This window comes from Sandaracinus amylolyticus, from assembly GCF_000737325.1.
GTDB classification, from domain to species: Bacteria; Myxococcota_A; Polyangia; order Polyangiales; family Sandaracinaceae; genus Sandaracinus; species Sandaracinus amylolyticus.
Genome location: NZ_CP011125.1, coordinates 9,518,089 through 9,633,431, shown reverse-complemented (window position 1 = coordinate 9,633,431; position 115,343 = coordinate 9,518,089). Strand labels below are relative to the sequence as shown.

97 protein-coding genes (2 of these 97 only partly in view) are annotated in these 115,343 nt (G+C 72.1%); 54 read left to right on the top strand and 43 right to left on the bottom strand.

Annotated features, from left to right (window positions below):
• Positions 1-531, bottom strand: partial view of a crotonase/enoyl-CoA hydratase family protein gene (locus DB32_RS40765; protein ID WP_053238064.1) — the 5' portion only. 273 nt of this gene lie to the left of the window's left edge; only the first 531 of its 804 coding nucleotides appear in the window; it begins with the start codon at positions 529-531; the stop codon falls past the left edge of the window.
• 21 nt (positions 532-552) lie between these two features.
• A complete protein-coding gene (locus tag DB32_RS40760) occupies positions 553-3,789 on the bottom strand; it encodes a collagen-like triple helix repeat-containing protein (protein ID WP_053238063.1) in 3,237 nt (1,078 codons plus the stop codon).
• A gap of 178 nt (positions 3,790-3,967) precedes the next feature.
• On the opposite strand from DB32_RS40760, the gene DB32_RS47715 reads away from it, so the two are divergent.
• A complete protein-coding gene (locus DB32_RS47715) occupies positions 3,968-4,138 on the top strand; it encodes a hypothetical protein (protein WP_157070260.1) in 171 nt (56 codons plus the stop codon).
• Between the two features lie 4 nt (positions 4,139-4,142).
• Here the strand turns inward: DB32_RS47715 and DB32_RS40755 are convergent, their stop codons facing one another.
• From DB32_RS40755 to DB32_RS40745, 3 genes are read right to left on the bottom strand one after another with little or no spacing between them, the layout of a single operon-like run.
• Complete coding sequence (locus DB32_RS40755) at positions 4,143-5,039, bottom strand: ADP-ribosylglycohydrolase family protein (protein WP_053238062.1); 897 nt, start codon at positions 5,037-5,039, stop codon at positions 4,143-4,145.
• A complete protein-coding gene (locus tag DB32_RS40750) occupies positions 5,036-5,656 on the bottom strand; it encodes a hypothetical protein (protein WP_053238061.1) in 621 nt (206 codons plus the stop codon). The genes DB32_RS40755 and DB32_RS40750 overlap by 4 nt, the downstream gene beginning before the upstream one ends.
• Positions 5,657-5,671: 15 nt before the next feature.
• Positions 5,672-6,718: a Glu/Leu/Phe/Val family dehydrogenase gene (locus DB32_RS40745; RefSeq protein WP_053238060.1), complete on the bottom strand. Its 1,047-nt coding sequence runs from the start codon at positions 6,716-6,718 to the stop codon at positions 5,672-5,674.
• 188 nt (positions 6,719-6,906) lie between these two features.
• On the opposite strand from DB32_RS40745, the gene DB32_RS40740 reads away from it, so the two are divergent.
• The 7 genes from DB32_RS40740 (at position 6,907) to DB32_RS40710 (ending at position 13,443) form a co-directional block, all read left to right on the top strand.
• Complete coding sequence (locus DB32_RS40740) at positions 6,907-7,602, top strand: hypothetical protein (RefSeq protein ID WP_157070257.1); 696 nt, start codon at positions 6,907-6,909, stop codon at positions 7,600-7,602.
• A gap of 16 nt (positions 7,603-7,618) precedes the next feature.
• Positions 7,619-8,278 (top strand): hypothetical protein, encoded by a 660-nt coding sequence (locus tag DB32_RS40735; RefSeq protein WP_053238058.1) that lies wholly within the window; start codon positions 7,619-7,621, stop codon positions 8,276-8,278.
• Positions 8,279-8,552: 274 nt separating this feature from the next.
• Positions 8,553-9,131: a TetR/AcrR family transcriptional regulator gene (locus DB32_RS40730; protein WP_053238057.1), complete on the top strand. Its 579-nt coding sequence runs from the start codon at positions 8,553-8,555 to the stop codon at positions 9,129-9,131.
• Between the two features lie 84 nt (positions 9,132-9,215).
• On the top strand, positions 9,216-9,962 hold the full coding sequence (locus DB32_RS40725) for an SDR family oxidoreductase (protein ID WP_053238056.1): 747 nt from the start codon (positions 9,216-9,218) through the stop codon (positions 9,960-9,962).
• Between the two features lie 87 nt (positions 9,963-10,049).
• Positions 10,050-10,871, top strand: a complete 822-nt coding sequence (locus tag DB32_RS40720) for a 3'(2'),5'-bisphosphate nucleotidase CysQ family protein (RefSeq protein WP_053238055.1) — start codon at positions 10,050-10,052, stop codon at positions 10,869-10,871.
• A gap of 1 nt (position 10,872) precedes the next feature.
• On the top strand, positions 10,873-11,271 hold the full coding sequence (locus DB32_RS40715; protein ID WP_053238054.1) for a hypothetical protein: 399 nt from the start codon (positions 10,873-10,875) through the stop codon (positions 11,269-11,271).
• Between the two features lie 99 nt (positions 11,272-11,370).
• Entirely contained in the window at positions 11,371-13,443 is a 2,073-nt protein-coding gene (locus DB32_RS40710) for an RCC1 domain-containing protein (RefSeq protein ID WP_157070255.1), read from the top strand.
• A gap of 3 nt (positions 13,444-13,446) precedes the next feature.
• Here DB32_RS40710 and DB32_RS40705 read toward each other — a convergent pair whose 3' ends face one another.
• The 3 genes from DB32_RS40705 to DB32_RS40695 form a co-directional block, all read right to left on the bottom strand.
• The gene (locus DB32_RS40705) at positions 13,447-14,133 is read right to left on the bottom strand and encodes a hypothetical protein (RefSeq protein ID WP_157070252.1); all 687 of its coding nucleotides are present in this window, start codon (positions 14,131-14,133) and stop codon (positions 13,447-13,449) included.
• Between the two features lie 23 nt (positions 14,134-14,156).
• Complete coding sequence (locus DB32_RS40700; protein ID WP_053238051.1) at positions 14,157-15,011, bottom strand: TIGR02147 family protein; 855 nt, start codon at positions 15,009-15,011, stop codon at positions 14,157-14,159.
• Between the two features lie 167 nt (positions 15,012-15,178).
• Positions 15,179-16,147 (bottom strand): aldo/keto reductase, encoded by a 969-nt coding sequence (locus DB32_RS40695; RefSeq protein WP_053238050.1) that lies wholly within the window; start codon positions 16,145-16,147, stop codon positions 15,179-15,181.
• A 69-nt stretch (positions 16,148-16,216) separates the two neighbouring features.
• Between DB32_RS40695 and mgtE the strand changes: the two genes are divergently transcribed.
• Positions 16,217-17,587 (top strand): magnesium transporter, encoded by a 1,371-nt coding sequence (gene mgtE / locus DB32_RS40690; protein ID WP_053238049.1) that lies wholly within the window; start codon positions 16,217-16,219, stop codon positions 17,585-17,587.
• Here the strand turns inward: mgtE and DB32_RS44800 are convergent.
• The 4 genes from DB32_RS44800 to DB32_RS40670 form a co-directional block, all read right to left on the bottom strand.
• Positions 17,511-18,068, bottom strand: coding sequence for a hypothetical protein (locus DB32_RS44800; protein WP_075097746.1), 558 nt, complete (start codon positions 18,066-18,068; stop codon positions 17,511-17,513). The genes mgtE and DB32_RS44800 overlap by 77 nt on opposite strands.
• Positions 18,065-18,709 carry a hypothetical protein gene (locus DB32_RS40680; protein WP_053238047.1) on the bottom strand — a complete coding sequence of 215 codons (645 nt, stop codon included), beginning with the start codon at positions 18,707-18,709 and terminating at the stop codon, positions 18,065-18,067. The genes DB32_RS44800 and DB32_RS40680 overlap by 4 nt, the downstream gene beginning before the upstream one ends.
• Positions 18,696-19,391: a hypothetical protein gene (locus tag DB32_RS40675; RefSeq protein ID WP_053238046.1), complete on the bottom strand. Its 696-nt coding sequence runs from the start codon at positions 19,389-19,391 to the stop codon at positions 18,696-18,698. The genes DB32_RS40680 and DB32_RS40675 overlap by 14 nt, the downstream gene beginning before the upstream one ends.
• Before the next feature lie 89 nt (positions 19,392-19,480).
• Positions 19,481-23,209, bottom strand: a complete 3,729-nt coding sequence (locus DB32_RS40670; RefSeq protein WP_053238045.1) for a hypothetical protein — start codon at positions 23,207-23,209, stop codon at positions 19,481-19,483.
• A 315-nt stretch (positions 23,210-23,524) separates the two neighbouring features.
• Here DB32_RS40670 and DB32_RS40665 point away from each other — a divergent pair, with 315 nt between their 5' ends.
• Positions 23,525-26,245: an EB domain-containing protein gene (locus DB32_RS40665; RefSeq protein WP_157070248.1), complete on the top strand. Its 2,721-nt coding sequence runs from the start codon at positions 23,525-23,527 to the stop codon at positions 26,243-26,245.
• Positions 26,246-26,323: 78 nt separating this feature from the next.
• Entirely contained in the window at positions 26,324-26,614 is a 291-nt protein-coding gene (locus tag DB32_RS40660; RefSeq protein ID WP_157070246.1) for a hypothetical protein, read from the top strand.
• Positions 26,615-26,617: 3 nt separating this feature from the next.
• Here the strand turns inward: DB32_RS40660 and DB32_RS40655 are convergent, their stop codons facing one another.
• Together DB32_RS40655 and DB32_RS48865 are read right to left on the bottom strand one after the other, a co-directional pair.
• Positions 26,618-27,847: an RtcB family protein gene (locus DB32_RS40655; RefSeq protein ID WP_053238042.1), complete on the bottom strand. Its 1,230-nt coding sequence runs from the start codon at positions 27,845-27,847 to the stop codon at positions 26,618-26,620.
• A 100-nt stretch (positions 27,848-27,947) separates the two neighbouring features.
• Positions 27,948-28,517, bottom strand: a complete 570-nt coding sequence (locus DB32_RS48865) for a TetR/AcrR family transcriptional regulator (RefSeq protein ID WP_053238041.1) — start codon at positions 28,515-28,517, stop codon at positions 27,948-27,950.
• A gap of 29 nt (positions 28,518-28,546) precedes the next feature.
• On the opposite strand from DB32_RS48865, the gene DB32_RS40645 reads away from it, so the two are divergent.
• Positions 28,547-28,939 (top strand): DUF6463 family protein, encoded by a 393-nt coding sequence (locus tag DB32_RS40645; RefSeq protein WP_053238040.1) that lies wholly within the window; start codon positions 28,547-28,549, stop codon positions 28,937-28,939.
• Here the strand turns inward: DB32_RS40645 and DB32_RS40640 are convergent, their stop codons facing one another.
• Positions 28,940-29,803 carry a dimethylarginine dimethylaminohydrolase family protein gene (locus DB32_RS40640; RefSeq protein WP_053238039.1) on the bottom strand — a complete coding sequence of 288 codons (864 nt, stop codon included), beginning with the start codon at positions 29,801-29,803 and terminating at the stop codon, positions 28,940-28,942.
• Between the two features lie 122 nt (positions 29,804-29,925).
• Here DB32_RS40640 and DB32_RS40635 point away from each other — a divergent pair, with 122 nt between their 5' ends.
• From DB32_RS40635 to DB32_RS40595, 9 genes are all read left to right on the top strand, one after another.
• Complete coding sequence (locus tag DB32_RS40635) at positions 29,926-30,837, top strand: iron-containing redox enzyme family protein (RefSeq protein ID WP_053239123.1); 912 nt, start codon at positions 29,926-29,928, stop codon at positions 30,835-30,837.
• Between the two features lie 45 nt (positions 30,838-30,882).
• The gene (locus DB32_RS40630) at positions 30,883-32,796 is read left to right on the top strand and encodes a hypothetical protein (protein WP_053238038.1); all 1,914 of its coding nucleotides are present in this window, start codon (positions 30,883-30,885) and stop codon (positions 32,794-32,796) included.
• A gap of 76 nt (positions 32,797-32,872) precedes the next feature.
• Positions 32,873-33,430, top strand: coding sequence for an RNA polymerase sigma factor (locus DB32_RS40625; protein WP_053238037.1), 558 nt, complete (start codon positions 32,873-32,875; stop codon positions 33,428-33,430).
• A complete protein-coding gene (locus DB32_RS40620) occupies positions 33,423-34,145 on the top strand; it encodes a hypothetical protein (protein ID WP_053238036.1) in 723 nt (240 codons plus the stop codon). Before DB32_RS40625 ends, DB32_RS40620 begins: the two co-directional genes overlap by 8 nt.
• A gap of 50 nt (positions 34,146-34,195) precedes the next feature.
• Complete coding sequence (locus DB32_RS49280) at positions 34,196-35,125, top strand: hypothetical protein (RefSeq protein WP_053238035.1); 930 nt, start codon at positions 34,196-34,198, stop codon at positions 35,123-35,125.
• Between the two features lie 147 nt (positions 35,126-35,272).
• Positions 35,273-36,907 carry a DUF1592 domain-containing protein gene (locus tag DB32_RS40610; RefSeq protein ID WP_157070243.1) on the top strand — a complete coding sequence of 545 codons (1,635 nt, stop codon included), beginning with the start codon at positions 35,273-35,275 and terminating at the stop codon, positions 36,905-36,907.
• A gap of 14 nt (positions 36,908-36,921) precedes the next feature.
• Complete coding sequence (locus DB32_RS40605; RefSeq protein WP_053238033.1) at positions 36,922-38,364, top strand: DUF1552 domain-containing protein; 1,443 nt, start codon at positions 36,922-36,924, stop codon at positions 38,362-38,364.
• Complete coding sequence (locus DB32_RS40600) at positions 38,365-39,498, top strand: glycoside hydrolase family 2 protein (protein ID WP_053238032.1); 1,134 nt, start codon at positions 38,365-38,367, stop codon at positions 39,496-39,498. It abuts the gene before it with no gap.
• A 154-nt stretch (positions 39,499-39,652) separates the two neighbouring features.
• A complete protein-coding gene (locus tag DB32_RS40595; protein WP_157070241.1) occupies positions 39,653-40,927 on the top strand; it encodes a hypothetical protein in 1,275 nt (424 codons plus the stop codon).
• Here the strand turns inward: DB32_RS40595 and DB32_RS40590 are convergent.
• A complete protein-coding gene (locus tag DB32_RS40590) occupies positions 40,908-42,284 on the bottom strand; it encodes a zinc dependent phospholipase C family protein (protein ID WP_157070239.1) in 1,377 nt (458 codons plus the stop codon). The two genes, DB32_RS40595 and DB32_RS40590, sit on opposite strands and share 20 nt — an antisense overlap.
• A 134-nt stretch (positions 42,285-42,418) precedes the next feature.
• Here DB32_RS40590 and DB32_RS40585 point away from each other — a divergent pair, with 134 nt between their 5' ends.
• Complete coding sequence (locus DB32_RS40585) at positions 42,419-43,435, top strand: hypothetical protein (protein ID WP_053238029.1); 1,017 nt, start codon at positions 42,419-42,421, stop codon at positions 43,433-43,435.
• 3 nt (positions 43,436-43,438) lie between these two features.
• Here DB32_RS40585 and DB32_RS40580 read toward each other — a convergent pair whose 3' ends face one another.
• The gene (locus tag DB32_RS40580) at positions 43,439-45,490 is read right to left on the bottom strand and encodes an ATP-dependent helicase (protein ID WP_053238028.1); all 2,052 of its coding nucleotides are present in this window, start codon (positions 45,488-45,490) and stop codon (positions 43,439-43,441) included.
• A gap of 62 nt (positions 45,491-45,552) precedes the next feature.
• Here DB32_RS40580 and DB32_RS40575 point away from each other — a divergent pair, with 62 nt between their 5' ends.
• The 7 genes from DB32_RS40575 to DB32_RS40545 all read left to right on the top strand — a co-directional run bounded on the left by DB32_RS40575 (position 45,553) and on the right by DB32_RS40545 (position 59,132).
• Positions 45,553-46,188: a DUF4328 domain-containing protein gene (locus DB32_RS40575; RefSeq protein WP_157070236.1), complete on the top strand. Its 636-nt coding sequence runs from the start codon at positions 45,553-45,555 to the stop codon at positions 46,186-46,188.
• 70 nt (positions 46,189-46,258) lie between these two features.
• Positions 46,259-47,581, top strand: a complete 1,323-nt coding sequence (locus tag DB32_RS49275; RefSeq protein ID WP_205627121.1) for a collagen-like protein — start codon at positions 46,259-46,261, stop codon at positions 47,579-47,581.
• A gap of 22 nt (positions 47,582-47,603) precedes the next feature.
• Positions 47,604-48,518 carry a c-type cytochrome gene (locus DB32_RS40565; protein WP_053238025.1) on the top strand — a complete coding sequence of 305 codons (915 nt, stop codon included), beginning with the start codon at positions 47,604-47,606 and terminating at the stop codon, positions 48,516-48,518.
• Positions 48,519-49,019: 501 nt separating this feature from the next.
• Positions 49,020-52,436 (top strand): exodeoxyribonuclease V subunit gamma, encoded by a 3,417-nt coding sequence (locus tag DB32_RS40560; RefSeq protein ID WP_053238024.1) that lies wholly within the window; start codon positions 49,020-49,022, stop codon positions 52,434-52,436.
• Positions 52,433-56,017 (top strand): UvrD-helicase domain-containing protein, encoded by a 3,585-nt coding sequence (locus tag DB32_RS40555; RefSeq protein WP_053238023.1) that lies wholly within the window; start codon positions 52,433-52,435, stop codon positions 56,015-56,017. The genes DB32_RS40560 and DB32_RS40555 overlap by 4 nt, the downstream gene beginning before the upstream one ends.
• Positions 56,014-58,053, top strand: coding sequence for an exodeoxyribonuclease V subunit alpha (recD, locus tag DB32_RS40550; protein WP_169791714.1), 2,040 nt, complete (start codon positions 56,014-56,016; stop codon positions 58,051-58,053). Before DB32_RS40555 ends, recD begins: the two co-directional genes overlap by 4 nt.
• A 104-nt stretch (positions 58,054-58,157) precedes the next feature.
• Positions 58,158-59,132 (top strand): fatty acid desaturase family protein, encoded by a 975-nt coding sequence (locus DB32_RS40545; protein ID WP_053238021.1) that lies wholly within the window; start codon positions 58,158-58,160, stop codon positions 59,130-59,132.
• Here the strand turns inward: DB32_RS40545 and DB32_RS48860 are convergent.
• The 3 genes from DB32_RS48860 to DB32_RS40530 are packed head-to-tail and all read right to left on the bottom strand — an operon-like array spanning position 59,129 to position 61,820.
• Complete coding sequence (locus DB32_RS48860) at positions 59,129-59,647, bottom strand: NADPH-dependent FMN reductase (RefSeq protein ID WP_053238020.1); 519 nt, start codon at positions 59,645-59,647, stop codon at positions 59,129-59,131. The genes DB32_RS40545 and DB32_RS48860 overlap by 4 nt on opposite strands.
• Positions 59,644-60,891: a hypothetical protein gene (locus tag DB32_RS40535; RefSeq protein WP_053238019.1), complete on the bottom strand. Its 1,248-nt coding sequence runs from the start codon at positions 60,889-60,891 to the stop codon at positions 59,644-59,646. The genes DB32_RS48860 and DB32_RS40535 overlap by 4 nt, the downstream gene beginning before the upstream one ends.
• Before the next feature lie 53 nt (positions 60,892-60,944).
• Positions 60,945-61,820, bottom strand: coding sequence for an SPFH domain-containing protein (locus DB32_RS40530; protein ID WP_053238018.1), 876 nt, complete (start codon positions 61,818-61,820; stop codon positions 60,945-60,947).
• A 186-nt stretch (positions 61,821-62,006) separates the two neighbouring features.
• On the opposite strand from DB32_RS40530, the gene DB32_RS40525 reads away from it, so the two are divergent.
• Positions 62,007-64,664 carry a YncE family protein gene (locus DB32_RS40525; protein ID WP_157070234.1) on the top strand — a complete coding sequence of 886 codons (2,658 nt, stop codon included), beginning with the start codon at positions 62,007-62,009 and terminating at the stop codon, positions 64,662-64,664.
• A 142-nt stretch (positions 64,665-64,806) separates the two neighbouring features.
• On the opposite strand, the gene DB32_RS40520 is transcribed toward DB32_RS40525, so the two are convergent.
• From DB32_RS40520 to DB32_RS40505, 4 genes are all read right to left on the bottom strand, one after another.
• Complete coding sequence (locus tag DB32_RS40520; RefSeq protein ID WP_053239122.1) at positions 64,807-65,370, bottom strand: NADAR family protein; 564 nt, start codon at positions 65,368-65,370, stop codon at positions 64,807-64,809.
• 75 nt (positions 65,371-65,445) lie between these two features.
• Positions 65,446-68,265 carry an ATP-binding protein gene (locus tag DB32_RS40515; protein ID WP_157070231.1) on the bottom strand — a complete coding sequence of 940 codons (2,820 nt, stop codon included), beginning with the start codon at positions 68,263-68,265 and terminating at the stop codon, positions 65,446-65,448.
• The gene (locus DB32_RS40510) at positions 68,229-68,528 is read right to left on the bottom strand and encodes a Smr/MutS family protein (protein WP_053238015.1); all 300 of its coding nucleotides are present in this window, start codon (positions 68,526-68,528) and stop codon (positions 68,229-68,231) included. Before DB32_RS40510 ends, DB32_RS40515 begins: the two co-directional genes overlap by 37 nt.
• Positions 68,525-69,433 (bottom strand): L-lactate dehydrogenase, encoded by a 909-nt coding sequence (locus DB32_RS40505; protein WP_053238014.1) that lies wholly within the window; start codon positions 69,431-69,433, stop codon positions 68,525-68,527. Before DB32_RS40505 ends, DB32_RS40510 begins: the two co-directional genes overlap by 4 nt.
• A gap of 122 nt (positions 69,434-69,555) precedes the next feature.
• Here DB32_RS40505 and DB32_RS40500 point away from each other — a divergent pair, with 122 nt between their 5' ends.
• From DB32_RS40500 to DB32_RS40490, 3 genes are all read left to right on the top strand, one after another.
• Positions 69,556-70,728: an aminotransferase class V-fold PLP-dependent enzyme gene (locus DB32_RS40500; RefSeq protein WP_053238013.1), complete on the top strand. Its 1,173-nt coding sequence runs from the start codon at positions 69,556-69,558 to the stop codon at positions 70,726-70,728.
• 19 nt (positions 70,729-70,747) lie between these two features.
• Positions 70,748-71,836, top strand: coding sequence for an NHL repeat-containing protein (locus tag DB32_RS40495; RefSeq protein ID WP_157070229.1), 1,089 nt, complete (start codon positions 70,748-70,750; stop codon positions 71,834-71,836).
• A gap of 296 nt (positions 71,837-72,132) precedes the next feature.
• On the top strand, positions 72,133-72,819 hold the full coding sequence (locus tag DB32_RS40490) for a hypothetical protein (protein ID WP_053238011.1): 687 nt from the start codon (positions 72,133-72,135) through the stop codon (positions 72,817-72,819).
• Between the two features lie 5 nt (positions 72,820-72,824).
• On the opposite strand, the gene DB32_RS40485 is transcribed toward DB32_RS40490, so the two are convergent.
• A complete protein-coding gene (locus tag DB32_RS40485) occupies positions 72,825-73,184 on the bottom strand; it encodes a hypothetical protein (RefSeq protein ID WP_157070207.1) in 360 nt (119 codons plus the stop codon).
• A gap of 72 nt (positions 73,185-73,256) precedes the next feature.
• Here DB32_RS40485 and DB32_RS40480 point away from each other — a divergent pair, with 72 nt between their 5' ends.
• From DB32_RS40480 to DB32_RS40465, 4 genes are all read left to right on the top strand, one after another.
• Positions 73,257-74,357, top strand: a complete 1,101-nt coding sequence (locus DB32_RS40480; protein WP_053238009.1) for an alpha/beta hydrolase — start codon at positions 73,257-73,259, stop codon at positions 74,355-74,357.
• Between the two features lie 66 nt (positions 74,358-74,423).
• Positions 74,424-76,187 (top strand): monooxygenase, encoded by a 1,764-nt coding sequence (locus tag DB32_RS40475; protein WP_083458371.1) that lies wholly within the window; start codon positions 74,424-74,426, stop codon positions 76,185-76,187.
• Between the two features lie 135 nt (positions 76,188-76,322).
• Positions 76,323-76,925, top strand: coding sequence for a hypothetical protein (locus DB32_RS40470; RefSeq protein ID WP_157070205.1), 603 nt, complete (start codon positions 76,323-76,325; stop codon positions 76,923-76,925).
• 91 nt (positions 76,926-77,016) lie between these two features.
• Positions 77,017-77,490: a hypothetical protein gene (locus DB32_RS40465; RefSeq protein WP_053238006.1), complete on the top strand. Its 474-nt coding sequence runs from the start codon at positions 77,017-77,019 to the stop codon at positions 77,488-77,490.
• On the opposite strand, the gene DB32_RS40460 is transcribed toward DB32_RS40465, so the two are convergent.
• Genes DB32_RS40460 through DB32_RS40450 form a run of 3 tightly spaced genes read right to left on the bottom strand, consistent with a single transcriptional unit; the run spans position 77,491 to position 81,448 of the window.
• Positions 77,491-80,118: an ATP-binding protein gene (locus DB32_RS40460; protein WP_157070202.1), complete on the bottom strand. Its 2,628-nt coding sequence runs from the start codon at positions 80,116-80,118 to the stop codon at positions 77,491-77,493.
• Between the two features lie 43 nt (positions 80,119-80,161).
• A complete protein-coding gene (locus DB32_RS40455) occupies positions 80,162-80,797 on the bottom strand; it encodes a DsbA family oxidoreductase (protein WP_053238004.1) in 636 nt (211 codons plus the stop codon).
• 39 nt (positions 80,798-80,836) lie between these two features.
• Positions 80,837-81,448, bottom strand: a complete 612-nt coding sequence (locus DB32_RS40450) for a glutathione S-transferase family protein (RefSeq protein WP_053238003.1) — start codon at positions 81,446-81,448, stop codon at positions 80,837-80,839.
• Positions 81,449-81,536: 88 nt separating this feature from the next.
• Here DB32_RS40450 and DB32_RS40445 point away from each other — a divergent pair, with 88 nt between their 5' ends.
• Entirely contained in the window at positions 81,537-82,961 is a 1,425-nt protein-coding gene (locus DB32_RS40445) for a hypothetical protein (protein WP_053238002.1), read from the top strand.
• Positions 82,958-83,941, top strand: coding sequence for a GNAT family N-acetyltransferase (locus tag DB32_RS40440; protein ID WP_157070200.1), 984 nt, complete (start codon positions 82,958-82,960; stop codon positions 83,939-83,941). Before DB32_RS40445 ends, DB32_RS40440 begins: the two co-directional genes overlap by 4 nt.
• Here DB32_RS40440 and DB32_RS40435 read toward each other — a convergent pair.
• The 4 genes from DB32_RS40435 to DB32_RS40420 all read right to left on the bottom strand — a co-directional run bounded on the left by DB32_RS40435 (position 83,938) and on the right by DB32_RS40420 (position 89,106).
• Positions 83,938-85,674, bottom strand: coding sequence for a MutS-related protein (locus DB32_RS40435; RefSeq protein WP_053238000.1), 1,737 nt, complete (start codon positions 85,672-85,674; stop codon positions 83,938-83,940). The two genes, DB32_RS40440 and DB32_RS40435, sit on opposite strands and share 4 nt — an antisense overlap.
• A 71-nt stretch (positions 85,675-85,745) precedes the next feature.
• A complete protein-coding gene (locus DB32_RS40430) occupies positions 85,746-86,831 on the bottom strand; it encodes a class I SAM-dependent methyltransferase (RefSeq protein ID WP_157070196.1) in 1,086 nt (361 codons plus the stop codon).
• A 104-nt stretch (positions 86,832-86,935) separates the two neighbouring features.
• A complete protein-coding gene (locus tag DB32_RS40425; RefSeq protein WP_169791713.1) occupies positions 86,936-87,472 on the bottom strand; it encodes a cupredoxin domain-containing protein in 537 nt (178 codons plus the stop codon).
• An 11-nt stretch (positions 87,473-87,483) separates the two neighbouring features.
• Positions 87,484-89,106 (bottom strand): ABC-F family ATP-binding cassette domain-containing protein, encoded by a 1,623-nt coding sequence (locus tag DB32_RS40420; protein WP_053237997.1) that lies wholly within the window; start codon positions 89,104-89,106, stop codon positions 87,484-87,486.
• 74 nt (positions 89,107-89,180) lie between these two features.
• On the opposite strand from DB32_RS40420, the gene DB32_RS40415 reads away from it, so the two are divergent.
• Complete coding sequence (locus DB32_RS40415; RefSeq protein ID WP_053237996.1) at positions 89,181-89,753, top strand: Uma2 family endonuclease; 573 nt, start codon at positions 89,181-89,183, stop codon at positions 89,751-89,753.
• Positions 89,754-89,756: 3 nt separating this feature from the next.
• On the opposite strand, the gene DB32_RS40410 is transcribed toward DB32_RS40415, so the two are convergent.
• The 5 genes from DB32_RS40410 to DB32_RS40390 form a co-directional block, all read right to left on the bottom strand.
• A complete protein-coding gene (locus tag DB32_RS40410) occupies positions 89,757-90,488 on the bottom strand; it encodes a thaumatin family protein (RefSeq protein WP_053237995.1) in 732 nt (243 codons plus the stop codon).
• A gap of 11 nt (positions 90,489-90,499) precedes the next feature.
• Entirely contained in the window at positions 90,500-91,378 is an 879-nt protein-coding gene (locus DB32_RS40405) for a glycoside hydrolase family protein (protein WP_053237994.1), read from the bottom strand.
• Positions 91,375-92,637, bottom strand: coding sequence for a DUF2403 domain-containing lipoprotein (locus DB32_RS40400; RefSeq protein ID WP_053237993.1), 1,263 nt, complete (start codon positions 92,635-92,637; stop codon positions 91,375-91,377). Before DB32_RS40400 ends, DB32_RS40405 begins: the two co-directional genes overlap by 4 nt.
• 82 nt (positions 92,638-92,719) lie before the next feature.
• Positions 92,720-93,583, bottom strand: coding sequence for an MSMEG_6728 family protein (locus DB32_RS48855; protein WP_075098147.1), 864 nt, complete (start codon positions 93,581-93,583; stop codon positions 92,720-92,722).
• Positions 93,584-93,719: 136 nt separating this feature from the next.
• A complete protein-coding gene (locus DB32_RS40390; protein WP_157070194.1) occupies positions 93,720-94,427 on the bottom strand; it encodes a hypothetical protein in 708 nt (235 codons plus the stop codon).
• Between the two features lie 168 nt (positions 94,428-94,595).
• On the opposite strand from DB32_RS40390, the gene DB32_RS40385 reads away from it, so the two are divergent.
• Both DB32_RS40385 and DB32_RS40380 read left to right on the top strand, forming a co-directional pair.
• Positions 94,596-95,204, top strand: coding sequence for a DUF2760 domain-containing protein (locus DB32_RS40385; RefSeq protein ID WP_083458369.1), 609 nt, complete (start codon positions 94,596-94,598; stop codon positions 95,202-95,204).
• A complete protein-coding gene (locus tag DB32_RS40380) occupies positions 95,201-97,054 on the top strand; it encodes an Hsp70 family protein (protein WP_053237991.1) in 1,854 nt (617 codons plus the stop codon). Before DB32_RS40385 ends, DB32_RS40380 begins: the two co-directional genes overlap by 4 nt.
• 123 nt (positions 97,055-97,177) lie before the next feature.
• On the opposite strand, the gene DB32_RS40370 is transcribed toward DB32_RS40380, so the two are convergent.
• On the bottom strand, positions 97,178-98,074 hold the full coding sequence (locus DB32_RS40370; RefSeq protein WP_053237989.1) for a LysR family transcriptional regulator: 897 nt from the start codon (positions 98,072-98,074) through the stop codon (positions 97,178-97,180).
• Positions 98,075-98,239: 165 nt separating this feature from the next.
• On the opposite strand from DB32_RS40370, the gene DB32_RS40365 reads away from it, so the two are divergent.
• Entirely contained in the window at positions 98,240-98,926 is a 687-nt protein-coding gene (locus tag DB32_RS40365; RefSeq protein WP_053239120.1) for a type 1 glutamine amidotransferase domain-containing protein, read from the top strand.
• 129 nt (positions 98,927-99,055) lie between these two features.
• Positions 99,056-99,763 carry a hypothetical protein gene (locus tag DB32_RS40360; RefSeq protein ID WP_053237988.1) on the top strand — a complete coding sequence of 236 codons (708 nt, stop codon included), beginning with the start codon at positions 99,056-99,058 and terminating at the stop codon, positions 99,761-99,763.
• A gap of 1 nt (position 99,764) precedes the next feature.
• Here DB32_RS40360 and DB32_RS40355 read toward each other — a convergent pair whose 3' ends face one another.
• Positions 99,765-101,534 (bottom strand): serine/threonine-protein kinase, encoded by a 1,770-nt coding sequence (locus DB32_RS40355; protein WP_053237987.1) that lies wholly within the window; start codon positions 101,532-101,534, stop codon positions 99,765-99,767.
• Between the two features lie 100 nt (positions 101,535-101,634).
• Positions 101,635-102,570 carry an AraC family transcriptional regulator gene (locus DB32_RS40350; RefSeq protein ID WP_053237986.1) on the bottom strand — a complete coding sequence of 312 codons (936 nt, stop codon included), beginning with the start codon at positions 102,568-102,570 and terminating at the stop codon, positions 101,635-101,637.
• Positions 102,571-102,670: 100 nt separating this feature from the next.
• Here DB32_RS40350 and DB32_RS40345 point away from each other — a divergent pair, with 100 nt between their 5' ends.
• Together DB32_RS40345 and DB32_RS40340 are read left to right on the top strand one after the other, a co-directional pair.
• The gene (locus DB32_RS40345; RefSeq protein WP_053237985.1) at positions 102,671-103,450 is read left to right on the top strand and encodes an SDR family NAD(P)-dependent oxidoreductase; all 780 of its coding nucleotides are present in this window, start codon (positions 102,671-102,673) and stop codon (positions 103,448-103,450) included.
• Between the two features lie 118 nt (positions 103,451-103,568).
• Positions 103,569-103,808: a hypothetical protein gene (locus DB32_RS40340; protein WP_053237984.1), complete on the top strand. Its 240-nt coding sequence runs from the start codon at positions 103,569-103,571 to the stop codon at positions 103,806-103,808.
• A gap of 1 nt (position 103,809) precedes the next feature.
• On the opposite strand, the gene DB32_RS40335 is transcribed toward DB32_RS40340, so the two are convergent.
• Entirely contained in the window at positions 103,810-104,799 is a 990-nt protein-coding gene (locus tag DB32_RS40335; protein WP_053237983.1) for a sigma-54 interaction domain-containing protein, read from the bottom strand.
• Positions 104,800-104,924: 125 nt separating this feature from the next.
• On the opposite strand from DB32_RS40335, the gene DB32_RS40330 reads away from it, so the two are divergent.
• Together DB32_RS40330 and DB32_RS40325 are read left to right on the top strand one after the other, a co-directional pair.
• Positions 104,925-106,532 carry a mechanosensitive ion channel family protein gene (locus DB32_RS40330; RefSeq protein ID WP_053237982.1) on the top strand — a complete coding sequence of 536 codons (1,608 nt, stop codon included), beginning with the start codon at positions 104,925-104,927 and terminating at the stop codon, positions 106,530-106,532.
• A 44-nt stretch (positions 106,533-106,576) separates the two neighbouring features.
• Positions 106,577-107,401: a hypothetical protein gene (locus tag DB32_RS40325; protein ID WP_053237981.1), complete on the top strand. Its 825-nt coding sequence runs from the start codon at positions 106,577-106,579 to the stop codon at positions 107,399-107,401.
• A 7-nt stretch (positions 107,402-107,408) separates the two neighbouring features.
• On the opposite strand, the gene DB32_RS40320 is transcribed toward DB32_RS40325, so the two are convergent.
• Entirely contained in the window at positions 107,409-108,776 is a 1,368-nt protein-coding gene (locus DB32_RS40320) for a DUF2254 domain-containing protein (RefSeq protein ID WP_053237980.1), read from the bottom strand.
• Positions 108,777-108,837: 61 nt separating this feature from the next.
• Between DB32_RS40320 and DB32_RS40315 the strand changes: the two genes are divergently transcribed.
• The 4 genes from DB32_RS40315 (at position 108,838) to DB32_RS40300 (ending at position 112,730) form a co-directional block, all read left to right on the top strand.
• Entirely contained in the window at positions 108,838-109,479 is a 642-nt protein-coding gene (locus tag DB32_RS40315) for a hypothetical protein (RefSeq protein WP_053237979.1), read from the top strand.
• A 3-nt stretch (positions 109,480-109,482) separates the two neighbouring features.
• Positions 109,483-109,980 (top strand): RDD family protein, encoded by a 498-nt coding sequence (locus tag DB32_RS40310; RefSeq protein ID WP_053237978.1) that lies wholly within the window; start codon positions 109,483-109,485, stop codon positions 109,978-109,980.
• A gap of 227 nt (positions 109,981-110,207) precedes the next feature.
• Complete coding sequence (locus DB32_RS40305; protein WP_157070186.1) at positions 110,208-110,858, top strand: hypothetical protein; 651 nt, start codon at positions 110,208-110,210, stop codon at positions 110,856-110,858.
• Between the two features lie 15 nt (positions 110,859-110,873).
• On the top strand, positions 110,874-112,730 hold the full coding sequence (locus DB32_RS40300; RefSeq protein WP_157070184.1) for an SLC13 family permease: 1,857 nt from the start codon (positions 110,874-110,876) through the stop codon (positions 112,728-112,730).
• 10 nt (positions 112,731-112,740) lie between these two features.
• On the opposite strand, the gene DB32_RS40295 is transcribed toward DB32_RS40300, so the two are convergent.
• Entirely contained in the window at positions 112,741-113,220 is a 480-nt protein-coding gene (locus DB32_RS40295) for a hypothetical protein (protein ID WP_157070181.1), read from the bottom strand.
• A gap of 136 nt (positions 113,221-113,356) precedes the next feature.
• Here DB32_RS40295 and DB32_RS40290 point away from each other — a divergent pair, with 136 nt between their 5' ends.
• Positions 113,357-113,536: a hypothetical protein gene (locus DB32_RS40290; RefSeq protein ID WP_053237974.1), complete on the top strand. Its 180-nt coding sequence runs from the start codon at positions 113,357-113,359 to the stop codon at positions 113,534-113,536.
• A gap of 311 nt (positions 113,537-113,847) precedes the next feature.
• Positions 113,848-115,343 carry the 5' portion of an AbgT family transporter gene (locus DB32_RS40285; RefSeq protein WP_053237973.1) on the top strand. The gene runs 67 nt beyond the window's last position, so the window shows 1,496 of its 1,563 coding nt (coding positions 1-1,496); it begins with the start codon at positions 113,848-113,850; its stop codon lies beyond the right edge, outside the window.

Below are 115,343 nucleotides of genomic sequence, written 5' to 3'. Positions count from 1 at the left end.
GCCGACGACGCGCCCGGTGTACGTGAGCTCCTTCGCGATGTCGTGACGCACCACGCGCAGCAGCGTCTTCGACGCGCCCATGTCGGGGATCAGCCCGTACTTGATCTCCATCACCGAGAGCTGCGCGTCGGGCGAGACGATGCGCAGATCCGCGCCGAGCGCGATCTGGAGACCACCGCCGAACGCGACGCCGTGCACCGCGGCGATCACCGGCACCGGCACCTCGGTCCAGATCCAGCCCACGCGCTGCGCGAGGTTCGCCGGGCTCTGCTGCTCGTCGCGCGAGAGCAGCGTCTGCGCGGCGTCGGCGCCCATCTGGAGGAACGCCATCCAGTCGAGCCCCGCGCAGAACGCCTTGCCCTCGCCCGAGAGCACGACGGCGCGCACGCTGCGATCCGCGATCACCTGCTGGCCCGCGGCGACGATCGCCTCGAACATCGCGAGGTCGAGACCGTTCCGCTTGTCGGGACGGTTGAGCCGGACGTGGGCGACGTGATCGGTGATCGTGGTGACGACGCGCGCTTCGCTCATGCGCGCCGTTCTACCACGCGCTCATCCGTTCGCGCGCAGAAGTGAGCCGGACTCATTTTCGACCGGCTCGTCGACGTCCGCGACCTCGACGCGGGCGCGCGGACCGATCAGCTCGGCGGTGCGGACCATCAGGAGCAGCTCGCTGCGCTCGCGCTCCGCGCTCGCGACGAGGGCGGTCCGCGCTTGCTCGCTCGCGTGCGCGACGCGGAGACGCGCGCTCCACGCGGCGTGCTCCACGAGGTCGCCGTCGTCCGCGACGAGCAGCTCGTCGTCGGTGGTCACTCCTTCGCGCTCCACCGGCGCGAGCACCATCGCGCGCGACCAGGCGCCGCGATCTCGCGCGGTGAGGTCGGTCGCGCGTGCGTCCTTCCAGCGCTGGCGCAGCGTCTTCTCGAGCTCGCGCGTGCGATCCCGCAGCGCGCGCCGCACGAGCTCGTCGCTCGACTGTGCATCGAGCATCTCGTCGATCAGCGTCTCGGTGAGCGCGTCGAGCATCGCGGCGCGTCGCGCCCACGCGATCCCCGGGATGCGCTCCCAGAGCCGCACCTGCGCGTCCGCGAAGAAGCGCAGCTTCGCCGCGAGCTCGGCGACGATCGCGATCGCGTCCTCCCGCCCGTCGGGCACGAGCGGCGTGTGCGCGAGCCGGACCAGACGCGGCAGCGCTTCGCGCATCCGAGCGCGCGAGAGCCCGGCGCGCGAACGAGTGCGGCGCAGCACCGCGAGCTGCTCGCTCGCGAGGCCCACCAGGATCGCGTCGCTCCACACGCGCGCGCGCGCTCCGTCGCTCGCCTCGATCGCGCGCACCAGCGCATCGACCTGATCGTCGGGCCCCGATGCGACGGCGATCGCGGTCGCGCACTCGTTCGACGCGATCGTGCGCGGATCGGCGAGCGCGTGATCGCTGAGGGCGACGTGCGCGACGCCGCATCGCGCGGCGGGTCGCGCGAGCACGCGGATGCGCCCGAGGCGATAACGATGGACGAGCAGCCACGAGCCGCGCGGCGCGGGCGCGAGCTCCCACACGATCGTGAAGCGGCGCTGCGGAAAGCGCGTCGCGAGCCGCTCGGCGAGCGCGCGGGCGCGCGCCTCGAGCCGTGCCTCGCGCGGCGACTCGAAGAACATCCCGATCTCGTGCAGCTCCGCCGTCTCGACGAGCGCGCCTTCGTTCTCGACGCGCGATGCGAGCCGCTCGACGAGCGCGTCCTCTCCGCCGGCGGGCGCGACGTCGCGATCGACGATCGCGGGCGCGAGCAGCGCGCGCAGATCGGCGGTGCCGCCCGCCAGCAGCACGTCGGCGCCCGCCTCGGCGAGCTGCGACATCGTCGCGTGCGAGAGCATCTCGGCCGCGCGCACCTCGCGCCCCGCGCTCGACATCGGGTGCCCGAGCACGATCACGAGCCCGCCGCCGAGCCGCTCGATCACCGAGCTGCCGAGCTCGAGGTGTCCTTCGCGCGAGAGGTCCCACACCGCGAGACGCCGCTCGTGACGCGTCGCGAGCGCCTCCCACGCGTCGATCTCCTCGCGCGACGTGCGGTGGTGCGCGACGAGGAGCCAGTCCATCCGCGCGTCGGGCGCGAGCGTGCGCACGCAGCGCACCCGGAGCTCGCGGTGCTGCACGACGCGCAGCACGTCGGGCATGTCGAGCCGACCGATCTCGAGCGTCAGACGAAGCCGCAGCTCGCGATACGAGGGTGCGCTCTCGCGAATGCCGAGCGCGCCCTCGAAGACCCAGTCGGCGCCCGGCTCGAGCAGATCGAGCTCGCGCACCAGGCCCTCACCGCGCATCGGGACCGGCTGGCCGTGCTCGTCGATGAGGAGCGCGGCGTCGTCGGCGAGCTCGCTCTCGAAGAGCGCGAGGCGCGCGCGCACGCGGCGACGGCTCGAAGATTTGGCACCGAGTGCCAGTTTCGACTGGTTGCGGATCGCGAAGCGCAATCGCGTCACCTCGCCGGGCGCGAGCGCGACGAGCCCCTCGACGATCGAGGCCGCGATCGGAAAGCGCACCAGCATGGTCGCGGGCGGGGCCATCGCGTCGGGCTCGAAGCGCTCGAACGAGCGGCTCACGTCGACGACGTGCGCGCGCAGCAGGACGCGCTCGTGCTCCGCGAGCGGATCGGCGGGATCGCTCGGCGCGTGATCGCGCAGCTCGAACGTGAGCGTGCCCGGCACGTCGATCTCCGCGCCGGCGGGCACCGAGCGCGGGATCTCGAGCACTTCGTTCGCGAGCGCGCCGCACCACTTCGAGTCGCGCACCTCGAGCGTGATCGCGCGCGACGAGGGCGAGGGCATCGCGCCCACGTTGCGCACGCGGAGGCCGTCGACGCGCACGAGCTCGCCCGGCTCGAAGACTCCGTCGCGATCGTCGGTGCGCAGGGTGATGCCCGAGAGCATCAGCTCGTAGCGGCCGGGGTACTGCTTCGGGCCCGTCGCGGTGAGCACCTCGATCGCGAACGCGCCGTCCGCGCCGTCGTGCCCGGCGTAGAGCGGGCCCGATCCGCTCGCGCCGGACGCGCCGCTCGGGCCGCGTGATCCACCGGGGCTCGAGTGGAAGCTCGTGCGCGTCTGGGGCTTGCCCTGCGAGTCGGTGTAGTGCTCGGTCTCGGTCCACGTGTGGCTCGATCCGCCGCGGCCCCCCGCGCCGCCCGATCCCCCCGCGCCGTGTCGACCGGGCTGTCCGCCGATCCCTCCGTCGACGCCCGTGCGGATCAACATCACGAGGTGCGTGTCGGCGTCGTCGACCTGCACCACGACGCGCCCGCCCGCGCCACCGTTCGCACCGCTCGACGCGCGCCCGCCGCGCCCACCATCGCCGCCGCGCCCACCGTCGCCGCCCGACGAGTAGCGCGTCGCGTCGCTCCCGCGACGTCCGGTCGCGCCGTCGCCGCCGCGTCCTCCGTCGCCGCCGTGCCCGCCGGCACCGCCGCGCGCGACGACGTCGACGAAGCCGTAGTCGCCGATCGTCACGAGCTCGCGCACGGCGTGGGCGCGACCGTCCGCGAAACGTCGCGTGCCCTCGACGCGCGCCATCGTCGCGCCCTCGGGCCGCATCGTGACCGCGACGAAGCCGCCGTTCTCACCGGGCGAAGGTGCGCTCGCGTGACCACCCGGCGATCCGTCCTCGCCCGCGCCGCTGCCGTCGCTGCCGTCGTGCCCGCGCGCGCCCGGCGCGCCCGCGCGGCCCGATGCGTCGACGCGCAACAGCACGTCGCCTTCGGGCTCGCGTCGCTCGATCGTGGAGGGGCTCTCGCGATAGACCACGAGAGCATCGTAGACCGGGTTGTGCGATCGAGGCGCGCCGCGGAGACTCGTCGATCATGCGCACTCCGATGATGGTGCTGGTCGTCGCGCTCGCGGGCTGCGGCAGTGATCGCGCGCCCGACGCGACGCTCTCGATGCACGACGGCGCGACGACCACCGGCAGCGAGCAACGCGCGTGGTGGGCACGCTGCGCACGCGCGATCGCGACGTACCGCTCACGGTCGAAGCGCTCGCGCTGCCCGAGAACGCCGAGCTGCGTCAGGGCACCGCGAAGATCTGGGCGGGCACCGACGACTTCGACGACGTCGGGTTCCGCGCGGATCCGATCGACGGCGCGCTGCCGCGCTGAGCGATCACGCGCCGTCGAGCGGCTCGCGCGCGGCACGCCATTCGGCGGGCACCGTCATCGGCGCCGCGAGCGCGACCACGCCGCCGACGATCGCGCACGTCGTGTCGCGATCACCGAGCGCGCTCACGGTCGTCCACATCGCCGCGACGAAGTCGTCGAGGTGCCGCGCGGCGCACCAGACGCTGAGCGGCACCGTGTCCTCCGCGAGCACGTACGTGCCGTTGCCGACGATGCTCGCGATCGTGCGCACGTCGTCGAGGTGCGGCATCGCGACGAGCTGCTCGAGACGCGCGCGGGTCTCGCCGGGCGGCACCGAGGTCGCGACCTCCGCGATGATCGCGCTCGGCGACCGCCGTTCCTCTCGGCGGGTCGCGATCGCCGCGAGCACCGCGATCGCGATCGCGCCCGCGATGCCCTCGGGATGCGCGTGGGTCGGGAGCGCCGATCGCCGCGCTTCGTCGATCACACGCTCGAGATCGCCCGCGAAGTACGCGCCGATCGGCGCGGCTCGCATCGCCGCGCCGTTCCCCTTGCTGCCCGTGCCATCGAAGATCGCGCGGCTCGCGAGGTCCCACGGTGTGCCCTCGCCGATCTCGGTGAGGACGCGCCGCGCCATCGCGCCGTAGCCGCGCCATGAATCGCGCGCGAATCGCACCGCGAAGCGCGCGGCGATCGCGCTCGGATCGATCGTCCCGCGCGCCGCGAGCTCGTCGACGATCGAGAGCGCCATGTGCGTGTCGTCGGTCCAGCGCCAGGTGCCGCTCGGGACCGCGCGGTATGCGAGGCGCGTGTCGACCGTCTCCGGCGCGCCGAAGAAGCGCTCACCGAACGCGTCGCCGATCGAGAGGCCATCGAGCGCGACCCGTGCGCGCGCGATGCGCGCGTCGTGATCGGCGATCACTGGATCACGTGCCGCAATTCGCCGGCGGTGCCGACGTTCTGGAACTGCACGCCGGCGAGGCGCTGCACGACGCAGGTTTCGCCCGGGGAGCCGTGCATCTCGCCGCCGAGCGCGATCGTCGGTGCGCCCTCCGCGGTCCACTGCACCTCGACGAGCGCGGCCTGGGTCTGGGTGCACCCGAGGATCGTCGCGCGCTGGGTGTCGAGCCACGTGCGGATCACCTGCTCGACCTGCTCGCGCGAGGGCTGCGCGGGCGCGGGCTCGGCGGTCTGCGTCGGCGTCGTCTGGAGAACCTGCACCGGCTGCGGCTGGGGCTGCGCGTACGCCGCGGGCACCTCACCGCCGCCGCTCACCGCGACCACGCCGGTGCCCTCCATCTGGCAGTCGCGCCGACGATCGGCCGCGCACGCGTACACGACGTCGAGCCCGCACGCGACCACCTGGTAGCGACTGCCGCCGAGATCGACCCCGCGCACCTCACGACCACGACAGTCGGGGAAATCGCGCTCCACCGACGCGCGCACGTTGCGCGGGAGCACGCGATACGGTGAGCGCGCTCCGCACGCGCTCACCGCCGCGATCACGAACATCGCGAGCCCCCATCGCATCCGCGCCATGCCCCCGTCTTGTCGTCAACGGGCCGCGCGCGCCAGCTTCTCTTCGACGATCGTGTCCGCGATGCGATAGGTCGGCTGCATCGCGCGCTCCGCGCGCTCCGCGATCTCGAGGATCGTGTCGTAGATCTTCAGCACGCGCTCGCGCGACTTCTGCTCGTCGTAGCCCGCGTGCTCCTGCGCGACGTTCACGAGGCCACCCGCGTTGATCGCGTAGTCGGGCGCGTAGAGGATCCCGCGGTGCATCAGCGCGTCGCCGTGGCGCGTCTCCGCCAGCTGGTTGTTCGCCGCGCCCGCGACGATCTTGCACTTGAGCTTCGGGATCGAGTCGTCGTTCAGCGCCGAGCCGAGCGCGCACGGCGCGAACACCTCGCAGTCGACCGAGAAGATCTGATCGAGCGGCACGACCTCCGCGCCGAGCTCGCGGTGCGCGCGCTCGGCCTTGAGCGGATCGATGTCGGCGACCGTGAGCTTCGCCCCGAGATCGTGGAGCTGCTTGCACAGCCAGTAGCCGACGTGACCGACACCCTGCACCGCGACGTGGAGGCCCTCGATCGAGTCGCGCTTGTAGACGAACTTCACGCACGCCTCGATCCCGCGGCGCACGCCGAGCGCGGTGTACGGCGACGGATCGCCCGAGCCGCCGTGCTCCGGCTTCACGCCGGTCACGTGCTTCGTGACCGAGCGGATCGTCTCCATGTCCTCCATCGACGTGCCGCTGTCCTCGGCCGTGATGTAGCGACCGCCGAGCCCGTCGACGAAGCGCCCGAACGCGCGGAAGAGCGCGCCGCGATCGAACGCGCGCGGCGGACGGATGATCACGCTCTTGCCGCCACCGTGCGGGATGCCGGTGATCGCGGCCTTGTAGGTCATGCCGCGCGCGAGGCGGAGCGCGTCGATCAGCGCGAGCTCTTCGTGCGGGTAGTGGATGAAGCGACACCCGCCGAGCGCCGGGCCGAGGCGGGTGTCGTGGATCGCGACGATCGCCTGCAGGCCCGTCGCGGCGTCGCGTGCGAAGTGGACCTCTCCGTAGTCGTGCTGCTGGAGGTGCTCGAAGACGTTCACGATTGACTCCTCGCGAGCGCGCGCCTCTACCCGACGCGCGCATCGCTCGCAACGACGCAGCGCGTCGAAATCCGCGCGAATTGTGGCGAGATCGGGTACGTTCCCCGCCCGTGAGCTTGCGTACGATCGCTTCCGGGCTCGCCGTCTCGCTCGTCGCGTCGGCGCTGTGTTTCACGAATCCATGCGCCGTGCGTGCCGATCCACCGGCGTGCCCCGCGGATCCACCGAGCGACGCCGAGGTGCAGCGCAGGCTCGCGTGGATCGAGCGCCAGATCGCGCCGACCGAGCGCGACACGCGCTGGTGGTTCACCGGGTTCCTCGTGCTGCACGGCTTGCTCACGGGCGTGCAGCTCACGCTCGCGATCTCGACGCCCGACGACGACGCGCGCCCCGACTTCATCGTGAACTCCATCAGCTCGGGGCTCGGCCTGATCACGATGGCGATCACGACGCCGCCGATCCTCGGCGCGGGGGACTTCGTGCGCGGTCTGCCGCGCGACACGCCGGAGGCGCGGCTCGACGCGATGCGCGCGGCGGAGCGCAGGCTGCAGCAGAGCGCGGAGGCCTCGGGGTTCGTGCGCAGCGAGCTCTCGGCGCTCGCATCGGCGCTCTACGTGGAGGCGGCGAGCCTCACACTGCTCTTCCTCGGACGTACGAGCGGCGCGTTCTTGCTGGCGGGCGGCGGCGTGGTGCTCGGGCAAGGTCGACTGCTCTTGCATCCGACGGGCGCGATCGACGCGTGGCGCACGTACGCAGCGCGTCACGCCGATGCGGGCTGCGAGAGCGACGCGCCGGTCGCGTCGGCGCCGGGGCCGCGCCTCGCGGTGAGCCCGTCGGTGCCGGGCCCGGGTGGCGTCGGCGTGTCGCTCCAGCTCGCGTTCTGAACGACACTGCGATCGCATGCGCTGCTCGTCGCTGCTCGTGGTGCTCGCGGTGGTGCTCTCGATCGCGTGCGGTGGTCCGCGGATGCGCGAGGGCGAGCTCTTCGCGGGGCGGCCTTCGGGCCCGCCGAGCATGGCGTCGATGCCCGATCCCGACGTCGTCGACGAGGAGCTGAGCCCGCGCATGCGCCGCGCGATGGAGCTCGCGCGCGACGCGCTCGACATCGCGGCGCCCGAGCCGGCGCGGAGCCGCGCGGCGCTCGATCTGACCGAGTGGAGCGAGGGCGCGCTGCGCGAGTGGCTCGAGCGCAAGACGGCCGCGATCGAGGCTGCACGCACCGAGCTCGACGCGGCGGCGGAGGAGCAGCATCGACAGCGCATCCTCGCGGGCGCGCTGGTCGGGCTGCTCTACGAGGACGTGCTGCGTGTGCTGCGCAGGCGTCCGATGCCCGACGATCTCGAGGACGAGCCGGAGATCCTCGACGTCTATCGCGACTCGCTGGAGAGCCAAGCGCGACCGTGGCTCGAGACCGCGCGCCGCGCGTATCGAGCATGCGCGGCGAACGCTCGAGAGCCGGAGTCGATGAGGCACTTCGTGGCGTTCTGCGAAGCGCGCGAGATGGGGCTGCCCTCGGGGATGGAGAGCGGGGAGTCGACGGTGGAAGTGATCCGAGACTGATATGCCGAAGGCGCGCGGACGAGCCCGTTCTCGACGCCGCCCATCATGCTGACCGAGACCAATCGATCCGCAGTCGCGCGAAGCGCGCTGCCACGCGCGAACGTCCGAGGCGCGCGAACAGCGCGACTCGGTCGTGACCCCCGCCCACCCAAAGAGATGTTCCGAATCCGCATGCCGAGGCCTTACCAGCAGGGCGCCAGCCGGCCCGCGTTCTAGACTGACCATTCCAAAACTTCTTGACCACACAGTCCAGAACGCCCATATCAGGAACATCGTGGCTCGCCCCAAGGCATTCGATCGCGATCAGGCGCTGGAGACGGTCATGAACGTCTTCTGGCAGCGCGGGTACGACGCGACGTCGATGGACGACATCGTTCGCGCCAGCGGGGTCGGCAAGCAGAGCCTCTACGACACGTTCGGCGACAAGCGCGCGCTCTATCTCGCCGCGCTGGACCTCTACGCGACGCAGCGCGCGCAGCTGCTGCGCGACGCGCTCGATGCGCCCGGCAGCCCGCGCGCCGCGCTCGTCGCGCTCCTCCGCAACCTCGCGAAGACGATCGGCGATCCCGCGCAGCCGGGATGCATGCTCACCGATGCCGCCGCCGATGCGTGCGTCGACGACGAGGCCGTGCAGCAGTGCATCGCGCGCGGCGCGAAGGTGCTCGAGAAGACCATCCGCACGCTGCTCGAGCGAGCCGAAGAAGCGGGCGAGATCCGGCCCGACCAGAACCTCCGCGCCAAGGCGCGCGGCCTCGTCGCGACGGTGAGCGGGCTCCGGCTCGTCACGCGCCCGACCGGCGACGCGCGCATGCTCGCCGACATCCTCGACGACGCGCTCGCGCGCATCGCCTGACTCCCTCGACGACGCTCGGCCCGCGCCGCGCGTCGTTCGTGCGCCTCATTCTGGAACGACCAGTCAAGAACAGGAGATCGCAACATGACCAAGCTCGCGAACAAGGTCGCCGTCATCACCGGAGGCACCACTGGGATCGGCCTGGCGACCGCGAAGCTCTTCGACGCAGAGGGCGCGTCGCTCGTGCTCACCGGCCGCGACGCGGCCGCGATCGAGAGCGCACGCCGCGAGCTGCCGCGCGCCGACGTGCTCGCTGCGGACCAGTCGTCGCTCGCCGACGTCGATCGTCTCGTCGAGCACGTCCGGGCGCGTCACGGCCGCGTCGACGTGCTCTTCGTGAACGCGGGCATCGCGAAGTTCCGCCCCTTCGAAGCCGTCGACGAGCGCTTCTTCGACGAGCTCGTCGGCGTGAACCTCAAGGGCGCGTTCTTCACGGTGCAGCGCTTCGCGCCGATCCTCCGCGACGGCGCGTCGGTCGTGCTCAACACGTCGGTCGCCGGCGTGCGTGGCCCCGCGAACGCGACGATCTACGCGCTCTCGAAGGCGGGACTGCGCTCGCTCGCGCGCACCCTCTCGACCGAGCTCGCGCCGCGCGGCATCCGCGTCAACGCGATCAGCCCCGGCCCGATCGAGACGCCGATCTTCGGCAAGACCGGCGCCGACGCCGACGTGATCGCGGTGATGAAGCAGAGCATGAGCGACGCGGTACCGATGAAGCGCCTCGGCACCGCCGACGAGGTCGCGCGCGCGACGCTCTTCCTCGCGTCGACCGACTCGTCGTTCGTGCTCGGCTCGGAGCTCGCGGTCGACGGCGGCCTGACGCAGCTCTGAGCGCGAGACCGATCGCGACGTCCAGCACCAGCCACCCACGCGTCTACTGGACGTCGCAGCCCCGTCCCAGCTACGTTCCGCAGCGGAATGTTGGATCGCGAGCTCGTCGAAGCGGTGAAGCTGGCGCGGGAGGCGGGACGCATCCTCCTCGAGATCTACGCCACCGATTTCGGCGTCGAGATGAAGGGCGAGTCGGACCCGGTCACCGAGGCCGATCGCCGCGTCAACGCGTTCCTCACCGCGCGCCTCCACGAGTCGTTCCCGACCGACCTCGTCGTCGCCGAGGAGAGCGCGACCGAGGGCAAGCAGAGCAGCGGTCGCTGCTGGTTCGTCGATCCGCTCGACGGCACCAAGGAGTTCATCGCGAAGAACGGCGAGTTCAGCGTGATGATCGGCCTCGCGATCGACGGCGACGCGCAGCTCGGCGTCGTGTACCAGCCGACGACCGGCAAGCTCTGGCGCGGCGTCGTCGGCGACGGCGCGTTCCTCGAGCAGGGCGACAAGACGTACGTGCTGCGCCCGAGCGACATCGCCGATCCGTCGCAGATGCGCCTCGTCGTCTCGCGCTCGCACCGCTCGAAGTCGACCGACGCGCTCGTGCAGCGGCTCGGCATCACGCAGGAAGCGGTGAGTGGCTCGGTCGGCCTCAAGGTCGGCCTGATCGCCGAGCGCAAGGCCGACCTCTACGTGCACCTCTCGGGCAAGACGAGCGCGTGGGACGCGTGCGCCCCCGAGGCGATCCTTCGCGCCGCGGGCGGCACGTTCACCGACCTCGAGGGGCGTCAGATCCAGTACGGCACCGGCGAGCTCAAGAACCACCGCGGCATCCTCGCGTGCAACCGCAAGGGCTTCGAGAAGGTGCTCCCGGTGGTGAGCGCGATCGCGCGCGAGGCCGGGCTCATCACCTGACGTGTTCTTCCTCTTCGGCCAGAAGAAGCGCGCCAAGAGGATCGCGGGTGCGCGTGCGATCACGGTGCGCTGCCCGCACTGCGAGAAGCCGCGCGTCTTCGTCGAGGTCGAGCTCGAGCGCACGTACACCGCGTACGTGATGATCGATCTCTGGACCTCGAAGGATCGTGCGTTCGGGTGCACCGAGTGCGGAGAGATCCTCGACGCCGATTCCGACGAGGCGGTCGCAGCGCTCGCCGCGCTCGACGCGCCGGATCCGAAGGCGCTCGCGAAGCAGCGCGCCGCGCTCGAGGCGGAACGCGCGGCTCGCGCGAAGGCGCGCGAGGCCGAGCAGGAGCAGCGCGATCGCGACGTCGAGGACGAACTCGCCGCGCTGAAGAAGAAGCTCGGCCGCGAGTGATCGACGTCCGCGTCGTGATGGCGCGCATCGGCGCTCCGCGGCGGGACGACCCCGCGCCGCGGCGTTGGGCCGCGCGCACCGGCGCTCATGCTCGGCGCGGTGCGGGGGAGCTTCCGAGCAGGGGTCTGGTCGATCGTGCTCGCGGGATGTGTGCTCGCGCCGATCGACCTCGCGGACCGTCGTTGTCCGTGCACCGTGGGTTGGGTCTGCGACGAGGCGCGCGATCGATGCGTTCCCGTCGCCGACGCCGGCGCGTCGAGCGATCCGTGCAACGCGCTCGACGACGACGACGACGAGCGCGTCGACGAAGGGCCCGACGTGTGCGGCACGCCCGCGCGCGCGACCGTCGAGTGCGTCTCGGGCGCGTGCGTGCTCACGTGCGTCTCGGGCGCGGCCGACTGCGACCTCGCGGTCGCGAACGGATGCGAGACCGATCTCGGCGACGTGACGAGCTGCGGCGCATGCGACGTCGCCTGTGCCGAGCCGACCCCGCTCTGCCTCGACGGAGGTGACGGCACGTTCGTGTGCACCGAGTCGTGCGCGTCCGATCGCGCGCAGTGCGGCTCGAGCTGCGTCGACCTCGCGACCAGCGTGTCGCACTGCGGTGGCTGCGATCAGCCCTGCGAGCTCCGCACCGGTGTGCTCAGCCAGTGCATCGCCGGCGCGTGCGTGTACGCGTGCGCGACGGGGCGCGCCGACTGCGACTCCGACCGTCACGACTGCGAGACCGACGTCTCGACCGTCGCGGCGTGCGGCGCGTGCAACGCGCCGTGCGTCACCGAGCACACCACGCCGGCGTGCGTGGAGGGCGCGTGCGAGATCGTGTCGTGCCAGGACGCCTGGGCCGACTGCGACCTCGACGCCGCCGACGGCTGCGAGACGAGCCTGCGCACGCTCGACGACTGCGGCGCGTGCCACACTCCGTGCGGGTTCGAGCACGCGACCGCGTCCTGCGCGACCGGCACGTGCACGATGGGCGCATGCGAGCCGGGGTTCGGCGACTGCACCGCGACGCCGGGATGCGAGACCGATCTCTCGCGCGAGGAGTCGTGCGGCGCGTGCGGCGTGACGTGCGAGGCCGGCACGTCGTGCGACGCGGGGAGCTGCGTGTCGCCGAGCGACGTCGCCGAGGTCGTCGCCGGCGATGCGTTCGCGTGCGCGCGCATCGGCGATGGACGCGTCGCGTGCTGGGGCGCCGACGAGAGCGGTCAGCTCGGCAACGGCAGCGCGGGCGCGAGCGCGACCGCGATGCTCGTCACCGGGATCACCGACGCGATCGATCTCGCTGCCGGTGCGCGCCACGCGTGCGCGGTGCGGCAGACCGGCGAGGTGCTGTGCTGGGGCGACAACGAATTCCGCCAGCTCGGCAACTCCGGCGCAGGGAGCGATCAGGTCGTGCCCGTCCTCGTCCGAAACATCGTGGGCGCCGTACAGGTCGCGCTCGGCGATGCCCACTCGTGCGCCCGCCGCAGTGACGGCACGGTCGCGTGCTGGGGCCGCAACGATCGCGGTCAGCTCGGGATCGGCAGCGCCGGTGATCGCTCCGCGCCCACCAACGTCGCGGGCCTCGCCGACGTGTTCGATCTCGACGCGGGCGACGCGCACACCTGCGCGGTGCGCAGCTCGGGCGAGATCGCGTGCTGGGGCGCGAACGCGCGCGGTCAGCTCGGCGACGGCACCACGACGCAGCGGCTCGCGCCCACCGCGGTGCTCGGGATCTCCGTCGCGCGCGGGATCGCGCTCGGCGCCGAGTTCACCTGCGCGGTCGCGACCGATGGCCGCGCGGGCTGCTGGGGCGCGGGGGAGGTGGGCCAGCTCGGAGACGGCGGCACGTTCGATCGCGCCTACCCGGATCTCGTGCCCGACATCACGACCGCGGGCTGGATCGCCGCCGGCGACGATCACGCGTGCGTGCGCCTCGCCGACGGCACCGCGCGGTGCTGGGGCGCGAACGAGAGCGGCCAGCTCGGAGACGGTACGCGCGACGGCGGCGCGCCGCGCGTCGTCCTCCTCCTCGACGATGCGGTCGCGGTCGCGGCCGGCGCGTCGCACACGTGCGCGGTGCGCGAGGACGGCGCCGCCAAGTGCTGGGGCAGCGGCGCGAGCGGCCGTCTCGGCGACGGCACCTCCACCGATCAGCTCACGCCCGTGACCGTGATGGGCCTGCCCTGACGATCACTCGGGCGGCTGCGCGAGCGGCGCGGCCATGATCTCTTCGGGGTCGAGCGTCGCGTCGCCGTCGAGGTCGCGGCGCAGCGTCATCGCGCTCTGCAGTCCGGCGCGCAGCGCGGGCAGTCGATCCGCGTTCGTCGTCTCGTCGACGAGCACGACGCCGTCCACCGCGGGGATCGACGAGAGCGAGAGGCCCGACGTGAGCAGCGTGCGATCGACCGCGAGGAGCAGACCGCCTGCGTCGGGCGTCACGTCGAACGAGCCCTCGAGACGCACCACGAAGCGCGTCGCGTCGCGGACCTCGATCGACGCACCGTCGGCGCGCCGCGTCCCGTCGATCGACACCGCGTACGGCGCGAAGATGGTGCGGCAGCGATCGGGATCTTCGCAGGCCGCGATCGACAGCTCGATCGCGCAGTACAGGCCCGCCGGGACCTCGAGCGGCTCGAGCACCCGCAGCTGCCCGCCCACCGCGTCGAGCACCGCGCGCCGCAGCAGCGGCACCTGCGCGCCCTCGCAGTCCTCGAGCTTCGCTTCCTCGACGGAGATCAGCGCGGACTCGACCGCGGGATCCGGCGAGAGACCCATCGGATCGTAGCCTCCGCCGCCCATGTCGGGCGCGAACGGCGGATTGCCGGTCTCGGTGCCACCGCACGACGGTGCTGCGCCGAGCGCGAGCGCCGCCGTCACGAGTGCCAGCTTCGCACGCCGCATCATCGCGGAGCCTTCGCCTTTCTCGCCGGCGTCTTCTCCGCCTTCGTCAGCGGGAAGAGCTGGAAATTGATCTGCACCACCTCGCGCGGATCGCTCTCCCGCGTCGAGAGCTCGAGCAGCTCGCGGCGGAACTTCTGGATCCGATCCTTGATCTCCGCGAGGCCCTTGCCGCCGACGCAGAGCGTGAGCGAGCTGACGTCGCGCTCGGCCGCGGGCACGTCGTCGATCGAGGCCGCGGCGCGCGACATCATCATGCGATGGTAGTTGCCGATGTGGTGCCCGCGCGTCTCGGGGCCCGTCGACACCAGCGCCTCGCCCTGGCTCACGCGGCCGTCTTCGCCGGTGACGAGCAGGCCGAGCTCGAAGAGCGTCGCGAGCGCGCTCTTCGCCTCGTCCTTCGAGATCGGCGGGCGCAGGCGCGGCGCGATCCACTCGGGCTCCGCCTCGAAGTCACAGCGCGCGGCGAGCTCGCGGATCGCGGGCAGGTACCAGGTCGAGTGATAGGCCGCGTGCGCGAGCTCGAGCCGGTGCGCGCTGCGATACCGACGGAACCCGGTGAGCCGCGTATACGCGGCGTTGCGCGCGGCCGCGTCCTTCGCCTGGTTGAACGCGACGAGATCGACGAAGTAGCGCGCGGCGTCGTCGCGCAGACCGAGCGCGGTCGCGAAGCGCGGCGCCATCTGGTCCGAGAGGTTGCGCTCTCCGTCGATCACGAGCTTCAGGTAATTCGGCGAGCGCAGCCCCGCGAGCCGCGAGAACGCGCGGAACGAGAAGCCTCGCCCGAGCGCCTTCTTCTCGGCGTACACGTCGCGCAGGAACGCGCGGTAGTCGAGGTACGCGAAGACGTCGGCCAAAGCGCGCACAGCGTGCCCGAGCGAGGACCTCCGAGCAAGCGCGCGTGTATACGGGAGCACGTCATGCGCGCCACCTGCCACCACGAACCGCGGTTCGAACGCGTATCCTCGCGAATCGTGCGTATACTGGCGAGCGCCCACGAACCCGAAGGATCCTTCGGGTCCTCTCACTTCTTCGCGATGCCGCCGCCGAACACGCCCGCGCCGCCGTTCCACACCGACGCGACGCGCTTCAGATCCTCGGGCGGCAGGAGCGGCTTCTCGCGCGACGCGCCGGCCGCGCTCGTGATCTGCTCGACGCTGCGCGCGCCCACGCACGCGGTCGCGACGAACGGGCTCGAGAGCACGAACCGCATCGCCGCGGTGGCGAGGTCCGGCACGTCGTCTCTCACGAGGAAGCGCAGCTCTTCCACCTGACGCAGTCGCTCGGCGAAGCTCGTCGCGTCCCACCGGCGGCTGCGGTGATCGTGCTCGCCGAACTTCGTCTCGCTCGTCCACCGACCCGCGAGCAGGCCGTAGCAGAGCGGCGAGCGCGCGATGCCCGCGGCCCCGTAGTGCTTCATCGTCGACGTGAGATCGTGCAGCACGTGCGGGTCGAGCGCGTGGTGCGCGATGCCGATCGCCTGCGCGCCGACCTCGAGCGCGGCGCGACCTTCCTCCGCGGTCACCACGCTCGCGCCCCACGCGCGCACCTTGCCGCTCGCGAGCAGGTGATCGACGCCCTTCCGATAGAGGTCCGACTGCAGCACCTTCATCGGCGGGTTGTGCAGCAGCACGACGTCGATCGTCTCGCGCCCGAGGCGCTTCAGCGAGGCCTCGACGTCGTCGATGATCTGCTGCGACTCGAAGCGACCGCTCAGGCGATCGCCCATCTTCGCCTGCCCGGTGCGCGTGACGAGGACCGCGTCCTTCAGGTGATCGCCGAGCGCGGCGGCGGTGCGCCACTCGCTCTCGCCGTCGCCCCAGAGCGGCGCGACGTCGAACGTCGTCACGCCCGCGTCCCACGCTGCTTTCACGACCGACTCGAAGCGCGACGGCTCGGCCTTCTCGCCGTACGCGCCGCTCGCGAGCCCCCACGTCCCGAGGGCGATCTCGGACACGCGCACCGAGGTCCGACCGAGAGTCCGGATCTGCATCGGGCTCCCTCGTATCCGGGCTCGACGCGGAGGGCAAGAGCGCCGCGTCGAGAGTAAAGTCCGGCGCGTATGCGCCTCTCCACGCTCCTCGGCCCCGACCTGCGGCAGACGCTCGAGCAGGAGCCCGAGGCGCTACGTGACGCGCTCGACGAATTCCACGAGGAGGACATCGCGGAGATCGCGGAGGACCTCCCGCTCGACGACGTCGTCGCGCTGATGCGCGCGCTGCCCGACGAGCTCGCCGCGACCGTGCTCGAGCGCATCCCCGACGAGCGGCGCGCCGACATCCTCGAGAAGCTCAAGCCCGAAGAGGCCGCGACGATCCTCGTCGAGATGGAGCCCGACGATCGCGCCGACGTGGTGCAGACGCTCGAGCTCGATCTGCAGAAGACGCTGCTCGAGGTCCTCGACCAGGTCGACCCCGAGGTCGCCGAGGAGACGCGCGAGCTCGCCGCGTATCCGGAGCACACGGCCGGCGGCATCATGACCACCGGCTTCGTGGGGCTCGCGCCCGACACGAAGGTCTGGCAGGCGATCGAGGAGGTTCGTCGGCTCTCGCGCGAGGAAGAGGTCGAGAACGTCTACTACGTGTACGTGCTCGCCTTCGGCGACAAGCTCCAGGGCGTCGTCTCGCTGCGCGATCTGATCCTCGCGGATCCCGGCCAGACGCTCGCGGACGTGATGACCGAGAACGTCGTGCGCGTGCACGACATGGACGAGCAGGAAGAGGTCGCGCGTACGATCGCGAAGTACGACTTCCAGGCGCTGCCGGTCGTCGATCAGCAGGGCGTGATGCTCGGTGTCATCACCGTCGACGACGTGGTCGACGTCGTCATCGAGGAAGCGACCGAGGACGCGCAGCGAATGGGCGCGGTCACGCCGATCGAGGACACGTACTTCGGCACCGGGTTCCTCGCGTACTGGCGCAGCCGCGTGACGTGGCTCGTCGTGCTCTTCCTCGGCGGGTTCCTCACCGCGAACGTGATGGAAGGGTTCGCCGACGAGCTGCAGCGCGCGATCGTGCTCGCGATGTTCATCCCGCTGATCATCTCGACCGGCGGCAACGCGGGATCGCAGAGCGCGACGCTGGTGATTCGCGCGCTCGCGGTCGAAGAGGTGCGCCCGGCGGACTGGCTGAAGGTCGCGTCGCGTGAGCTCGCGGTCGGGCTCTGCCTGGGGCTCGTGGTGGGCGTGCTGGGGTTCGGGCGCGCGTTCTTCACCGCCGAGGGACCGGGCGTGCCGCTCGCGCTCGTGGTCGCGATCAGCATCGTGTCGGTGGTCACGGTGGGCAGCCTGCTCGGGTCGCTCTTGCCGCTGGTGATCCAGCGGGTCGGGCTCGACCCCGCGGTGAGCTCGACCCCGTTCATCGCGTCGCTGAGCGACGTCGTAGGTCTTCTGATCTATCTGTCGATCGCGCGAGCGCTTCTTCATCTTCCGTGACGTCGACCCGCACCGCGGGCGCGCGATCGACGAGGACGTCGACGAGCGCGTCCGCGAGCGCGCGCGTCTGCGCGCCGCGCCGGTGTGAGATCCATCGAGCGACGAAGAACGTGACGACGCTCGGCACCGCGGCCGCGGCGAGCGAGATCTCGAAGATGGTCGGCACGCGCTCGAGCTCGAGCTCGATGCTCAGCAGCGAGCCGCACACGAAGGCGCCGAAGCCCGCCACGACCGCGGCGACGGAGGACAACCGCTGCTCGCGCTTCGATCCTGCGACGCGGATCTCCGTCTCGTCGTTGCCCGGCACGACCAGCACCGAGAAGCGTGTATCTCCGACGCCGAACGCCTCTCCGATGCGCGTCGCGGAGGGCACCGACTTCCTACGCTCGGCGAACACACGCTCGAGCCGTGCGAGCGCATCGGGCCCCGGCCGACCCGCGACGCGACGCACTTCCGCGTGATGATCGAGCTCGCGCGTCATCGCGACGCCCTCGCGATCACCGGCTCCACCTCGAGCGAGTGCTCTTCGTGGTCGTCGATCCGCACCGCCGTCGTGCTCGTGGTCTCCACCTCGAGCGCGCGGACGAGCTCGCGCGCATCGAGCACTTTGCGACGCGCCACGCGCATCGTGTGACGCCGCATGAGCCCGCCGAGCCCGACCGCCGACACGACCCAGAAGAGCGCGATGTCCAGAAACCGAGAGTCGAATGACGCCACGGCCACGATCACGTGCGCGAGCAGCGAGAAGTACTGCGCGCGCGGAGCGCCGCCGTCACGCGTCGTCACGCGGGTGCGTCCTTCGACGCGCTCGGCGCGAACCTCCACGCGCCGTGGCCGCGGATCCGGCTCGCCTCTCCAGATCCACACGTCGCCGTCGCGCTCCACGCGACCGTTCACGCGATACACGCGCTCGCAGACCGCCGCGAGCTCGTCGTCGCTGCGCTCCCCTTCGAGCTCGATGACGCGCTCCACCGCGCGCGGTCCACCGAGCAGTCGCTCCCACCACGCGCCCTCGCGCGTGGCGCGCGCGAGCGCAGCGAGATCCTCGTCCAGCCGCGCGAGCTCTGCTTCGAGCCGTCGTACGTGCTCGCGCCGCAGCTCGATGCCGTCACGGTAGACCACGAGCGACCTCCTTCTCGATCACATGGTCGTTCTCGAGATCCGCGTCCTCGCTCACCCGCACGCGCAGCGCGGTCTTCCGCGGCAATTGCGCCGCGACCCGCTCCGCGAATCGCTGCAGCGCGGCGCGCGTACGCCGCTTGCTCCACGAGAGAAGCGGCACGAGCGACGCCGCGATCGTCAACATCGTGAGGGCGAGCACCGCGCTCGTCGGGAGCGCGCGCGCGTCGCGGACCAACATGACCGCGACGGCCGTCACGGGGATCGTCGCGAACATCGTCGCCGCGACGTACGCCGTCGGCGAGACACCCGCGAAGGGCGTATCGCGCATCCGCAGCGTCGCGCCCTGCGCTCCCGTCTCGAGATCCACCTCGAGCCCGATGCGCGCCCCGAGCACTCGATGCAGCGGCCTCCACTGCATCGTGCCGCCCTCGATCGTCACCGCGCCGAGCAGCCCGAGCTCCTCGTGCAGCGCGCGCATCACCTCGACCCGCGCGCGCTCCACGTCGAGCGGTGGAAGTGCCACCACGACCTCCGGACGAATGCGCTCCGCCAGCGAGCGCTGCCGCGCGTCGAGCGTCCCCACCAGCGACGCAATGCGCTGCCTGCGCGCTGCGATCGCGCGCTCGAGCTGCAAGACGCGCGCGTCGAGCGTCGCGGGCTCGTCGTGATTGTCTGCCGTCATGAGGTGTCCCGACGTGGCGCGAATCAGGTCTGGAGAGATGGACACGAGGGCGATGCGTACAGCGCGGGATCGCCCTCGCTCAGTTCATGTCAGGGAAAAGGAGGGGTCGGCGGAGTTCCTCCGCCGCCACCCGCGCACGGGAAGCCGGGAATGCACTCCACACCGGGAATCGACGGACCGACGTGCTCATCGGGCGGCGTGCATGCGCACGAGTACCCATTGGGCCGCGGCACCGTCCCTTCGGGACAGAGCACGTGCTCGCAGGCGTCGAACCCGCCACCCAGACCGCCGCCGCTCATCGACTCACAGCGACAATCCGGAGTCACCCACGAGTCCGTCCCACAGCTGATGATCCCGCACTGCTGCAGCTGCGACGAGAGGGATTCCTGATTGTCCTCTCCCAGCAGGCGAGCGCATTCAGGATCCATCGGAGTCGCGACGTCGTCGTCCTCCTCCCGGAGGCACCGCAATCGCGCACCGAGCTCACAACTGTTTCCGCCGAACGGTCCCGGGAGCCCCGCGAGAATGGCGTCCAGCGGATTGTTTTCGCAGGCACAGGCCCGCATCGCATCCAGCACCGACATCCGTCTGCCGGACGATCCTGAGCCGTCGCCAGGGCGAGATGCCGCGAACGACAGGAAACCCGCGGGAGAGCGCATCGTAGGGCACAGGAACGGAGGCGTCGTGCCGTTTCGCTCGGCCCAGTCTCGCCGCGCGCCCTCGCGGCGATCGATTCCGCCGCGGGCGATACCGAGACCCATGCTAGCGAGCGAGAGGCCAGCGGCTCCGAGCCCCAGTGCGACGGGCGTGCCCCCGCCGAGGGTCCCGCCGGCCACTGCCGCGCCCACGAAAATGACGGCCGCACCTCCCACCATGAGCACGACTCCGACGACCATCTCGCCGACGGCCGTCTCGGCCTCGCGTCGGTTCTGCTCGTCGAGCGCCGGATTCGGCGTCATGGGCGGCGGATTCGGTGCCGGATGCGGCTCCTCGGCGTCGTCGCCTTCGCCGTCGCCCCCATCGCCTTCACCGTCGTCTTCCGGGGGATCGTCCGAGCCTCCACCGGCGACCGGGCTATTGCACGACTCGACGCTGCGCGTGGCGCTCGCCCGCATGGCGTCGCGGACGCAGTCTCCGTACGTCCGCGGCGCGACGATCTCGAAGTGGCCGCCTGCCGGGCCACGGCTGGCGCATCTCCCCAACGCCAGAGTGTCGAGCTCCCTGTCGAACTGCGCATCGGACATCCCCGCGTACGCTTCGAGCGTTCGCGGCATTGCGTCCGCCATGCAGAGCTCGCCGAACTCATCGCGGAGAGCAGCGAGACTTCCGAGGAAGACGTCGTCGCGACCGTCGAGCGCGCTGCCACTCGTCATCCGCCGATTGGCCGCCATGCTCAAGACGCCGAGTGCCCGCATCGCGCTCTCGGGCTCGCGACCGGCGCAGATTTGTTCCGCGGAGTCATGAATCGTCGTGCGCGCATGGTCGATTTCCTCAGCGCTCGCACCACTCTGCTGCAGCGCGAGCAGGACGAGCGGTGCACGGCGCTCGAAGATCCGTGCATTCCGGCACCACACGCGACTGCGCTGCTCGCGCGTCAGCGAGTTCATCTGCTGGTTGAACGCGACGAGCGCATCCACTGCTTGGTCCTCGGCGCCCATCATTTCGCCGAATCGCGCGACCGTCTCGTCGTCCACCGGTGCCAGCTCGCCCGGGCACGCCGCACGGTCGCCACCGCACGCCAGGCTTTCGCCGGAATCTGCCGCTCCGCAGATAGCGCCCGCTGCGACATAACGATCCGACGGACACACCGTCGAGCCGGCCACGCACATCTCGGGCGCATCGCACGACGCGACCGCCTCTCGACACTCGACCTGCGGCGCGGCAGTCGCGCTCAGCGCGGTGCAAGAGCCATTGCGCGTTCCACCGCCCGCCACGCTGCACGCCTGACAGTCATTCGCGCCGCCACCACAGGCGCTCTCGCAACAGACACCATCGACACAGAACCCGGATGCACACGTCGATGCGCTGCCGCAGCTGTCACCGCGGTCGCTCAGCACGCGCATCAGAAGCACCCGTCCGACGGTCGTGCTCGAACCGGTGATACGCGCGCTTCCGGTCGTCCGGTACGACACCACGGCGAGCTCGCCATCCGTCGCGACAGCGGATCCGAGCTGCACGGCCGCGCTCGGAACGTTCACCGTACGATTTCCGAGGAGCTCGCCGCTGCTCGCGCTCGGCGCGCCCGCGATCATCATCCCTGCGCTCGCGCTCGCCGACGCCACGGCACCCTGCGCGACGCCACTCAGCTCCGCGACTCGGCCGAGCCCCACCGGCTTCATGCGATACAGGCCCATCACGGGCACGCCGCTCCGGACGCTCGATACCCAGACATCGCGAGACGCCACCGCGACCGCGCGTCCAGTGCTCGAATCCCCTGCAACAGAAGCAATCCGGACAGGAGCGCTCCAGTTGGTCCCGTCGTGCGTGAACACGTACGCACTCCCACCGCCCGCAGTCGTCGGCGCACCGACCGCCAGGACACCGTCGTGCAGGGACAGCGACGCGCCGAAGTCGCCGGCGCCCGCGGGCGCCGCGAGCGTCGCCTCCGGCTGCCAACGGCCATCGCTCGCCGCGAACGTCCACACGGCGCTGCCGGTGTCGCTGCTCACCGCGACGCGCCGGCCCGAGATCGCGACGCGACGACCGAACCCGCGCACTCCGACCGGAGTCTTGAGGAGCACGAACCGGTTCGGCACATAGGAGCACGCGGCCGCGACGGCCTCACCGGCCGCTCGTTCCGCCGGCGCGAACCCTCCCGACAGATCGATGACCCACACACCGCCGCGTCCGCCTCCCGCCCGCGGCGTGCTCACGACGAGCAGGTCGCTCTCGAGCGCCACGGCGTGCCCGAGCTGATCGCCCGCAACGATCCCGCTGCTGCTCGGGAGTGCGATGCCGGAGCATTCACCCAGAATCCGCCGCGCATCTCGCTGATAGAGATGGACGAAGCCTCCGGGCTGCGTGGTCCGAAGCTCGAACCCAGGATCGCCGACGGCGATGCGACCCGCGCTGACGGCCACGGAGGCGCCGAACGTCGAGCCATTGCCGCCTGCCACTGCGGGCGCGAGCACCTCGCCGACGATTGCGATCAGCGGATCGATTGTCACCGGGTACACGGCATCACTCGCGTCGACATCGATGCTCAGATGATCGGCGCTCGCGCTCATCACGGCGGGCAGCGTGCGCCCCGCCGCGTCGAACGCGTGAAGTGCGCCGTAGCGCACCACGTGCTGATCGTTGGCGAGCCAGATCTCCGAATCAGACGTTCCGAGCACTCGCGTCCCGCTCTCGAGCGGCACTTCGACGTGGACCGACGAGCCCGATGCGCTCTCGTCTCGCAGCACCCACGTCTGCTCGAGCCCATCCGGCACGATGTCGAAGCGCTCGACCCAGCCGCCGTGCTCCCATTCGACGCGCTGCGGATCCTGCGTCGTCAAGCGCGCGATGTCGCCGTGCAGCCCCTCGATGCGCGTCGCTCCCAGCAGCAGCGCCGCCTCGTCCTCGCCGACAGGACGCAACGAGACCGTGCCGTCACGCACCTCCAGCATCGTCGTTCCGTCGACCACCGCGAAGCCGCCGCGGACGGGCTCGAACGAACGACCTCCGTTCGTGCCGAGATCCGTCGCGCTCGCGTCGCCGCTCGCGATTGCGCCCGCGTCGGGCTCACTCGACGACGCTCCTGTCGCACACCCGCCGACGAGCGCCGCGACGCACGCGACGATGCACGCTGCTCGTCTTCTCCACTCGACCCGCTGCATTGTTCCCGCTCCTTCGAGAGTTGACGCGCGCGGACACCGACGGCCCCGGCACGATGCGTCGTGACGGGCCTGCGGAGCCGCGCGGCGGCAACGCTCATCGGCGCGTGCAGCAGGGCGTTTCGTCGATTCGAACGCAGCGGATCGGAAAGCGTCGACACGCGCAAACGTCGCGACGCCCACCGCGTGCGTGTTCGGTGTGCACCGCAAGCAGTCGCCGTTTCTTCCGGCGATTCCGAGCACTTGCTCGGGTGAGTACTGAGAGTACGTTGTGCGACATCCTCCGCCGCGCTACGAAGGCCGCTTTCTTGCGCGGGGGTGGGCGCGCGCTTCGTCGCGCCATCGGGAGCCTCTCCTGCGCGAACCCGTTCGGGAGGTTGTATGAGAGGCAGAGTTGTTTGGGCGATCGCCGCCCTCCTCGGCGCGTCGAGCGCGCTGATCGGCTGCGGTGGCAAGGAGTGCGGCGAGGGCACCGTCGCGATGGGCGACACATGCGTGCCCGCGTCCACGATCACCTGTGGCGAAGGCACGACGCTCGACGAGGAGACCGGCGAGTGCGTGGCCGACGTGCAGTGCGCGACGGGCACCGTCCCGCGCGATGGCGAGTGCGTGCCCGATGGCAGCGTGATCTGCACGGGCAACACGACTTTCGATGCGACGAGCGGTACGTGCGTGCTCGATCCCAGCGCGTGCGCCGAGGGCACCGTGCTCGTCGAGGGCGAGTGCGTCGCGTACGACGACTCGCTCACGCCCGACGTCAGCGAGGGCGCGGAGCCCAACGACGCGCTGTTCTTCGAGGGCGATCCGACGCTCTTCGAGACGCCCGCGACCGGCGAGACGCGCACGCTCGGCGGCTGCATCACGCCCGCCGACTTCGACGAGGACGACGTCGCCGACGTCGACGTCGACACCTTCGCCTTCCAGGTGACCGCGCCTGGCCTCTACGACGTGCGCGCCGAAGGGCTGAACGGCCTCAGCGCCGCGTTCCTCGTGTTCGGCACGGCCGAGTCGCTCGGCGGTTGGTACCGCCTCGGCATCGACCTCACGAACGACAGCGCGCAGCGCCAGATCTGGCTGCCGACGGCGGGCACGTACATCATCTCGGTGCTCGACAGCCGCTCGCTCGCGCTCGACGCGCTCGCCGACGAGGGCCCCGCTTTCGCCCGCCCGGTCGGCGGCGAGGACACCTGCTACTTCGTGTCGGTCGAGGCGCTCGAGACGCCCGCGCCGACGACGATCGAGCCCGGCACGCGCATGGGCACGCTCGGTGATCCGCAGTTCTTCCGCATCGCCGCGACGGAGAAGACGTTCTTCGACGCGCTGCTCGAGGCGCCGAGCGCGTCGGCCCAGCCCGCGATCGTCATCCAGGAGGATGGCGACGTCCACGCGGCGACTGCGCTCAGCCCCGGCGTGCAGGGCTTCTCGGAGGTCGTCGAGTCGGGCGAGGCGGTGACCATCGTCGTCGACCACTCCTACAACTACGCCATCGAGCCCGTCGAGCACACGCTGATCGTCACCGCGAACGGCGAGGCAAACGGCGACGTCACGATCACGCACCGCAACGAGCAGTACTCGTACCTGTTCTTCGAGGGCGCGGCCGGCGAGATCGTGCACCTAACGCACGCGGGCGAGACGCCGATCGCGATCGAGGCGATCAACTCCGACGTGACGCTGTTCCTCGCGCAGACGTGCAGCATCGGCGCGCCGTGCGCGGATTCGGAGACCTGGATCCAGCTCACCCAGACCGGCCGCAACATCGTCCGCGTCTACAATCCCGAGGGCACTGCGGGCGACACGTACGACGTGACGTTCGCGGCCGAGCGCATCGTCCCGACCGCGGCCGCCGCGGGCACGCCGGCGACGCTGACGCTCGCCGACGGCTGGGCGTTCGCGACGATCGAGACCGCGGGTGTCGAGTGGGGCGAGCTCGAGCTCGGTGATCTCACGGGTGCCGGGTTCACCGAGGCCGACGTGCAGATCTTCGCGCGCGACGAGGAGGGCTCGCTCGCGCTCGTCGATTTCGACGGCTTCGTGTCGCCGATCGAAGAGGCGACGGAGACGACGTCGCTCGCGCGCATCTGGCTTCCGAGCCAGCCCGGTCAGGTGCTGGTCGCCGTGCGCGACGCCGCCGGCTTCGACGGCGACGAGACCGCGGCGCTCACGTTCCGCGAGCGCGTGCGCGAGGACATCACCTTCACGACGGGCACGACCGAGACCCGCGCGGACGTGACCGTTCCCGCGAGCGAGCTGCTCTACTACCTCGTGCGCGCGCCCGCCGCGGGCACCGTGACCGTCGAGGTCACGGGCGCCGGCACCGCCGACGTCGCGATCGCGCAGCTCTCGCGCGAGGACGACGCCGTCGAGGTCGCGGACGCGACGGGCGAAGGCGGCGTCGAGACGCTCGAGAGCGTCGTCCCGTCGTCGGGCTGGCTCGCGTACGCGATCATCGCGTCCGAGGGTGACGTGCTCGACATCGAGATCACGAACGTGCTGCCGCCCTACAGCGTCGGCGAGTCGACCCGCACGTTCGCGGACATCTGCACCGACGAGACGACCGTTCTCGACGAGGACGACGCGCTGACCGACGCGATCGCGCTCAGCACGTTCACGGGCTTCCAGTACTTCGGCGAAGAGGTGACCGAGATGGTCGTTTCGACGAACGGCTGGATCACGTTCGACGGAACGTACGCCGGCAACTCGAGGATCACGTTGGGCGCGACGAGCGCACCGAGCGCGGTGGTCGCGCCGTTCGCGGGCGACCTCGTCACGCGCGTCTGTGTGCGGCAGGCGGCGGCCGAGACGATCATCCAGTGGTCGGGCGAGACCTTCGGCTTCCCGCCGATCATCCCGATCGAGACGATCGAGATGCAGGCCATCCTGCTCCAGAGCGGCGCGATCGAGTTCGTGTACGGCCCCGGTCACGGCGCGGAAGCGCGGCCGACCGCGATCGGCCTCGAGGCGCCGACGCCGGGCGTCGTCATCGGCGGCGATGCGACGCGCGCCATCGCGGGCTCCGCGATGCGCTTCACGCCGAACTGATCGCTCTCGCGATCTCCACACACGACGAGGCCGGTGACCTTCGGGTCACCGGCCTCGCGTCGTTTTATGCTCGCGACGATGAGAAGCACACTCCTCGCGCTCGCGATCACGCTGCTCGTCGCGTGCGGCGACGACGACGCGCCCGCGCCGATGCCCGACGCCGGAAGCACGACGCGCGTCGACTCGGGCCCGCCGCCCTCGGGGTGCGGTGGTCGCGCGACCCCGTGCTCCGCGCTGAACGAAGCGACGTGCGCGATGCAGGGCGGCTGCGCGCTCGAGGGCACGACGTGCGGTGGTGAGGCGACCTCGTGCGGATCGCTCGCCACGCGCACGACGTGCGAGTCGCAGCAGGGCTGTCGCTGGCTCTGACGATCAGCCCTTCACGCAGACGACCTGCTTCAGCGTGTGCACGATCTCGACGAGATCGCTCTGCGCCGCCATCACCGCGTCGATGTCCTTGTAGGCCATCGGCGTCTCGTCGATGACGCCATCGTCCTTGCGGCACTCGACGCCCTCGGTCGCGCGGCGGTGATCGTCGACCGTGAACGCGCGCTTCGCCGCGCTGCGGCTCATCTTGCGACCCGCACCGTGGCTGCACGAGCAGAACGACTCGGGGTTGCCCTTGCCGCGCACGATGAAGCTCTTGGCGCCCATCGAGCCCGGGATGATGCCGAGCTCACCGAGCCCCGCGCGCACCGCGCCCTTGCGCGTGACCCACACCTCCGCGCCGAAGTGCTCCTCGCGCGCGACGTAGTTGTGGTGGCAGTTCACCGCGTCCTCGTCGCACGTGAAGTTCTTCGCGATCTCGCCGCTCTGCTTCAGCGCACGAAGGGTCGCCTCCATCATCAAGCGGCGGTTCCACGCGGCGTAGTCCTGCGCCCAGCCGACCGCCTCGCGATAGTCCTCGAAGTGCCCGGTGCCCTCCTCGAGGTACGCGAGGTCGTAGTCGGGAAGGCGCACCTCGAGGCGCTCCATCTCCCTGCGCGCGATCTCGATGAAGTACTTCCCGGTGCGGTTGCCCACGCCGCGCGAGCCGGAGTGCAGGACGATCCACACGCGCTGCGACTCGTCGAGGCAGATCTCGACGAAGTGGTTTCCGCCGCCGAGCGTGCCGAGCTGCTCCGCGGTGGAGCCCTTCGCGATCTTCGGGTGCTTCTTCGCGATCGTCTTCCAGCGCGGCTCGAGCACGTCGCGCCACACCTTCGCGTTGTTCGACGGAAGGCCCTTGGTGCCGCTCGTGAAGTCCGCGCGGCCGTGAGGCACCGCCTTCTCGATCGCGCTGCGCACGTTCGAGAGCGAGTCCGGCAGATCGCTCGCGACGAGCGAGGTGCGGGTCGCGATCATCCCGCAGCCGATGTCGACGCCGACCGCGGCGGGCACGATCGCGCCCTTGGTCGGGATCACGGTGCCGACCGTCGCGCCGACACCGACGTGCACGTCGGGCATCACCGCGAGGTGCGAGTGCACGAACGGCAGCATCGCGGTCTTGCGGAGCTGGAGCTCCGCGTCCTTCTCGATCGGGACCCCGTCGATCCACGCCTTCACCGGCACGCCGGGGGTCTCGAGGGTCAAGAAGCGAGGCTCGTCGCTCGTCGTCGTCATGATGCCTGGACGCTACGCACGGAGAGTGCCACGCGATTTGCCTTGTTTTCACGAGGGCCAGGCTGAGAACCCAGGCGCGCCGACGATACGAGCGGATAACTCAGGGCAGGAGCAGCGCCGAGACCCCGCGCACGTAGGCGCGCAGCGCGCGCTCGCTCTCGATCGGTCCGACGCCCGCTCCCACCAGGCTCGCCGTGCCGACGTAGAGCGCGAAGAGCGCGAACGCGCGCTGCTTCGCATCGGCGCCGCGCAGCCCGAGCTCGCGCATCGACCGCTCGACGTAGGCGAGACGTCGCTCGCTCACCCGCGCGTAGCCGGGCTGCACGCGCGCATCGCCGGAGCCTGCCGCGGCAGCGATCGCGGCCTCGGCCTGGAGGTGCTCGGTGCGATCGAGCGCGACGCGGAGCAGCGTGCGGAGGCGCTCGGCGGGATCGTCGATCCGCTCGAGCTCCTCGATCACCCGCGTCGTCGCGAGCTCTTCCCAGTGCGCGATCGTCTCGCGCACCAGCGCGTCGACGTTCTCGAAGTGCCAGTAGAAGCTGCCCTTCGTCACGCCGAGCTCGCGCGCGAGCGGCTCGACCGCGACCGCGGCGATGCCACCCCGCGCGACCGCCCGGAGCGCCGCCTCCGCCCACTGCTGCTTCCCGAGGATCGTCCTGCTGCTCGACATCGCGCTCGGGTGGATCCATACGCCACCGTATGGACCATACGCTACCGTACGGAACGAACGTCGCTGCTCCACCCCGCGTCACCGTCGGCGGTCTGCTCCTCGCGATCTCCGCGGTCCACCAGATCGTCGGCGTCGTGCTGGGCGCCGCGCCGCTGCTGGACATCGCGCGCGGAGGCGTGCTCGACGCGGTCGAGGGCGACTTCGCGCGGGTCTCGATCGCGTGGTTCCTGCTCTTCGGCTTCGCGCTCGCGCTCGCCGGCGCGCTCGCGCGCTCGATCGAACGGCGCGGCATCGCGCTGCCGCGCTCGTTCGCGGTCGGCCTCGCCGCGCTGTGCGCGCTCGGGATCGTGCTGATGCCGGTGTCGGGCTTCTGGCTCGGGCTCGTGCCGGCGTGGCTCGCGTGGCGCCGCGCCGCGCCGTGATCACGCGGCGTCGGAGGAGCGCGCGGCCTCGAAGCGATGCTCCTCGGCGACGAGGCACGCGGCGCTGCCGCCCGCGCGATGGAATTCGTCGAGCTCCAGCGAGAGCGGCTCGTACCCGAGCGACGCGAGCGCCCGCTCCACGCCCGGCGCGCCCTTCGAGAGGATCACGCGCCGGCCGATCGTCACGAGGTTGAGCCCGAAGCGCAGCGCCTCGTCGCGCGCGACCTCGATCACGCGCCGCGCGCGCCGCCATCGATGCAGCGCGCGGAGGCTCGCCGGCGCGAGCGCGTCGGGGCACACCAGCACCGTCCCGTCGGGCAGCGCCGCGAGCGCGGTGTCGAGGTGATAGAGGTGCGCGTCGACGAGCTCGAGCGCGAGCACCTCGAGCCCGCTCCACGCCGCGAGCTCGCGCGCCGCGCCCGGCTCGCTGCGGAACCCGTGGCCGAGCACCAGCGCCCCGCCCGCGCGCACGACGTCGCCGCCCTCGAGGTGATGGCGCGCGCGATCGACGTGGTAGCCGTGGCGCGCCAGCGACTGGGCGCGCGCAGCCTGCTCGCGCGCGCGCACGGCGTGGCGCGGACGGCACAAGAGCGCGCGGCGGCCACGCGCAGTACGTGCGAGGACGGCGTTGTCCTTCGCGAACACACAATCGAAACAGCCGCGCACGAACGGGTGTCGTCGCACGTCTGCCCCGCTCGCGACGAGGGCGCGCACCAGCGAGTCGTGCTGGACGCGCGCGCGATCGAGCGAGGTGCTGCCCACCTGCATGTGCGGGTTGATCTTCCAGGCGACGCAGTACGCGGCGCGCGGGTCGTCCGGAGGCGCGCTCGCGTCGTGGACGTCGCTGACGAAGAAGCGCTGCATGCGACGCGCTCCATCAGCTTCCATGCCCGCGCACGGCGCGCATGGCGGGGCGATGTGCCTCGGTTCGCGCGAGTTTCTCCGCGATTTCGCGGCGGCATCGAGCTTGCTGACTCGTGGCGCTCATGCACGTCACCGAGCACCGACGCGAGACCTCCGCCGACGCTCGTACGAGCCGCGACGAGCTCTCGCCCGATGCGCTCCACAAGCTGCTCTCGGAGCTGAACGCGCGGCGCCTGCGCCCCGCGACGCCCGACACGCCGCCCTTCTTCGAGCGCGATCATCGCCTCGCCGAAATCGAAGAGCGCTTCCTGCAGCGCGAGCGCGCGGTGATCGCCGAGCGCGCGCGACAGGCGCCGACGAACGCCGACGAGTTCGTCGCGTGGTTCGAGTCGCTCGAGGAGTCGGGCCCGGGCCAGCACGATCCGCTCTTCGACTGGCTCGCGAACGACGCCGACCTTCCGTCGATGCGCTGGTTCCTCGAGCAGGAGCTCGCGGGCGAAGCGGGCTTCGACGATCTCGTCGCGCTCACGCAGCGCAAGATGGACGTCACGCCGAAGCTCGAGCTCGCGCGCAACTACTGGGACGAGATGGGCGTCGGGCACGAGGACGGGATGCACGGCCCGATGCTCGGCCGTCTCGCGCAGGAGCTCGAGCTCGACCCGGTGAAGCACCCGATCGTGTGGGAGTCGATCGCGCTCGGGAACCTGCTGATGGGCCTCGCGTACAACCGGCGCTACGCGTACCACTCGGTCGGTGCGCTCGGCGCGGTGGAGCTGACGGCGCCGGGTCGCTGCGTGCTCGTCGAGCGCGGGCTCGCGCGGCTCGGTCTCAGCGGCGCGGCGCGTCGCTACTACGCGCTGCACGCGGTGATCGATCGCAAGCACTCGGAGCGCTGGGATCGCGACGTGATCAAGCCGCTGGTCGCGAAGGACGCGCGCCTCGGGCGGTGGATCGCAGAGGGCGCGCTGATGCGGCTCGAGGCGGGACGCCGGACGTTCGAGCGATACAAGCGCGAGCTCGGTCTCTCGTTCTGATCTGTCGCTTGGCGCGGCGAGGCCGCTCGCGCACACTCGTCGCGATTGCTGCGAAGAGCCTCGCTCGCGCTGGCGCTCGTGACGTCGATCGCGTGCTCGGAAGGGCCCTACGTGATCGGCGAGCAAGGCCTTCCGCCCGCTCGGTACTGCCCGGCGGGCACCGATTGTCGCGGGCGCTTCGAGCTGCCGCTCGGGCGCTCGGGGACCGGCGTGTGGGGCGATGGGTGGACCGCGGGCACCACCAGCCGCGCGCCCGCGCTGCTCTTGCGCGGCGAGGACGCGACGAGCACGCGATGGCCCGCGCGCACCGGCGGGTCGTTGGTGAGCGAAGGCGCGATCGTGGCGCGTCGTGGGCCGTTCACCGACGCGACGCGCGCTGTGGCGATCGATCCCGCGTTCACCAGCGAAGGCACGCTGGCGCGGGTCGGCGCGAGCGATCTCGTGATCGAGCTGGTGTTGCGCGCGGCCGCATCGAGCGAGGTGCTGCGCGCGGAGAGCGCGTCGCGATCGATCGTCGTGCGCAGCGACGCGGAGCGCGTGCTCACGCTGCAGCACGGCGAGCTCGTGATCGCGACGCGACCGCTCGTCGAGGGCGCCTGGTACCACGTCGTGTTCGAGCTCCACGACGATCGCGCGTCGGTGGTGCACGTGAACGGCGTCGCGACCGACGCGATCGCGATGCCCGGCGGGCGCGAGGAGCCCCACGCGATCGTGGTGGGAGGCGCGGGGAGCGCGCGCGTCGCGTGGCTCGCGATCGTGCCGCTCGGCGACGCGGTGCTCGAGGCGGGCGCGCTGCGCGAGCGCTTCGCTGCGCTCACCGGCGTGCTCCCTTCGCTGGCCGGTGGAGGCCCGCTCCCGATCGTGATGGCGCGCGAGGGCGAGGCCTTCGTCGATCTCGTCGAGGACGCGGGCGCGCGACGCTTGCACCTCGTCGGCGAGGACTGGCCGCGCATCGCGTGCCGCCCCGATGCCGCAGGCGAGATCTTCTGCGGCTATCTCGCCGAGGCGCGCGCGCGGCGCGGTACGTACGTTCCGTTCGATCCGATCGCGTTCGAGACGATCGGCGCGAGCGTGGTGCACGTCGACGAGGCGCGATCGATCGGCGAGGTCGTCCCGATGGGCGCGGTGCGCGGCGCGCCGGTGAGCGGCCGCCACGGTGTCGCGGTGGTGCTCGAGCACGGCGGCACCACGACGTTCTCGTTCTTCGCGCGTGCGGCCGGCGCGGGCATGGTCGAGGCGAGCATCGAGGGCGCGGGTGTGGCGCGTGTGGATCTCGACGCGCAGCTCGTCGTCTCGAACGACCCCGCGATCGAGGTGCAGCTCGACGACTGGGGCGCGGGCGTGACGCGCGTCGCGCTCGTCGCACGTGATCTCGCGGATGGGCAGCATCGCGCGGAGATCGTCGCGGTGGTCGGCGGGAGCACCGAATTCGTCGGCGACGACTCGACGCTCTTCGAGGTCGCGGGCCTGCAGCGCGAGGGCAATCGGATCTCACCGAGCAGCCTCGTCTTCGACGTGCACGGCGACGACGAGCTCGTGTTCGCGGCGACCGACAACGTGCCGAGCGCGACGTCGGGCCGCATCCGCGCGCGCGCCCTGACCGCGCCGGTCGCGCGCCTGCACGACCAGGCGATGCTCAACATCAGCGAGGGCGCGAGCCCGGGCGATCAGATCAACCTCTACGTGACGATCCCCGGCAGCGTGATCTTCGCGGCCTCGCAGGACGACGTGATCCGCTGGCTCATCCCGAGCATGGTGGACGTCGACGGTCGCGCGTTCGACGTCGAGGCGTCGTGGGACGCGGAGAGCGCGCGGCTCGTGATGGGCGGCGTCGACGACACGCGCGGTGTCGACACGAGCATCGCGTCGGGCCGCTACGATCGGCTCGCGATCGGGTTCACCGGGAGCACCAGCGGGCCCTTCGACGGGCTCGTCGGCGCGATCGGGATCGGGCCGTGATCGCGTGAGCGACGCTTTTCGCAACCAGGGCGCGCCGCCCGCCCCACTCACCGGGCAGGATGCGCCGAGGCACGAGATGAGCGCGACGGCGACGGTGATGCCCGAGGCCTTCGTGCGCCCGACGTTCCAGGAGGTCTACGCCGCGCACTTCGACATGGTGTGGCGGCTCGCGGCGAGCCGTGTGCCCGCCGCTGCGCTCGACGACGTGGTGCAGGAGGTCTTCCTCGTCGTGCACCGCAAGCTGCCCGACTTCGAGGGGCGCTCGAGCGTGCGCACGTGGCTCTACGGCATCGTGCGATGGGTGGTGCGCGACTACGTCAGGCACCACGGTCACCGTCCGATCGGCGCGCCGCTCGAGGAGGAGCCGGCGGGCGAGGGCGAGTCGCCGTCGGACGCGCTGGCGCGCAAGCAGGCGCTCGCGGTGCTCGACGAGGCGCTCGAGAAGATGACCGAGGATCAGCGCGAGGCGTTCCTCCTGATGGAGGTCGAGCAGATGACGAGCCGCGAAGCCGCGGAGATGCTCGAGACGAACGACAACACGGTGCGCACGCGCGTGCGTGCGGCGCGCGCGATCTTCGCAGCGGCCGTGACGCGCTTCCGCGCGAAGCAGCGGTGGGGGGAAGGCCATGGATGAGCTCGGGCCGAACGCGCGGGACGTGCTGCGGGTCGCGCGCGACGCGAGGACGCCGAGCGCGGAGGACCGCGCGCGCATCGAGCGCAAGCTCGCGGCGGCCGTCGCGATCGGCGCGGGCGCGGCGGTCGGCGGGGCTGCGGGGAGCGCGGCGGCGAGCGGTGCCGGCGCGGCCGCGGCGGGCGCGGGCGCGTGGGTCGTGAAGGGGCTCGGCGCGATGTTGGTGGTCGGCGTCCTCGGCGCGGGCGCGGTCGTCGTGACGCGCAGCAGCACACCGCCGCCGCAAGAGCCCGCGCCGGTCGTGGTCACACCGCCGGAGCACGCCGTGATCGAAGAGGTGCCCGTCGAGGCACCGCCGCAGGAGATCGCGGCCGCAGAAGCGCCGGTGGTCGACGAGCCCGAGGCGCCGCGGCGCGCGCGCCGTCGTGCCAGCGCGTCGTCGTCCTCGGAGGATCTCGCGGAGGAGCTCGAGCTGCTGCACTCCGCGCAGCGTGCGTGGCGCTCCGGCGACGGCGCGCGCACGCTCGCGCTGGTGAGCGAGCACGAGGACCGCTTCGCGCGCAGCCAGATGGCGCCCGAGCGCACCGCGCTGCGCATCCTCGCGCTGTGCGACGTCGGGCGCGAGGCCGAGGCGCGACGTCTCGCGACGCGCTTCTTGCGCACCGCACGCCAGTCGCCGCTGCGGCGCTCGGTCGAGGAGAGCTGCGCGGCGCGGTGAGCGGGCTGCGCACGGTTGCGTGTGCAACTCTCACGGTTGCGTGCGCAACCGTGCTCGTCGCGTTTCCTGCGAGCGCGCAGGAGCTTCCGCTCGAGCTCGAGTGGAGCGCGCCCGAGGCGTGCCCCGACGCCGGCGCGGTGCGCGCGGAGCTCGCGCGCATCGTCGTGATCGAGCCCGGCCGCGCGCCGACGACGCTGCGGGCGCGGGGCACGATCACCGAGGGTCGCGACGGGTTCCGCCTCGCGATGACCACCGAGCGCGACGGCGAAGAGGGCCGCCGCACGTTGGTCGCCGAGACGTGCAGTGATCTCCTGCGCGCGGCGACGCTCGTGCTCGCGCTGGCATACGGAGAAGGTGTCGCCCTGCGCACCGACGAGCCCGAGCCCGAGCCTCCTCCACCGCCACCACCTCCGCCGCCGCCACCTCCGCCGCCACCTCCGCCGCCGCCTCCGCCGCCCGTCGCACCGGCGCCCGAGGGCGGCGTGCGCTTCACCGCGGGCCTCGAGCTCGGCGCGTCGTGGGGCGTGCTCCCGCAGGCATCGTTCGAGGGCGCGCTCACCGTGGAGATCGGCGAGCCGTGGTGGCGCGTCCGAGTGCGCGCCGCCGCGAGCCCGGGCGCGCCCGAGGCGGTGAACGACACGACCGACGCGACCTTCCACGCGCTCGGGATCGGCCTCGAGGGCTGCGCCGGCGCGCCGGTCGACGTGCTGCGCGGCGAGGTGTGCCTCGGCGCGGTCACGCGCGCGGTGAACGGAAGCGCGAACGGCACGATCGACGATCGCGAGGTGTGGGCGCCGGTGGTCGCGCTGCGCGGCGCGCTCGGCGTCGCGGTGATGATCGGCAGCGTGGAGCTGCGGCTGATCGGCGGCCTCGAGTGGAGCACCACGCGACCGCGCTTCGACATCACGGGGCTCGGCCCCGTGCATCGCGTCGGCGAGATCGTCGCGAACGGCGCGCTCGGCGTCGCGTTCAGTCCCTGATCGATCTTTTTCGCAACCAGCCGGCGCGCGCCGCTCCACTCACCCGTCGAAGCGCAGATCGAGCTGGGATCGGCGAGCACACGCGCCTCCACGCGCTCGCCGGTCCCAGCTCGATCTCGCGTGCGCTCGCTCTCCAAGGAGGCGCGGATGCGTCGCTGTCTCGTCTCGATCTCTCTCCTGCTCGCGTCGTGCGTCGGCTCGCTCGACTCGAGCGCGGCCGGGCCGCGCGGTCCCGCACCGGTCGACCCGGGGCACCGCCCACCGCAGCGCCTCAGCAACCGCGAGTACGACCAGACGGTCCACGATCTGCTGGGCACGACGCTCCGCCCCGGCGCGACGTTCGTCGCGGAAGAAGAGCACGGCTTCGACCACATCGCGGAGGCGCTCGGCGCGACGCCGACGCAGGTCGAGAGCTACCTCGACGCGGGCGAGACGCTCGCGGCCGACGTGTTCGCGCGCCCCGAGCTGCGCGCGCGCATCGTCACGTGCGACGTCGCCGCGGAGGGCGCGGCGTGCCTCCAGCGCGTGCTGCGCGACTTCGGTCTGCGCGCGTGGCGCCGTCCGCTCGAGGACGACGACGTGCAGGCGCTCGTGAACCTCCACACCGACGCGGTCGCGCTCGGCCTCGGCCAGGACGAGGCGCTGCAGCACGTCGTCGCGACGATGCTCGCCGCGCCGCAGTTCCTGTATCGCCTCGAGCTCGATCACGCGCCGGGAGAGACTTCGCCGCAGCCGCTCGATGGATGGGAGCTCGCGTCGCGCCTCTCGTACTTCCTGTGGTCGACGATGCCCGACGCGCGGCTCTTCGAGCTCGCGGAGAGCGGCGCGCTGCTCGAGCCCGAGATCCTCGCGGCCGAGGTCGATCGCATGCTCGACGACGAGCGCGCGGTCGCGTTCGTGCAGGGCTTCGCCGGCCAGTGGCTGCGCACCGGGCGGCTGCGCAGCCATCGTGTGCTCGCGGAGATCTACCCGCAGTTCGACGAGCCGCTGCGCGCCGCGATGAGCGCCGAAGCGGACGCGTTCTTCCTCGAGCTGCTCCGCGACGACGCCGCGCCGATCACGCAGATGCTCACGAGCGACGCGCACTTCGTCGACGCGCGGCTCGCCGATCACTACGGGATCGACGGCGACTTCGGTGACGCGCTCGAGCGCATCACGATCGCGGATCCCGAGCGCCGCGGCGTGCTCGGCCTCGCGGCGGTGCTCACGGTCACCTCGTACGCGCACCGCACCTCGCCGACGCTGCGCGCGAAGTACGTGCTGGGCACGCTCCTCTGCGACGAGCCGCCGCCGCCTCCGCCGCTGCTCGAGATCCCCGACCTCGACGGCGACGAGGCCGCGAACGAAGCGGCCGCGCTCGACAACGTGCGCGAGCGCCTCGAGCTCCACCGCAGCAACCCGCAGTGCGCGGGGTGCCACGCGATCATGGACCCGATCGGGCTCGGCCTGGAGCGCTTCGACGCGATCGGCGCGCTGCGCGCGAGCTACCCCAACGGCGATGCGATCGACGCGCGCGGCACGCTGCCGAACGGCGTGTCGTTCGACGGCCTCGGCCAGCTCGCGCAGGTGATCGCCGACGATCCGCGGTTCGAGCCCTGCGTCGCGCGCACGATGTACGTGTACGCGCTCGGTCGTCGCGAGCAGTCGACCGATCCCGCGCAGCTCCGCGCGATCGAGACGCGCTGGCGCGCCCACGGCACCTCGATGCGCGCGCTCGTGCACGCGATCGTCTCGTCCAACGCGTTCCGCACCCGCCGCGCCGAGCCGCGCGCCGATCGCTGAAGGAGGTCGCTCCGATGTCGCGCTTCTCTCGTCGCGTGTTCCTCGCCGGCGCCGGTGTGAGCCTCGCGCTGCCGTGGATGGAGAGCCTCGCCGGTCGCGCGCGCGCGCAGACCACCACCGCGCCCAAGCGCTTCGTCGCGGTGTACTTCCCGAACGGCGCGGCCGCGCAGTACTGGCCGTCGCGCGGCGCGGGCAGCGGCGACTCGTGGCAGCTCTCGCCGATCCTCGAGCCGCTCGCGCCGCTCAAGGCGAAGACGACGGTCCTCACGAACCTCGAGAATTACACGGCGATGCAGGGTGATCCCTTCGTCGAGCCGAGCCACGCGCGCTGCACCGGCGCGTTCCTCACGTGCGCGGACTCCGACGCGCTGCGCGACGCGCTCGACGTCGAGGTCGCGAACGGCATCTCGGTCGATCAGGTGATTGCGCAGAGCGAGCTCGGTCGGCTCACGCCGATCCCGTCGCTGCAGGTCGGGCTCTCGACGCTCAACTCGTTCACCGACGGGCGCCACGGATCGCTCTCGCGCAGCGTGTCGTGGGCCTCGGAGACCGAGCCGCTCTACAAGGACGTGAACCCGCAGTCGGTGTTCGATCGGCTGGTGGCCGCGGGCGCGGGCGACGGCGGGCTCGATCCCGAGGCGCAGGCCGCGGCGACGCGCCGTCGCATGCTGCGCCGCAGCGCGCTCGACTTCCTCGGCGACGCGACCGAGCGCGTGCAGCGCCGTCTTTCGGTCGCGGATCGCGCGGCGCTCGATCAGTACCTCACGTCGGTGCGCGAGCTCGAGCGGCGCGTCGCGTCGATCGGCGACGGCGTGACGCGCGCGATGTGCGAGCCCGTCGAGCGCCACGGCGAGGCGTACGGCGTCGACGCCGTGCCCGCCGACTACGATCGCGGCGAGCACGCCGACGTGATGAACGCGCTCGTCACGATGGCGCTGCAGTGCGACTCGACGCGCGTGATCTCGTACATGCTCGACGACGCGCGCAGCGACTTCGTCTACAGCCATCTCACGAACCGCACGTTCAGCGACACCGGCTCGGTCGCGGGCAGCGGCTCGGTGGGCGGCTACCACGGGCTGCAGCACGCGGGCGACAGCAACGACGGTTACGCGACGATCAACTGGTGGCTCACCCAGAAGGTCGCCGATCTCTGCCAGCGGCTCGACGCGATCCCCGAGGGCGAGGGCACGGTGCTCGACAACACCGTCGTCGTCTTCGGGAGCGGGATGCACGGCAGCAACCACGACGCGAACGAGCTGCCGATCGTCCTGATCGGCGGCGGCGGCGGGACGCTGCGTGGCGATCAGCACATCGTGTTCCCCGCGACGCCCGGGGATCGTCCGCTGCGCGACCTCTACTACACGCTGCTCACGCAGACCTTCGAGCTGCCGGTGACGGGCTTCGGCTCGCACGTCGGCGGCATCCCGAACCAGATCGTCTCGGAGATTCTGCGGTAAATGCGGCGCATCCTCTCGATGCTCGTGCTCGTGCTCGCTGGCTGCGACGGAACGCTCGCCGACGATCGCGACGCTGCGATCCCCCGCACCGACGCCTCCTCGCGCGCCGACGCCGCGCTCGAGGACGACGAGGACGCCGCGCGCCCGATCGACGACGACGACGCGAGCACGCCTGCGCCGGACTCCGGCACGCCGGGCCCGCGCACGGTGCGTGTCGACGGTCGGCGTCTGCTGGTCGACGGCGCGCCCTACGAGATCCGGGGCGTGTGCTGGAACCCGGTCGCGCGCGGCCGCACCCAGCCCGCCGACTTCGCGGGCTTCGTCGACACCGACGCGCCGCTCATGCGCGCCGCGGGCATCAACGCGATCCGGACCTACGACGCGATCACCGACACGCGCGTGCTCGACGTGCTCGACGCGCACGGGATCGGCGTGTTCCAGACGGTCTACGCGTGGGGCGGCGACGCCGAGAGCGCAGCGCTCGATCGCGTGCGCGCGACGATCGGCCATCGCGCCGTGCTCGGATGGATCGTCGGCAACGAGTGGAACTACAACGGCCTCTACACCGGGCTGCCCTTCGACCAGACGCGCGATCGCCTCGAGCGCATCGCCGCGATGATCCACGCGCTCGATCCGTCGCGCCCGGTGATCACGATCTACGGCGAGGTGCCGAGCGCCGACACGATCGCGGCGATGCCCTCGATCGACATGTGGGGCCTCAACGTCTACCGCGGCGCGACGTTCGGCGATCTCTTCGCGCGCTGGGCCGCGCTGAGCGATGCGCCGATGTTCGTCTCGGAGTACGGCGCCGACGCGTGGGACGCGCGCGACGGAGGCCGCGAGAACCTCGCCGCGCAGGCCGAGGCGACGCGCCTGCTCACCGAGGAGATCCTCGCGTCGTCGACCGCGCGGCGCGCAGACGGCATCGTGCTCGGCGGGACGATCTTCGAGTGGTCCGACGAGTGGTGGAAGGACCAGTCGGGCAGCCCCGACGTGCACGACGTCGGCGGCATCGCGCCGGGCGGCGGGCCGCACCCCGATCGCACGTTCAACGAGGAGTGGTGGGGCGTCGTCGACATCGATCGACACACGCGCCCCGCGTACGACGCGCTCCGCGCGCTGTATGCGCCCTGACTCGAATCCGACATCGTGAGCGCATGTAGATTCGCGTGAGTCAGCATTTTTCGCGCTAGACGAGTCGATCGCCTGGCCTATCCTCCGCGCGCCGAGCACTCGAGCTCGGTCATCTCGTGGAGGACTGCTCGTGCCATCGCGTTCCATCAATCGGTTGTTCGCCCTGACTCTCTTGCTGCTCGGCGCGTGCGACGGCGGCGGTGGCGGTGGCGACTCGCCGCGCGGACCCGGCGAGTACTGCACCGGCCCCGGCGAGTGCACGACCGGCGTGTGCGACCAATGGCAGTGCACCGACACGTGCACCAGCGACGCCGACTGCGCGGCGCTCGGCGCGCTCGATCGCTGCAGCCCGCTCGGCCTGTGCGTCGAGACCTGCTCGCCCGAGCGCTCGGAGGTGGGCTCCGGGCTGATCTGCGTCGACGGCAATCAGGTCTCGTGCGCCGCGCTCGACGACAGCTACTGCGACCTCTGCGACACCAAGTGCCCCGGACAGCGGTGCGTGCCCGAGGTGGGCTGTGCGCCGCTCGCCGACGTCGGTGAGCAGTGCGAAGGCGACTCCGACTGCCGCACCGGCAATTGCAGCCGATACCGCGGCGTCTGCCGCGTGCCGCTCGGGGCGGCGTGCGACGAGACCAACTGCGATCTCTGCCTCACCGACGAGAGCGGGTGGAGCTTCTGCAGTCGCGATTGCACGTTCGGAGACGACTGCAACGGCAGCGAGCGCTGCGTCGGCCGCACCGCACTGAACATGTTCTGGTGTCGCGCCGATTGCGGCGCTTCCTGTCCCGGGGAGTGCCAGTTCACCTCGGACTCGAGCATCCGATTCTGCGAGCCGCGCATCGGCGACTTCGCGATGGAGAGCGAGCCGCGTCGGGAGCTCGAGCCCTGTCGCATCGACTCGGAGTGCGCCGGGGGCACGTGTGTCTCGACTCCCTCCTGCGACTCTCGATCGGCGGAGTGCAGTGGCAGCCGCGGGTTCTGCTCCGACGTGTGCGCCTCGGACGCCGACTGCGGCGCCGCGGGCCGCTGCGTCGATCTGCCGTGCTCGGGCACCGACACCAGCGAGTGCGGGCCGCGCTGCCTGCCGGCGTGCGGCGGCAGCTCGCTCGCCTGCAACGTGCTCGGCGACGCGGATTGTCGTTCGCTGCCGGGCGTCTCGGGCACCGCCGTGTCGGTGTGCGATCCGAGGAACTCGGAGGGCGAGCGTTGTCGCTCGGGCGACGACTGCACGACCGGCGCCTGCTCGAGCCAGGGGCGCTGCACCGCGAGCGGCGGAGCGTCGAACGGCTCGCCGTGCGCCGCGCCGAGCGACTGCGCGTCGGGCAACTGTCAGTCGAGCACGTGCCGCGGCACCTCGCTGCGCGGCGATCCGTGCTCGACGCCGTTCGACTGCAGCGTCGGGACCTGCGTCAGCGGGATCTGCGACTGACGCGCACCGCGACGAGGGCGATCACCACGAGCGCGAGCCACTCGGCGCGCGCTCGTGTCGCCGCCGCGGACACCGCGCACGAGCTGCTCGGCGAGGGCTCGGGCATCGGCGCGACGCCCGCGTCGATCCGCGGAGGCGGGCCGGCGTCGGGCATCTCGGGCGCCGGCGGGATCACGGGATCTTCGATCTCGCCGAGCGGCGGACAGCGCGGATCGTCCTCGGTCGCGCACGCGACCTGGAACGTGTGCTCGTGCGCGCTCGTCGTGCTCGATCCGTCGACGAGCATCGCGCCGCTCGCGAGCGTCGCGGTGTACGTCTCGCCCGGCGTGTAGTCCGCGCTGGCCACGACGCGCACGAGGCGCGAGACGCCGCCCCAGCGCGTGTAGCGCAGCTCGAGCCCGTGCGGCGCGCCCAGCGAGTCGACGAGCGTCGCGCTCGCGCCGTCCTGCTGTACGCCCTTGCCGAGCACCAGCGTGACCCAGCTCGCGACGCTCGTGTGGTCGGCCTCGCGCAGCCGGCGCGGCGCGTCGGGCCACGCGTGGATCACGAGCTCGCTCTCCTCGAAGCGATCGTGCAGCCGCTCCCAGAGCGCGAGCATGTAGCGCGCGGTGGGCGTGATCTCCGCGTAGAGGCTCCCCGCGACCGCGGGGTCCATGTAGTGCTCCGCGGTCCACGGGATCTGCGGGCGGTATCGCTCGCCGTTCCCCTCGGCAATCGTGGGGCCGATCGTGTCGTTCACGTACGCGCCGCGCACCCGGCGCACCTGCGAGCGGATGAGGTCCTCGTCGATCTCCGCGCTCTGCGGCAGCGACGCGTAGAGCGGGAGCAGATCGGCGATCGGCAGGTACTCGCTGGGCGTCATCCAGAAGTAGCCGTCCTGCACCAGGAAGCCGTCGGTGCCGGGATCGGTGGCGTCCTGTCCGTGCCCGTCGCGCTGCTCCGCTTCGTAGAGGAACGTCGAGTCGAAGAGCTCGTCCTGCAGGCCGTGCGCGGCGCAGCCCATCAGGAACGCGACGAGCATCCGCTCTTCCTTCGTGTCGTAGGTCGGGCCGTACGTCGTGCGCACGCGCTGCACGAAGTCCTCGATGAACGGCTCCCAGTGCGCGTGCTCGCCGTACGCGCGCGCCGCGTCGCTGCCGAGCGCGTAGCCGGTGTCGGGGAACATCGCGCCGGCGAGCGCGGCCTCGCGCACGTCGGGATCCTCGAACACGTCGCGCAGCTCGCCCGGTGGAAGGTTCGAGATGGCCCAGCCGGTCACGTGCACGTGACCGTGGAGGCCGTGCGCGGACGCGATGGCCGGCGCCGTCGCGATCACGACCGCGGCCGCGGCCGAAGAGACGAATCGAAGCGAATGCATGCCCCACTCCCCGCGCGACGCAGACCCGAGCGCCGCGCTCGAAGCGTCGCCGCGGTGTCGTTGCGCGCGCAAGTAGCCGTCGCGCGGCGAACGCGGGGCAGCCGTGCGACGTCGGCGCGTACGATGCCTCGCCGATGAGCTCCGAACGCCTCGCCTGGACCCGCGCCCAGCGCAAGAAGCTGCGCGGTCCGCTCCACCCGCACCCGCTCGACCCGAAGGATCGCACGCCGACGCTCGACGCGAGCTGGCGCACGCTGGTCGAGTGGTTCCGCGCGGGCGCGCGCCTGCGACGACGACCCGCCGCGGGCGCGATGCCCGCGCTGCGCGAGTCGATCGCGCGCGTCTACGCGAGCTTCGAGTCGGACGCGCTGCCCGCGTCGTTCGATCACGCCGACGAGATGGCGCGCGCCGCGATCGCGCTCGTCGATCGCGAGCACCCCGACCTCCACGACGCCAGGATCCAGAGCGCGCTCGTCGGGCTCTGGGCGCAGACGGCGGGCGCCGCGTTCACCGTCGAGCTGCTCGCGCGCGAGAGCGGCTTCCTGACCGGCGGCGTGTACTCGCCGATGACGTACTTCGAGCTCGAGCTCGTGCTGCCGAGCGCGGGCCTGCGGACGTTCTCGCTGCGCGATGCGTCGTGGTGGTCGACGCTGCGGCCCTACGTCGTCGCGCTCGATCCGCGCAGCGAGGCATACGTCGCCGCGCGCGCTGCGGCCGAGACCGTGCGCGCGACCGCCGACGCGGCGACGCGCGCCGGGTGCGCGCTCGCGTTCCCGCGCGAGCCCGAGTGGGCCGCGGCCGATGCCCACGAGTGGCTCTCTCGCGTGCAGCACGGCGCGCTCCCGTGGGCGCCCGACTCGTGGGCGATCCTCGCGTCGCTCGACGACGCCGACCTCGCGCAGCAGCTCGCCGAGGCGGCCGGCCCGCAGTGGGGCCACCTCGCGGCGGGCTACGCGTTCGACATGGTCGACGTGCTCGGCGCACGCGCAGCCGGCCCGCTCGCCGCGTTGCTCGAGCTCCCGCGGGGCGCGCCGGCGCGCAAGACCTTCGTCGCCGCGCTGGTGCTCGCCGATCCCGGAGCCGCGCGCGCGCTGCACGACCACACGTCGAACCCCGCGGTGCGCAACTCGCTCGCGGCCGCGCTCGCGTGACGCTCAGCCGCCGCGCAGCCGCGCGAGGAGCGCATCGGCGAGATCGACCGCCTCGTCGTGCGCGACCGGCGCGCGATCGTCGTGCTCGACCTTCTCGATCAGCGCCTCGGGCAGACCCTCGAGGAAGCGGCTCGGCGTGAGCGGGATCTGCTTGCCGCGCATCTCGCGACGGATCGGGCGGCACAGATAGAGGCGCTCCTGCGCGCGCGTCACGCCGACGTAGAAGAGGCGCCGCTCTTCCTCCACGTCGGTCGGCGCGGCCTCGGTCACCTTCGGATCCGTGGTGCGCGAGTGCGGCAGCGTGCCCTCGTTGAGCCCGATCAGGAACACCACTGGCCACTCGAGGCCCTTCGAGCCGTGCAGCGACGAGAGCGTCACCTTCTCGCCCGCCGCTTCTTCCTCGTCGCCGAAGCGCATCGTGATGCGGTGGAGGAACGTCGCGAGCGAGGGCCGCTCCTTCGCCTCGGTCTTCTCGTAGCGCTCGAGCGAGCGCAGCACGTACTCGACGTCGCCCCAGCGCTGCTGCTGGTCCTTGTCGCCGCTCTCCTTGAGCTCGCGCACCAGCCCCACGCGATCGAACATCGAGAGCGCGCTCGCCGCGAGCCCGGTGCCCGTCGCGAAACGCTCGCGCGCCTCCGCGAACGCCGCCGCGAGCTGCGCCGCGCCGCGCTTCGCGGCGTCGGGCACGTCGGGGATGTGATCCATGCGGAACACGGCGTCGTAGAAGGGCACGCCCTTCGCCATCGCCCAGCGCTCGACGCGCGTCACCGTCGTGTCCCCGATCCCGCGCGTCGGGTAGTTGAGGATGCGCCGCAGCGAGAGCTCGTCCTGGCGGTGCACCACGCAGCGCAGGTACGCGACCGCGTCCTTCACCTGCTTGCGATCGAAGAACTGCGTGCCGCCGTAGACCTGGTACGGCACGCCCTCGACGCGCAGCTCCTCCTCGATCGCGCGCGCCTGCAGGTTCGAGCGGTAGAGCACCGCGACGTCGCTCGACTTGATGCCGTGATCCGCGCGCAGCCGGCGGATCTCCTTCGCGACGAAGCGCGCCTCCTGCTCGACGTCGCCGACCTGGCAGAGGCGCACCATCTCGCCGCCGCCCTTGGTCGCGCGCAGCACCTTGCCGAGGCGGCGCATCGACGAGCGACCGATCGCCGCGTTCGCGATCTCGCAGATCGGCGCGCGCGAGCGGTAGTTCTGCTCGAGCTTCACGATCGTCGCGCCGGGGAAGAAGCGATCGAAGTCGAGGATGTTGGTCACCTCGGCGCCGCGCCATCCGTAGATCGACTGATCGTCGTCGCCGACGACGCACACGTTCGAGCGCTCGTTCGCGAGCAGGCGCACCAGGTCGAGCTGGACCTTGTTGGTGTCCTGGAACTCGTCGATCAGCATGTAGCGGAAGCGCTCGCGCCACTTCTGCCGCACGTCGTCGCGCTGCTTCAGGAAGCGCACCGGCGCGAGCACGAGGTCGTCGAAGTCGAACGCGCGCATCGAGCGCAGCGCGGCCTCGTAGTGCGGGTAGACGTCGCGCGCGACCTCGTCGTACTCGCCGCCGCCGCTCTTCGGCACCTCGTCGGGCCCGAGCGACTTGTTCTTCCACAGCGAGATGCGCGCGTGGACCGACCACAGATCGAGCTTCCGATCCGCGAGCCCCTCGCGCTTCACGATCTCGCGCACGAGCCCGAGCGCGTCGGCCTGATCGAAGATGACGAAGCGCGCGCGCCCGTCGCCGGTGTCGCCGAGCATCGTGCGCGCTTCTTCCTGGAGGAAGCGCACGCCGAACGAGTGGAACGTCGAGAGCCAGAGCTTCGCCGCGCGCTCCTTGCCGACGAGCGGCGCCATGCGCTCCGCCATCTCCTCGGCGGCCTTGTTGGTGAACGAGACCGCGAGGATGCGATCCGGTGGCACCATCCGCTCTTTCACGAGGCGCGCGATGCGGTGCGTGATGACGCGCGTCTTGCCCGAGCCCGCGCCCGCGAGCACCAGGAGGGGCCCGTCGTCGTGGGAGACCGCTGCCGACTGCGCCTCGTTCAATCCCGGGATGAGCCGCGTCATGAGCGGGCCAGGGTTAACCGAGCGCTGATCGCCCGTCCAGCGCTACAGTGGCCGACCAGGTGATGGATGACGGCGCCCGACGACCCGAGTACGTCGACGCGTGCAGGCGCGCGCTGATCGCGCAGGTGGCGCTCGCGCTCAACCCGCTGTCTCTGGTCGCCACGTGTTGCCTGGCGCTGGGTCTGCCGGTGCTCGAGGAGGTCACCGGCACGCCACCGATCTCCACGCTCCTGCTGAGCCAGGTCTCGTTCGTCGTCGCGATGCTGCTGATGCTCGCGACCGCGGTCGCGTTCTTCGCGTGGTTGCAGCGCGCGAGGAGCAACGCCCACGCGCTCACCGGCGAGCCACCGGCGCATGGCTCTGCCTTCGCGATTGCCGTGTGGCTCATCCCGTGCGCCAACTGCTGGCTGCCGCTGACGGTCGTGCGCGAGGTCGATCGCAAGAGCGACCCCACGCGCGGCGGCTCGCCGTGGCTGCTCGGCGGGTGGTGGGTCGCGTACCTTGCGATGCACTTCGCGATCGGACGACTCGCGACCGCGGTGGACCGTCGAGCGATGGGCCTCTGGTTCTTTGCCTGGGTCGCGTCTGCGCTCGTCGCGGCGACGCTCGCGATCCTGGTGATCCGCCGCATCCAGAAGAACCAGATCGCGCTCGTGACGCGCGCCGATGCCCACGCGATCGCGGCCGAGTTCGCCTGAATACAGTTTCTTCTCTGCGCGGAATCCAACCGTTGGATCGGACGCGCGATGCCACCGAGAATGGGCGCGCATGCGTTCCTCCTCTCTCTGGGTCGCGACATGGCTCACCTTGCTCGTCGCGTGCGGCGGCGGCGGCGACGGAGCCGACGGACCGCCCGGTCCCGAAGGCCCGGAAGGGCCCGAAGGTCCACAGGGCCCGATCGGTCCGATCGGCGCGCAGGGTCCCGAGGGCCCGCAAGGTCCGCAGGGCCCCCAAGGCCCGCAGGGCGCGCAGGGCCCGATCGGCCCGCAGGGCCCCGAAGGCGCGATGGGCGTGATGGGCCCGATCGGCCCGATCGGCCCGCAGGGTCCCGAAGGCCCGCAGGGTCCCGAAGGTCCCCAGGGCCCCGAAGGCCCCCGAGGCGAGCCGGGCGCCGAAGGCCCGCAGGGCGCGACCGGCGCCACCGGCGCGACCGGTCCTCAGGGCGACCCCGGCGCGCTCGCGATCTACGGCGACGGCTCGGCGGGCGATCTGATCGTGCGCTCCACCGATCCCGCGCGCTTCTTCACGATCGGCTTCGGCTCGCTGCCCAACGGCGCGAACCTGATGTTCCGCAACGTGCAGATCGACGGGCTCGTCGTCGTGCCGAGCGGCATGGTGCTCCGCGCGACCGGCACGATCGTGATCGGCACCGGCGCGATCCTCGCGGTGCAGCAGCAGCTCACCGACGCCGGCGACAACGTGCCCGATCGCGGAATCGCGCAGTCGGCGGCCGGCGGCGCCGAAGGCGGCCGCGGCACCGGGCTCGGGCGCGCGTCGATCCTCTCGCGCGTCGACGTGGTCGGCGGTGGCGGCGGCAGTCGTCCCGGGAACAACCCGCTGGTCGTCGGCGGCGAGGGCGGCGGGCGCATCATCCTCGCCGCGCGCGGCGGCGTGACGATCAATGGAACGATCGAGCTCGAGGGCCGCAACGCGAACACGCAGTCGGCCACCGCGACCGCCGGCGGGGGCGGCGGAGGCGGCGGCGTCATCACGATCGTCTCGCGCGGCGACATCACGTTCGGCGCGAACGGCACGATCCGCGCGCGCGGCGGCCACGGAGGGAACGGCGCCGCGGGCGCGGCGGGCGTCGTCTACGGCGCGGGCGGCGGCGGAGGCGGCGGGATCATCCAGCTGATCTCGCCGAGCGCGCCGGTCATCCCGAACCTCGCGAACCTCGTGGTCACCGGAGGCAACGCCGGCACGGCCGCGGGCACGGGCGCCTCGCTCGTGCAGGGCGGAGGAGGCGGCGCGTCGGGCGGCGACGGAGGCGACGGCACCCGCTTCACCACGGCCGCGGGCGCGGCGGAGAGCGGGAGCCAAGGTCACGTCGTGACGATCCGCGCCGCGCAGCCCGAGCTCCTCTTGTTCTGACGCGTGCTACGACGCGCGCCCCATGAAGAGAGCTGCATCGACGTTCTTCGTGATGATCGCGCTCGCCGGCTGCGGCGGCGCGGCGTCGGTCCCCGAGACGCCAGCCCCGGTCACCGCGCTCGACGACGCGCGCGGCGGTCGCCTGTTCGATCACTGGGCGCGCGAGCTCGGCCGCACCGACTTCGTGCCCGACGCGCGCGCCACCGCCGGCGCCGCCGACGGACAGGGCGGCCCGACGAGCGACGGAACGCTGCGCCTTCCCGACGGCCGCGTGCTGCTCAACGACGGCGGCCACGACTACCGGCTCAAGAACCTGCTCGGCTGGGATCTCCGCGGCCGCGCCGGCCTCTACGGCCCGTCGCTCATGAACAAGCCGTACGCGCTCGAGACCGACGCGCTCGCGTGGCCGGGCTCGGTGCGCGAGATCGCGGATCGCCTCGAGCGCGGCGAGGGGGACCTCCCGGCGTACGGCGATGTGCTCGCGCGCCACGAGCTCGAGGAGATCGCCGCGTTCGTGGTGCGCATGCGCGACGGCGAGCTCCCGCGCGCGACCGACGTGCTCGCGCTCACGAGCCCCGACGCCGGTCACTACGCGCTGCGCGAGGGCGGCGACGCGACGCGCGGCGCGCGGCTCTACGCCGAGCGCTGCGCGAGCTGTCACGGCGACGACGGCACCGCGATCCTGTTCGACGAGGGCGCGTACTCGCTCGGCTCGCACGCGCGACAGAAGGCGTACGAGGACTGGCTCAAGATCCTGAACGGCCAGCCCGGCTCCCCGATGGGCCGCCAGGTGCGCGGCGAGACCGCGGCCGAGATGCGCCAGGAGATCCTCGACCTCCTCGCGGCGCTGTGCGATCGCCAGCGCTTCCCGCGCGGCGAGGCCAGCTCCGACGACGTCCCCGACGGCGACCCGCGCTGCGGCGCGTACCTCCGCTGATCCGATCGCACGCTGACCGATCGTCGCGAACCACGTGGTCGTGGTCGTGGTCCTGGTCGTGGTCGGCCGTTCCTGCCGCCGAAGCCCTCCCGACGCGCCGTCGGACGCGTTCTCCACCGGACGAACGCGTCCGACGCGCCGTCGATCGCGATCCACCGCGGCGGAAGCCGATCGGCGAGCCGTCGATCGCGATCCACGCCGGCGGAAGACGATCGGCGAGCCGTCGATCGCGATCCACGCCGGTGGAGGCGCTTCGCAGCACGGTCGGAGCCGATCGCCGACCGCGAGTGCGCCTTGTTGGCGCGGTCGGACGCGATCCACGCCCGAAAATCTCGATTCAGGGACCGTCGATTGGGACCCAGCGCGAAAAAATCCCGATCGAGGGACGCCCGATCGCGTCTCCGGCGGCGGCGCACCTGATCCTGCGTCCAGTCGTCCGCCCGGCGCGCTATCGTCGCGCTCCTCGCGGCGATCGATCCGCGAGGCAGCGAGCACCGCGCGATGATCCGGCTGGTCTACTCGAACCGCACCGAGCACCTGGTGCGCGCGCTCGCGGCGCGGATCGCCGAGCGCGCCGACCCACTCGACGCGGTCACGATCGTCGTGCCCAACCGCCCGATGGAGCGCTGGGTCGAGATGCAGCTCGCGTCGCGGCTCGGCATCGCGGCGAACCTGCGCTTCGTGCGGCTCGAGCGCTTCGTCTCCGAGCGCCTCGCGCGCGAGGGCGCGCCGAAGGTGCTCGAGGGCGCGGCGATCGAAGGGCGCCTGCTCGCGACGCTGCTCGAGCTGGGCGCGGGCGATCCCGAGCTCGAGCCGGTGCGCTCCTATCTGCGCGCCGCGGGGGACGACGGCGACGCGATCTCGCGCCGCGCGGTGCAGCTCGCGCGGCGCCTCGCGCGCTCGTTCGAGGAGTACGGCTTCTCGCGCGCGAAGATGATCGAGGCGTGGAGCAAGGGGGCGCTCGAGCTCGAGGGGACGTCGTTCGCCGCGACCGAGCGCTGGCAGCGCGCGCTCTTCCTCGCGGTGCGCGGGCGCGGTGACGCGCAGCTCGAGGCAATGACGCTCGCGGATGCGCTGTCCGCCGCGGCGCCCGAGAGCGCGGCGAGCGAGGCGCACGTGTTCGGCGTGTCGTACGTCGCGCGCATCTTCCAGCAGGCGATCGCGGCGCTCGGCGCGAAGACCGCGCTGCACGTCTACGCGCTCAACCCGTGCGAGGAGTTCTGGGAGGACGCGATCAGCGACGCCGAGGCGCGTCGCGCGAAGCGTCGCGCGAGGGCGCGCGGCGAGCACGATCCCTACGCGCTCGAGAGCGACGTCGACAACGCGCTCCTGCGCGCGTGGGGGCGCCCGGGGCGCGAGCACGTCGCGATGCTCGACGAGCTCACCGGGTTCGACGCCCACGCGTCGTTCGACGATCCGGGCGACGCGACGCTGCTCTCGCGCATCCAGTCGGCGATCCTGCGGCGCGCGCCGATCGAGGCGGGCGAGACGATCGCGGACGGCAGCGTGCAGCTGCTCGCGTGCCCGTCGATCCGCCGCGAGCTCGAGACGGTCGCGACCGAGATCTGGTCGCTGATCGACGGCTCGCAGGCGAGCGAGCGGCCCTATCGCTTCCACGAGATCGCGGTGCTCGTGAACGGGCCCGATCGGGATCGCTACCTGCCGCACCTCGAGGCGGTGTTCGCGGAGGCCCACGATCTGCCGTGGAACGCGGCGGATCTCGCGCTCGCGGCGCGCTCGCGGGTGGCGGACTGCGCGCTGCGATTGATCGATCTGCCCGCGTCGAGCTTCACGCGCGCGGCGCTGCTCGAGATCCTCGCGCACCCGCTCGTGCTCGCGCGCTGGTCCGACGCCGACCCCGCGCGGGTCGCCGCGTTGTGTGATCGCCTCGGGGTGTTCCACGGGATCGACGCCCGTGATCACCGCGGGACGTACCTCGAGGGCAGCGGGCTCGTGCACTGGGATCAGGCGGTGCGGCGGCTGGCGCTCGGCGTGGTGATGGAGGGCGGCGGCAGCTTCGACATCGACGCGGTGCCGCTCGCGCCCGAGCCGATCGCGGGCTCCGACGAGCTCGGCGGCGGGCTGGGATTGTTGGTGCGATCGCTGGCGTCGGACGCGCGGTTCGCGCGCGGCGCGGCGATGCTGCCGAGCGAGTGGGCGCGCTTCTTCGAGGCGCTGCTGCGCAGCTATCTCGTGGTCGGCGAAGGCCCCGAGGAGAGCGAGCTGCGTCGCTGTCTGACCGCGCTCGCCGAGCTCGCGAAGCGCGATGCGGGCGTGCGCGTCGGGTACTCGGTCGCGGCGGAGCTCGCACGCGCGGAGCTCGAGTCGCTGCCCGCGGCGCGTGGTGTGCCGCTGGGCGATGGTGTGGTGGTCGCGTCGCTCCTGCCGATGCGGGCGATCCCGTTCCGCGCGATCTTCGTGCTCGGGCTCGGCGAAGGGCGGTTCCCGGCGCGCGAGCTGGAGACCGGGCTCGATCTGCGCGCGGCGGGGCGCAAGCCGGGCGACGTGTCGATCGACGAGCGCGATCGCTACACGTTCCTCGAGACGCTGCTGTGTGCGCGCGATCGCCTGGTGCTCTCGTGGATCGCGCGCGACGAGCAGAGCGGCGAAGCGCGTCAGCCCTCGTCGGTGGTGAGCGCGATCGAAGAGGCGATCGGCGCGCCGGTGCCGCGACGCACCCCGACGTTGCGGCGCCACGACGAGCTCGCCGACGACGCGATCCGCGCCCACGCGCTGCCCGCCGCGGCGGACGAGGCGCGGGCGCGCATCGAGGGCGCGCCGCACCGTCGTGCGCTCGCCGATGCGCGCTTCCCCGAGGCGGCCCTCGCGCTCCTGCCCGAGAGTGATCCGCGCCGCGCGCTGCTCGCGATGCCGCGGGTCCCGCCGCGCGCGCGGGACAGCGAGGACGAGCCGCGCGAGCGAGTGTCGATCGAGGCGATCCGCCGGTTCCTCGAGTGCCCGATCCAAGGGCACGCACGGCTGGTGATCGGTCAGGACCAGGACGACGTCGACGCGGCAGCGGAGGACGAGCCGTTCGAGGTCGCGCGCACCGAGCGCGATCGCGTGCTCGAGGAGGTGTTCCTCGCGGCGCTGGAGCGCGACGACGCCGAGATCGATGCGATCTATCGCACGCGGATCGCGCAGAGCGCGGCGCGGGGCGCGTGGCCGATCGGCGTGCTCGCGACGCTGCGGCGCGAGGAGGATCGTCGCGACCTGCTCGCGTGGCGGCGCGGATATGCGCGGTTTCCTGCGGGCACGCGCATCCATCGGGTGCGCTTCGGGGCGACGGTGGCGCGCGGCGAGGTGGTGATCGAGCGGCCGCACGAGCCGGTGCTGGTGCCGCTCGGGTCGGATCACGTCGAGGTGATCGGCGCGACGCGGTGGCTGCTCTCGACCGGCGACTCGCTGCGCACGACGACGTCGACGAGGCTCGAGGGGCAGGGCGAGCGGGCGCGCGTCGAGCAGCTGCGGTACGCGCTGCGCGCGTTCGTCGATCACGCGGTGCTCGCGGCGTCGGGGATCTCGAGCGGCAACACGCGTCGGGCGTGGGTGCTCGATCGTTGTGATGGAGGCCCGCTGGTCGTGCAGCTCGCGCCGATGCGCAAAGAGGCGGCGGCGCGCTGGCTCGCGGGCGTGCTCGACGATCTGCGCGAAGGGCCGCACGGCGTGTTCCTGCCGTGCGAAGCGGTGCTGCGCAGCGAGGCGCTCTTCACGCGCGGCCACGACCATCCGAGCGAAGAGCTGGCGCGCTCGATCGAGCAAGTGCGCACCAAGTGGGACGGAGGCTCGTCGAAGTACGGCCCGGTGCGCGACGCCGCGCTGCACCCCGCGCCCGAGCCCAAGAGCGCGCTGGCCTTGGCGAGCCGGAGGTTCCGCGCGTTCTTCGATCACCTCCGCGGCATCAAGAGGGCGCCGTGACCGACGTGCTCACCGATCGTCCTGCGCTGCTCGATGCGCTGCGGCGCGCGGATGGATCGCGCCCGCACGCCGTGATCGAGGCCTCGGCCGGGACGGGCAAGACCCACACGCTCGAGCACCTCGTCATCGATCTGCTCCGCGAGGGGACGCCGATCGAGCGCATCCTCGTCGTGACGTTCACCGAGAAGGCGACGCTCGAGATGCGCGCCCGCATCCGCGCGCGCATCGCGTCGCTCGTCACCGCGCTCTCGCCGGTCGAGAACGAGCGGCTGCGCGCGGCGCTGCTCGACTTCGATCGCGCGCCGATCTCGACCATCCACGCGTTCTGCCAGCGGGTGCTCGCGGAGCAGGCGTTCGCGAGCGGACGATTGTTGGAGCAGCAACGATTGGATCCGCGCGAGGCGTTCGCGAAGAGCTTCCGCGATGCGCTGCGACGAGGGCTCGCGGCGAATGCGCCGGAGCGTCCGCTGCTCGAGCAGGCGATCGCGGCGATGGGCGCATCGAAGCTCGAGGACGTGCTGTGGCGCTGGTCGCTCGAGCGCGGTGAGGTGCGGCCGCGCTTCGATGCCGAGTCGCTGGTCGCGGCGATCGCGGCGATGCCCGATGCGGCGGAGCTCGAGGGCGCGCTGGGCCGCACGTTGCTGCACTCGGTCGGTCACCACGCGGTGCGGGCGCGGGCGCGCGAGACGTTCGCGACGCTCGCGCCCTTCGTGGCCAAGGCGCGCGCGGCGGAGCCCGTCGACGCGTGGCTTCCGTCGTTGCTCGCGTGGGCCAACGACGCGCCGAACCGCGCGGCCGAGCGCAACGTCGACTACCTCGCGATCCACCTCGGCGCGCACCCGGTGATCGGCGCGCACGTGCGCACCCTCGCGGCCCACGCGTCGAGCGCGCTGCCGGTGCTGATCGGTCGCGTGCTCCCGGCGATCGTGAAGCGCCTCGACGAGGACAAGCGCAAGAACGGGCGCTTCGACTTCGACGACATGCTGCGCCTGGTGCACGAGGCGCTGCACGGACCGCGCGGCGACGACGTCACCGCGGCGCTGCGCGCGCGCTATCGCTACGCGCTGGTCGACGAGTTCCAGGACACCGATCCGGTGCAGTGGGCGATCTTCCGCCGCGTCTTCTTCGATCGCGAGGATGGTGGCGCGCTGGTGCTGATCGGCGATCCCAAGCAGTCGATCTACGCGTTCCGCAGCGCCGACGTGCACACGTACCTCGCGGTGTGCGACGAGGTCGTCGCCGCGGGCGGCGTGAAGGTGCCGCTGGTCGACTGCTACCGCTCGACGCAGCCGATGATCGACGCGGTGAACCTCGTGCTGCGCGAGACGTTCTTCACCGGCCCGAATCGCTACGACCACCCGGTGCGCTGCGGTCGCCCCGCGCTGGTCGCCGAGGACGCGACCACGAGCGCGCCGATCGTGCTCTTGCATCTCCACGCCGACGACGAGCTGCGCGCCAAGCCGATGCGCTTCGCGCTCGCGAACGCGATCGCCGACGAGATCGCGCGGCTGATCGACGGCGGCATGCAGGTCACCGATCGATCGCGCGACGACGGGGCGCTGCGTCCGCTGCAGCCGAGCGACGTCTTCGTGCTCACGCGCACCGGCAAAGAGGCGCAGGAGGTCGCGGAGGCGCTGCGTCGCAGAGGGATCCCGCACGCGCTCTCGTCGCAAGAAGGGCTCTTCGACACCCGCGAGGCGCGCGACGTGCTCGACGTGCTGCGCGCGCTCGAAGATCCCGGCTCGCGCGCGCTGCGCCTCCGCGCGTGGATGACGCCGTTCTTCGCGGTGACCCAGGACGAGCTCGATGCGTGCCGCGCATTGCCGGGCGATCACCCATTCGCGCTGCGCATCGCGCGCTGGACGCAGCTCGCGCGCGATCACCGCTTCGCCGCGCTGTTCCAGTCGATGCTCGACGAGAGCGGGCTCGCGCGTCGCCTCCTCTTCCTGCGCGAGGGCGAGCGCGAGCTGGTGAACTACCAGCACGTGCTCGAGATCCTGCTGGCGCGCGCGAGCCAGGGACGCCTCGCGCTGCGCGAGATCACGACCGAGCTCGGCGAGCTGGTCGACACCCGGCGCAAGGTCGCGGGCGACGACGAGGACGTGCAGCGCCTCGAGAGCGAGCGCGCCGCGGTGCAGCTCCTCACGATGCACAAGAGCAAGGGCCTCGAGGCGGAGGTCGTCTTCCTGTTCGGCGGCATGACCCAGCGCCCGGCGGGCGCGCACGAGCCCCACGTGTTCCACGAGGACGGCCAGCGCGTCGCGTGGATCGGCGATCCCGGCGGCGAGCTCGGCGCGCAAGTGCACGAAGAAGAGCGCCACGAGCACGAGCGACTGCTCTACGTCGCGCTCACCCGCGCGCGCTCGCGCTCGTACCTGCCGTACATCGGGCCCGCGCCGGCGCGCGATGCGCTGCCGGCGGGCACCGGCTCGACGTTCGCGCGGCTCGCGGGCGCGTATCGCGTGCTCGCCGATCGACTGGTGCAGCTCGTCGATCGCGATCAGCTCGATCCCGCGCTCTTCGCGCGCTCGATGGTGAAGGTCACCGGCGCGCGGCGTCGCATCGCGATCCCCGCGCCGCTGCCCGCGATCGACGCGACCACCACCAGCGCGGCGCTGACGATCCCGGCGCTCGATCCGCCCGAGCGCTTCACCACGCTGCGCGGCGCGGCGCGGGGCATCGAGGTCACGTCGTACACCCGCATGAAGGCGGGGCGCGCGCGGCTCGGGCTCGATCGCACCCACGACGATCAGACCGCGTGGATCGAGGAGCTCGCGAGCGACGCGACCGCCGCGGTGGTGCCGATCGAGGCCGACGATCCGCTGCCCGCGGGCGCGGCGTTCGGCGTGTTCGTCCACGAGATCCTCGAGCACGTCGACGTGCAGCACGTGATCGCGAGCGCGGATCGCGACGCGCTGCTCGCGCACGAGCCGACGAGCGCGCTGTTCGCGGCGTCGGCCGAGCGCAACGGCATCGATCCCCGGGTGATCCCGCCGAGCGCCGAGCTCGTGATGCGCACGCTGAAGACGCCGATCCGCGCGGGCACGCTCGCGCTGCCCGAGGGCTTCGCGTCGCTGACCAAGACCGTCGCGGAGATGTCGTTCCTCCATCCGATCCCCGAGCGCGCGCACCCGCTCTTCGGCGACTGGCAGAGCCCGGATCGCGCGCCGCTCACGATCGAGCGCGGCTTCGTGCGCGGCGTGATCGATCTGATCTTCGAGCACGCGGGCCGCATCTACGTGCTCGACTGGAAGACCGATCGACTGCCGACCTACGACGCGGCGTCGCTCGAGGCGCACGTCGCCGCGCACTACGAGATCCAGGCGCGGCTCTACGCGCTCGGCGTCGCGCGCATGCTGCGCATCGCGAGCGCGAGCGAGCACGACGCGCGCTTCGGCGGGATCGTCTACTGCTTCGTGCGCGGCATGAAGGCGAACAAGCGCGGGCCGACCGAGGGCGTGACGTTCGCGCGACCGACGTTCGACACGCTCGCGGAGTGGGACCGCGCGCTGCGCGACGAGGACGCGCCGTGGGGCCACCCGCTGCCGCCGCGCCCGCGGCGCGAGGAGGCACGCTCGTGACGCGCCCGCCGCTCACGCCGCTCGGCGCCGCGCGCCATGCGATCGGGGCTGCGCCGGCGGGGGATCTCCCGGCGTTCCCCGAAGATCTCGCGGCGCTCGCGCGCAACGCCGATCTCGGCGAGGAGCGGGTGCACGTCGCGTGGGAGCTCGTGCGCGCGGTGCCTCAGCTCGCTGCCGAAGATCAGCGCGCGCTCGTGGTGCTCTTGGTGCTGCTGTTCGAGGCGATCGCGCAGGGCTCGACGCGCTTGCCGATCTCGCCGAGCGATCGCGCGGTGCTGCGCGCGCGCGCCGCGGCGCTCGGTCTGTCGCGCGCCGATCTCAAGCGCGCCGAGTCGTGCGCCGACACGATCCTCGTCGGGCTCGGCGGCAAGTCGAGCGACACGCGCGGTCAGCTCTCGATGCTCTTCGCGGCGCCCGCGGGCGCGCGCTCGCCGTACGAGCCGCTGGTCGGCGAGCCCGGCGCGTATCGCCCGGTGATCGTCGAGTCGGGCGCGCTGGTGCCGCAGCGCCTGAGCGCGACCGAGGGACGGCTCGCGTCGCGCTTGCTCGATCGCGCGCCGCCGCGCGCGCATCCCGACGCGATCGCGACCGCGCTGCGCGCGGTGCTCGCGAGCCCGGTGGTCGGAAAGCGCGGTCCGATCGTGCTCACGAGCGAGCAGACCGCGGCGGTGCACGCCGCGCTCTCGGAGCCGGTCGCGGTGATCTCGGGTGGGCCGGGCACCGGCAAGACGTCGATCGTGGTGTCGATGCTCCGCGCGCTCGCGCGCCTCGCGTCGCCCGAGGTCGCCGCGCGCGACGTCGCGCTCGCGGCGCCGACCGGCAAAGCCGCGGATCGCTTGGCGTCGTCGATCCGCGACGCGCTCGCGGCGTGCCGTGATCCGATCGATCTCGCGCTGCGCGATGCGCTCTCGGAGGCGCGCACGCTGCATCGCTTGCTCGGGTGGTCGCCGAGCGCGGAGACGTTCCGCCACGACGAGGACAGCCCGCTCGCGGAGCGCGTCGTGATCGTCGACGAAGCGTCGATGATCGATCTCGCGCTGATGGAGCGCCTCGTCGCGGCGCTGCGCCCGGAGGCGCGGCTCGTGCTGCTCGGGGACGCGGATCAGCTGCCCTCGGTCGAGCCCGGCGCGGTGCTGAGCGATCTCGTGGGCAGCGGCGGCGCGAGCACGATCACGATCACGCGGCTGACCCAGAGCCACCGCATGGATCCGCGCGATCCCGCGGGCTCGCACATCCTGGGCATCGCGCAGGCGGTGAACGCGGGGACCGCGCCGCGCGCCGAGGAAGGCCCGCTCGCGAGCGGCGTGATCCGGCGGGTGCGCGCGCCGAGCGATGCGGGCGAGGGCGTCTCGATCCTCTCGCCGCGCGATGCCGGCGCGCGCGAGGCGCTGCTCTCGTGGTGGTACCGCGAGCGCGTGGTCGCGTCGGTCGATCGCACCTTCGTGATCGACGCGCCCCACGATCACGCGCCGCTCAAGGCGCTCTTCGATCGCCTCGATGCGTCGCGCCTGCTCTGCGTGACGCGTGGTCGCGCGACCGGCGCCGACGCGATCAACGCGTGGATGGGCGCGCGCCTCGCGCGCGAGCGACGCCTGCCCGTCGGTCCGCTGCTGCTGGTGGGCGAGCCGGTGATGGTCGTGCGCAACGACTACGACCGCGGCCTCTTCAACGGCGATCAGGGCCTCGTGTTGTGGGTCGCGGAGCGAGCAGGCACGAGCGCGCGGCCGTCGCTCGTGGTGCGTCGCGGCGAGCGCTTCGTCGCGTTCCCGCTCGAGACGGTGCGCCCGCTGCTCGAGCGCGCGTACGCGACGACGGTGCACAAGGCGCAGGGCTCGGAGCACGACGCCGTCGCGCTGGTCCTGCCCGACGAAGACGTGCCGCGCCTGCTGACGCGCGAGATCGTCTACACCGCGATCACACGCGCGCGACGCTCGGTGCTGCTCGTCGGATCGGCGGATCTGCTGGCGCGCGCCATCGCGCGACCGACTGCCCGAACGACCGGGCTCGGTGCGAAGCTTCGTTCGCGCGGTGCGTGAATTCCTACGCAGTGACGACCCTCTCGGCCGCCCCGCGGATCGTGGACAGATGCGAGTAGCCGCCTCAGACTCCGCGGCGGCCGAACGAGAGAGGGACTGCTCGGATGCTTCGTTACAAGGCCGACAGGCGCACCATCGGGTTCGTCGCGACGTACTTCGCGCTCGTCGCGCTCCCCTTCGCCGTCGATCTTCCGTGGTGGGCCGCGGTGCCGCTCGTCGTGGCGCTCTGCCTGCTCTCGTTCTTCTGCGCGGTCGCGACGCACAACACCGTGCACACGCCGGTGTTCAAGAAGCGCTCGCTGAACCGCCTGTTCCAGGTGGCGCTCTCGCTGACGTACGGGCACCCGGTCTCGATGTTCGTGCCGGGGCACAACCTCAGCCACCACAAGTACCTTCAGACGCCGAAGGACCGGATGCGCACCGACAAGCTGCGCTTCCGCTGGAACCTGCTGAACCAGCTCTTCTTCATGTTCGTGATCGGCGGCGCGATCTTCAAGGACAACGCCGAGTACGTCGCGGTCATGAAGGCGAAGCGCTCGCCGTGGTACCGCCAGTTCCTGCTCGAGATGACGGTGTACGTCGCGTTCCTCGTGGGCACGCTCGCGCTCTCGATCTGGATGGACGGCTTCCCCTGGCGCTTCCTCGTGTTCGTGGTGCTCCCGCACCAGTACGCGGCGTGGGGGATCATGGGCGTGAACTTCGTGCAGCACGACGGCTGCGACGTGGGGCACCCCTACAACCACAGCCGCAACTTCACGAGCAAGGTCGAGAACTGGTTCACGTTCAACAACGGCTATCACGGGATCCACCACGAGCACCCCGCGCTGCACTGGTCGCTCGCGCCCGAGGCGCACGCGAAGGAGTACGCGCCGCACATCGATCCCCGACTCGATCAGCCGTCGATCCTGCTCTACGCGTTCCGCATGTACGTCTGGCCGGGCAAGCGCGTGCGCTACGACGGCACGCCGGTCGTGCTCGGTCCCGTGGTGCCCGACGAGCCGTGGGTGCAGACCGCGGTGAAGCAGGGCGGCGGTGACGCCGAGCTCGCGGGCGACGGCGAGTACGGCGCGGCCGCCTAACCGCGCAGCGCGCTCACCACGCGCTCGAGCACCGGCGCGACGTCGGCGTCGCGCGCGAGCGCGTCTGCGTCGAGCGCCTTGCCCGCGAGCGGCACCGTCATCGCGGCGTCGACCACGATCGTCGCGCCCATCACGGTGAGCGACTCGACCAGCGACTCGTGCGCGAGCTTCGCGCGGTTCGACGCGTTGAGCACCGCGACGCGCTTCGCGTAGAGCTCGCCGCTGCCGACCAGCCAGTCGAGCGCGTTCTTGAGCACGCCGGGCACGCCGTGGGCGTACTCGGGCGTGGAGAAGAGCACCGCGTCGCAGTCGCGCAGCGTCGCGCGCATCTGCTTCACCGCGTCGCTCGCGTCGTCGTCGGCGACGTCGGGATCGAACCACGGCAGCTCGCGCATGCCGTCGTAGAACGTGACGCGCACGTCGTGATCGCGCGCGACGTGCGCGACCGCGCGCAAGAGCGCGGTCGTCGACGACACCGCGCGCACGCTGCCCGAGATCGCGATCACGTGCTTCATCGCGTCACCACGACCTCGGAGAAGCGCATCGCGACGCGCTCGACTCCGTCGAGATCGAGCGCGCTCCCGGTCGCCCCGGTCGCGTCCACCGCGCGCACCCGCACCGCGCCGACGCACTCGCTCGCGAGCGGCCCGCTCGCGCCGCCGAGCACCGTCGTGATCGCGCGATCGCCCGACGCGTCCTCGCACTCGATCACGATCATCGCCGCGCCCGCGACCGCGCCGACCGTGATGCCGGTGTCGCGCGCGACCGTCACCTCGGGCAGCGCGAGGAACGCGGGCAAGCGACCCACCGCGTCGGGGCTCGTCAGGTGCCGCAGCAGCACCACGCTGCGCGCGCCGCCGTCGTTCGCGCTGTCGTACGCCTGGGCCATCACCCACCACGTCGCGTCCGCGAGCGCGCCCGAGAGCTCGGGCACCGCGAGCACGCCGCCTTCGCCCGCGGTCTGCGGGAGCAGCGAGATGCCGTGCGACGTCGCGATCCCGGGCACGCCGACGACCGCGTCGAGCCCGACCGGCGGCAAGGGCAGCGGGCCCTCCATCGCGAGCGGGATCGCGGCGACGCGCGACGCGGGATCGAGCACCGAGACCTCGACGCTCCCGCCTTCGCCGATCTCGCCGATGCCGAACCCGATCGCCTCGCCCGATGCGTCGCGCAGGATCGCCGCGACGTGATCGACCTCGACCGGCGCGCTCGCGCGGAAGCGGCACGCGCCGCTGCCCTCGTCGACGCACGCGCCGGGCGTCGCGTCGTCGATCGCGCTCGGACGCGAGAGGTGCGGCTGGACGAGCGGCCCGGCGAGCACGCTCGCCGCCCCCAGCGTGTCGGCGCCGACGACGCGGCCCTCGATCGATTGCTCCGCGCTCGCGCGCGCGACCGGGATCACCACACGATCCGCGGCCACGCCGGCCCACGTGGTGGTGCCCGCGTAGCGGCCCTCGGTGCGCACCGCGATCGTCACCGCGCCTTCGAGCCGCGCGTCCTCGAACGTCGCGTAGCCCGGCGTCATCGACTCCGCGATCGACGCCGACCCCGCGCGCACCTCGATGACGGCTCCGTCGATCGGCGCGCGCGAGTCCTCGCCGATCACGATGACCTCGATGCGGCCCGAGAGCGCCTCGCCCGAGATCCCTGGCGCGAACGGCCCGTCCGGCGCGCTCGCTCCGTCGTCGCCGCATCCGCCGAGCAGCGCGAGCGCCACCACGAGCACGCGCGCCGCGAACCTGCCGCGAAGGGAAGTCATGCCCGAAAGCGTGCCACGACCCAGGCCGCGCGCGAGCCCCACGGTCCGAGGCGTCATTCGGTCGGCACTCCGGTGAGCAGCGAGATGGGCTGTCCCGCGGGCACGACCATCACGCGCGAGCCGGGGTTCTCGAGCAGCGCGCGCGTCGCCTCGATCTCGCGCAGGCGCAGCACCGGAGGCGTGAGCGACTGCGCGATCGTGCGGTTCGCCTCGGCTTCGGCGCGCGCGCGGATCAGCTGCGCCGCGGCTTGTCCTTCGGCCTCGGTGCGCAGGCGTGCGGCCTCGGCCTCCGCGGTCATCAGCGCTTGCTGGCGCTGCGCGGTGGCCTGCCTCTGGCGCTGCACGTCCGCGATCGCCTCGTCGAGCGTGTCGGGCAGGTCGATGTTCAGCAGCAGCACGTTGTCGATGAGGATCGCGTCCTCGCGGATGCCGCGGCTGCGCAGCAGCGAGCGGATGCCGCCGTGCACGAGCGCCTCCATGCGCGTCTGGAACGTCGTGCGATCGTCGACGAGCTCGATCGCGGTGAAGCCCGCGGCCGCGTCGCGCACCGCGGTGCGCACGATCGGATGGATCACGCTCGTCGCGTACTGCTCGCCGAGCAGTCGATACACCGGCACCGCCGCGCCCGGATTGAGATGGAACTGCACGCTCACGCCGAGCGAGACGCTCAGCTGATCGCGCGTGAGCGCGTCGACGTCGGCGTCGTGCGGCGTCGTCGCCTCGCCCGACTCGCCCATCTGATAGGTCTGGTTCTGGATGCTCAGCGGCGAGACGTCGGTGAACGGGCTGATGAAGTGGAAGCCTTCGGGATAGGTCCACGGCTCCACGCGCCCCCAGTTCGCAGCGACGCCGACGTGCCCCGGCGGGACCGTCGAGTTGCACCCCGCGAGCACCACGAGAACGAGCGCGAGCCCCGCACCACGGATCATCGATCGACCTCCTGCGCGCGGACGAACCCGCGCCGCGCCCCCGGCGTTCCGGACGCGCCCGAGCGTCGCACGTCCCGCGTTCCTCGGATTCGCGTTTAATCCGCCTTAATTCGAGCGATGCAGGGGGATGGCGCACCCCTCACTCAGAGCCTCGCGTGGACTGCGAGCTCGGCTTGGAGGGACGACATGCGCTGGAGGACGTGGGGGATTCTCCTCGGCTGGATGGGCGCCGCGCTGGTGACGACGGCGTGCGGCGACGACGGCGGAGCGGGCGACGGAAACGATGCCGGCCCGATCGCGCCCGGCGAGGACGCAGGGCCCGGCCAGGACGGCGGGCCGATCGACGATCTCGACGGCGGCTCACTGCCGCTCACCGCGCGCGTGCTGCCGACGAACGGCTCGGCGATCGCGCTGACGAGCGACGACGCGTACGCGGTCGCCGCGAACCGTCAGGCGGGCACGATCACGGTGCTGCGCTTCACGCCGGGGCCGACGCCGCTGCTCGAGGTGGTCGCGGACTTCGACGTCGGCGCGTCGGAGCCGTGGTCGGTCGTGATCGGCAACGACGACGACACCGCGTACGTGATCCTGCGCGAGGCGCAGCAGGTCGTCCGCATCGACGATCTTCGCGGCACGCCCGCGCTCGCCGCGTCGCGCGCGGCGACCGGCAGCGAGCCCACGGGCATCGCGATCTCGCCGACGGGGCGCGCGCTCTACGTCGCGGAGTGGGCCGAGGGCCGCGTCAGCGTGATCGACACCGCGACGATGTCGCGCACGTCGTCGATCGATCTGAACGCAGCGCTGGTCGCGACCGGCGCGCTCGGCCCGACCGCGGTCGCGCGCGCCGGGCTCGCGCATCCGCGCGCGCTCGTGATCACGAACGACGGCGACACCGAGGACGACGACGAGCAGCTCTTCGTCACCGAGTACTTCGCGCAGGATCGTGTGGGCGCGACGCTGCCCGCCGACGAGTCGCGCTTCGACGTCGCGAAGCAGGGCATCGTCTATCGCGCCGCGCTGAGCGCGCCGAGCGTGGTGTCGACGATCACGCTCTCGCCGGTCGCCGACACCGGGTTCGTCGACAGCGTGGGCAACACGACCGGCTGCTTCCCGAACCAGCTCCAGACCGTCGCGCTCGACTCGGGGCGCCTGCACGTCGGTGCGCTCTGCGCGTCGCCGCGCGGCCCGACCGGCGGTGCGGTGCCGAACTTCAAGACCGAGGTGCACACCGCGATCTTCGCGATCGACGTCGCGACCGGCACCGAGCTGCCCGAGAGCCGTCTCCTGCTCACGCGCGCGTTCACCGATCGCTACGACGCCGCGAGCACGCCCGAGGACGCCTCGCGCCGCATCCCGCTCATCGCGACCGATCTCGCGTTCATCCGCGCGGGGCGCGTCGGCTACGTCACGGCGTACGGCTCGGACGCCGTGTTCCGCTTCGTCTACGGCGACGACGGGCGCGTGACCGAGGTCGGCTCCGCGGCGAACTCGTTCATCAACCTCGCGCCGGGCGGTCGCCTGCCGCTGGGCATCGCGATCGCGCGCGGCGCGACGGTGCAGGCGCTCGTGCTCAACGAGGCGACGCGAAACGTGTCGATCCTCGCGTTCCAGACGCAGTCGGTGGTGAGCGCGGTGCAGGTGACCGCGATGCCCTCGGAGGGCTCGGACGAGGCGCACGCGCTCGAGGGCCGCCGTCTCTTCGTGACCGGGCTCGGGCGCTGGTCGCTGAACGGCCAGTCGTGGAACTCGTGCGAGAGCTGCCACGGTGACGGGCTCACCGACAACGTCACGTGGTTCTTCGCGCGCGGCCCGCGCCAGAGCACGTCGCTCGACGGCAGCTACGACTCCGCGGATCCCACCGAGCGCCGCGTCTTCAACTGGACCGGCATCTTCGACGAGATGCACGACTTCGAGCTCAACACGCGCGGCAACTCGGGCGGCGTGGGCGCGATCGTGCACGCGACGAGCACGCCCCCCGTGGCCGCCGATCGCCTCCACTTCGACGGCAGCACGCCGGTGCCCGACGGTCAGGTCGCGACCGCGACGCCGCAAGCGGGCCTCAACGGATCGACGCAGGGCATGATGCCGGGCGCGGCGGGCGCGCAGCGCTCCGTGCTGCCCGACTGGGATCGCATCGACGCGTACGTGCGCACCGTCCGCTCGCCGCACGCGCCGACCTCGCTGAACGCCGCGGACGTCGCCGCGGGCCGCGCGCTCTTCGAGGCGAACAACTGCGCCGGCTGCCACGGCACGTCGATGTGGACGATCTCGCGCGTGTTCTACACGCCGAGCGAGGCCAACAACCATCCGGTCACCGGCCTGCTCCGCACGACGACGTACACGGCCGACGCGGCGTTCCCCGCGGCGCTCAACCCGGCGACCGCGGGCGCGGGACGCACCGCGAGCCTGCGCTTCCCGGCGGGCCCGACCGCGGCGGCGAACGATCAGATCCAGTGCGTGCTCCGCAACGTCGGCACGTTCCCCGGGACCGGCAGCCTCCCGGTCGCGCCCGAGGGCGTGGTCACGAGCGAGGTGCGCCAGGACATGACGACGATCGCGCAGGGCGCGAGCGGCTACAACCCGCCCTCGCTGCTCGGCATGGCGACCGGCGCGCCCTACTTCCACGCGGGCAACGCGCGCACCCTCGAAGAGGTGTTCGCGACGACGTTCCGCGCCCACCACACCGCGATGTCGGTGAACTTCCTGATCGGCGGCACGCGTGATCAGGAGATCCGTCAGATCGTCGCGTTCCTGCTCTCGATCGACGAGGGCACGGCGCCGGTCGACGTGCCGAGCGAAGCGCAGCTCGGCTACGACGCGACGCTCTGCCCCGACGCATTCTGATGCGCTGAAACGACTCACCGACGCGAGCACGCAGGACGAGCCGGACACGATCGACGCGCGACGGGGGCAGCCTCCTCCTCCCACCCCGTCCCCAGCGCGCGAAGATCGATCGAGCCGCTCGTCCTGCGTGCGGCGGCGTTCGTCACCTCGCGAGCCACGCGAGCTCGAGCCCCTCGAGCGCGCGCGCGGCGCGCGCGTCGGCGCGCTCGGCGAGCCAGTCGTCGCGCAGCTCGGTGAGCACTCGGCCGAGGCGATTCTGGCCGCGCCATCGGGCACGACGGCACGCGTCGGGATGGCTCGCGCCGAGGCCGATGCCCCAGATGCGATCACGCGGGCTCGCCTCGACCAGCGTCGCGCCCTTCGTCGCGAGGAGCACGTCGCGGCGCTCCGGCGCTGCGAGCTTCGCGTCGTTGCCGGCGTAGACGAGGTCCGCGGAGCGCGCCTTCCAGATCGCGTCGTCGAAATTGCGCACCTTGCGACCGAGCGCCTTCGCCTCGCGCGGATGCGGCGCGACGAGGATCGCGCCGAGCATCTCCACGTCGCGGAAGAGCAGCGCCTTGGCCGCCATCATCCAGTGCTCCGCCGTGGGGAAGGGCGCGCCCGCGAGCGTGAACGGCGCGGGGTGCCACTGCGAGAAGAGCACCTCGTGGCCGTAGAAGAAGACGAATTCCTCGCCCGTGTCCGGGTCTCGTCCGCGCGACAGCATCGTGATCACCTCGGCTTCGATGCGTCGCGCATCGAAGGTTCGATGCACTATGCAGCAAAGTCCGCGGCGCGCCACTCACGCGGGGACGCGACGGAGCGGCACCGATGCATCGAGGAGGTGCCCGCCCTCCTTGAACACGACGACGCCGCGCAGCCCGAGGTTGCGCAGCGTGGTCACCGCGACGCGCACGCGGTTCTGCGCCGCGAGCGGCATGACCTTCTCGCCGGGCCATCCCGCCGCGACGAGCTCGTCGATGCCCACCGGCTCGCCCGGCGCGCGCAGCCGCGCGCTCGCGAGCGCATCGAGCACCCGCGCGATCGTCGGGCGTGATCCGAGATCGACGACCTCGCGGCCCGGCACGCGGAACCACGCCGCGCCGTCGGCGATCTCGAGCTCGTCCGCCGGGAGCGCGCGACGGAGCATTCGCATCGCGAAGCGCACGTCGTCGCTCTGCGCCGCGAACGTCTCGGCGGCGGTGATCACCTCTCTCGCGCGCGCGATCGCGGCTTCGCTCTCGCCGCGCACCCCGCGCTCGATCGCCGCCGCGATCGCGACCTGTGCGCGATGCAGGTCGAGCGTCGCGATCAGCGCGGGATCGCCCACCTCGCGCAGCCTGCGCTCCGCGAGCTCGAGATCGTTCTGCGCAGCGCCCGCGCGTCCGCTCGATGCGAGCGCGGCCGCGCGTGCTGCGAGGAACACGCCCTCGAGCCGCACGTCGCGCACCTCCGAGAGCACCTCGAGCGCGCGCGAGTACGCCGCGCGCGCCGCGACGAGCTGACCGCGCTCGTGGTGCACCGCGCCGAGGTAGCCGAGCAGGTGCGCCTCGAACGGGCGATCGCCCACCGTGCGCAGGCACGCGAGCGCGCGCTCGAGGTGCGCGTGCGCTTCGTCGAGGTGGCCCTGCTCCTGGTCGAGGATCGCGAGGTTCCCGCGCACCAGGCCCTCGAGGCGCAGATCGTCGCCCGGCGATCGCGCGAGCGCTTCTTCGTAGTGGGCGCGCGCGCGGTCGTGCTCGCCGCGCATCAAGCACAGGTTGCCGAGATCGCGCCGCGCCTGGGCCTCGGCGTGGGCGTCTCCGAGCGAGATCGCGAGATCGAGCGCGAGCGCGTAGTGCTCCTGCGCGACGTCGAGCTTGCCGCGCCCGTGGTGCACCAGGCCGAGCGCGGCGTGCGCGCGCTGCTCGGCGCGGCGGTCACGATCACGTCGTGCCTCGGAGAGCGCGAGCTCGAGCTCGGTCGTCGCGTCCTCGAAGCGCCCTTGCGCGAGCCACGCCTCGCCGAGCTCCACGCGCACCGCGCCACCGCTCAGCCGATCGCGCGCGGACTCGAGATCGCGCACGCACGCGTCCATCTCACCGCGATCGCGCAGCACGCGCGCACGCGCGACCAGCGCTCGGGTCGCGCGCGTCGCGTCCGAGGCGAGGGCAGGCGAGGCGATCACCGCATCGAGGCGCTCGAGGTGGGCTCCGCCCGGGCCGAGCCGCGCGACCACCGCGTCGATCGCGAGCAGCAGGTCGACGCGGAGCGCGACGGATTCGGCATCGTCGCGCGTCGCGATCGCGTCGTGCGCGGCGAGCATGGGCTCGCGCTCGACCGCGAGCCACGCGAGCGCGGCGCGCGCATGGCGTCCTCGCAGCTCGCCGAGGCGCTTCGCGCCCTCGCGCCCGAAGAAGCGCGCCATGCGCAGCCCGGCCTCGCGATCCTCGAGCTTCTCGAGGCCGTACTCGCGCACGCTCTCGAGCAGGCGCACCCGCCCTTGATGGGCGCGCGCCACGAGCGACTTCTCGCGCAGCGACTGCAGGATCTCGAGCGCGCCGCGCTCTTCGCGCGAGTCGCGCGCGATGGTCGCGACCGCGGCGTCGACCGAGAACGTGCCGCGATGGAGCGCGAGGCACGTGAGCGCGCGGCGCTCCTCGTCGCTCAAGAGATCCCACGACCAGTCGATCGCACCGCGCAGCGTCGCTTGTCGCGCGGGCGCATCGCGACGACCGTGCGCGAGCACGTCGAGCCCGCTGAGGCGCCCCGTCTCGAGCGATCCCTCGGCGAGCCGATCGCGCAGCTCGATCGCGCCCATCAGCGCGAGGCGTGACGCGGCGAGCTCGAGCGCGAGCGGGATGCCCTCGAGGCGTCGCGCGATCTCGGCGATCGCGGCGAGCTCGTCGTCGCCCTGCGGCACGTACCCCGGCGCGCGCGCGAGCAGGAGCAGCACCGCGTCGGTCGTCGCGATCGCGGCGCCCGCTGCGCCCTCGTCGGGCACCGCGAGCGGAGGGATCTCGACGACGTCCTCGCCGCGCACCCGCATCACCTCGCGCGAGGTCACGACGATCGTCAGCGCGCTCGACTTCGCGCTCCACGGCGCGACGGTCGCGACGGCGTGCGCGGTGATCTGCTCGAAGTTGTCGAGCACGAGCAGCGTGCGCCCGCGCGCCGCCAACGCCTCGCCGATGCGCGCCGCGCCGCTCGCCGCGTCGACGCTGCCGCCGAGCCGTAGATCGATCGCGCCCGCGACGTCGCGCACGACGTCGTCGAGCGAGGTCGCGGCCGAGAGGTCGACGAAGATCGCGCCCTCGACGATGCCGCGCGATGCGCTCTCGCGCGCGAGCGCGATCGAGAGGCGCGTCTTGCCGGTGCCGGGCGGGCCGAGGAGCGTGAGCACGCGCGCGCCACCCTCGATCCGCGCCGTGAGCGCGTCGATCTCGGCGCGCCGTCCGACGAAGCGATCGGGCGGATCGGGAACGCGGAGCTCGGGCCCGCCCGAGCCTGCTGCGGCCCGTCGCGGGCGTGCCACACCCCCCGCTGCACGGCGGCTCGCCATCGACCGGCCGACGTACCACGCGGCCCGCCCGGTCGTCACGTTCGCTACAGTTTCCGTAGCGTCACGAGGGTCGCGCCCCACCCGCCGCGCTCCGGCGGCGCGAGGCGATACTCGAGCACGTCGTCACGCCGCGCGAGGATCGCGTGCACGCTGCGGCGCAGCGCGCCGGTGCCCTTGCCGTGCACGATGCGCAGCTCGAAGAGCCCGTGCGCGCGGCACTCGTCGATCCACGTCGGCAACAGATCGCCGAGCTCGCGCGGATCGAACGTGTGCAGGTCGAGCACCCCGTCGATCGGCAGCGCGACGACCGCGTCGGGACGGAAGTCGTCGTCGTCGTCGCTCACAGCGATGCGATCGCGGCGCGCAGGACCTCGGCCGAGCGCTCGAGGCCGGCGCGCTCCTTCGCGTCCAACGAGGGCGAGAGCACGCGCGTCGCGCCTTCGCGGCCGACCACCACCGGCAACGAGAGCGCGACCTCGCCGCCCAGACCGACGCTGCCGTCGTGCACTCGGCTCGCGGTGAGCACGCGACGCTCGTCGCGCAGCAGCGATCCGAGCAGGTGCGCGGTGACGAGCCCGATCGCGTGGTTGGTCGCGCCCTTGCGCCGGATGATCTCGTACGCCGCGGTGCGCACCTCGGCCGCGATCGCGGTCTCGCGCTCGCTCGCCCAGCCCGGCGCGGAGCGCAGCGAAACACCGCCGACGTTCGCGGCCGACCACGCGACGACCTCGGAGTCGCCGTGCTCGCCGAGCACGTGCGCGTGCACCGAGCGCGGATCGATCGCGAGCTCGCGCCCGATCATCTGACGCAGCCGCGCGGTGTCGAGCATCGTCCCGGTGCCGATCACGCGCTCGGGCGGGAGCCCCGACGCGCGCCACACCACGTGCGTGAGCACGTCGACCGGGTTGGTCACGACGACGATCGTCGCGCGCCCACCGCGCAGCTCGGTCGCGATGTCGCGCACGATGCTCGCGTTCTCGCGCAGCAGGTCGAGCCGCGACTGCTCGGGCCGCCCGCCCTTGCCCGCGGCGATCACGACCACGTCGCAGTCGCGCATCTCCTCGATCTCGGCGCAGCGCACGTCGGCGCTCGGATAGAACGACGCGCCTTGTGCGAGGTCCATCGCCTCACCGTCGGCCAGATCGGGCCGACGGTCGTGGAGCCAGAGCTCGCGCGCGAGCCCTTCGTGGAGCGTCGAGATCGCGACGCTCGACCCCACCCAGCCCATGCCGATGATCCCGACGCGCATGACGCAAGCATCTGCGCCCCGCGGGGCGCGTGTCACGCCCGGGGGCGACGAACGCTCCATCGCGATCTCACTCACGCTCTCGCCACCACACCGCGCACGGCGCACGCTCCGCGCGCACCGCCATGCGTCACCACTTCGCGCTCGATCCCTCGATCACGTTCCTCAACCACGGCTCGTTCGGCGCGTGCCCGCGCGTCGTGCTCGACGCGCAGCGCGCGATCCGAGACCGCATGGAGGCCGAGCCGGTGCGCTTCTTCACGCGCGAAGCGCCCGCGCTGATCGACGCCGCGCGCGAGCGCATCGCCGCGTTCGTCGGCGCGCACCCCGAGGACCTCGTCTTCGTGCGCAACGCGACGCAGGCGGTCAGCGCCGTGCTCGCGTCGCTCCCGCTCGAGCCCGGCGACGAGCTGCTCACGACCGATCACGCCTACGGCGCGTGCAAGAACGCCCTCGACTTCTTCGCGCAGAAGCGCGGCGCGCGCGTCGTGGTCGCGCACGTGCCGTTCCCGATCACCCATGCGTCGCAGGTCACCGACGCGATCCTCGCCGCGGTCACGCCGCGCACCCGCGTCGCGCTGATCGATCACGTGACGAGCCCCACCGGCCTCGTCTTCCCGATCGCCGACATCGTCGCGGCGCTGCGCGAGCGCGGCGTCGAGACGCTGGTCGACGGAGCGCACGCGCCCGGGATGCTCCCGCTCGCGCTCGATCGCCTCGGCGCTGCGTATTACACGGGCAACCTGCACAAGTGGCTCTGCGCGCCGAAGGGCTGCGCGATCCTCCACGTCCGTCGCGATCGCCAGAGCGATCTCCATCCCTCGACGATCAGCCACGGCGCGCGCAGCAAGCGCGCTCGCCCGCGCTTGTGGGAGGAGTTCGACTGGGTCGGCACCGACGATCCGAGCCCGTGGATCTGCGCGCCCGACGCGCTCGACGCGATCTCCTCGTTCCTCCCCGGCGGCATCGACGCGCTCCGCGCGCGCAATCGCTCGCTCGCCCTCTTCGCGCGCGATCGCCTGTGCGAGACGCTCGGCGTCGCCGCGCCCGCGCCCGACGACATGATCGGCTCGCTCGCCGCGGTGCCGCTGCCCACCTCGAGCGCGCCGCCGCCCGCGTCGGCGTTCGAGATCGATCCGCTCCAGGACGCGCTCTTCACCCGGCACCAGATCGAGATCCCGGTCTTCCCCCATCCCGCGCCGCCCGCCCGTCTGATCCGCATCGCGTGCCAGATCTACGTCGAGCGCGCCGATGTCGAGCGACTGTGCGATGCGCTGCGCAACGAGCTGGCGCGGTGATTGCTGAACGTCGCGCGCGATGATTTCCACCGTCACTCGATTGACACTGCTCTCCATCGTCCTCGCGCTATTCGGCTGCGGAAACGAGGGTCCGTCCGGACTGCCGGTCCTCGGCGCCGGCGAGCACACCTCGGCCGCCGTCGAGATCCTCACGGTCGTGGGACCGGATGTCCTGCACTCGCCGACCGACCTCGCGTTCCGCCCCGACGCGCCGAACGAGCTCTGGGTCACGATGCGCACCGCGAACGCGATCCTCGTCATCGACGAGCCCGGCACCCCGGCGCAGCGCTCGATGGAGTACGCGGCGCTCGGCAACACGCACTTCCTGCCGGCGCCGTCGGCGCTCGCGTTCGGCACCGCGGATCGCCTCGCGACGATCCACGAGATCGACGTGCCCACCCAGCGCGAGACGCCGTGGGACTTCATGGGCCCGACGCTCTGGCCGACCGACCGCGGTCTCTTCGACGGCGGTCACGCGTCGCACATGGACATGCTCCACAACACGCCGAACGGCATCGGCATCGCGTGGGAGCAGGGCAACGTGTACTGGATCGTCGACGGCCAGCACGGCTCGATCACGCGCTACGACTTCGTCGCGGATCACGGCCCGGGCCAGCACGACCACAGCGACGGCATCATCTCGCGCTACGCAGAGGGCCAGATCGGCTACGTCGAGGGCGTGCCCGCGCACGCCGAGCTCGATCACGCGACCGGCCTGCTCTACGTGGCGGACCCCGGCAATCACCGCGTCGTCGCGCTCGACATCGCGAGCGGCACGCGCGGCGCCGAGATGGGCCCGAACTACGACGGCTGCGAGATGTTCGTGATGAACGACGCGACGCTCACGACGTTCGTCGACGGCACGGTGATGAACCTCGTGCAGCCGAGCGGCATCGCGCTGCACGACGGATACCTGTTCGTCAGCGATCACGCGACGTCGGTGATCGCGGCGTTCGATCTCGTCACCGGCGCGCTCGTCGACTGGATCGGCCTGCAGGACGTCGTCCCGCCCGGCGGTCTCGGCGGCATCGACTTCGATCAGGAGGGCCGCCTCTTCGTGACGGACATCGCGGGCCAGCGCGTGCTCCGCATCGCGCCCCGCCTCTGAGGAGATTCCGCCAAGGAGAGCAGGAAGGCAGGAGAGGGCAGGAGCATTCGTGATTGTCGCGATCGCATCTTCCCTCCTGCAACTCCTGCTCTCCTCAGCGGCACATCCTCCTGCTCTCCTCGTCGCTCCTGCGCTCCTCAGCGGCTTACGCTCCTGCTCTCCCGAGCGGCTTCGCCTCCGGCGCTCCTCGTCCTGAACGGCCGTTCGGTCGTGACGCGTAGGTGTCCGGCATCGCGACCGAAACGGCGATCTCGCGCGACCGCTCCTCGTCGAGAGTTGAGGTATGCTCCCGCGCGATGTCTCTCGGGAAGCAAGCGTTCGAAGCCGCCAGTCAGTACCTGCGCCGCAATCCGCAGGAGCTGAGCCGTGTCGTGTGGAACCTGCTCGGCCTGCGCGTCGGTGTGCCGATCGACGCGCTGCGGTGGCTGCTCGAGCGCGTCGCGAAGAGCGGCAAGGTGAAGGACCCGGTGCTGACCGAGGTGCCACCCGGGATCCGCATCACCGCGACGGTCGATCTGATGAAGACGCCGGTGCGCGCGAGCGCGGTCGTCTACATCGATCGCATGGTCCTCACGCCGGCGCAGCTGCGCATCGAGACGCGCCTCGAGGAGATCTGGATGGAGGTCCAGGGCGAGGTGCAGTCGCCCGTCGCCGCGCTCATCAAGAGCGGCGCGCTCGACCTCAGCAAGCCGGGCAACCTCGCCAAGTACATGCCGCTGCCGCCGACCGTGGTGGAGGCGCGCGAGAACCGCATCGTCGTCGACCTCATGAAGGACCCGAAGATCGCGGACAACCCGATGGTCCAGCGCATCCTGCCGCTCGTCACGCCGGTGGTGACCGCGTACGGCCTCGAGACCGACGACGATCACCTCGAGGTGATGTTCCGCCCGCTGCCCGAGGGTCTGCGTCCCGCCGCGAGCGCGATCCGTCGCCACCTCGTGCGCCCCGGGATCCAGCGGATCCGCGCGCTGCTCCCCGGCTGATCGTGTCAGAGATCCGCGCAGCGCGCGAGCGTGCTCGCGGCGTCGGGCATCGCGCAGAGGCACGCCAGGTCCGTGCGTGTGATGCAGTGCCCGTCGGACACGATCCCGCGCCCGGTCTCGCAGAGCTCGTCGGCGTCGCAGTCGTCGTCGGCGACGCACTCGCGCCGCGCGTCGGAGCGCGCGCAGAAGCCCTGCTCGCCGACGATCACGCACTGCATGCCCTCGTCGCAGTCGAGCGTCGCGGTGCACGCCTGGCCGAGCGACCCGCAGGTCGGGCCCGCGTCGGGCTCGCCGCCTGCGTCGCGAGACTCGCTGCACGCCGTGACCAGGAGCGCGATCAGCACTGCGACTCGAGCCAGCTTCATGTTCGTCCTCCCCGCTCCGCGCGATGATACGGCAGCGCGGCGCGCGCGATCGGGGGCTATGCTCTCCGATCGATGATCGCGAGCATCAAGAAGCGAATCGTCACTCCGATCACGGCGACGTTCGATCGCGCAGCGTCGCGTGTGATCTTCGGCCGCAGCGAGCAGAGCAAGCGGCGCTCGGCCGCGGAGTCGCTCGGACCGATCGAGCGACACCGCAGGCTCGACGAGATCGGCGCGTTCTACGGCACCGCGCAGCACGTCGGCGATCCCGACTCGTTCTTCCCGCGCATCGCGGCCGACGGGCTCCGCGAGCAGCACGTCGGACGGATCGGCCAGGACGGCACGATCGTCGATCTGCGCTGGCGCAGCGCGCTCGCGCCGCTCTCGAGCGACCCCGAGGTGGTGCGGCGGCTCGAGGAGCGCGCGGACGTGAACCACACCGCGATCGTGCGGCTCTACGCGCACCTCGATCGCCCGCGCCCGACGATCGTGCTGCTGCACGGCTATCTCGGCGGCGTGTTCGCGATCGAAGAGGTCGCGTTCCCGGTGCGCTGGATGTTCGAGCGCGGGCTCGACGTCGTGCTCGGCGTGCTCCCGCACCACGGGCCGCGCGGGATCCGCGGTCGGCGCCCGCTGCTGCCGCACAGCGATCCGCGCATCACGATCGAGAGCTTCCGCCACGCGATCGTCGATCTGCGCACGCTCGTGTCGGTGCTGCGCGATCGCGGCGCGCCGGCCGTGGGCGCGATGGGCATGAGCCTCGGCGGCTACACGAGCGCGCTGCTCGCGACCGTCGAGCCGATCGACTTCGTGGTGCCGATGATCCCGCTCGCGTCGATCGCGGACTTCGCGCGCGACGGCGATCGCCTCGTCGGCACCGCGACGCAACGGCGCGAGCAGTACGACGCGCTCGAGAAGGCACACTGCGCGGTGAGCCCGCTCGCGCGCCCGTCGAAGGTCGATCCGGCGCGCGCGCTGGTGATCGCGGGCTCGGGGGATCGCATCACGCCGCAGTCGCACGCGGAGAAGCTCGCGAAGCACCTCGACGCGCGGCTGCACCTCTTCGACGGCGGGCACCTGCTCCAGGTCGGGCGCGACGAGGGCTTCCGCGAGGTGGCGCGCATGCTGGCGCGCGAGGGCTGGCTCGAGCCGCGCGGCGGACCGAGGTTGTGAAGAAAGTTTGAACGCTCGCCGCGGGACCGGGAACTCCGGGCATCATCGCTCGCCTCGGAGGCCTGGATGCATCGCCCTTCCTTGCTCGTGCTGCTCGTCCTCTCGCTGACCGCATGTGACGGCGATCCGCCCGCGAGCGATCCCGACGCTGGCACGTGCGAGCCCGATCGCGCGGCGTTCGCGTCGCAGGCGTTGCCACGCCTCGAGCGCTACTGCGGCTCGTGCCACGGCGCGTCCCCGCAGTACGGCGCGCCGATGTCGCTGCTCGACGCCGACGCGCTGCTCGCGGTGCGCCCCGACGGAACGCGCCTCGCCGATCGCGTGGTCGCGCGACTGATGGACGGCACGATGCCGCCGGTCGGCATGCCGCGCCTGCCGGATGCCGAGGCCGATGCGCTCGCGCGCTGGGCGAGCTGCGGCGCCGCGGACGTGCCGCAGGGCACGGGCCTCCGTGCGAGCGCGCCGGTGTTCCTCTCGCCCGACGAGGCGCCGCCCGGCCTCGCGACGATCGATCTCGCCGCGAACGAGCACCCGGTCGGGCCCGAGGTCCGCGACGAGTACCGCTGCTTCACCTTCGAGCCCGCGCTCGACGGGGATCGCTTCGTGCGCCGCTTCGAGATGATCTACGACGAGACGCGCGTGCTGCATCACCTCGTGCTGCTGCGCGACAGCGAGCACAACGCGCCGCTCGGCGAGTTCGACTGCTACGACGGCAGCGGCATGCCCGCGGGCAGCGAGTACCTCTACGCGTGGGCGCCCGGCACCGGCGCGTTCCAGTTCCCCGAGGGCGGCCTGCGCGTCTCGCCGGGCGATCGGTTCCTCGTGCAGATCCACTACAACAACGGCGCCGCGATCCCCGACGTGCGCGACAGCTCGGGCGTGCGCCTGTACCTCGATGCGCCGACCGGGACCGAGTACGGCATGGTCGCGATCGGGCCGCTCGACTTCGAGATCCCGGCGCGCGAGTCGCGCACCGTCTCGAGCCGCTGCACGTTCGCGAGCGAGACGCGCGTGCTCGCGGGCATGCCGCACATGCACCAGATCGGAACGACGTTCGATCAGGAGATCGCGCGGCCCGAGGCGCGCAATCCCGAGCCGCTGATCCACCTCGACGGCTGGGAGTTCGAGACGCAGCTCTTCTACTCGCTCCCGGTCACGCTGCGCGCCGGCGACGCGCTGCTCACGAGCTGCACGTTCGACAACACGACGAGCGAGGACGTCAGCTCGGGCCAGGACACGAGCGACGAGATGTGCTTCGACTTCATGTACGTCACGCCGCCGCCCGCGTCGCGCTACTGCGACGAGGGCGACGCCGAGATGCCGAGCGACGTGCGCTACGTGCCGAGCGCGTGCCTGCCCGAGGGCACGACGACCGACGTCGCGCTGGTGCGCGGCGGATGGGTCGAGGCCGCGACGCCGCCCGCGCTGAGCGCGGGCACGGTGCCCGACGCCCGCTGGGAGCTCGAGGGGATCAGCTACTACGTGTCGACGGTCACGACGCCGATCGGACGCATCGACGTCGAGCGCACGTACGTGCTCGGGCGCGGTCAGGTGATCACGAGCGCGGGCCGGCTCGTGATGGACGTCGACTCGCACGCGTTCGTGCAGAGCGTCGAGGGCCCGACGTTCGGCGGCCCGAACGACATCGGGTTCGCGGGCGCGTTCGACGCGAGCGCCACGCCGACGACGATCGTGCTCGACTGTCCGGGCGCGGGCGACGTCGACGTCGAGTGGGGCATCGACGGTGACCTCCTGACGCTCGGGTTCGTGAGCGAGAGCGTGCCCGGCGCGCAGCTCTGGCCGCGATACACGTTCCGCCGCGCCCCCTGAGACGCGGCGATGCGCCCCGCGTTCGCTCGGGCTCACGCGAGATCGTGACCCACCGCCTCGTCTTCCCGCGCGACGCGTCGCGCCTCGCGCGGGAACGGCCATTGCGTTGCCTCCGCGCACGAGGAGGTGACCATCGTGTCGAGGAACTGGACCACGCTGGGGCTCGCTGCGCTGCTCTGCGGAGCGGTGGGATGTGAACGCCAGCCCGCGGACGAGCGGATCGAGCAGGAGGCAGCGCAGATCGAAGCCCAGGGCGAGCAGCGCATCGACGAGGTCGAGCGCTCGCTCGCGCCGGAGCGGCAGGAGATCGAGCAGGAGCGCGCGTCGCTGGAGCAGGAGCGCCAGCAACTCGAGCAGCGCGAGGGGCAGATCGAGCAACGCGAGCAGGCGCTCGAAGCGCGGCGCGATCAGAGCGTCGACGCGATCGAGCAGGGCGTCGACGCGCAGCAGGAGGCGGTCGAGCGTCAGGCCGAGGCGCAGCAGGCGCAGCTCGACGCGCAGCGCGAGGCCGCGGAGGCGGAGCGCGAGGCAGCCGCGGCCGAGGCGCACGTGCAGCAGCGGCAGGAGCAGATGACCGACGAGCAGCGCCGACTCGAGGCGGAGCGCGCGGAGTACGAGGCGGAGTCCGGCGCGGTGCAGCGCGGCGCGCCGGAGATGCAGGAGGAGCTCGAGGGCGAGCAGGCGGAGCAGCGCATCGAGGAGCGCGCGAAGCCCCAGGAGGTGCCGCCGCAGCAGTGAGCGGCGCCGCGACGAGCCATGCATGCCGTCGATGGATGCATCGGATCCATCGATGGGATGCATGGCTCGTCCGCGCCCAGGATCTCGGCGCATGACGCTGCGCCGGTGGGAGAAGAAGGCGTTCGGAGCGCTCCTCGGGCTCTCGGCGCGCGCCGCGCGTGCTCCGGTCGTGCGCGTCGCGGTGCCGTCGTTCATGCGCGCGCTCGCCGCGCTCACGCGGCGTGTCCGCCGCCCCGAGGTCGACGAGGGCGACGCGGCGTCGCTCGGTCGCGCGTGGCAGCGCTACATGCCGAGCCCGCACCTCGTGCCGAGCACGCGCGTCGAGGGCGGCACCGCGTACCACGAGATCCGCATGCGCTGTCCGCTGCGCGGCAGCGGGGATCTCGCCGCGTGTCATCGCTTGATGGCCTACGACCGCGCGCTGATGGCCGAGCACGGCGCGCGCTTCGTGGTGCTGCGCCCGCAGGCGGAGCCTGGCGTCGAGGTGTGCGAGATCGCGATCCGTGCCGCGTCGTGGCCGCACGACGATCTCGTGCCCGCACATCGCTTGGTGCGCGGGGCGTGATCAGCGCGTCGCCGCGGTGCCGGCGGTCCCGCTGCGCTCGAGCAGCTCGCGCACCGCATCGGCGAGCGCGGCGGGCGTGAACGGCTTCGCGAGCAGCGGATCGCCGGTCTCGACGTCGAGCGGCTTGTCGGCGTACCCCGAGAGGAAGAGCACGCCGAGCGCGGGATGGAGGCGCCGCGCTTCGCGCGCCAGCGTCGGTCCGTCCATGCCCGGCATGCGCACGTCGGTGACCAGCAGATCGGGCTTCGGGCCTCGCGCGAGCAGCTCGAGCGCCTCCGCGCCCGTCGCCGCGAGCACCACGCTGTGGCCCGCGAGCGTGAGCACGCGCTGGATCACCGCGCTCACGTCGGGGCGGTCCTCGGCGACGAGGATGCGCCCCTGGCGCCCACCGCGCGGCACGACGCGCGAGACCGGCGCGGCGGCGTGCGAGGCCGCGCGCGGCGCGGCGCGCGGCAGCACGATCTCGAAGCGCGTGCCCTGGCCCGGCGCGCTCTCGAGCTCCACCACGCCGCCCGCGTTGCGCACGATGCCGTAGACCGTCGCGAGGCCGAGCCCGGTGCCCTTGCCCTCGGGCTTCGTCGTGAAGAAGGGCTCGAACGCGCGCTCCTTCACGTCGTCGCTCATGCCCGCGCCGGTGTCGGTCACGGTCACGAGCACGTGCTCGCCGGGCGCGACGTCACGCGCGCGCGCCTCGTGCTCGTCGAAGGCGCGCGGCTCGGCGGCGATCGTGAGCGTGCCGCCCCCCGGCATCGCGTCGCGCGCGTTGAGCGCGAGGTTCATCACGACTTGCTCGAAGGGACCGGCGTCGAGGCGCACCTCGCCGATCCCCGGCGCGCACGACGTCACGAGGCGCACGCCGGGCCCGAGCAGCGGCGCGAGCAGACCGCGCAGCTTCTCGAGCGCCGCTCCGACGTCGACCGCGCCGATGCCCGCGGGCTGTTTGCGCCCGAGCGCGAGCAGCTGCCGCGTGAGCGTCGCCGCGCTCTCGCTCGCGTGCAGCACGTCGCGCAGCGCATCCGCGCCGAGCGAGCCCTCTGGCGCCTCGGCGCGCGCGAGCTCGGCGTTCGCGGTGATCGCCGCGAGCAGGTTGTTGAAGTCGTGAGCGACGCTGCCGGCGAGGCGGCCGAGCGCTTCGAGGCGCTGCAGGTGATGGAGGCGCTCTTCGAGCGTGCGTCGCTCCTGCTCGGCGCGCCGCAGCTCGGTCACGTCGCGGCCCTCCGCGACGATCAGCGCCACTGCGCCCGACGCGTCGAGCACCGGGCTGAGCGAGAAGTCCACGTGGTGGACGCGGCCTGCCGCGCCGGCGTGGGTCGCGAGCATGCGGAACGGCTCGCCGCGCGCCGCGAGCGCGAGGCCCTCGCGCACCCGCGCGATCTGCTCGGCGTCGCTGCCCCACAAGGGCGACTCCCACAGCGCGCGCCCGAGCAGCGCTTGCTCGTCGACGCCCGCGAGCGCGAGCACCGCGGGGTTCACCCGCAGGATCCGACCATCGCGGGACACCAGGCCCATCAGCTGGATGCTGTGCTCGAAGATCGCGCGCAGCGTTCGCTCGCGCTCGACCACCTCGGCGGTGCGCTCCGCGACGCGCCGCTCGAGATCGTCGCGCACCGCGCGCAGCTCGGTGTTCGCGGCGTGCAGCGCGCTCACGTCGTGCAGCACGATCGAGCGCGCGTCGCGCTCGAACGTCCCTTCGCCGATGCTCGACACGCGCACGTCGAAGCGACGCCCCTCGAGCTCGATCGACGTCGCGCCGTCGCGGATCGACGCGAGCACCGCGCGGACCGCGGTCGAGGGCTCGGCGGTGGAGCTCGCGTCGAGGGAGAGGAGCGCACGCGCGGCGGCGTTCGCGTCGATCACGCGGTCGCGCGCGTCGACCACGAGCACCGCGTCGGACAGGCCCTCGACGATGCGCTCGCGCGCGACGGGCACCACCTCGAGGCCGCGTCCCCAGCGCACCGCGAGCGCGGTGACGAGCGCGAACGTGCCGAACGTGAGCGGCGCGATGTCGCGCTGTCCGGCCCACGTGATCCCGGCGATCACCGCGAAGTAGCCGAACACCATCGGCCCCGCGATGCCGATCGCGAGCAGCGCGCTCACCACGCGCGATCGACCACGATGACCCCAGGCATCGGCGACGACGAGGCCCGACGCGCCGACCACCGCGAGCAGCACCGCGAGCGAGAGCGCGACGTCGAGCGCGTGGAACGGATAGAAGAGCGCGCCGAAGGGCGGCGCATCGGCGACGTACGCGCCGTCACGCAGCGTGCGGTGCCAGCGCTCGGCCGCGATCCACAGCGCCGCGGGCACGACCACCACCGCGTACGCGAGGAGGAGCGCGTCGCCGGCGCGACGGCGACCGGTGCGCTCCCCCGCGAAGCGCAGCGCCGCGCCGCCGACGATCGCGGTCGGCAGCCACGTGAGATCGTCCCAGAGCAGCTTGCGATCGAGGTCCGCCGCGAGGAGCTCGCCGGTGTACCCGGCGAGCCATGCGAGCTGCGCGACCAGCGCCACCGCGTACGCGCCGGCGCCCGGGGTGTGCTTGCGATCTCGCCACATCGCCCGCGCCAGCAGCGCGACCAGCAACGCCGACGCGATCACCGGCGTGAGTTGGGCGAGGGTGGAGCGCAACGATGGTCTCCACCGACGAGGTTACCCGCCGGCGAGCGCCGGATCAGCGCTGCTCGTCGAGCGCTCGCGCGATCACGCTCTTCATCACGTCCACCGACTGCGCACCACTGAACGCCAGTCGCTCCCCGAACACGAAGAAGGGCACGCCCGAGATCCCTTGCGAGGCGACCGCGGCGGCCTCGTCGCGGGTGCGTCGCAGCTCCGCGTCGTCGCGCAGCAGCGCGCGCGCTTCGTCGGCCTCGAAGCCGTGCGCGCTCGCGATCGCGACGAGCTCGTCGATGGATCCGACGTCGCGCCCTTCGAGGAAGTACGCGTGGAGCAGCGCCTTCTTGAGCGCGCGCTGGGTGCCCTTGGCTGCCGCATGGCGCAGCAGCGTGTGCGCGCGCGGCGTCGCGACGCTGCGCGTGACCTTCGTGAAGTCGAGCGGGATGCCGCTCTCGCGCGCTGCGCTCTCGACGCGCTCGAACATGCGCTCCGGCGCGACGCCGTACTTCGCGCGCAGTCGCTCGCGTAGATCGACGCCTTCGTCGGGCGTGCTCGGATCGAGCAGGAAGGGATGGAAGCGCACGTCGGCGCGCACGTCGGGGAACGACTCGAGCGCGCGCTCGAGCCGTTCCACTCCGATCAGGCACCAGGGACACACCACGTCGCTGACCACGTCGATCGAGAGCTCGCGCATTCGCGTCTCTCCTGGGGCGCGGCCGCGCCGGCGTCCAGGTCAGCCGCCCTCGTACGCCTTCACGAACGCGGGCCGCGACGAGAGCCGCCCGAGGTACGCCTGGAGCGCGGGGTGGCCCTCGAGCATCCCCATGTTCGCGGCGAGCGCGACGTCGTACCCGACCACGACGTCGGCTGCGGTGAATGCGTCGCCGACGAGCCAGTCCTGCTTCGACAGCGTCTTCGTGAGGAACGGCGCCGCGGTCTTCCACGTCGCGTCTGCGCGCTCGACGAGCTCGGGCCGGCGCTTGTCGGGCGGCAGCAGCGCGGTGTGGAAGAGCCGCTCGACGATCGGTCCGTCGAGCGTGGCCGGCGCGTAGACGATCCACTGGTACCAGCGCGCGCGCTCCGGCGTGCCGAGCTTCGGCGCGAGGCCGCGATCGGCGTGCAGATCCGCGAGCTGCATGCAGATCGCGGCGGACTCGATGATCGCCTCGCCCTCGATCTCGAACGCGGGCACGCGCCCGTGGGGGTGGATCTCGAGGTACTCGGGCTGCTTCGCGTCCTTGCGCAGGTCGAGCGTCTTCACGTCGTACGGGATCCCGAGCTCCTCGAGGATCCAGCGCACTCGCGCCCCGCGGGTCCCGGGCATGGCTGCGTCGTAGAGCTTCATCGTGTTCGTGTCTCCTCTTCCCCCGCGCCGAGGATATCGCGGCGTGACGGATGCCCGGGACGGCTTCCAAGCTCGGATCGAGGCTCACGTGCGATCGCTCTTCGCTTGCTCCCTGGTCGTCCTGCTCGTCGCGTGCGGCGAGCCCTCGAGGCACGTCGTCGCCGACGCCGGTGTGCACGACGACGCGTCGGCGCCGCCGATCACGCGCGACGTGCGGATCGCGGATCGCGCGGTGATCGCCTGGATGCGCACCGATCCCTCCGACACGTGGTGGGTCGAGGAGCGGCTCGCGCCGATCCCCGCGATGCGTGGCGATCGCGATCCCGGGATGCGCGCGATCGCGCGCGCCGGGGGCGACGGCGCGCGCATCGTCGTGTGGCAGCCCGCGGCGAGCGACGTCCTGATCGACGCGGTGATGCACGCGTCGGGCGAGTGGACCGCGTCGGGCATCGACGACGAGTGGCGGCCCTTCCTCGCGCGCGGCGATCGCGACGGGCTGCGGGGGCGCGTGGTGCTCGACGATCCGACGCTCGCGGACGAGCCCGGTGCGTGGCTCCCGAGCGCGAACCGCGACGCGCTGCGTGTCGGCGCGCTGAGCGCGGCCTCGTTGCGCCTCGTCGTCGACGGCGACGACGTGGTCGTGGTGCTCATGAACGACTCGCATGCCGTGCTCGCGTATCGCGTGCGGTGGCGCGACGGCGACGAGCTCGAGCGCGTCGCGCGCACGCTCGTGACGCCCGCGACGGGCATGCTGCCGGCCCTGCCGATGGGCGGCAGCTACGACCCCTTCGACGCCATGTGGGCGCAATTCCTCGTGTTCTCGGCGAGCGACGGCGAGGGCGGCACGTACGTGACGTGCTTCACGGATCGCGCACGGCTCGACGCGCACAACGCGTACTTCGACACCGAGCACGCGCTGCTCCGCACGCCCGAGGCCGGGACCTACCGCCCGAGCGACGTGCTCGTGGTGCGCGTCGATCGCGACGGCACCCACGCGTGGTCGCGCGTGGTGGGCACCGTCGATCGCGACGATCTCGTCTTCGGCATCGCGGCGTCGGGCGAGCGCGTCGCGGTGATCGGACGCAGCCGTCGCGAGCCGGGGCACGACAACACCGAGCTGCACGTCATGATCGCGCCGCTCTCGTCCGACGGGGTGGTGGGCCCCACGATCACGTGGGACGCGATCGACTCCGCGATCGCGCAGACCGCGGCGTTCGACGCCGAGGGCGCGCTCTGGGTCGGCGGCACCGAGGGCTGGACGCAGAACCCCGACGGCTTGAGCCTGTTCACCGACGGGCACCCGTTCGTGGTGCGCATCGCGCAGGCCGAGGTCGTCCGCGTCGACGGCCTGCTGCCCGCGACGGGCGGCCACGCGGAGCTGCGCGCGCTCGCGATCGACGAGGATCGCGTGTGGACGGCAGGGCTCGAGAACGGCCCGCTGACGCACACCCACGACGCGGACCCGTCGCGCGTTCGGTCCGACGCGTGGTGGACGTACTCACCGCGCGAGTGATCGCCGCGCGTATCATCACGCGCGTGGCGACGTTCGATCCCGGGCGACTGCGCGCCTCGTTCTTCGCGCCGCTCGATCGAGCGGAGATCTCGCTCGCGCCGGCCGAGAGCGTGTCGCATCGGTTCGCGGGCGCCGAGCTGGTGCTGCAGGGCGTGCGCGAGCGGAGCCCGCGCTTCTCGGTCAGCTTGGTCGCGCTCGAGAGCGCGATCGCGGCCGGGCGCCTGCGCGGCGATCTCGTCGCGTCGATGCGGCGCGGCGATGCGATCGTCGGGTTCCTCTGGGTCGAGGCGCACGGGCCCGCGACGCACGTCGAGCTCTACGTGCGCGAGATCGTGATCCGCCCCGATCATCGCGGCGCCGGGCTCGGCAGCGAGGTGCTCGCGCGGCTCGATCGCGCCGCGCGCGACGCATCGGCGTGCGCGCTCACGCTCGACTTCATGGACGACAACCCGCGCGTCGCGCCGCTCTACGCGCGCGCCGGGTTCGAGCGCGTCGGCGTGGATCTCGACGCGCGCACCGAGCTCGCGATCGAGCCCTCGCGCGCGGCGCGCATCTTCGACGCGGCGCGCGATCTCGAGCCGGTGCTCACGCTCGTCGAGGCGCGCCGGCTCGCGTGCGACTTCCGCCATCCGCACGTCGCGCGCGACGAGATCCGTCGTCGTCTGCTCGCGCTCGGCCCGGATCAGCGCGTCGTGATGCTCGAGGACGAGCGCGGCGTGCTCGGCCTCGCGTGGTGCGAGCTCGTGCCCTCGGCGCTCGATGGCGCGCTGGTGTGCGTCGTGCGCGTGCTGCACGTCGAGCCGGATCGCGCTCCGAGCGCGATCGGCGAGCTGCTCGACGCGGTGCGCGTCGCGCTCGCGCCGCGACGTCCGGCGCGCCTCGCGATCACGATGTGGTCGACGCGCGAGGACTGGATCGAGACGCTCTCATCGCGCGGCGCGCGCGTCGCGCGCCACAAGATGCGCAAGGCGCTCGTCTAGCCGCGCAGCTTCGCCGCGACGAGCTCGCCCAGCGCAGCCTCGGTGACGCCGAGGCGCGCCGCGACCTTGTGCGCGAGCGACGTCGTCGCGACGCCGGGCACGAACTGGTACGTCGGCTTCTCCTCGGGATCGAGCTCGACCTGGAGGAACGCGAGGCTCTCGACCGGGCGCTCTCGCTCGAGCCGCGCGGCGAGCCCGAGGAAGTGCGTGCTCACGAACACCTGCGGGCGCAGCCGCGGCAGCAGCGAGACGACCATCGCGAAGATGTCCTCGCCCTCGTTGGGGTTCGTGCCCGAGCAGAGCTCGTCGAGGATCGCGACGCTGCCCGGCTGGAGCTGCTCGAAGAGCTGGCGGATGCGCATCAGCTCGGTGCCGAGGCGCCCCTCGATCTGCGCGGCGTCTCCGTCGGTGACGAGCGAGAGGAACAAGTTCGGAGCCCGAACGATCCGCGCGTGCGCCGCGGGCACGAAGAGCCCGACCTGACCGAGCAGCTGCGTCAGCGCGAGCGACTGCAAGAGACGCGTCTTTCCTCCGGAATTCGGCCCGGTGATCACCACGAGCGCGTCGTGTCGCGGCACCGGCACGTCGCACGGGATCGGCGTCACGTCCTGGAGGAACAAGAGCGGGTTGAAGAGCCCTTCGATCGCGCGCTCGCCCGCGCCCTCGACGATCTCGGGCAGGCACACCTCGAGGCCCTTGCCGCGCGCGAGATCGCGGAAGCCGAGCGCCGCGAGGTACGTCTCGATCGCGCCGGTGCACGCGAGGATCGCGACGACGTCGTCGGCGAGCGGCGCGAACACCTCCTCGAGCAGGCGCACCACGACCTCGCTCTCGCCGTAGCGATAGCCGCGGAGGAACGAGATCATGCGCTGGACGAAGCGCCCGAACGGGCCGGGCAGGATCGAGGTCTCGCTCTCGCGGATCGCGAGCACGCCGAAGCCGCGAATCGTTCCGTCCGATCCGAGCCGCAGCCGCACGTCGACCGTCGCGAGGTTGCCCTCGACGTCGACCAGCTGCACGAGCCGCGACCACGCCTCGCGACCGCGCACTCGCTGACCGAGATCGCGCAGCCGCGAGAGCACGCTCTCCGCGCCCTCGAACCCGTCGGCCATCGCCTCGACGCAGCGACGCAGCGCGACCAGCACGCCGACCTTGCGCCGCACCAGGTTGGGCTCGGTGCCGGTCGAGAGCTCGAGCGCCTCGCGCAGCCTCCGGATCGCGAGGTACACGCGCTCGAGATCGCCGCGCATCGCGGGCTTCGCGACGAGCTCCGCGAGCACGCGCTGCCGCGTCGCGCCGTCGATCGCGCGTGCCGGTGGGGTCTCGAGCACGCGGCGCAGCACCTTCGCGCTCGCGTCGACGTGCGTGCCCTCGATCGTGACGCGCAGGCTGCTGCGCACGAGCTCGTCGAGGTAGAGCTGCGTCGCGAACGTCGCCGGATCGAAGGTGCTCGGCGCGAGCGGAAGCGCCTCGATCAGCGTGTCGAACACGCCCTCGCAGTCGCCGCCCTCGAACGCGAAGCGAACGAGCTCGGACGAGCCGCGCAGATCGCCCCACGCGCGCGGCTCCGCGTGCAGGAGATCGGGGACCGCCGGCCCGCTGAGCGCCGGCTTCGCGCCGACGGGCTGCACGTAGAAGCTCGGAGGCCCACCCGCGTCGGCGCCCGCAGGCAGCGCACGCCGCCTGCGGCGCAGGCTCTCCGAGGTCGATCGTCGTCCGAGCACGAGGCGCACGTTCTACCTGATCTCGAAGGCGGACACCTCCGGCGCGCCGAGGTTCCCGCCCGTTCGATCAGGGCCGCGCGTCACGTACGACGGGCGAGGATCACGCGGTACGGATCGCGGCGCGTCGCGAGATCGTCGTAGAGCCGCGTCCCGGGCGCCCGGCAGAGGTTGCGCATCGCGAGCTCCGCCTCGACACGTCGCTGTGGCCCATACACCGGGATGCGGAACGCCGGGAACCGCGCGAGCGCGTGCGCGACGTATGCCTGGATCCGCGGATCGTCGAGATCGCGCGCGAGGACTGCCTCGTCGGTCACGTCGTCGACCGCGACGACCTCCATGCCGATCGACGCGAGGAACTCGAACGACGACGCCCACGCCTGCTCGGGGATCGAGTTGCCCCAGGCGAGGAAGCCGCCGCGCTTGAGGATGCGACGCGCCGAGCGGAAGAACTTGCGATCCTCCTCGGTCATGACCTCGCCCTGGTCGGTCACGTGCGTCTCGCAGACCGCGACGACGTCCGCGACCTCGTCGTCGATCGGCGCGCGCGTCGCGTCGGCGTGGGTCGCGACGAGGCGGCCGCGGTGCTTGGGCGCGAACTGCGCGCGGCACGTGCTCACGCCCGCGAGCTGCATGTCGATCGCCTCGTAGGTGCACTTCGGGAGGACGCTCGTGCACACGTGATCGGCGCCCGCGCCGGTGCCGCAGCCGAGCTCGACGACGTGCAGGCGTCCGCCGCGCTCGCGCGCGAGCTGCTGGACCGCGTCGAAGTGGAACAGGCCCGAGTACGCGTTGCGGCCGAAGCGCTGCGGATCGTGCTGGTGCGCGGGCGGCGGTCCCCATGCCTCGGGCCACGCGTAGCCCCACGTGTTGAACGTGAACTGATAGCGCTCACCGTGCTCGTTCTCGACCGAGCCCAGGCTGCGATACAGCGAATAGAGCAACGAATAGATCGATTGCTTCCGGTACTCGCTCTCGTCGACGTGCCCGTCGCCGCGCGCGACCTTCCCGCGCGGCTCCATCGGCGCGCTCATTACCCACGCCGCGATGATCGCCTGGAGCCGCGGCATCGAGTACTCGGTCGCCTCGCTCAGGTTCGTGAGCACGTCCATGACACCGTGTCCGTTGCGGATCGCCCGGCGACGCGCCGCGCGATCACGCTCGATCATGTTCACGGCGAGCGCTGCGCAACGCTCGAGCTCACGATCGTGACGACACGATGACGAGAGGCGTGGCGCCTCAGTCGACGAAGCGCTTCACTCGACGAAGCGCTTCACTCGACGAAGATCGTGCCGACCATCCCGATCGTCGCGTGGGGCACGCAGTAGTAGCCGTACGCGCCCGCGGGGCTCATCACGAAGCTCGCGCTGCTCCCGCCGGCGTGCGTCGTCGTGGGCAGCGGTGTCGTGCCCTCCGCGTCGGGCGTCGGCGTCCCCGCGATCACCCGACCGGCCCGCAGCGGATGCGCCGAGAAGTCGCCGAGGAACGTGACGGTCGTGCCCTCCGCGACGGCGATGCACGCCGGCGAGTACGCCTGCGACTCGTCGCTGAAGCGGATCTCGACGCTCTCGCGGTCGGTGAGGTCCATCGCCACGCCGCGCGAGCAGCCATGGATCACGGGACCGGCGTCGCCGGTGCTGGCGTCGCTCGACGCATCCACGTCGGTCGCAGCGTCGCCGGTCCCCGCGTCGTGCCCGTGCGCGTGGCTGGCATCGACGCTCGCCGCGTCGATCGCGACGCTCGCGTCCGCGGGCGCGGCGCCGTCGTCTCCGCACGCTGCGAGCGCGCACGCGATCGCGAGCGTGGCCACGAGGCGCCGCGTCATCGGACGCCGGGCGCTTCGTAGCCGGTCTGCGAGACGTACTCGACGTACCCGCCGCCGTACACGCGCGGTCCGTTCTCGTGGCCGACCTCGAGCACGCGGTTCGAGAGCGAGCGCAGGAACGAGCGATCGTGCGAAACGAAGATCATCGTGCCCTCGAAGTCCGCGAGCGACTTCGTGAGCATCTCCTTCGTCGCGAGATCGAGGTGGTTCGTCGGCTCGTCGAGCACGAGGAAATTCGGCGGCTCGTAGAGCATCTTCGCGAGCACGAGACGCGCCTTCTCGCCGCCCGAGAGCACGCGGCACTTCTTCTCGACGTCGTCGCCCGAGAACCCGAACGCGCCCGCGCAGGTGCGCAGCGAGCCGAGCGACGCGCGCGGATGCGCGTCCTGCAGCGAGTCGATCACGGTGCGATCGGGGTCGAGCACCTCCATCGCGTGCTGCGCGAAGTACCCGAGCTTCACGCTCGCGCCCATCGTGACCGCGCCCGCGTCGGGCGTGGACTCGCCGACGATCAGCTTGAGCAGCGTGCTCTTGCCCGCGCCGTTGATGCCCATCACGCACCACCGCTCGCGCCGGCGGATCAGGAAGTCGAAGTCGCGATAGATGCGCTTCGATCCGTAGCCCTTCTCGACGTGCTCGAGCTTCACCACGTCGTCGCCCGAGCGCGGCGGCTTGGGGAAGTCGAACTCGATCACGCGACGGCGCTTGGGGGGCTCGATCTTCTCGATCTTCTCGAGCTTCTTCACGCGCGACTGGACCTGCGCCGCGTGCGAGGCGCGCGCCTTGAAGCGCGCGATGAACGCCTCTTCCTTCGCGAGCATCGCCTGCTGGCGCGCGAACTGCGCTTCCTGCTGCTGCGCCGCGATCGCGCGCTGCTGCTCGTAGAAGTCGTAGTTGCCCGAGTACGTCGTGAGCTCGCCGCCGTCGATCTCGACGATCTTCGTGACGAGGCGGTTCATGAACTCGCGATCGTGCGAGGTCATGATCAGCGCGCCCTCGAAGTCGCGCAGGAAGCGCTCGAGCCAGAGGATCGACTCGATGTCGAGGTGGTTCGTGGGCTCGTCGAGGAGCAGCGCGCTGGGCTTCATCAGCAGGATGCGCGCGAGCGCGACGCGCATCTTCCAACCGCCGGAGAGCTTGCCGACGTCGTTCGCGATCACCTCGGGCGCGAAGCCGAGGCCCGCGAGGATCTCCTGGGCGCGCGACTCGAGCCCGTAGCCGTCGAGCTCGTCGAAGCGCGCCTGCACCTCGCCGAAGCGCTCGACGATCTTGTCGAGGTCGTCGGCGCGCGCGGGATCGGCCATCGCGGCCTCGAGCTCGTGGAGCTCGTGCGCGACCTTCGAGACCTCGCCCGCGCCCGCCATCGTCTCCTCGAGCACGCTGCGCCCCGACATCTCGCCGACGTCCTGGGAGAAGTGCCCGATCGTGACGTTCTTCTCGATGACGACGCCGCCCGAGTCGGGCGCCTCGTCCTTCACGATCATCCGGAAGATCGTCGACTTTCCTGCGCCGTTGGGCCCGACGAGGCCGACCTTCTCGCCCTTGAAGACGCTCATCGAGGCGTCGAGGAAGAGGATCTGGCCGCCGTGCTGCTTGCTGACCGAATCGAGACGAATCACGAGGCGCGGAGGTTCGCAGACGTGAGACGCAGCGCAAGCGGAGGCTGCGAGGGATCGCTGCTATCCTGAGCGTCATGGAAGCCCGCGACCTGCGCCGGATGACGGTCGAGGAGTACATCGCGCTCGATCGCGGGAGCGACGAGCGCTGGGAGTACGTGAACGGCGAGGCGTTCGCGATGGCGGGCGGGAGCCCTCAGCACGTCGCGGTCGTCGGGAACGTGTACTTCGCGCTCAGGACCGCACTCCGTGGGAAGCCCTGCGTCGCGTTCGGTGAAGGCCTGAAGATCTCGACGCCGCGCACGCGGGCATATCACTACCCCGATGCGATCGTCGTATGTGGCGCGCTGCGCCACGACGAGCGGGACGACCGTGCGATCGTGAACCCCACGCTGATCGTCGAGGTGCTCTCGCCCTCGACCGCCGACTACGACCGCGGCGGGAAGCTCGTCCACTACCGCTCGATCGACTCGTTCACCGACTACCTGCTCGTCTCGATCGAGGATCGCACGGTCGAGCACCACCACCGCATCGAGCCCGGCAAGTGGCTGGTCACGACGGGCGTGCGCGAGGGTGTGGTCGACCTCGAGTCGGTCGGAGCCACGCTCGTCGTCGCCGAGCTCTGGACCGATCTCGATCGTCTGCGCTGAGCGTCACGGGCAGAAGACGATCTCCCAGTCCTCGCCGGCGCAGGCGCGCACCGGGCTGCGGTCCTCGCCGCGCTGATCGTCGCCCGACCACGCGTAGCCGTCCTCGCACGACTCGAAGTGGAGCGCGACCTCGCTCTCCGGGTCGTCGCGGCTCGGGCTGACGCACGAGACGAGCTCGCCCGACGCGTCCTCGTACCGCCCGACGTCGGGGCACTCCGCGAGCAGCGCGGGATCGTCGCAGAGCAACGTGTCGCAGTCGGGCCGCGCGCGCGGCGTGATGCGCATCGTGAGGTTGTGCGCGTCGACGTGGCTGATGTTGTACCAGTCGAAGTCGTGGAAGTCGGTGTTGAACGTGAACTCCGCGAGCGTGTGGCGCTCCGGGCCCGGATCGTCGCCGAGGAAGCCCCAGTAGCGCTTCGCGGAGAGCTCTTCGTCGGCGCTCCCGATGTCGCGGCACGCCGTCGCGCCGGGCGCGATCGACGCGCTCTCGATGTCGCTCCCGCGCATCTCCAACATTCTTGAGCAGTTGTTCAAGAACACGAGCGTGGTGCGTCCGTCGCCGTCGATCGCGCAGTCGGTGTCGATCGGTGCGGCGTCGGTCTCGCTCGGCCGCGCGTCGGTCTCGCTCGGGCGCGCATCGTCCGGCGGGCGCGTGCCGGCATCCTCCGAGCCCGACGGCGGACTGCTGCATCCGAGCACGCAGATCAGCGTGCCGGCGATCGCGAATCTCCTCATCGCTCCGCTCCTCATCGCTCGCAGTCGGGCGAGGCGGGCGCCTCGACGTAGGCGCGTCCCAGCGCGGTCAGCTCGCCGTCGGCGCCGAGCAGATCGACGTGGTCGATCCCCTCGAAGCGCCCCGAGAACCACGCATAGCGCTCGATGCGCGGATCGCTCTCGAGGAACGCGACCGCGTCCTCGAGGAACGCGATCTGCTCGTCGACGTTCGCGGCATCGGTGCACGCGAATTCCGTGAGCCAGATCGGCTGCGTGAAGCGCTCTTCGTAGCGCCGCACGTGATCGATCAGCCAGCGCGCCTGATCGTCGCCCTCGGGACGGCAGCCGACGTAGACGTGGATCGCGATGCGATCGACGCGGCAGTCGGGGCACGCAGCGAAGAACTCCTCGAGGTAACGGAACGGATCGGTGTCCTGGCAGTCGCCGCCGCAGTAGTTCACCGCGGGGGAGACGAGCAGCAGGCCGCGCTCGTCCGCGATGCGCTCGACCTCGGGCCACAGCGCCGCGGCGTCCGCCGCGGACAGGTTCGCCTGCGATGCGAAGTTCGGCTCGTTGAAGCCGAGCAGCGTCGTCGCGCCCTCGGGGATCTCGCGGACGTGCGTGTCGGCGTCGAAGTCGCGGCCCCACACCATCGGCACGTACTCGACGCCCTGCGCGCGATAGCTGCCGTCGCGCAGCGCGTCGTCGGGCAGGTGGTGCCAGTTGTACCACCACGAGATCGCCGGCCCGAGCGCGGCGAAGTCGGCGATCGAGTGATGCCCGTACGCGACGCCGCGTTTGCATCCGCGCACCACCGGCGGCGTGCTCGCGTCGTCGCGGACGTCGTCGCTCGGCGTGCTCTCGCACGCGCAGCCGACGACCAGGAGCGCCCAGAGCCAGCGCGCGCTCATCGCGGCAGCCGTAGGTCGAGGAGGCCGCGCACCACGTCGCCGTCGATCTCGGCGGGGAGCGCGGGCAGCAGCGGGCTCGCGGCGGCGGGGATCTGCGACGGGTGGACGATCGCGAGCTGCACGGTGCGCGACGCTTCGTCGAGCAGCACGACGAAGTAGCGATAGCCCGCGGACGGCCGGCGGAAGGCCGCGCCGGGGCCGCGCTCCGGGCTCGCGACCGCGCCCGCCGCGGCTTCGGCGATCGTCGTCTTGTCGATCAGATCGACCTCGGGCCCGAGCCGCGACACGTCGCAGCGCGCGCCGCACGGTCCTTCGCCGACGTAGCCGCCGTAGCCGAAGAAGTTCGTGCTGAAGACGTCGAGGTTCCGATACTCGTTGTTGTCGTTGACGACCTCGAACACGTTGAACTGCCCGCAGCCGTCGCCGAGCCACCACTCCGCGGGGTTGCGCGCGTAGCACTGGCAGCTCGAGAACGCGCCGGCGCGCGCGAGCTCGCCGAGGCTCAGGCCGATCCACGGCGCGTCGTACCAGTTGCCGCCCGGGCCCTCGGAGCACGGCGTGCCGGCCTCGGGATCACCGACGTGCGGCATGCGCGCGAGCAGGACGAAGAGCTTCGAGCCGGCCCAGCCGTGGTGGCGTCCTTCGCCGCTGCAGAAGGGCTCGCTGCCGGGCCCGCACGGGAACGGGACGTCGGTCGCGAGATCGACGAGGCACTCGGTGCCGATCGCGCCGTCGAAGCCCTCCGACTCGGTGTCGTTGCCGCGGAACGAGAGGCCGCGCGGGCTCGACGCGGCGCGCCGATCCCACGCCGAGACCAGCGACCAACCGTCGCCGCTCGGCTGGTACACCGCGAGCTGTGCGACGTTCATCGGGCCGCGCAGCGTGAGCACGAGATCTTCGTTCCACGGGGTGAGCCGATCGCTCGTGACCTCGTGGCGCGCCATGCAGCAGCCGCTCGCGTCGTACGCGTCGCACGGGCCGACCTCGGGATCGCGCACGCTCGGGTACCAGCCGGTCGCGCCGATCTGCTGGAACGTGATCGTGCCGCCGTGCGAGGGCGGATCGAGCACCGGGAGATCCGGCGGGCCGAGGCCGCCGTCGAGCGCGGGCGGGGGTGCCGCGTCGACGTCCACCACGCGTGCGTCGCGGGTCGCGGCGTCGGGCGCGAGGCCGCCGTCGAGCTCGTCTGCCGGGCGCTCGTTCGCGCAGCCCAGCGCGATGATCGCGATCACGAGGATCGAGGTCCGTCGGTCGGACATCCTGTCGGTTCCGCTCCTCTCGCGACATGAGTGGAGCGAGACGAGCGCAGTGGTGGCGAAATCGTCCGCGACGCCGTCCCGATCACACGCGCGCCGACGACGCGCTCGCCGTCATCGCGAGACGGGGATCGTCCTCGCCACGCAGCGCGAAGAAGAGGCTCGGATCCTGGAGGCGCACCGGGCGGCGGAGCGCGCGGCGGTCGAGCTCCCCGAGCCACCGCACGTCGCGCACGTGCGGGCGCCTCCGCCGTCGCTCGTGGCGCGCGTCGCTGGTGATCTCGCCCACGAGCAGGCGCGCCTCGTCGGGCACCAGGATCACGTCGCCGATCTTCGCGTCCTCGACGAACGCGCGCGTCATCCGCGCGCTCTTGGTCCCGCTGTGTGCGTCCGCGTCGGGCAGCGCGACCACGCCGTCGCGCACGAAGCGTCCGAGCATCGCGCGCGTCTCGGCGCGGAGGACCCATGCCGCGATCGGCTCGCGCGCCGTGTCCGGCGCCGCGCACGGCACGGGCCAGACGTACGGCAGATCGTCGGGCAGATCGCGCTCGAAGAAGGGCGCGTAGTGATCGCGGTGCTTGCGCAGCAGCGCGGACCGATGCGAGCGATGCAGCGCCTCGTCGCCGAGCCACGGCGGCATCGCTCCGCGCTCGATCAGCTCGCGCTCGGTGGGAGGTCGTCGATGCGTCGAGAACTCCGCGATCTGCGCGAGGCACGTGTCGCGATGTCCGCGCCGGATCCACTCGTCGGAGATCGCGAGCCCGTACGCGATCAGCGCGTCCTCGTGGCCGCGCCACATGCAGACCACGGGATGCGTCTGCCAGCCGTAGTCCTCGAGCATCGACGCGCGGAGGATCTGCAGCACCTCGACGCGCTGCTTGCCGAGCCGCAGCGAGTCGAGACAGCGCGCGCTCTCCTCGAAGGACGCGTACGGCAAGAACGTCTGCATCGCGTGGCGATCCCGCCAGCACGCGGCGCGCCCGGCGCACGAACCGAGGCGCCACGCCACGCGCTCGAGGTCGCGAAACGAAACGAGCCCTCGCGCCTCGCGGCGAGAGGGCTCGTCGATCGGTCGGGACCCGCGCTCAGTCGACGATCGGATCGAGCGCGATCTCGACGCGCTGCGTGCCGAGCCCGACGCGCTCTTCGACGATCACGCGGCCGCGCGCGAGATCCATCGTCATCGCGGGATCGCCGTCGCGCGCCGTCACGTCCGCGTCGCGCACGACCTCGCGACCGCCGCAGCGCACGTACCCGGTATCGAACGTCGTGCCGTAGAGCGTCTCGCCACCGCAGCGCACCTCGACGCGGCAGTCGAACCCGCCGCCCTCGACCGGCATGCGCTCGACGGTGCACTGCTCGCCCGTCGCGACGACCTCGGGGCCGTGCGTCGCGACGACGTGCCCGTCGCGCACGAGCGGGGTGACCGCGGTGCTCGTCGCCGCGTACGCGCGCGCCCCGCCGTGGCAAGCGCCACGCGATGCGCCCACCGCGAGCATCATCGACCCGACGAGCGCCACACCCGCCATGATCGACGCGCCGAGGCGCATCGACCAGCGGAGCCCTTCGACGTCGTGCTCCGCGGCATCCAGCTTCGTCGCGTCGCTCTTCTCGTGGGCGGCGCGCACGCCGCCGCGATGCTCGTCGAGCTCGCGGCGTAGCACTTCCGCCTCACGGGTCTTCTGGGCGTGGGCTGCGCGGAGCAGCGCGATCTCCGACTTGGCCTCGTCGAGCTCGCGCTGCTGAGCATCCACGCGCGCCTGGATCGAAAGCAGCTCGTCCCGGTGCGTCATGACCCCATCATGGGCTTGGTCCCACTCCGAAGAAAAGGGGCGCGAGGACGATCGTGCTCGCCCGGGATCTTTTTCGCGGCCCTGTGGAACGGTGCCGCGATCCACGGGCTGCTCGCACGTGCCCATACCTCGGATCCGCCGGGGGTCTCGTGCTAATCAAGCGGCCCCATGCCGACGGCGACGAACACCGACGATCAGCCCGCACCGGGCTTCTTCTTCCGCTTCTTCGTGCTCGCGTGGATCGCGTACTTCCGCACGTTGTTCGATGCGGATTTCGCGGCCGGCGTCGCGCGGCTGCGCGAGGGACGTCCCGCGCTCCCGCCCCCTCCCGAGCCCGAGAAGAAGGTCGAGCCCGAGAAGAAGAAGCCGGAGCCCGAGAAGCCGGTGCTGCGCGAGGCGACGCCCGACGCGGCGCTCCAGCTGCTCGCGCTGCTCCAGCGCGAAGGTCGCTTCGTGGACTTCCTCGAGGAGGACGTGGCCAGCTTCTCGGATGCGCAGGTCGGGGCGGCCGCGCGCGTGGTGCACGAGGGTTGTCGCAAGGCGCTGCGCGAGCACGTGCCGCTCGAGCCGGTGCGCAGCGAGGACGAGGGCGCGAAGTTGACGCTGGACAAGGGGTTCGACGCGAAGGCGATCCGTCTGACCGGCAACGTCGTGGGTGAGCCGCCCTTCAAGGGGACGCTCGCGCACCGCGGCTGGCGCGCGAAGGACGTGAAGCTGCCGAAGATGGCCGAGGGGCACGACGCGCGCGTGATCGCGCCGGCGGAGGTGGAGCTGTGAGCAAGGAGAGCGCTTCGTTCGCGATCGGGATCGATCTCGGGACGACGCACTGCGCGCTCTCGTACGTCGAGCTCGATCTCAGCGAGGGTGAAGAGGTCGCGCAGCACGTGCTCGAGGTGCCGCAGTCGGTCGCGCCGGCGCAGATCGAGAGCCGCGCGCTGCTGCCCTCGTTCCTCTACTTGCCGCACCCGGGCGAGCTCGCGCCGGGCGCGCTCGCGCTGCCGTGGAGCGAGTCCCCTCCGCAGTGCGTGGGCGAGCTCGCGCGCGCGCTCGGGAGCAAGACGCCGATCCGCCTGGTCTCGAGCGCGAAGAGCTGGCTGTGCCATCCCGGCGTCGATCGTCGTGCGCCGATCCTGCCCGCGGGGCTTCCGCCCGACGCGAGCGACGTGCCGCGCATCTCGCCGCTCCAGGCGTCGATCCAGTACCTCGAGCACCTGCGAGATGCTTGGAACACCAAGCATCCCGAGGCACCGATCGAAGAGCAGGACGTGGTGATCACGGTGCCTGCGTCGTTCGATCCCGCGGCGCGCGAGCTGACCGCGGAGGCGGCGCGCGAGGCCGGGCTCGGCGGCGCGGTGCTGCTCGAGGAGCCGCAGAGCGCGCTGTACTCGTGGATCCAGCGCACCCACGGCAAGTGGCGCGAGCAGGTGAAGGTCGGCGACGTGATCCTCGTCGTCGATCTCGGCGGCGGCACCACCGACTTCTCGCTGATCGCGGTGCTCCAGCGCGAGGGGAACCTCGAGCTGCATCGCGTCGCGGTCGGCGATCACATCCTGCTCGGCGGCGACAACATGGACCTCGCGCTCGCGCACACGGTGCGGGTGAAGCTCGAGGCCGAGGGACACTCGCTCGACGCGTGGCAGGTGCAGGCGCTGACGCATGCGTGCCGCGGCGCGAAGGAGCAGCTGCTCGGCGAGAGCCCCGCGGCGGACAGCGTCGCGATCGTGGTGCCGAGCCGCGGCTCGAAGCTGATCGGCGGATCGCTGCGCACCGAGCTCACGCGCGCGGAAGTGGAGCGCGTGCTGGTCGAGGGCTTCTTCCCGGTGGTCGACAGCAAGGCGCGACCGATGGGCCGCGCGCGCGGCGCGCTGACGCAGATCGGTCTGCCGTTCGCGCAGGATCCCGGGGTGACGCGGCACCTCGCGGCGTTCCTCGGCAAGCAGATCGCGGCGACCGAGGCGCTCGAGGGGTTCCGTGCGAGCGCGCCGGACGCGACGTTCATCCATCCGACGGCGGTGCTCTTCAACGGCGGCGTGCTGAAGTCGCCGGTGCTCGCGTCGCGCATCGTCGAGGTGCTGAACGCGTGGCTGCAGAAGGACGGTGCGCCGCGGGCGCGTGTGCTCGAGGGCGCGGATCTCGATCTCGCGGTGGCGCGCGGCGCGGCGTACTACGCGTACGTGCGGCGCGGGCGGGGCGTGCGCATCCGGGGCGGCACGGCGATGAGCTACTACGTCGGCATCGAGGCCGCGATGCCCGCGGTGCCGGGGATGGAGCCGCCGGTGAGCGCGCTGTGCGTGGCGCCGTTCGGGATGGAGGAAGGCACCGAGGCGCCGCCGGCGCCGCAGGAGCTCGCGCTCGTGGTGGGTGAGCCGGTGCAGTTCCGGTTCTTCGGATCGAGCGTGCGCCGCGAGGACGAGCCGGGGACGCTGATCGAGCGGTGGCAGGGTGAGGTCGAGGAGCTGCCGCGCATCGAGACGACGCTGACGAGCGAAGGGCGGACGCCGGGCGATCTGGTGCCGGTGCGGCTGCGGGCGTCGGTGACGGAGGTCGGGACGCTCTCGCTCGATGTGATCGCTCGGGATGGGGAGCGCTGGCATCTCGAGCTCGACGTTCGGGATCGCGCGGGCTGAGGCTTCGGCGAGGCGCGCGGGGAGAGGTCACGACGCGAGCGTCGCGACCTCGACGTCGTGCTCGGCTCGCGACCGTGCTCGGGCTCGGCTTCGGCCTCGCGGCTTCGGCGTCGTCCCCGACGCTCACGGCTCGCGCGTCGCGACGATGAACTCGATCATCGCGCGCACCGCGCTCGAGCGCGCCGTCGCGCGCGGATAGACCAGCGAGAACGGGCGGCTCGCGCCGCGGTGCTCCTCGAGCACCTCGACGAGCTCTCCGCGGCGGACGTGGTCGGCGAACATGAAGACGTACGCGTGCGCGAGGCCGAGGCCTGCGCGCGCCAGCGCGACCACGCCGACCATGTCCTCGGCGCAGCGATAACGCGCGAGCGGCTCGATGCGGCGCGGTGGCGAGCCGACCGACCACGGCATCGCGCGACCGGTGCGCGGGAGCACGAACGTGATGCAGTCGTGGGACGCGAGATCGTCGGGCGTGTGCGGTCGGCCTCGACGCGCGAGGTACGCCGGGCTCGCGACGATCGCGAGCGGGAACGTGCCGAGGCGCCGCGCGACCAGCGAGTGGTCGGCGATCGTGCCGTGCCGGATCGCGAGGTCGCACCCGTCGCGCACGAAGTCGACGTTGTGATTCGAGACCTGCATCTCCACTTGTACGTGCGGGTTGAGACGCTGGAACTCGCCCAGGCGCGGCGCGAACCGGGAGAGCCCGTAGGTCGTGGGGACGCTGATGCGCACCAGGCCCGACGGCGTGTTGCGCTTCTCGCGCATGGCCTCGCCGCCCGCGCGCAAGAGGGCGATCGCCTGCGCGGCGTGCTCGTAGTAGCGACGGCCCTCGTCGGTCGCGGCGAGGCTGCGCGTGGTGCGGCGGAACAACGTCGCCCCGAGCTCCTCCTCGAGCCGCGCGACGCTCCGGCTCACCGCCTGGGGCGTGAGCGCGAGGGCGCGCGCCGCGCGGGTGAAGCTCCCGAGCTCGTACGTCCGGCAGAACGCCTCGAGGTGCGGGAGCGGAGGCAGCGCGGTCATCTTCAATCGATACGTACAACTGAATGACCCGTCGCGCCTCTCACGCCGCAGCGCGCGCGTCCGTACACCTCTCGCATGACGAGCCATCGATCGGTGCTCGCGCTCGCATTGCTCGCGTGCTGCGCACCGCGACACGACGACACCGCACGAGAACCGGAGAGCCAGATGACCCAGCGACCGACGATCCTGATCGCGACGACGAGCCACGACCGCAAGGGCGACACCGGCGAGCCCACCGGCGCGTACCTGCCCGAGATCGCCGAGCCCTACGAGGTGTTCGTCGACGCGGGCTACGACGTGGAATTCGCGTCGGTGCGCGGAGGGCGCGTGCCGCTCGACGGAGTCGATCGAAGCGTGCCCGCCGTCGCGCGATTCCTCGACGACGCGGCGCTGGTCGCGCGCCTGCACGCGAGCATCGCGTCGCGCGACGTGGACCCCTCGCGCTACGCCGCGATCTTCTTCGCGGGCGGGCACGGCGCGATGTGGGATCTCCCCGACGACGTCGCGTTCCAGCGCGTCACCGCGGCGATCTACGAGCGTGGCGGCGCGGTCGCCGCGGTCTGTCACGGGCCCGCGGCGCTGGTGAACGTGCGGCTCGCGGACGGTCGACCGCTGGTCGCGGGGCGCACCGTGAGCGCGTTCACCGACGACGAGGAGCGCGCGGTGCAGCTCGATCGCGTCGTGCCGTTCCTGCTCGAGAGCGCGCTGCGCGAGCGCGGCGCGCACCTCGTCACTGCGCCGCGGTGGCAGCCGCGCGTCGCGGTCGACGCGCGCCTCGTGACCGGCCAGAACCCGGCGTCCGCCGCGCCGACCGCGCGCGCGCTCGTCGAGCTCCTCGCGACGCTGCGCTGAGGCGTCGCGTACCATGTGCTCATGTCGCAGTGAGCGTGGTGGGCTTCGCTGGCTCTGACGTGGGCCGGCTGTCATGCGTCGCACGAGCTCGAGATCGGAGCGACGTGCGAGGTGCCACTCGGGTCGGGCGTGGCTTGCGACGCCGACCGCGCGGTGTGGCCCCACGGGGCGTGCCGCGATGCGAGCGGCGCGTCGATCGCGTTCGTGGTCGGCGCAGGGCTCGCCGCGTGCGAGATGCAGGGAGACGCATCGGTGTGGGCCGTGCGTCCGGCGTGCGGTGAGGCGCACGCCGGGACGCACGCCGTCGCGTGCGAAGGTGCGGCGCCGAGCGGGCCGCTCGTCTTCGTGTGGTGGCCGATGCGGCTCCCGTTCGTCGAGCGGATCGTCGATCCCGCTCCGGGCACCTGCGAGGTCGCGCTCGAGGCCGAGCCCGACGGTCCATGGGAGCCGCTGCGCGGCATCGACGAGCTCTGCGCCGACGTCGAGCCGTCGTGCGCGGCGCCGGTCGTGATCGATCTCGTCGTGCGCGACGGAGATCCCTGTGCTGGCTCGGAATTCGTCGAGCGTTGCCGCGCCGAGCTGGTGGACGGTCGGATCGTGCTGCGCGCGGAGTCGGCGCCAGCGCGCATCGTCACGTGCTCGCCGGCGTTCGGTGATCGCGTCGCGCGCTGCGCGCTTCCGCCGCTCGCCATCGGAGGCTACGAGGTCGTCGACGACCACGGGCGCGTGCTCGGCGCGATCACGATCGGCGCCGAGGGACGCGGCGGTCGCGCGTGCACGGAGGTTCCCACCGACGAGGTCGATGGATCGCCGCGCACCCATCGACTGGGTGAATGACTCAGCGCAACGACGCGAGCGCGGCGCGGTACCGATCGTTGCCCGGCGCGAGCGCCATCGCGCGCCGATATGCGCGCGCGGCGCCGTCGCGATCCCCGGCGCGGAGGCGCGCCGCGCCGAGCCCCGCGAAGATGCGCGCGTCGCTCGGTGACATGCGCGACGCGGCCGCGTACTCCACGGCGGCGCGGTGGAAGTCCCCGGCGCGGAAGCGATCACGAGCGCGCGCGAGCACGGTGTGCAGCGTGTCGTTGGTGCGCGCCGGGCGCGCCGGGGCGATGCGCGTCGCCGGCGCCGGCGTCGTGACGCGCGGCTGGGCGCGCCGACCGCGACGTGCACGGCGCGGGCGCGGCTCGGGCGGCGCTTCCTCCACCGCGAGCTCGGGCTCCGGCTCCGGGACCTCGACCGCTGCGGGCGCGACCGGCGCGGGCGAGACGACCGGAGCCGCGACGACCGGCGCTTCGACCTGGACCGGCGCGATCGACGGTGCGTCGTCGCTGCCGCGCGTCGTCACCGCGACCAGCGCGACCGTCGCCAGCGCACCGACGCACGCCGCGATCACGTGCGACGGTTCGACGCGCCACGCGCGCAGCTTCGCGCGCATCGCGCCGAGCGACCACGGGCTCGGGCTCGACGCCGTGAGCGCCACGAGATCGGAAGGCAGCGGGGGAGGCGGGGGCACCTCCACGCGCGCTCGCCCGTCGGGCGTCGCGTTCACGCTGATCGGGCTCGGCGTCGCGTCGATCGCGCGCAGCCACTCGCGGATCTGCGCGTCGCGCGCGTCGAGGAGCACGTGGCCCGCGCCGTTCACGAACGCCGCGACCTCGGTCGACGACACGTGCGGCGCGCGCGTCGCGAGCCATCGCACGAGATCGGCGTGCAGCTCGCGCATCGAGCAGCGCGTCTCGGGCGAGCGATCGAGCGCGCGCAGCACGATCGCGTCGAGCGTCGCGTCGCCGTCGGGCGCGAGCTGCGAGGGCGGGACGATCGGCGAGTTGCGCACCTTGGTGAGCACCTCGAACGCGCCCTTGCCGCGGAACAGACGACGCCCGGTGAGGCACTCCCACAGCAACACGCCGAGCGACCACACGTCGGCCGACGAGCTCGGCCGCTCGCCGCTCACGAGCTCGGGCGCGACGTAGCGGAACTTGCCCTTCACGTGGCCGACCTCGGTGCCGACCACGTTGCGCGCCGTCTTCGCGACGCCGAAGTCGATCAGCTTCGCGATGCCGCTGCGCAGCACCATCACGTTCGGCGGGCTCACGTCGCGGTGCACGAGGTGCAGCGGCGTTCCGTCGAGCGCCTTCGCTTGGTGCGCGTAGGCGAGCGCGGCCGCGACCTCCGAGACGATCTTCACGACGACCGCGACCGGCACGCGGGTCTTGGCGCGCTCGCACTCCGAGAGCAGCTCGGAGAGCGTGAGGCCGTCGAGGTACTCGGCCGCGATGTACGTCTGCGCGTCCTCGAAGCCCGTGTCGTGGATCTGCAGCAGGTTCGGGTGCGCGAGCGCCGAGAGCGCGCGCGCCTCGTCGAGGAACATGCCGACGTGCTGCGGGCTGTCGAGCAGGTGCGCGCGCGGCGTCTTCACGACGACGAGGCGACGCACCGCGCCTGGACTGCTGACGAGCGCGAGGTGCACGTCCGCCATGCCCCCGCGTCCGAGCAGCCCGAGCAGGACGTAGCGCCCGAACCGCGCGGGCGTGACGGCCCGCGTGCCCGAGCTGGGCTCGGGCGCGCTCGGGGTCGCGCTCGAGACCTTGGCGATCACGGTCACGAGCGTGGCAGTTCGCAACAACCGATCCGCTGCACTTTCGCAGGTGATCCCGCGGATCGGAGCGGAGCGTGCGCCGCGCCGCGGAGCGCGTCGTGCGCCGTCAGGGCTCGCGCGCGCGGACCTTGATCCAGATCTCGAAGTCGACGCTCCCCGCGACCGGTCCGTCGTTCACGTAGTGGTCGACCGCGACGAAGTCGTCGGCGACGACCCCACTGCGCGGGAGCCACACCGAGTAGATGCGCCGGTACGTCTCCTCGACGGCCGTCACGTCGCCCGCGTAGCGGAACACCGCGTAGCGACCTGCGGGGATGCGACCGCGGAAGAGCGGCGCGGGGAGCGCGACGTCCGCGGGGCACGGCACGCACGCGTGGTAGCGGCAGAGCTCGGGCGCGGTCACGCGCGGGCTGTCGAACGCCATGCCGTACGCGTCGACCGCGTCGTCGCAGACGCCGAGCGCGCGACCGCGCGCGATGAGCTCGTCCCACGTTCGCTCGAGCGCGGGGAGGTCGTAGCCCTCGGCGCTCGCGAGGCACGCGACGTCGAGCCCGGCGAAGTCGACCCAGCGCACGCTCTTCGCGAGCGCGTCGTGCTCGCGACGTCGCGTCGCCTCGTCGGCGTCGGGCGGCAGCACGTAGAGCGCGGCGGGGTCGAAGCGCGCGCCGTACGTGCGCGTGAGCTTTCCGAGCGCGGGCGGAAGATCGGGATCGGGATGGCGCACCCGGCTCGGCGCGCACCCGAAGTGGGCGCTGAACGCCTTCGAGAAATTCGACGTCGACGAGTATCCGACCGCGAGCGCGATCTCGGTGACGCTGCGCGAGGGCTCGTACGCGAGGCGCAGCGCGGCGAGCTCGAGGCGACGTCGGGTGACGAAGCGCCCGATCGGCTCACCGGTGATCGCCGCGAAGATGCGGTGGAAGTGGTACTCGCTGAGGTGCGCGACCTTCGCGACCTCGGCGAGCGTGATCGGCCGATCGAGGTTCTCGCCGATGAAGCGGATCGCACGCTCGACGCGAGGCCTGTAGTCGGTGCTCGTCACGCGGCGATCGAGCGTAGCAAGCCAGGAGAACCGAAGCGCAAGCGAGGAGAAGCGGCGCGCGCGGCGCGACGACATCGTCCGGTTCGCAGAGGAGGTTCGAATGGCTGGCTCGTCTCGTCGTGTCCTCGTCACCGGCGCATCGCGCGGCATCGGGCGCGCGACGGCGCTCGCGCTCGCGCGGCGTGGTGATCGTCTCGTGCTCGCCGCGCGCGACGAGGACGCGCTGCGCGAGGTCGCGCGGGAGGTCCTCGCGCGCGGTGCCGACGCGATGGTCGTCCGGTGCGACGTCACCGACGACGCGAGCGTGTCGAGCGCGATCGAGCGCGCGCTCGCCGCCGGGCCCATCGACGTGCTCGTGAACAACGCGGGTGTGTTCCACCAGGCGCCGTTCCTCGCGCAGGATCCGACGTCGCAGCGGCGCGAGATGGACGTGAACTACTTCGGCGCGCTGCGGGTGGCGCGCGCGGTGTTGCCCTCGATGATCGCGCGGCGGCGCGGGACGATCGTGAACGTGTCGTCGATCGTCGGCGCGATCCCGTGCCCGACGGTCGCGAGCTACTGCGGGAGCAAGGCCGCGCTCAACGCGTGGTCGCATGCGCTGCGCGGCGAGGTCGCGCAGCACGGCGTGCGCATCGTCGTGTTCCTCCCGAGCCACACCGACACCGAGCACGCGCTCGCGACGACGCGCTTCGACGGAGTGATCGCGCTGCGCGCCGACTACGTCGCGACCGAGCTGGTGCGCGCGATCGATCGCGCGCCGCGCGCGTACGCTGCGAGCCCGGTGTTCCGCGCGTTCCTGCGGCTCGCGGGGATGTTCCCCGCGTGGGCCGAGGCGCGGATGCGCGCGAGCACGCGATCACTCCTCGCGCTGCCCGGGTGATTCACCCCGAAGCCGCGCCGAGCAGAATCCGATTGCGGATGCGCGCCGACCACCGCGGACCGGCACCGGCCGAGACCTCGGTCTCGACGCTGCCGAGCGGCGTGGCAGTCTGCTCGAGATGAGGCTCGCGCTCTCGCTCTTCGTCGTGCTCCTCGCCGGGTGCAACACCGGCCATCTCGGCTCGGAGTGCACGTCGCACGACGACTGCGAGGACGTGCTCGTCTGCGGTGCGAGCGAGGGCGCGCCGTACTGCACGCGCCGTTGTCGACCCGATGCGCAATCGACCGGTTGCCCCGAGGGCTGGTCGTGCACGCCGCGCACGGGCGACCCCGCGCGCGGTCTCTGCACCCAGGACTGACTCACTCCCAGCTCTTCAGCTTCCGCCACAGCGTGTTGCGCCCGATCCCCAGCACGCGCGCCGCGTCGCCCACGTTCCCACCCGATGCCTCGAGCACACCGAGCACGTGCTCGCGCTCGACCTCGACGAGCGGGCGCAGCTTCACGCGCTCCTTCGGCGCCTCGACGCTCGGCGACGAGAGCTCCTCGGGCAAGTCCTCGAGCCGGATCTCGCTGCCGCGCGCCAGCGCCGCGCCGTGCTTCACCGCGCTCTGCAGCTCGCGCACGTTGCCCGGCCACGCATATGCGAGCAGCGCGTCCTTCGCGTCCTGCGCGAAGCCCTTCGCCTTGGTGCGCGGCTCCGCCGCGAGGAAGCCCTTCGCGAGCGCGAGCACGTCGTCGCGCCGCTCGCGCAGCGGGGGCACGCGCAGCGTGAGCACCTTGAGGCGGTAGTAGAGGTCCTCGCGGAAGCGCCCCTCGCGCACCAGCTGCGCGAGGTCGCGATGCGTCGCGCACACGATCCGCACGTCGACCGCGAACGCGCGGTTGTCGCCCACGCGGCGCACCTCTCCTTCCGCGAGCGCGCGCAGCAGCTTCGCCTGGAGCGCGAGCGGCATCTCGCCGATCTCGTCGAGGAAGAGGACCCCGCCGTCCGCCTCCTCGAAGAGCCCGGCCTTGTCCTTGTGCGCGCCGGTGAACGCGCCGCGCGCATGGCCGAAGAGCTCGGACTCGAGCAGCTCCGCGGGCAGCGCCGCGACGTTCACCGCGACGAACGCCTTGCTCGTGCGCGGCCCGTTCGCGTGCAGCACGCGCGCGACGACCTCCTTGCCGGTCCCGCTCTCGCCGGTGATCACGACCGGCGCGTCGTTCTCCGCGAAGCGCGCCGCGCGCCGGAACAGCTCGCGCATCGCGCGGCTCTCGCACACGACGCGCTGCGCGTGCCGCGTCCCTTTCGCGACCGGGAGCAGACCGCAGTGCGGGCAGGTCTCTCCGGCGACGTGCACGTGGTCCATGTGTTCCATCATGGAACGCATGGAGCAGACGTGCGACCGCGCCTCGAGAGCAGCGTCTCGGGGCGCCGGATCGCGGGACGTTGTGCGCCGCGCTCGCGATCCCTACGAGCACACGAGGTGTCCGCGTGAGCGCGAGGTGCGAGCTCGCCGTCGTCGCGGCGTTGTGGCTCTCGGTGGTGGTGCTCGCCGATCGTGCGCGCGCTCAGGAGCCCGCGCCGCTCGAGCTCGAGACCGCGGACGACGAGCCGTCGATCGATCACTCGACGCCGCGGCGGTTGCTCGCGTCGTTCCTCGCGAGCGCGCGCGACGGGGAGTGGGACGTCGCCGCGCACGCGCTCGATCTCCGCGAGGTGCCGCGCGATCAGCGCGCCGAGGTGGGCCGCGAGGCCGCGCGCGATCTCGAGATGGTGCTCAGCGACGAGCGCGTGCTGCCGACGACGCTGCCCGACGAGCCCGAGCCGGGCGGCGATCGCGCGGTCGAGATCCTCCGGCTGCCGACCGTCGAGCAAGGTGTGGTGCTGCGCCGCGTCCGCGGAGGCGAGGCGCCGGCCTGGAAGTTCTCGGCGGCGACGGTGCGCGCCGCGCCGCTGCTCGCGGAGGGCGTCGACCGCGGGCCGATCGGGAGCCGCACGCCCGAGTGGCTCCATCGGCCGCGCGTGCTGCAGCTCGAGCCATGGCAGTGGATCGTGCTCCCGATCGCGCTGCTGCTCGCGCTCGGGTGCGCGTTCCTCACCGATCGGATCACGAGCGCGATCGCGCGTCGATTCGCGCGCCGGCTCGAGGACCCCTTCGTCGACGCGCTCTTCGAGCGCCTGCGCGGACCGAAGCGCGCGGCGCTGTCGCTGGCGTTCCTGGGGATCTTCGCGATCGTGATCCGGTTCTCGCGAGGCGCGATCGACGTGCTCGGTCGCGCCTACGTCGCGGGGTGGTCGCTCGCGGTCGGCTGGGCGTTCTGGCACTTCGTCGATCTCGTCGCCGAGCGCGTGGAGGAGCGCGCGGCGACCGAGGATCACTGGCGCGCGCGCGGCGTGCGCACCCGCGCCGGCATCGTGCGACGCGTGCTCCACGTCGCGGGCGTCGTGGTGACGATCGCGGTGGTGCTGCTCCAGTTCGACGTGGTGCGCGAGATCGGCGTGTCGTTGCTCGCGTCGGCGGGCGTCGCGGGCATCGTGCTCGGCATCGCGGCCCAGCGGACGCTCGGCAACTTGTTCGCGGGGATGCAGCTCTCGTTCTCCCAGCCGCTGCGGGTCGGCGACGAGATCGCGATCGAGGGCGAGACGGGCACCGTCGAGGAGATCAACCTGAGCTACGTCGTGCTGCGCCTCTGGGATCGGCGTCGCCTGATCCTCCCGATCCCGAAGCTGCTCGAGACGCCGTTCGAGAACTGGACGCGGCTCGGCACCGACATCGTCGGCGTGGTGCTGGTGCCGGTGGACTTCACGACGCCGTTCGCTGCGCTGCGCGTCGAGGTCGAGCGCTACGTGCGCGATCATCCGCGCTTCGACGGAGCGACGCTCGCGGTGCAGGTCATCGCGATCGAGGATCGCACCGCGACGCTCCGCGTCCTCGTCAGCGCGGCCGACTCCGGGGCGCTCGTGAAGCTGCAGTGCGACGTGCGCGAGCACGTGCTCGGCGTGCTGCAGACGCTCGACGGCGGGCGCTATCTGCCGCGCGTGCGCCTCGAGGAGGGCCCTGCTCCCGACGGCGACGAGCGACGCGCGACGTTGTCGTGACGATCACCGATCCCATGTGCCGAAGAGCGCCGAGGAACACAGCGATGGCGAACACGAAGACTCCGCAGCGGAAGTTCACGGCGAAGACGGCAGGGGGTCGAGCGCGTCGGCGCGGACGCACCGAGGTGAGCGCGACGCCGATCGCGATCCGCAGCTCGGTGCCGCTCACGCCCGCGTTCGAGACCGCGATCCGCGTGCGCCTGGCGCGCGCGGTCGGCCACATGGCGACGCTGATCGAGCGCGGCACGGTGCGCTTCGAGGACGTGAACGGACCGCGCGGTGGCGTGGACGTCGAGTGTCGCGTGCGCCTCGTGATGAGCGGCATCCCGAGCGTGATCGCGAGCGCGCGGGGCGCGACCGCGCCGAAGGCGTTCGCGGCGGTGCTCCCGAAGGTGAAGACGGGCGCGCAGCGAACGGTCGACAAGCGCGCGATCGCGGCGCCGCCGCCCACGACGAAGAAGGCCGCGGCGAAGAAGAAGACACCCGCGCGTCGCGCGAAGCAGGTCGCGGTCGCGGGCAGCCTGATCGGGCGGCGCGTCGGGCGCAGCGCCGAGAACCTCACCGCGGCGCTCGATCGCCCGGAGAAGCGGCGTCGCGATGCGTACGTCGACACGTCGATGCCCGGGGTGAGCGCGACCGCGCGTCGCGCAGGCGGGACGTCGACCGCGCGGCGCAACACGAAGAAGCGGACCTCGCGGATGGCGGCGGCGCTCGAGGACTCGGCGCGCGACACGCCGTCGCGCAAGTCGACGCGCCCCGGCGGGCCGAACCGGCTGCGCTCGGGGAACAAGCTCGGGCAGCGCGCCCGCGCGTCGACGTCGAGCCCCAAGGCACGCGCGAAGCGCGCGCGCTCGCCGCGCCCGAGCTGATCGACGATCACGCCAGCGCACGCGGCGGAAGCGCCCAGTGGGCGCGCGCGAGGCGCTCCGCGCGCGGTGCGTTGCGCTCGAGCGACGCGCGCACGATCGCGGCCTCGCCGTGGAGGTGCGCGAGCTTCGCGTCGTCGAGGTTCCCGTAGCGCGTCGCGTCGGAGAGCACCTTCGTGACGAGCTCGTGCGCGACCGCGCGTCGCTCGGGGTCGGGCGCGACCAGGCCCATCTCGAGCGCGATCTCGAGCACGGCGTCGAGCACCTCGAGATCGCTCGCGCCGTGGCGCAGCGGGGCGTCGATCGCGAGCGACACGTACTCGCGGAGATCGGTCGCCATCACCGACACGCGCGGCGTGCGATCGCGGTCGAGCACGTTCCAATCGCCGACCGGCTCGCGCGCGAGGTGTCGCAGCACCGAGCGCAGCTGCTGCAGCGCCTGGCGCGCGGTGTACGAGTCGTTCGACGACGACGAGAGCGCGCGCGACGCGACGTCGGCGAGGATGCGGATGCCGTAGCCCGGATCGTACGCGTGGTCGCGCGTCGGGCTCGCCTCGAGCGCGCGCCCGAGCCGCGCCATGACGCGCGGCGACACCGGTCCGCTCGCGGCATCGGTCATCACCCAGCCGACGACCTCGCCCTCGTCGAGGTAGTCGCCGATCGGCCGGCTGATCCGCACGCGCACGCCGGCGCGACGCGCCACGTGCGCGAGCCGCGCGACGTCGACCCGCGCGAGGTACCCCGAGCCCGGCGACGGAAGCGGGTGCGCCCACGCCGGCAGCGTCAGCCGCGCCACGCGATCGAGCGCGAGCGAGCGGGCATCGGCGCGCAGACGATCCGCGGCCTCGAACGTCGACTCGCGCACCAGCGCGAGCACGCGCTCGACGCGCATGAAGCGGAACGTCCGGTTCATGTCGATCATCAGCAGCGCGAACGCGAGGACGAGCAGCGCGAGCGCGCCGGTGACGACGGGCTGCGGTCGCGACACCGGCTCCACCTGGAGCCCGAGCTCGCGCAGGCCTGCGGCGATGTAGCCCGTCGCGAGCACGAAGAGCGGCATCGCGCGCCGGAGCGGCGCGTTCTTCAGATAGAACGGCACGAGCCGCGGTGAGTACTGGTTCGCCGCCGACTGCACGACCGGCGCGTTCAGCGAGAGCACGATCGTCAGCACGGTGAACTGGAACCCGAACATCGCCGCGAGCGCCTCGCGCGCGCCGTCCGCCGTGCCGCGCCACGCGCGGCCGAGCGCGTACGTCAGCTCCTCACCGAGCCCCTCCTGCGTGACGAAACGCCCGAGCGCCGCGCCGAGCAGGAGCGCCGTGAGCATCACGAGATAGAACGGATCGCTCAGCAACCGGCGCAGCATCGGGTGGCGCATGTCCGAGCGATAGGCACTTGCCGATCCGCGACCGGCACCGCTCTTGCGACGACGTCGCGCGATGGACGCGGTGGAGGATCACGAGGACGAGCGCGACACGACGCCGCGGATCGCGCTGCGCTTCGTGGTCGGCTGTCTGTCGCTCGCGCGCGAGCGGCTCGGGTCGGATCTCCGGGCGTGGGACGGGCACGCGCCGCGCGACGTCGTGCGCGGCTCGGCGCGCTGGCATCGCGTGGTCGGGCTCTGCGTGCGCGCACCCTCGCACGCGAGCGACGCGATCGCGCGCGGTCGTGCGTCGTGCACGCATCTCGCGGCGCGCCTCGCGCCGTGGTGGAGGCCCTTCGCGCGCTCGGCGATCGCGCGCCGGGTCGCCGGCCGCGTCGACGTGTTGCGCGCGACGTGGCGCGACGAGATGACGCTCGCCGAGCGCGTCGGCCGCGACGAAGAAGCGCGCGGTCGCGACCTCGCGCGTGTCGGGCTGCGCGAGCTCTCCGATCGCGTGTTCGATCGGCTCGCGACGAACCCCGACGTGCAGGCGCTCGTCGCGACGCAGAGCGCATCCGTCACCAGCACCGCGCTCGACGAGCTGCGCGCCGCGGTGGCCGAGGCGGACGACAGCGTCTCCGCGGCGTTCCAGCGATGGATCGACGATCCGCGCGCTCAGCTCGCGGCGCTGCGGCGCCGCGCGAGCCGAGGAGCGTAGGTCGTGAGCGACGAGGCGGAGCCCGCCGGGATCGTCAGTCGTTTCGCGGCGTTCGTGATCGATCTCGCGCTGGTCGGCGCCGGCTCGAGCGCCGCCGCGTGGTTCGTCGACGTCACCGGCTCGATGCTCCTGCCCTCGTCGAGCTGGACGCGCGAGGTCACCAGCGCGCTCGCCGGCGCATCGTGCGCGACGATCGCCGCCGTCTACTTTGTGGGCCTCTGGGCGATCGCCGGTCGCACCGCCGGCCTGCTGCTCCTCGGCCTGCGCGTGGTGCCGGCGAACGGCGGTGCGCGCCTCCCGTTCGCGCGCGCCTTGCTGCGCTTCGTCGGGTGCATCCTCGCCGCCCTGCCGCTCTACCTCGGCTTCGTCTGGATCCTCTTCGATCCCGATCGCCGCGGCTGGCACGACCGGATCGCGGGGACGCGGGTCGTCTACGATCCGCCGCTCGCCGCGCGCGGTCGTCGCGTGCTCCGTCCGCCGCGCGGCGCGAGCGTGGCCTGAGGACCGGTCCCCGTGCGCGCGACCCGCGCCGCGCCACGCACGTCGCTTGCGAGTCGTGGCGTCCGGCCCTCGCCGCGCAGCGCGTGCGGCCGTCGAGCGTTCGGCACCGTGGAGAACGTCGCGACGGCGCGTGCTCGTCTCGAGACGAGCACGGCCGTCCAACGGCGCTCGCGGCATCCAGCATGCACCAGAGCTCGCCGCTCGCATCGGAGCGAGGAGGGCGGCAGATGGCGACGACCAAGCGTGTGCTGGTGATCGCGCTCGCAATGGCCACCAGCGCAGTGGCGCGCGCGCAGGAGCCCGACGAAGAGCCGGTTCCGAGCGCCTATCGCGGAGCGCCCGAGATCGAGGCCGGTCCCCCGGAGGCGCTGTGTCCGCCCGAGGAAGACCAGGACGATGCGCCCAGCTACGGCGACGCCGGCGTGTTCGAGCTCGGAGGCAGCCTCGGAGGAATGTGGACCGAGGACGTGTTCACGCTGAACATCACTCCGAGCGTCGGTGTCTTCATCATCGACTATCTCGAGCTCTCGCTCCAGGTGGCAGTCGAGTACGAGAACGTCCGTGATGACGATGGCAGTCGCCACTCCGGCACCACCGTCGCTGTGCTGCTCGAGCCCAGCTATCACGTCCCGGTGATCGCCGACGATCTGTTCCTCTTCGGCGGTCTCGGCCTCGGCGTCGGATACGACGGAGTCACCGCGGGATTCGACGTCGCGCCGCGCGTCGGCGCGAACATCGCGCTCGGCGCGGGGCGCATGCTGAATCCGTCGGTCCGGGTGCCGATCATCATGGGCAGCGAAGTCGACGACAACGGCGACTCGCACTTCAACACGACTGTCAGCGTCGGATTCGAGATCGGATATTCGACGCTCTTCTGACTCGACGGGAGCCTCGTGGACGGTGACCTTGGAGCGCGGCCACGCCGCTCCGAATTGCTCGCCGTGGACGACGCGACGTCGAGCTTGTGGGTCCTCGCGGGTGCCGTCGTCCTCTTCGTGTCGAATCGGGTCCCGGCTCCCCTCGTCGCGATGGGGACCGCGCTCGCGCTCTTCGCGCTCGGGCTCGTCGACGTCGCCGGCGCGTTCGCCGGGTTCGGCGACCCCGTGGTTCCGTTCCTCGCGGCGCTCTTCGTGATCAGCGAAGCGCTCGACGCGACCGGCGTGACCGCGTGGACGAGCCAGCGCGTGCTCGCGGTCGTCGGACAGGACCCGCGCCGCATGGTCGTCGTGATCATGGTGGTCGCGGCGCTGCTCTCCGCGCTCATCAGCCCCAACGGCGCGGTCGCGGCGCTGCTCCCGATGATCGTGGCGATCGCGGTGCGCACCGGGCGTCCGCCCTCGACCCTGGCGATGCCGCTCGCGTTCGCGGCGACCACCGGGTCGCTGCTCGTGCTCTCGGGCACGCCGGTCAACGTGCTGGTCTCCGACGCGGCGGCGTCGAGCACCGGCGAGCGCTTCACGTTCTTCGAGTTCGGGCTCGTCGGCGCCCCGCTGCTCGTCGTCGCGGTGCTCGTCGTCACGCTCCTCGGCCCGAAGGTGCTGCCCGAGCGCCGCCCCGCCACGCGCTCCCCCGATCTCGCTCAGCACGCGCGCACGCTGATCGAGCAGTATGGCCTCGAAGGCGGCTTGTATCGCCTGCGGCTGCGAGCGGGCTCGCCCTTCGTGGGAGTCCGACGAGGGGAATTGGACCTCTCCGATCACGCCGGTCTGGAGCTCGTCGGCGTGCAGGCCGGAGAGCTCGTCGATCCATCGCTCGATCACGTTCTCGGCGCGGGCGACGTGCTCGTCGTGCGTGGGCCCTCCGACGCGATCAGCCGCCTCGTGCTCCACGCGTCGCTCTCGGTCGGCGCGGTCCATCGCACCGGCGAGCACGGGGACGCGCTCTTCAGCCGCGAGCTCGGCGTCGTCGAGGTCATCATCCCACCGCGCTCGCGGATCGAGGGTCTGCGGGTGCTCCCGGGCGCGCTCACGCCCGACGGGCTCCTCGTGCTCGCGGTGCAGCGCCAGGGGCGCGATCGCGGCGCTCGGCCGACCACGCTCGCCGTCGGCGACGCGGTGCTCGTCGAGGGCACGTGGGAGGCGCTGCGCAGGACCTCCGAGGATCACGAGGTCGTCGTCGTCGATCCACCCGACGTCGTGCTTCGACAGACGGTCCCGATGGGCCCCGGCGCGCGTCGCACGATCGCCGTGCTCGTCGCGATGGTGCTCGTCCTCGCCCTCGATCTGGTGCCGGCCGCGATCGCCGGCGTCGTCGCCGCGTGCGCGCTCGTGCTGCTGCGCGTGGTCCGCCTCGAGCAGGCCTATCGCGCGGTGTCGTGGAGCGCGGTCCTGCTCGTCGCCGGGCTCTTTCCGCTCTCGACCGTGCTCTACGAGACCGGGGCCGCCGACTCGATCGCGCGCGTGCTCCTCGAGGTGGTGGGGGACCTCGGCGCGACGGCGACGCTCGCCGCCGTCTTCTTGTTCGTCGTCGCGATCGGCCAGGTGCTCGGCGCGATCGCGACCGCTCTCGTCTCGATCCCCGTCGCGACGTCGGCCGCGGAGGCGATCAGCGCCTCTCCGCGCCCGTTCTTGATGGCCGTGACGGTCGCGTGCGCGACGACGTTCTTCGCGCCCATCTCGAGCACCGCGAACCTGATGGTCACGGCGCCGGGTGCATATCGGTTCGGCGACTTCTGGAGGCTCGGTCTGCCGCTGACGATCGCGTTCGTCGTGGTCGCCGTGCTCGTGATCCCTCTGCTCTGGCCGTTCTGAGCCGCGTCACTCACGCAGGGCGGCCCATCGGCGCGACGGGCATCGATTCGCGCGGGTGCCTCACGCGCCCGTAGAGCTGTCCGACGATCGCGCCGTACACGATGTGCTCGATCACGAAGAGCAACACACCGCCGAATCCGATGCTCGACATGAACGCGCCGGGCGCGCGGATCTGCTCGGGGATCAGCGGATGGATCGCGGGCAGCGCACCGAACGCGAGGCCGCCGATCACGACGTGCAGGATCGAGAACACGACGCCGATCCCCGCCGTCGCGCGGTGCGTGATCCGCTCGAAGCCGAGCCCGTACAGCAGCGCGATCGCGCCGCTGATCAAGAGGTGCAGCACGAGCCCGAGCACCCACGCGCCCACCCCACGCGGGAGGAAGAACGTGCCGAGGATCGTCTCGAGCTGGACCGGCACGACCTTGCCGAGCACGGCCATGACCACGCCGCCCAGCACACCGGCGAGGAACGCTCTCCGAATGTTCATCGCGAACTCCTCTCCTCTCGCACCGCCCACACGCAGCAACGGTCGTGCCCCACGACACTCGACGAGACGCATCGCCACGTCCGACGCAGACGCGAGCGTTGAAGTCGACCGGCCCGCGTCCACCTGCACGAGATCGATGTCGACCGATCGACTCCGACGCGAGAACGACGCCGAGCTCGAGCGCTTCTTGGCGTTCGTCCGGCAGCGCACGGCGGCTGCGAGCACCACGCACGCGACGCTCGAGGACCTCGCGTCGCTCGTCGTCGGAGTCTCGTTCGTGTTGCTCGTGCTCTATCTCCGCCACTTCGCGCGCTGAGCGCTGCGTCGGATTGGAGTGCACGCCGACGTGGCGTAGGCCCCACGCGCCCGGACCTGGTGTCCGCGAACGACTCGCGCCGCGACGCGCCCTGCGCTCGCCCTCGTCGCGCGGTGGCACAGGCGCGAGGGCGCGAATCGCTGGTCGCGGCGCACTGCGCCGGCGAGACCGCAAGAAGCGACCCGTGTCTCCGAACGGCACGTCGTTCGCTGAGGCACGTCCGCGCCGCACCGCGGAGGGAGAACCGTCGCGCGTGCTCGTCGAACCACCGACACGGAGAGCGATCGATGGCCACCACCACCGCACCCGGCATGGTGATCCCTACGGGCGACGAAGCCGCCGAGCCTCCCGCTCGCGAAGAGAAGACGAGGCTCGAGCGGTTCCTGAACACCATCGAGCGGGTGGGGAACAAGGTCCCGCACCCCGCGGTGATCTTCGTCCTCCTGATCGCGTTCGTCGTGGTGCTCTCCCACGTCTTCTACGCGCTCGGCGCGAGCGTGACCTACGAGGCGATCGATCCCGAGACCCACGCGGTCTCGATGACGACGACCTACGCCCAGAGCCTGCTCACCGCGGACGGCATTCGGTTCATGTACGAGAACGTCGTCCAGAATTTCATGAACTTCAACGCGGTGGGCGTGATCATCGTCGCGATGCTCGGCGTCGGAGTCGCCGACGCGTCGGGGCTGATCACCGCGCTGATCAAGAAGCTGGTGCACATCGCGCCGAGAAAGGCGCTGACGTACATCCTGGTGTTCGTCGGCATCCTCTCGAGCATCGCCGCCGACGCCGGCTATCTCGTGCTCATCCCGCTCGGCGCGGCGGCGTTCCTCAGCATCGGGCGTCATCCGCTGGCAGGTCTCGCGGCCTCGTTCGCCGGTGTCGCCGCGGTGTTCACGGTGAACATCCTGATCAAGCCGCTCGATGGAATCCTCACCGGGATCACCAACGACGCGATTCACCTCATCAACCCGCAAGGCTCGATCGATCTCACTGCGAACTTCTGGTTCTCGGTCGCGTCGGTGATCGTGCTGACCCTCGTCGTCTCGATCGTCACCGAGAGGATCGTCGAGCCTCGCCTCGGTACGTATGTCGGCGAGACTCCTGCGCTCGAGAGCCAGGGAATGACTGCCGCGGAGTCGCGCGGGCTCAAGCTCGCGGGCCTGGCGACGCTCGCAGTCCTCGCGGTGTTCGCGCTGCTCTCGATCCCGGACGGCGCGCCGCTGCGCAATCCCGAGACTGGCACGCTCATCGGCGACTCGCCGCTGATGACTGGCCTCATCGTGCTGGTCACGTTCATCTTCCTCGCGGCCGGTCTGGGATACGGGCTCGGCGCGAAGACGATCACGTCGATCACCGACGTCACGGGCGCGATGGAGAAGGCCGTGTCGGGCCTCGGCGGCCTGATCTTCCTGCTCTTCGTGATCAGCCAGTTCCTCGCGTTCTTCACCTACTCGAACCTCGCGACGCTCGCGGCGGTCGAGATGGGTGATTTCCTCGCGGACGCGGGCCTCGGAGCGCTCCCCCTGCTCCTCGGGTTCGTGCTCGTCGTCGCGGTGCTCGATCTGATCATGACGGGCGCGATCCCGAAGTGGGCGATCTTCGCGCCGGTGTTCGTGCCGCTCCTGATGCGGCTGGGCGTCGAGCCCGAGGCCGTGCTCGCGGCCTATCGCGTCGGTGACGGACCGCTCAACGCCGTCTCGCCGCTGAACGCGTATTTCGCCCTGATCGTCACGTTCTCCGCGAAGTACCAGAAGGACGCGGGCGTCGGGACGCTGGTCGCGCTGATGCTCCCGTACGTCGTCGT

What these genes read in the sequence shown, in the direction of transcription:
- DB32_RS40695 (WP_053238050.1), bottom strand. Translation starts at nt 16,147, where the DNA reads ATGCAGATCCGGACTCTCGGTCGGACCTCGGTGCGCGTGTCCGAGATC.
- DB32_RS40565 (WP_053238025.1), top strand. Translation starts at nt 47,604, where the DNA reads ATGAAGAGAGCTGCATCGACGTTCTTCGTGATGATCGCGCTCGCCGGC.
- mgtE (WP_053238049.1), top strand. Translation starts at nt 16,217, where the DNA reads ATGCGCCTCTCCACGCTCCTCGGCCCCGACCTGCGGCAGACGCTCGAG.
- DB32_RS40325 (WP_053237981.1), top strand. Translation starts at nt 106,577, where the DNA reads ATGGCGAACACGAAGACTCCGCAGCGGAAGTTCACGGCGAAGACGGCA.
- DB32_RS40465 (WP_053238006.1), top strand. Translation starts at nt 77,017, where the DNA reads ATGACGCTGCGCCGGTGGGAGAAGAAGGCGTTCGGAGCGCTCCTCGGG.
- DB32_RS40530 (WP_053238018.1), bottom strand. Translation starts at nt 61,820, where the DNA reads ATGATCCGTGGTGCGGGGCTCGCGCTCGTTCTCGTGGTGCTCGCGGGG.
- DB32_RS40505 (WP_053238014.1), bottom strand. Translation starts at nt 69,433, where the DNA reads ATGCGCGTCGGGATCATCGGCATGGGCTGGGTGGGGTCGAGCGTCGCG.
- DB32_RS40405 (WP_053237994.1), bottom strand. Translation starts at nt 91,378, where the DNA reads ATGAGCGCGCGCTGGCTCTGGGCGCTCCTGGTCGTCGGCTGCGCGTGC.
- DB32_RS40625 (WP_053238037.1), top strand. Translation starts at nt 32,873, where the DNA reads ATGAGCGCGACGGCGACGGTGATGCCCGAGGCCTTCGTGCGCCCGACG.
- DB32_RS48865 (WP_053238041.1), bottom strand. Translation starts at nt 28,517, where the DNA reads ATGTCGAGCAGCAGGACGATCCTCGGGAAGCAGCAGTGGGCGGAGGCG.
- DB32_RS40580 (WP_053238028.1), bottom strand. Translation starts at nt 45,490, where the DNA reads ATGACGCGGCTCATCCCGGGATTGAACGAGGCGCAGTCGGCAGCGGTC.
- DB32_RS40640 (WP_053238039.1), bottom strand. Translation starts at nt 29,803, where the DNA reads ATGCAGCGCTTCTTCGTCAGCGACGTCCACGACGCGAGCGCGCCTCCG.
- DB32_RS40545 (WP_053238021.1), top strand. Translation starts at nt 58,158, where the DNA reads ATGCTTCGTTACAAGGCCGACAGGCGCACCATCGGGTTCGTCGCGACG.
- DB32_RS40620 (WP_053238036.1), top strand. Translation starts at nt 33,423, where the DNA reads ATGGATGAGCTCGGGCCGAACGCGCGGGACGTGCTGCGGGTCGCGCGC.
- DB32_RS40735 (WP_053238058.1), top strand. Translation starts at nt 7,619, where the DNA reads ATGCGCTGCTCGTCGCTGCTCGTGGTGCTCGCGGTGGTGCTCTCGATC.
- DB32_RS40495 (WP_157070229.1), top strand. Translation starts at nt 70,748, where the DNA reads ATGATTTCCACCGTCACTCGATTGACACTGCTCTCCATCGTCCTCGCG.
- DB32_RS40750 (WP_053238061.1), bottom strand. Translation starts at nt 5,656, where the DNA reads ATGGCGCGGATGCGATGGGGGCTCGCGATGTTCGTGATCGCGGCGGTG.
- DB32_RS40290 (WP_053237974.1), top strand. Translation starts at nt 113,357, where the DNA reads ATGTCGACCGATCGACTCCGACGCGAGAACGACGCCGAGCTCGAGCGC.
- DB32_RS40400 (WP_053237993.1), bottom strand. Translation starts at nt 92,637, where the DNA reads ATGTCCGACCGACGGACCTCGATCCTCGTGATCGCGATCATCGCGCTG.
- DB32_RS40610 (WP_157070243.1), top strand. Translation starts at nt 35,273, where the DNA reads ATGCGTCGCTGTCTCGTCTCGATCTCTCTCCTGCTCGCGTCGTGCGTC.
- DB32_RS40365 (WP_053239120.1), top strand. Translation starts at nt 98,240, where the DNA reads ATGACCCAGCGACCGACGATCCTGATCGCGACGACGAGCCACGACCGC.
- DB32_RS49275 (WP_205627121.1), top strand. Translation starts at nt 46,259, where the DNA reads ATGCGTTCCTCCTCTCTCTGGGTCGCGACATGGCTCACCTTGCTCGTC.
- DB32_RS40345 (WP_053237985.1), top strand. Translation starts at nt 102,671, where the DNA reads ATGGCTGGCTCGTCTCGTCGTGTCCTCGTCACCGGCGCATCGCGCGGC.
- DB32_RS40370 (WP_053237989.1), bottom strand. Translation starts at nt 98,074, where the DNA reads ATGACCGCGCTGCCTCCGCTCCCGCACCTCGAGGCGTTCTGCCGGACG.
- DB32_RS40485 (WP_157070207.1), bottom strand. Translation starts at nt 73,184, where the DNA reads ATGAAGCTGGCTCGAGTCGCAGTGCTGATCGCGCTCCTGGTCACGGCG.
- DB32_RS40490 (WP_053238011.1), top strand. Translation starts at nt 72,133, where the DNA reads ATGTCTCTCGGGAAGCAAGCGTTCGAAGCCGCCAGTCAGTACCTGCGC.
- DB32_RS40475 (WP_083458371.1), top strand. Translation starts at nt 74,424, where the DNA reads ATGCATCGCCCTTCCTTGCTCGTGCTGCTCGTCCTCTCGCTGACCGCA.
- DB32_RS40480 (WP_053238009.1), top strand. Translation starts at nt 73,257, where the DNA reads ATGATCGCGAGCATCAAGAAGCGAATCGTCACTCCGATCACGGCGACG.
- DB32_RS40430 (WP_157070196.1), bottom strand. Translation starts at nt 86,831, where the DNA reads ATGATCGAGCGTGATCGCGCGGCGCGTCGCCGGGCGATCCGCAACGGA.
- DB32_RS40500 (WP_053238013.1), top strand. Translation starts at nt 69,556, where the DNA reads ATGCGTCACCACTTCGCGCTCGATCCCTCGATCACGTTCCTCAACCAC.
- DB32_RS40295 (WP_157070181.1), bottom strand. Translation starts at nt 113,220, where the DNA reads ATGAACATTCGGAGAGCGTTCCTCGCCGGTGTGCTGGGCGGCGTGGTC.
- DB32_RS40655 (WP_053238042.1), bottom strand. Translation starts at nt 27,847, where the DNA reads ATGACGACGACGAGCGACGAGCCTCGCTTCTTGACCCTCGAGACCCCC.
- DB32_RS40675 (WP_053238046.1), bottom strand. Translation starts at nt 19,391, where the DNA reads ATGACGGCAGACAATCACGACGAGCCCGCGACGCTCGACGCGCGCGTC.
- DB32_RS40725 (WP_053238056.1), top strand. Translation starts at nt 9,216, where the DNA reads ATGACCAAGCTCGCGAACAAGGTCGCCGTCATCACCGGAGGCACCACT.
- DB32_RS40410 (WP_053237995.1), bottom strand. Translation starts at nt 90,488, where the DNA reads ATGAGGAGATTCGCGATCGCCGGCACGCTGATCTGCGTGCTCGGATGC.
- DB32_RS40535 (WP_053238019.1), bottom strand. Translation starts at nt 60,891, where the DNA reads ATGACTTCCCTTCGCGGCAGGTTCGCGGCGCGCGTGCTCGTGGTGGCG.
- DB32_RS40320 (WP_053237980.1), bottom strand. Translation starts at nt 108,776, where the DNA reads ATGCGCCACCCGATGCTGCGCCGGTTGCTGAGCGATCCGTTCTATCTC.
- DB32_RS40635 (WP_053239123.1), top strand. Translation starts at nt 29,926, where the DNA reads ATGCACGTCACCGAGCACCGACGCGAGACCTCCGCCGACGCTCGTACG.
- DB32_RS40600 (WP_053238032.1), top strand. Translation starts at nt 38,365, where the DNA reads ATGCGGCGCATCCTCTCGATGCTCGTGCTCGTGCTCGCTGGCTGCGAC.
- DB32_RS40670 (WP_053238045.1), bottom strand. Translation starts at nt 23,209, where the DNA reads ATGCAGCGGGTCGAGTGGAGAAGACGAGCAGCGTGCATCGTCGCGTGC.
- DB32_RS40455 (WP_053238004.1), bottom strand. Translation starts at nt 80,797, where the DNA reads ATGCGCGAGCTCTCGATCGACGTGGTCAGCGACGTGGTGTGTCCCTGG.
- DB32_RS40305 (WP_157070186.1), top strand. Translation starts at nt 110,208, where the DNA reads ATGGCGACGACCAAGCGTGTGCTGGTGATCGCGCTCGCAATGGCCACC.
- DB32_RS40390 (WP_157070194.1), bottom strand. Translation starts at nt 94,427, where the DNA reads ATGACGCACCGGGACGAGCTGCTTTCGATCCAGGCGCGCGTGGATGCT.
- DB32_RS40645 (WP_053238040.1), top strand. Translation starts at nt 28,547, where the DNA reads ATGGACCATACGCTACCGTACGGAACGAACGTCGCTGCTCCACCCCGC.
- DB32_RS40415 (WP_053237996.1), top strand. Translation starts at nt 89,181, where the DNA reads ATGGAAGCCCGCGACCTGCGCCGGATGACGGTCGAGGAGTACATCGCG.
- DB32_RS44800 (WP_075097746.1), bottom strand. Translation starts at nt 18,068, where the DNA reads ATGACGCGCGAGCTCGATCATCACGCGGAAGTGCGTCGCGTCGCGGGT.
- DB32_RS40660 (WP_157070246.1), top strand. Translation starts at nt 26,324, where the DNA reads ATGAGAAGCACACTCCTCGCGCTCGCGATCACGCTGCTCGTCGCGTGC.
- DB32_RS40335 (WP_053237983.1), bottom strand. Translation starts at nt 104,799, where the DNA reads ATGGACCACGTGCACGTCGCCGGAGAGACCTGCCCGCACTGCGGTCTG.
- DB32_RS40585 (WP_053238029.1), top strand. Translation starts at nt 42,419, where the DNA reads ATGAGCTCCGAACGCCTCGCCTGGACCCGCGCCCAGCGCAAGAAGCTG.
- DB32_RS40560 (WP_053238024.1), top strand. Translation starts at nt 49,020, where the DNA reads ATGATCCGGCTGGTCTACTCGAACCGCACCGAGCACCTGGTGCGCGCG.
- DB32_RS48860 (WP_053238020.1), bottom strand. Translation starts at nt 59,647, where the DNA reads ATGAAGCACGTGATCGCGATCTCGGGCAGCGTGCGCGCGGTGTCGTCG.
- DB32_RS40340 (WP_053237984.1), top strand. Translation starts at nt 103,569, where the DNA reads ATGAGGCTCGCGCTCTCGCTCTTCGTCGTGCTCCTCGCCGGGTGCAAC.
- DB32_RS40575 (WP_157070236.1), top strand. Translation starts at nt 45,553, where the DNA reads ATGGATGACGGCGCCCGACGACCCGAGTACGTCGACGCGTGCAGGCGC.
- DB32_RS40520 (WP_053239122.1), bottom strand. Translation starts at nt 65,370, where the DNA reads ATGCTGTCGCGCGGACGAGACCCGGACACGGGCGAGGAATTCGTCTTC.
- DB32_RS40605 (WP_053238033.1), top strand. Translation starts at nt 36,922, where the DNA reads ATGTCGCGCTTCTCTCGTCGCGTGTTCCTCGCCGGCGCCGGTGTGAGC.
- DB32_RS40720 (WP_053238055.1), top strand. Translation starts at nt 10,050, where the DNA reads ATGTTGGATCGCGAGCTCGTCGAAGCGGTGAAGCTGGCGCGGGAGGCG.
- DB32_RS40590 (WP_157070239.1), bottom strand. Translation starts at nt 42,284, where the DNA reads ATGCATTCGCTTCGATTCGTCTCTTCGGCCGCGGCCGCGGTCGTGATC.
- DB32_RS40315 (WP_053237979.1), top strand. Translation starts at nt 108,838, where the DNA reads ATGGACGCGGTGGAGGATCACGAGGACGAGCGCGACACGACGCCGCGG.
- DB32_RS40385 (WP_083458369.1), top strand. Translation starts at nt 94,596, where the DNA reads ATGCCGACGGCGACGAACACCGACGATCAGCCCGCACCGGGCTTCTTC.
- DB32_RS40525 (WP_157070234.1), top strand. Translation starts at nt 62,007, where the DNA reads ATGCGCTGGAGGACGTGGGGGATTCTCCTCGGCTGGATGGGCGCCGCG.
- DB32_RS48855 (WP_075098147.1), bottom strand. Translation starts at nt 93,583, where the DNA reads ATGCAGACGTTCTTGCCGTACGCGTCCTTCGAGGAGAGCGCGCGCTGT.
- DB32_RS40450 (WP_053238003.1), bottom strand. Translation starts at nt 81,448, where the DNA reads ATGAAGCTCTACGACGCAGCCATGCCCGGGACCCGCGGGGCGCGAGTG.